The 97,927-nt window shown below is 56.8% G+C and carries 97 protein-coding genes, 1 other RNA gene and 1 other annotated feature (1 of these 99 only partly in view); of the genes, 45 read left to right on the top strand and 53 right to left on the bottom strand.

Annotation, left to right across the window (positions count from 1 at the left end; genetic code table 11):
* The first annotated feature begins 126 nt into the window (after positions 1-126).
* Both IM313_RS20470 and IM313_RS20465 read left to right on the top strand, forming a co-directional pair.
* Positions 127-789, top strand: coding sequence for a winged helix-turn-helix transcriptional regulator (locus tag IM313_RS20470; protein ID WP_028012851.1), 663 nt, complete (start codon positions 127-129; stop codon positions 787-789).
* A gap of 87 nt (positions 790-876) precedes the next feature.
* Positions 877-1,515: a helix-turn-helix domain-containing protein gene (locus IM313_RS20465; RefSeq protein WP_082221669.1), complete on the top strand. Its 639-nt coding sequence runs from the start codon at positions 877-879 to the stop codon at positions 1,513-1,515.
* Between the two features lie 15 nt (positions 1,516-1,530).
* Here IM313_RS20465 and IM313_RS20460 read toward each other — a convergent pair whose 3' ends face one another.
* The 6 genes from IM313_RS20460 to IM313_RS20435 are packed head-to-tail and all read right to left on the bottom strand — an operon-like array spanning position 1,531 to position 7,538.
* Positions 1,531-2,172: a LuxR C-terminal-related transcriptional regulator gene (locus IM313_RS20460; protein ID WP_192970951.1), complete on the bottom strand. Its 642-nt coding sequence runs from the start codon at positions 2,170-2,172 to the stop codon at positions 1,531-1,533.
* Positions 2,173-2,213: 41 nt separating this feature from the next.
* Entirely contained in the window at positions 2,214-2,726 is a 513-nt protein-coding gene (locus IM313_RS20455; protein WP_192970950.1) for a fimbrial protein, read from the bottom strand.
* Between the two features lie 11 nt (positions 2,727-2,737).
* Positions 2,738-3,685, bottom strand: coding sequence for a fimbrial protein (locus tag IM313_RS20450; RefSeq protein ID WP_049000783.1), 948 nt, complete (start codon positions 3,683-3,685; stop codon positions 2,738-2,740).
* A gap of 1 nt (position 3,686) precedes the next feature.
* The gene (locus IM313_RS20445; protein ID WP_192970949.1) at positions 3,687-6,230 is read right to left on the bottom strand and encodes a fimbria/pilus outer membrane usher protein; all 2,544 of its coding nucleotides are present in this window, start codon (positions 6,228-6,230) and stop codon (positions 3,687-3,689) included.
* A 42-nt stretch (positions 6,231-6,272) separates the two neighbouring features.
* Complete coding sequence (locus IM313_RS20440) at positions 6,273-6,950, bottom strand: molecular chaperone (RefSeq protein WP_192970948.1); 678 nt, start codon at positions 6,948-6,950, stop codon at positions 6,273-6,275.
* 57 nt (positions 6,951-7,007) lie between these two features.
* Complete coding sequence (locus tag IM313_RS20435; RefSeq protein WP_028012844.1) at positions 7,008-7,538, bottom strand: fimbrial protein; 531 nt, start codon at positions 7,536-7,538, stop codon at positions 7,008-7,010.
* Positions 7,539-7,961: 423 nt separating this feature from the next.
* Here IM313_RS20435 and IM313_RS20430 point away from each other — a divergent pair, with 423 nt between their 5' ends.
* Positions 7,962-8,621: a winged helix-turn-helix transcriptional regulator gene (locus tag IM313_RS20430; RefSeq protein WP_049000776.1), complete on the top strand. Its 660-nt coding sequence runs from the start codon at positions 7,962-7,964 to the stop codon at positions 8,619-8,621.
* A gap of 77 nt (positions 8,622-8,698) precedes the next feature.
* Positions 8,699-9,328, top strand: coding sequence for a helix-turn-helix domain-containing protein (locus IM313_RS20425; protein ID WP_045261565.1), 630 nt, complete (start codon positions 8,699-8,701; stop codon positions 9,326-9,328).
* 50 nt (positions 9,329-9,378) lie between these two features.
* Here IM313_RS20425 and IM313_RS20420 read toward each other — a convergent pair whose 3' ends face one another.
* From IM313_RS20420 to IM313_RS20410, 3 genes are all read right to left on the bottom strand, one after another.
* Positions 9,379-9,573: a YdiH family protein gene (locus tag IM313_RS20420; protein ID WP_003857766.1), complete on the bottom strand. Its 195-nt coding sequence runs from the start codon at positions 9,571-9,573 to the stop codon at positions 9,379-9,381.
* Between the two features lie 85 nt (positions 9,574-9,658).
* A complete protein-coding gene (gene menI, locus IM313_RS20415) occupies positions 9,659-10,069 on the bottom strand; it encodes a 1,4-dihydroxy-2-naphthoyl-CoA hydrolase (protein WP_028012841.1) in 411 nt (136 codons plus the stop codon).
* Positions 10,066-13,122, bottom strand: a complete 3,057-nt coding sequence (locus IM313_RS20410) for an FAD-binding and (Fe-S)-binding domain-containing protein (RefSeq protein ID WP_192970947.1) — start codon at positions 13,120-13,122, stop codon at positions 10,066-10,068. The genes menI and IM313_RS20410 overlap by 4 nt, the downstream gene beginning before the upstream one ends.
* 198 nt (positions 13,123-13,320) lie before the next feature.
* Here IM313_RS20410 and ydiK point away from each other — a divergent pair, with 198 nt between their 5' ends.
* Together ydiK and rprA are read left to right on the top strand one after the other, a co-directional pair.
* Positions 13,321-14,436, top strand: a complete 1,116-nt coding sequence (ydiK, locus tag IM313_RS20405; RefSeq protein ID WP_041910407.1) for an AI-2E family transporter YdiK — start codon at positions 13,321-13,323, stop codon at positions 14,434-14,436.
* Positions 14,437-14,645: 209 nt separating this feature from the next.
* Positions 14,646-14,753, top strand: an RNA gene (rprA, locus tag IM313_RS20400) — antisense sRNA RprA.
* A gap of 5 nt (positions 14,754-14,758) precedes the next feature.
* Here the strand turns inward: rprA and IM313_RS20395 are convergent.
* From IM313_RS20395 to ppsA, 3 genes are all read right to left on the bottom strand, one after another.
* On the bottom strand, positions 14,759-17,134 hold the full coding sequence (locus IM313_RS20395) for a glycoside hydrolase family 3 N-terminal domain-containing protein (protein ID WP_192970946.1): 2,376 nt from the start codon (positions 17,132-17,134) through the stop codon (positions 14,759-14,761).
* 3 nt (positions 17,135-17,137) lie between these two features.
* Entirely contained in the window at positions 17,138-18,538 is a 1,401-nt protein-coding gene (locus IM313_RS20390; RefSeq protein WP_192970945.1) for an MFS transporter, read from the bottom strand.
* 234 nt (positions 18,539-18,772) lie between these two features.
* Positions 18,773-21,151 carry a phosphoenolpyruvate synthase gene (ppsA, locus tag IM313_RS20385; RefSeq protein ID WP_028012836.1) on the bottom strand — a complete coding sequence of 793 codons (2,379 nt, stop codon included), beginning with the start codon at positions 21,149-21,151 and terminating at the stop codon, positions 18,773-18,775.
* A 335-nt stretch (positions 21,152-21,486) separates the two neighbouring features.
* Between ppsA and IM313_RS20380 the strand changes: the two genes are divergently transcribed.
* From IM313_RS20380 to IM313_RS20345, 8 genes are all read left to right on the top strand, one after another.
* Positions 21,487-22,320, top strand: coding sequence for a pyruvate, water dikinase regulatory protein (locus IM313_RS20380; RefSeq protein ID WP_028012835.1), 834 nt, complete (start codon positions 21,487-21,489; stop codon positions 22,318-22,320).
* A gap of 152 nt (positions 22,321-22,472) precedes the next feature.
* The gene (gene aroH, locus IM313_RS20375) at positions 22,473-23,519 is read left to right on the top strand and encodes a 3-deoxy-7-phosphoheptulonate synthase AroH (RefSeq protein WP_028012834.1); all 1,047 of its coding nucleotides are present in this window, start codon (positions 22,473-22,475) and stop codon (positions 23,517-23,519) included.
* 213 nt (positions 23,520-23,732) lie between these two features.
* Positions 23,733-23,921, top strand: coding sequence for a hemin uptake protein HemP (gene hemP / locus IM313_RS20370; protein WP_192970944.1), 189 nt, complete (start codon positions 23,733-23,735; stop codon positions 23,919-23,921).
* Positions 23,922-23,993: 72 nt separating this feature from the next.
* Entirely contained in the window at positions 23,994-25,976 is a 1,983-nt protein-coding gene (locus tag IM313_RS20365) for a TonB-dependent hemoglobin/transferrin/lactoferrin family receptor (protein ID WP_192970943.1), read from the top strand.
* A 35-nt stretch (positions 25,977-26,011) separates the two neighbouring features.
* Complete coding sequence (chuS, locus tag IM313_RS20360) at positions 26,012-27,040, top strand: hematinate-forming heme oxygenase ChuS (RefSeq protein WP_192970942.1); 1,029 nt, start codon at positions 26,012-26,014, stop codon at positions 27,038-27,040.
* On the top strand, positions 27,037-27,858 hold the full coding sequence (locus IM313_RS20355) for a hemin ABC transporter substrate-binding protein (RefSeq protein ID WP_192970941.1): 822 nt from the start codon (positions 27,037-27,039) through the stop codon (positions 27,856-27,858). Before chuS ends, IM313_RS20355 begins: the two co-directional genes overlap by 4 nt.
* Positions 27,858-28,850 carry an iron ABC transporter permease gene (locus IM313_RS20350; RefSeq protein ID WP_192970940.1) on the top strand — a complete coding sequence of 331 codons (993 nt, stop codon included), beginning with the start codon at positions 27,858-27,860 and terminating at the stop codon, positions 28,848-28,850. The genes IM313_RS20355 and IM313_RS20350 overlap by 1 nt, the downstream gene beginning before the upstream one ends.
* A complete protein-coding gene (locus IM313_RS20345; RefSeq protein ID WP_047365443.1) occupies positions 28,843-29,622 on the top strand; it encodes a heme ABC transporter ATP-binding protein in 780 nt (259 codons plus the stop codon). Before IM313_RS20350 ends, IM313_RS20345 begins: the two co-directional genes overlap by 8 nt.
* On the opposite strand, the gene IM313_RS20340 is transcribed toward IM313_RS20345, so the two are convergent.
* Positions 29,589-30,512, bottom strand: a complete 924-nt coding sequence (locus IM313_RS20340; RefSeq protein ID WP_032644866.1) for a LysR family transcriptional regulator — start codon at positions 30,510-30,512, stop codon at positions 29,589-29,591. The genes IM313_RS20345 and IM313_RS20340 overlap by 34 nt on opposite strands.
* Positions 30,513-30,652: 140 nt before the next feature.
* On the opposite strand from IM313_RS20340, the gene IM313_RS20335 reads away from it, so the two are divergent.
* The 5 genes from IM313_RS20335 to IM313_RS20315 are packed head-to-tail and all read left to right on the top strand — an operon-like array spanning position 30,653 to position 35,427.
* Entirely contained in the window at positions 30,653-31,360 is a 708-nt protein-coding gene (locus tag IM313_RS20335) for a CoA transferase subunit A (RefSeq protein ID WP_049000745.1), read from the top strand.
* A gap of 2 nt (positions 31,361-31,362) precedes the next feature.
* Positions 31,363-32,019 carry a CoA transferase subunit B gene (locus IM313_RS20330; protein WP_192970939.1) on the top strand — a complete coding sequence of 219 codons (657 nt, stop codon included), beginning with the start codon at positions 31,363-31,365 and terminating at the stop codon, positions 32,017-32,019.
* A gap of 9 nt (positions 32,020-32,028) precedes the next feature.
* Positions 32,029-33,210, top strand: a complete 1,182-nt coding sequence (locus IM313_RS20325) for an acetyl-CoA C-acetyltransferase (RefSeq protein ID WP_192970938.1) — start codon at positions 32,029-32,031, stop codon at positions 33,208-33,210.
* Between the two features lie 41 nt (positions 33,211-33,251).
* Entirely contained in the window at positions 33,252-34,646 is a 1,395-nt protein-coding gene (locus tag IM313_RS20320; protein ID WP_192971188.1) for a GntP family permease, read from the top strand.
* 10 nt (positions 34,647-34,656) lie between these two features.
* Positions 34,657-35,427, top strand: a complete 771-nt coding sequence (locus tag IM313_RS20315) for a 3-hydroxybutyrate dehydrogenase (RefSeq protein ID WP_048959435.1) — start codon at positions 34,657-34,659, stop codon at positions 35,425-35,427.
* Between the two features lie 43 nt (positions 35,428-35,470).
* On the opposite strand, the gene selO is transcribed toward IM313_RS20315, so the two are convergent.
* The 14 genes from selO to thrS form a co-directional block, all read right to left on the bottom strand.
* Positions 35,471-36,913, bottom strand: coding sequence for a protein adenylyltransferase SelO (gene selO, locus IM313_RS20310; protein ID WP_049000734.1), 1,443 nt, complete (start codon positions 36,911-36,913; stop codon positions 35,471-35,473).
* A gap of 61 nt (positions 36,914-36,974) precedes the next feature.
* On the bottom strand, positions 36,975-37,691 hold the full coding sequence (locus IM313_RS20305) for an EAL domain-containing protein (protein WP_028012821.1): 717 nt from the start codon (positions 37,689-37,691) through the stop codon (positions 36,975-36,977).
* A gap of 291 nt (positions 37,692-37,982) precedes the next feature.
* Positions 37,983-38,447 (bottom strand): C40 family peptidase, encoded by a 465-nt coding sequence (locus IM313_RS20300; protein WP_192970937.1) that lies wholly within the window; start codon positions 38,445-38,447, stop codon positions 37,983-37,985.
* Positions 38,448-38,521: 74 nt separating this feature from the next.
* Positions 38,522-39,277, bottom strand: a complete 756-nt coding sequence (gene btuD / locus IM313_RS20295) for a vitamin B12 ABC transporter ATP-binding protein BtuD (RefSeq protein WP_047368358.1) — start codon at positions 39,275-39,277, stop codon at positions 38,522-38,524.
* Entirely contained in the window at positions 39,277-39,828 is a 552-nt protein-coding gene (locus IM313_RS20290; protein WP_192970936.1) for a glutathione peroxidase, read from the bottom strand. Before IM313_RS20290 ends, btuD begins: the two co-directional genes overlap by 1 nt.
* 22 nt (positions 39,829-39,850) lie before the next feature.
* Positions 39,851-40,831, bottom strand: coding sequence for a vitamin B12 ABC transporter permease BtuC (gene btuC, locus IM313_RS20285; RefSeq protein WP_045261582.1), 981 nt, complete (start codon positions 40,829-40,831; stop codon positions 39,851-39,853).
* 102 nt (positions 40,832-40,933) lie between these two features.
* The gene (ihfA, locus tag IM313_RS20280; RefSeq protein WP_003857805.1) at positions 40,934-41,233 is read right to left on the bottom strand and encodes an integration host factor subunit alpha; all 300 of its coding nucleotides are present in this window, start codon (positions 41,231-41,233) and stop codon (positions 40,934-40,936) included.
* Positions 41,234-41,237: 4 nt separating this feature from the next.
* Complete coding sequence (gene pheT / locus IM313_RS20275) at positions 41,238-43,625, bottom strand: phenylalanine--tRNA ligase subunit beta (protein ID WP_059356917.1); 2,388 nt, start codon at positions 43,623-43,625, stop codon at positions 41,238-41,240.
* A gap of 15 nt (positions 43,626-43,640) precedes the next feature.
* Positions 43,641-44,624 carry a phenylalanine--tRNA ligase subunit alpha gene (gene pheS, locus IM313_RS20270; protein ID WP_010426091.1) on the bottom strand — a complete coding sequence of 328 codons (984 nt, stop codon included), beginning with the start codon at positions 44,622-44,624 and terminating at the stop codon, positions 43,641-43,643.
* Positions 44,625-44,686: 62 nt separating this feature from the next.
* Positions 44,687-44,811, bottom strand: a sequence feature (Phe leader region).
* The gene (gene pheM / locus IM313_RS20265) at positions 44,762-44,806 is read right to left on the bottom strand and encodes a pheST operon leader peptide PheM (protein WP_001386830.1); all 45 of its coding nucleotides are present in this window, start codon (positions 44,804-44,806) and stop codon (positions 44,762-44,764) included. Its footprint overlaps the feature before it by 45 nt.
* A gap of 117 nt (positions 44,812-44,928) precedes the next feature.
* Positions 44,929-45,285 carry a 50S ribosomal protein L20 gene (gene rplT / locus IM313_RS20260; RefSeq protein WP_000124850.1) on the bottom strand — a complete coding sequence of 119 codons (357 nt, stop codon included), beginning with the start codon at positions 45,283-45,285 and terminating at the stop codon, positions 44,929-44,931.
* Positions 45,286-45,335: 50 nt separating this feature from the next.
* A complete protein-coding gene (gene rpmI, locus IM313_RS20255) occupies positions 45,336-45,533 on the bottom strand; it encodes a 50S ribosomal protein L35 (RefSeq protein ID WP_003030583.1) in 198 nt (65 codons plus the stop codon).
* 97 nt (positions 45,534-45,630) lie between these two features.
* Positions 45,631-46,173, bottom strand: a complete 543-nt coding sequence (gene infC / locus IM313_RS20250; RefSeq protein WP_023616141.1) for a translation initiation factor IF-3 — start codon at positions 46,171-46,173, stop codon at positions 45,631-45,633.
* A gap of 3 nt (positions 46,174-46,176) precedes the next feature.
* Positions 46,177-48,105, bottom strand: coding sequence for a threonine--tRNA ligase (gene thrS / locus IM313_RS20245; protein ID WP_028012814.1), 1,929 nt, complete (start codon positions 48,103-48,105; stop codon positions 46,177-46,179).
* A gap of 322 nt (positions 48,106-48,427) precedes the next feature.
* On the opposite strand from thrS, the gene yncL reads away from it, so the two are divergent.
* Complete coding sequence (gene yncL / locus IM313_RS20240) at positions 48,428-48,520, top strand: stress response membrane protein YncL (protein WP_072032007.1); 93 nt, start codon at positions 48,428-48,430, stop codon at positions 48,518-48,520.
* 97 nt (positions 48,521-48,617) lie between these two features.
* Positions 48,618-48,725, top strand: coding sequence for a small membrane protein YniD (gene yniD / locus IM313_RS20235; protein ID WP_088205299.1), 108 nt, complete (start codon positions 48,618-48,620; stop codon positions 48,723-48,725).
* Positions 48,726-48,826: 101 nt separating this feature from the next.
* Here yniD and IM313_RS20230 read toward each other — a convergent pair whose 3' ends face one another.
* Positions 48,827-49,585: a YdiY family protein gene (locus IM313_RS20230; RefSeq protein WP_028012813.1), complete on the bottom strand. Its 759-nt coding sequence runs from the start codon at positions 49,583-49,585 to the stop codon at positions 48,827-48,829.
* A gap of 296 nt (positions 49,586-49,881) precedes the next feature.
* Here IM313_RS20230 and pfkB point away from each other — a divergent pair, with 296 nt between their 5' ends.
* The 3 genes from pfkB to IM313_RS20215 all read left to right on the top strand — a co-directional run bounded on the left by pfkB (position 49,882) and on the right by IM313_RS20215 (position 52,175).
* Entirely contained in the window at positions 49,882-50,814 is a 933-nt protein-coding gene (gene pfkB / locus IM313_RS20225) for a 6-phosphofructokinase II (protein ID WP_041910452.1), read from the top strand.
* Between the two features lie 104 nt (positions 50,815-50,918).
* Positions 50,919-51,209, top strand: coding sequence for a type V toxin-antitoxin system endoribonuclease antitoxin GhoS (gene ghoS, locus IM313_RS20220; protein ID WP_028012811.1), 291 nt, complete (start codon positions 50,919-50,921; stop codon positions 51,207-51,209).
* A gap of 105 nt (positions 51,210-51,314) precedes the next feature.
* Positions 51,315-52,175: a fructosamine kinase family protein gene (locus IM313_RS20215; RefSeq protein WP_041910453.1), complete on the top strand. Its 861-nt coding sequence runs from the start codon at positions 51,315-51,317 to the stop codon at positions 52,173-52,175.
* Between the two features lie 36 nt (positions 52,176-52,211).
* Here the strand turns inward: IM313_RS20215 and IM313_RS20210 are convergent, their stop codons facing one another.
* Positions 52,212-52,748, bottom strand: coding sequence for a YniB family protein (locus tag IM313_RS20210; protein WP_049000725.1), 537 nt, complete (start codon positions 52,746-52,748; stop codon positions 52,212-52,214).
* A gap of 147 nt (positions 52,749-52,895) precedes the next feature.
* Here IM313_RS20210 and hxpB point away from each other — a divergent pair, with 147 nt between their 5' ends.
* The 4 genes from hxpB to tcyP all read left to right on the top strand — a co-directional run bounded on the left by hxpB (position 52,896) and on the right by tcyP (position 56,662).
* Positions 52,896-53,567 carry a hexitol phosphatase HxpB gene (gene hxpB / locus IM313_RS20205; protein ID WP_028012808.1) on the top strand — a complete coding sequence of 224 codons (672 nt, stop codon included), beginning with the start codon at positions 52,896-52,898 and terminating at the stop codon, positions 53,565-53,567.
* A 127-nt stretch (positions 53,568-53,694) separates the two neighbouring features.
* Positions 53,695-54,456, top strand: a complete 762-nt coding sequence (gene kduD / locus IM313_RS20200) for a 2-dehydro-3-deoxy-D-gluconate 5-dehydrogenase KduD (protein WP_041910455.1) — start codon at positions 53,695-53,697, stop codon at positions 54,454-54,456.
* Positions 54,457-54,550: 94 nt separating this feature from the next.
* Positions 54,551-55,141 carry a metal-dependent hydrolase gene (locus IM313_RS20195; protein ID WP_032644865.1) on the top strand — a complete coding sequence of 197 codons (591 nt, stop codon included), beginning with the start codon at positions 54,551-54,553 and terminating at the stop codon, positions 55,139-55,141.
* 129 nt (positions 55,142-55,270) lie between these two features.
* Entirely contained in the window at positions 55,271-56,662 is a 1,392-nt protein-coding gene (gene tcyP, locus IM313_RS20190; RefSeq protein WP_041910456.1) for a cystine/sulfocysteine:cation symporter, read from the top strand.
* A 48-nt stretch (positions 56,663-56,710) separates the two neighbouring features.
* Here tcyP and cedA read toward each other — a convergent pair whose 3' ends face one another.
* Positions 56,711-56,986, bottom strand: a complete 276-nt coding sequence (gene cedA / locus IM313_RS20185; RefSeq protein ID WP_223239595.1) for a cell division activator CedA — start codon at positions 56,984-56,986, stop codon at positions 56,711-56,713.
* 168 nt (positions 56,987-57,154) lie between these two features.
* Between cedA and katE the strand changes: the two genes are divergently transcribed.
* The gene (katE, locus tag IM313_RS20180; protein ID WP_048956202.1) at positions 57,155-59,404 is read left to right on the top strand and encodes a catalase HPII; all 2,250 of its coding nucleotides are present in this window, start codon (positions 57,155-57,157) and stop codon (positions 59,402-59,404) included.
* 123 nt (positions 59,405-59,527) lie between these two features.
* On the opposite strand, the gene chbG is transcribed toward katE, so the two are convergent.
* The 7 genes from chbG to osmE all read right to left on the bottom strand — a co-directional run bounded on the left by chbG (position 59,528) and on the right by osmE (position 65,379).
* Complete coding sequence (gene chbG, locus IM313_RS20175; RefSeq protein ID WP_192970935.1) at positions 59,528-60,277, bottom strand: chitin disaccharide deacetylase; 750 nt, start codon at positions 60,275-60,277, stop codon at positions 59,528-59,530.
* Between the two features lie 11 nt (positions 60,278-60,288).
* Positions 60,289-61,644 (bottom strand): 6-phospho-beta-glucosidase, encoded by a 1,356-nt coding sequence (locus IM313_RS20170; RefSeq protein ID WP_028012802.1) that lies wholly within the window; start codon positions 61,642-61,644, stop codon positions 60,289-60,291.
* A 109-nt stretch (positions 61,645-61,753) separates the two neighbouring features.
* Entirely contained in the window at positions 61,754-62,596 is an 843-nt protein-coding gene (chbR, locus tag IM313_RS20165; RefSeq protein WP_028012801.1) for a transcriptional regulator ChbR, read from the bottom strand.
* A gap of 5 nt (positions 62,597-62,601) precedes the next feature.
* A complete protein-coding gene (chbA, locus tag IM313_RS20160; protein WP_028012800.1) occupies positions 62,602-62,949 on the bottom strand; it encodes a PTS N,N'-diacetylchitobiose transporter subunit IIA in 348 nt (115 codons plus the stop codon).
* A gap of 47 nt (positions 62,950-62,996) precedes the next feature.
* Entirely contained in the window at positions 62,997-64,355 is a 1,359-nt protein-coding gene (gene chbC, locus IM313_RS20155; RefSeq protein WP_028012799.1) for a PTS N,N'-diacetylchitobiose transporter subunit IIC, read from the bottom strand.
* Between the two features lie 80 nt (positions 64,356-64,435).
* The gene (gene chbB / locus IM313_RS20150) at positions 64,436-64,753 is read right to left on the bottom strand and encodes a PTS N,N'-diacetylchitobiose transporter subunit IIB (protein WP_014883474.1); all 318 of its coding nucleotides are present in this window, start codon (positions 64,751-64,753) and stop codon (positions 64,436-64,438) included.
* A gap of 281 nt (positions 64,754-65,034) precedes the next feature.
* Complete coding sequence (osmE, locus tag IM313_RS20145; protein WP_003857836.1) at positions 65,035-65,379, bottom strand: osmotically-inducible lipoprotein OsmE; 345 nt, start codon at positions 65,377-65,379, stop codon at positions 65,035-65,037.
* A gap of 232 nt (positions 65,380-65,611) precedes the next feature.
* Between osmE and nadE the strand changes: the two genes are divergently transcribed.
* A complete protein-coding gene (nadE, locus tag IM313_RS20140) occupies positions 65,612-66,436 on the top strand; it encodes an ammonia-dependent NAD(+) synthetase (protein ID WP_045630136.1) in 825 nt (274 codons plus the stop codon).
* 180 nt (positions 66,437-66,616) lie between these two features.
* A complete protein-coding gene (cho, locus tag IM313_RS20135; RefSeq protein WP_203435498.1) occupies positions 66,617-67,495 on the top strand; it encodes an excinuclease Cho in 879 nt (292 codons plus the stop codon).
* Here cho and ves read toward each other — a convergent pair.
* The 7 genes from ves to IM313_RS20100 all read right to left on the bottom strand — a co-directional run bounded on the left by ves (position 67,473) and on the right by IM313_RS20100 (position 75,183).
* A complete protein-coding gene (gene ves / locus IM313_RS20130) occupies positions 67,473-68,030 on the bottom strand; it encodes an environmental stress-induced protein Ves (RefSeq protein ID WP_192970933.1) in 558 nt (185 codons plus the stop codon). The genes cho and ves overlap by 23 nt on opposite strands.
* Before the next feature lie 297 nt (positions 68,031-68,327).
* Positions 68,328-68,822, bottom strand: coding sequence for an ATP-independent periplasmic protein-refolding chaperone Spy (gene spy / locus IM313_RS20125; protein WP_028012795.1), 495 nt, complete (start codon positions 68,820-68,822; stop codon positions 68,328-68,330).
* Positions 68,823-69,159: 337 nt separating this feature from the next.
* Positions 69,160-70,125 carry a succinylglutamate desuccinylase gene (astE, locus tag IM313_RS20120; RefSeq protein WP_192970932.1) on the bottom strand — a complete coding sequence of 322 codons (966 nt, stop codon included), beginning with the start codon at positions 70,123-70,125 and terminating at the stop codon, positions 69,160-69,162.
* 10 nt (positions 70,126-70,135) lie between these two features.
* Positions 70,136-71,461, bottom strand: coding sequence for an N-succinylarginine dihydrolase (gene astB / locus IM313_RS20115; protein WP_192970931.1), 1,326 nt, complete (start codon positions 71,459-71,461; stop codon positions 70,136-70,138).
* A complete protein-coding gene (gene astD, locus IM313_RS20110) occupies positions 71,448-72,935 on the bottom strand; it encodes a succinylglutamate-semialdehyde dehydrogenase (RefSeq protein ID WP_049001731.1) in 1,488 nt (495 codons plus the stop codon). Before astD ends, astB begins: the two co-directional genes overlap by 14 nt.
* Positions 72,932-73,966: an arginine N-succinyltransferase gene (gene astA, locus IM313_RS20105; protein WP_041910463.1), complete on the bottom strand. Its 1,035-nt coding sequence runs from the start codon at positions 73,964-73,966 to the stop codon at positions 72,932-72,934. Before astA ends, astD begins: the two co-directional genes overlap by 4 nt.
* Complete coding sequence (locus IM313_RS20100) at positions 73,963-75,183, bottom strand: aspartate aminotransferase family protein (RefSeq protein WP_028012790.1); 1,221 nt, start codon at positions 75,181-75,183, stop codon at positions 73,963-73,965. The genes astA and IM313_RS20100 overlap by 4 nt, the downstream gene beginning before the upstream one ends.
* Positions 75,184-75,616: 433 nt before the next feature.
* Here IM313_RS20100 and xthA point away from each other — a divergent pair, with 433 nt between their 5' ends.
* The 6 genes from xthA (at position 75,617) to IM313_RS20070 (ending at position 81,792) form a co-directional block, all read left to right on the top strand.
* Entirely contained in the window at positions 75,617-76,423 is an 807-nt protein-coding gene (gene xthA, locus IM313_RS20095; RefSeq protein WP_032644863.1) for an exodeoxyribonuclease III, read from the top strand.
* 6 nt (positions 76,424-76,429) lie between these two features.
* Positions 76,430-77,113, top strand: coding sequence for a TVP38/TMEM64 family protein (locus tag IM313_RS20090; protein ID WP_049001729.1), 684 nt, complete (start codon positions 76,430-76,432; stop codon positions 77,111-77,113).
* Positions 77,114-77,128: 15 nt separating this feature from the next.
* Positions 77,129-78,289, top strand: coding sequence for an ABC transporter substrate-binding protein (locus IM313_RS20085; protein WP_049001742.1), 1,161 nt, complete (start codon positions 77,129-77,131; stop codon positions 78,287-78,289).
* A complete protein-coding gene (locus IM313_RS20080) occupies positions 78,262-79,791 on the top strand; it encodes a thiamine ABC transporter permease (RefSeq protein ID WP_049001726.1) in 1,530 nt (509 codons plus the stop codon). The genes IM313_RS20085 and IM313_RS20080 overlap by 28 nt, the downstream gene beginning before the upstream one ends.
* On the top strand, positions 79,791-80,411 hold the full coding sequence (locus IM313_RS20075) for an ATP-binding cassette domain-containing protein (RefSeq protein ID WP_049001723.1): 621 nt from the start codon (positions 79,791-79,793) through the stop codon (positions 80,409-80,411). Before IM313_RS20080 ends, IM313_RS20075 begins: the two co-directional genes overlap by 1 nt.
* Positions 80,412-80,484: 73 nt before the next feature.
* Complete coding sequence (locus IM313_RS20070) at positions 80,485-81,792, top strand: sulfurtransferase (RefSeq protein ID WP_192970930.1); 1,308 nt, start codon at positions 80,485-80,487, stop codon at positions 81,790-81,792.
* Here IM313_RS20070 and IM313_RS20065 read toward each other — a convergent pair.
* Complete coding sequence (locus IM313_RS20065) at positions 81,789-82,406, bottom strand: CDP-alcohol phosphatidyltransferase family protein (RefSeq protein WP_192970929.1); 618 nt, start codon at positions 82,404-82,406, stop codon at positions 81,789-81,791. The genes IM313_RS20070 and IM313_RS20065 overlap by 4 nt on opposite strands.
* The gene (locus tag IM313_RS20060) at positions 82,399-82,968 is read right to left on the bottom strand and encodes a carboxymuconolactone decarboxylase family protein (protein ID WP_100170445.1); all 570 of its coding nucleotides are present in this window, start codon (positions 82,966-82,968) and stop codon (positions 82,399-82,401) included. Before IM313_RS20060 ends, IM313_RS20065 begins: the two co-directional genes overlap by 8 nt.
* Positions 82,969-83,043: 75 nt before the next feature.
* On the opposite strand from IM313_RS20060, the gene IM313_RS20055 reads away from it, so the two are divergent.
* Entirely contained in the window at positions 83,044-83,460 is a 417-nt protein-coding gene (locus IM313_RS20055) for a pyrimidine (deoxy)nucleoside triphosphate diphosphatase (protein ID WP_192970928.1), read from the top strand.
* Here the strand turns inward: IM313_RS20055 and IM313_RS20050 are convergent.
* Entirely contained in the window at positions 83,420-83,692 is a 273-nt protein-coding gene (locus IM313_RS20050; RefSeq protein WP_028012780.1) for a YnjH family protein, read from the bottom strand. The genes IM313_RS20055 and IM313_RS20050 overlap by 41 nt on opposite strands.
* A 227-nt stretch (positions 83,693-83,919) precedes the next feature.
* Here IM313_RS20050 and gdhA point away from each other — a divergent pair, with 227 nt between their 5' ends.
* The gene (gene gdhA / locus IM313_RS20045; RefSeq protein ID WP_192970927.1) at positions 83,920-85,263 is read left to right on the top strand and encodes an NADP-specific glutamate dehydrogenase; all 1,344 of its coding nucleotides are present in this window, start codon (positions 83,920-83,922) and stop codon (positions 85,261-85,263) included.
* Positions 85,264-85,322: 59 nt separating this feature from the next.
* On the opposite strand, the gene IM313_RS20040 is transcribed toward gdhA, so the two are convergent.
* The 3 genes from IM313_RS20040 to IM313_RS20030 form a co-directional block, all read right to left on the bottom strand.
* The gene (locus IM313_RS20040; protein ID WP_192970926.1) at positions 85,323-87,230 is read right to left on the bottom strand and encodes a DNA topoisomerase III; all 1,908 of its coding nucleotides are present in this window, start codon (positions 87,228-87,230) and stop codon (positions 85,323-85,325) included.
* Between the two features lie 4 nt (positions 87,231-87,234).
* The gene (selD, locus tag IM313_RS20035; protein WP_192970925.1) at positions 87,235-88,278 is read right to left on the bottom strand and encodes a selenide, water dikinase SelD; all 1,044 of its coding nucleotides are present in this window, start codon (positions 88,276-88,278) and stop codon (positions 87,235-87,237) included.
* A gap of 116 nt (positions 88,279-88,394) precedes the next feature.
* Entirely contained in the window at positions 88,395-88,946 is a 552-nt protein-coding gene (locus IM313_RS20030) for an NAD(P)H nitroreductase (RefSeq protein WP_028012776.1), read from the bottom strand.
* A 167-nt stretch (positions 88,947-89,113) separates the two neighbouring features.
* Here IM313_RS20030 and sppA point away from each other — a divergent pair, with 167 nt between their 5' ends.
* The 4 genes from sppA to IM313_RS20010 all read left to right on the top strand — a co-directional run bounded on the left by sppA (position 89,114) and on the right by IM313_RS20010 (position 94,130).
* On the top strand, positions 89,114-90,970 hold the full coding sequence (gene sppA, locus IM313_RS20025; RefSeq protein WP_192970924.1) for a signal peptide peptidase SppA: 1,857 nt from the start codon (positions 89,114-89,116) through the stop codon (positions 90,968-90,970).
* A 63-nt stretch (positions 90,971-91,033) separates the two neighbouring features.
* The gene (gene ansA, locus IM313_RS20020; RefSeq protein WP_028012774.1) at positions 91,034-92,050 is read left to right on the top strand and encodes an asparaginase; all 1,017 of its coding nucleotides are present in this window, start codon (positions 91,034-91,036) and stop codon (positions 92,048-92,050) included.
* Between the two features lie 9 nt (positions 92,051-92,059).
* Complete coding sequence (gene pncA / locus IM313_RS20015; RefSeq protein WP_045630119.1) at positions 92,060-92,701, top strand: bifunctional nicotinamidase/pyrazinamidase; 642 nt, start codon at positions 92,060-92,062, stop codon at positions 92,699-92,701.
* A 172-nt stretch (positions 92,702-92,873) separates the two neighbouring features.
* Positions 92,874-94,130, top strand: a complete 1,257-nt coding sequence (locus tag IM313_RS20010) for a glycoside hydrolase family 18 protein (protein WP_192970923.1) — start codon at positions 92,874-92,876, stop codon at positions 94,128-94,130.
* Between the two features lie 59 nt (positions 94,131-94,189).
* Here the strand turns inward: IM313_RS20010 and IM313_RS20005 are convergent, their stop codons facing one another.
* Both IM313_RS20005 and msrB read right to left on the bottom strand, forming a co-directional pair.
* Complete coding sequence (locus IM313_RS20005) at positions 94,190-94,468, bottom strand: YeaC family protein (protein WP_028012771.1); 279 nt, start codon at positions 94,466-94,468, stop codon at positions 94,190-94,192.
* Positions 94,469-94,509: 41 nt separating this feature from the next.
* Complete coding sequence (gene msrB, locus IM313_RS20000) at positions 94,510-94,923, bottom strand: peptide-methionine (R)-S-oxide reductase MsrB (protein ID WP_028012770.1); 414 nt, start codon at positions 94,921-94,923, stop codon at positions 94,510-94,512.
* A gap of 341 nt (positions 94,924-95,264) precedes the next feature.
* Between msrB and gapA the strand changes: the two genes are divergently transcribed.
* Positions 95,265-96,260, top strand: coding sequence for a glyceraldehyde-3-phosphate dehydrogenase (gapA, locus tag IM313_RS19995; RefSeq protein ID WP_006809136.1), 996 nt, complete (start codon positions 95,265-95,267; stop codon positions 96,258-96,260).
* Positions 96,261-96,335: 75 nt separating this feature from the next.
* Positions 96,336-97,220, top strand: a complete 885-nt coding sequence (locus IM313_RS19990) for a D-hexose-6-phosphate mutarotase (protein WP_045261609.1) — start codon at positions 96,336-96,338, stop codon at positions 97,218-97,220.
* A 78-nt stretch (positions 97,221-97,298) separates the two neighbouring features.
* Here the strand turns inward: IM313_RS19990 and IM313_RS19985 are convergent, their stop codons facing one another.
* On the bottom strand, positions 97,299-97,927 hold the 3' portion of the coding sequence (locus IM313_RS19985) for a MipA/OmpV family protein (RefSeq protein ID WP_048959711.1). It continues 118 nt past the right edge of the window; the window shows 629 of its 747 coding nt (coding positions 119-747); its start codon lies off the right edge, out of view — the gene reads right to left on this strand; it ends in the stop codon at positions 97,299-97,301.

The following is a 97,927-nucleotide window of genomic DNA, read 5'->3' as shown; positions in this document are numbered from 1 at the left end:
TTATTAAATATTTGTTAATGGTCGAGTCCATTATGAAATCAACCTATTATTTATTTATACTCCCCTCGGATAGATAATCTCTGACGCATCTTTTGACAAACATAAAGAGCGTCTGGAGGGATTAATATGAATACTAAAATGTCAACGGGAGAAATCACTGAGGTTACTCCTGCGCATGCATTTAAGCCCGTTGATGATATCAATAAAATTATTGAACAAATCGCTCCCTTTGCCACGCGTTTTAATGCGAATAAAGGCGAAGTCCTGCGCTATCATTCCGGTAAAAAAAGAACCTGCTATATACTTCATCAAGGGGGTGTCACGCTGAACCGACGAGGGGATGGTATGGTGCTTAACTCTGAACAAGCGACTTTCATTATGGGTATCAGTAATCAGTTCTCACAGACCGAAAACCTGTACGTCAGAGTGAATGAAAATGCTGTGATGAGCCGCCTTTCTCTGGAACGTTTCAATCTGCTGATTGAGAGTTTTGGACTGTGGGAGAGTTTGTGCAAGTTAGTGATTTACACCGCTTCTCGCGTTTACGAGCACTGCACATTGATCTCACAGATGTCCTCATATGAGATAATCCGGTTCCAGTTGCTTGAACTGATGAACGAATCGGAGCGTATCCGCAGCAATATTACCGCAGCGAATTACATCCAAAGCAGAACGTATCTTTCTCGTAGCGGCATAATGCGGATCCTTGCAGAACTTCGGGATGCGGGATGCGTTGAACTTAAACGCGGTATCCTGATTTCTATCAATCACTTACCTTTGAAATACTGAACAAAACGCGCGCTTAGGGAGACTCGGCAGGATCCACGCTATACTGAACCCCATGACTACTGGAAGGTTTGACGGACAGGCGCGCGTATGCTCGATGAGTTCTCCACAAAATGGGTAAGTGATCCTTCATCAGCGACAAATTTGCTGATCGATTATCTTCAACATGGTTCAGATTTAAAAAAAGTGCTGCCACGCCGTCGATTAAATTTTGTGGTTGGCAATGAGCGTCTCTGTTATGTATTGCTCAAAGGACGTGTCATGATACACCGTAGCAACCACGATTTAGCGATGGCTACGGTTCAAGGGCCCGCGGTGATCGGCCTCAGCAATTTGTATCAGACCCAGATGCGCGGCTATATCAAGACATTCAATAACTGTGACATCGTCATCCTTAAAATGGATTTTGTTAATGAGACGGTTAAGCGTCATAACCTTTGGGAGCCCCTGGCATATCATCTGATGAGCCTGGCAGGTAAGCTCTTTCACAGTTATGAAGATTTAACGGGCCCTTCCGCTTATGATATTGTCATCGCCCAACTTTATGCGCTCTCAAACGAAGAACCCTCGTTCAGGCTCAGTGTTACTGCTGAAAGTTATATCAGAGATAAAACCCACCTGTCCCGGAGTGGCGTGATGCGTATACTCTCGGCATTAAAAGAAGGGGGCTATATCGACATGCAAAGAGGTGTGTTACTTAATATTATTAAGTTGCCTGAAAAATTTTGATTGAGCATTGCCAGGTTATACATAATCGTTTTCCAGGAAATCGCGAAGCTGGTTGGGTTGGCTCTTTTTCTCCATCAACCTTCTCAGCAATACGATCAGCTCGTAATCGCTGCGCAAATTAAATTTTTGCATCATCATATATTTATGGGTAAAGACCGTTTTCTCGCTCATCTCCAGCGCGTGCGCGATCTGCACAACCGACAGCCCTCTGTAAAAATTCACCATAATGCGAATTTGTTGCCGGGATAAACCTTTATGCTGGCAGTCGAAACAGCTCCTTTTAGTCCACTTGTAACCCGGTAGTTGTGTCCTGAACCACGCGAGAAACAGTTCACCACTGATACGATCAAGCGATGCACGGCGAGAGAGAAAAATGATGTCCTGAAAGCAGGAGGGCGACGCTGAAAATCGCAGCTCATCGTCGACGAAGCCTATCACAATCCCTTTTTTCCGGGCCAGTAACTCGGGAAAACAGGTCAGTGTTTCACCCTGACACAATGACAGAACAATAATATCGGCCTGACTGACGTTTTCATGGGTCAGGTCAAGATTAAAGGTGATGACGCAATTAAAGTTTTGCTTAAAAAAATTCTCTAAAAAGTTCTGTAGCCCAGCCTGAAAAAACAGATCCGTTTCCTGAATCAGGATATTTAACATAGTTCCTACCAACGTCTTTAATAGATACGTATCACTGTCATTTAGTTGTACTGCATGGTCATCACAACAACGGCACTGATGCTTCCAGGCGTAACACCGCCTGAAGCGGATTTGACCCAGGCCTGCATGGGCATCGTGGCAGTGCTGTCTGCCGCAATAGCCTTTGTGATACTGGAGCCCGTCCCTTTAAGCGAGCCGGTAGCGGCGTCACTCATGGCGACGGCAACGCCAGTGGCTGTTCCGCTGTTCATGTAATAGTCCGCACCTGCTGTGGGATCCGGGTTACCTGCGAACGTCACCGTGACGCTGCGGGTTCCCAGCGGACAGCTTGTAAAGAGCAGATTGAACGCAACCGGATCGGACGTGGATCCTGGCGTCGCCATATTGGAAGCCTGAATATTGCCGAGGTTAATATCCAGATTCGTATTCCCGCCATTAAATATGCAGGGCGATGCCACGATATTCCCCGTTACGCCGATATTGACCGCATCGGCGGAAAACACCTTCCAACTCAACAGGGCAAGCAGGAGCGTTTTTTTGTGCGCTATTTTCATCTTCTCACCTGCTACTGGTAGGTTATATTAAGCGTGGCCGAGGCGTTGGCCGTTCCCGACTGAACGGTCCCCAGCGTTTGATAATAACGGGCCGTTAACGGGAGCGTTTCGACTCCTCCCGCGGACTGTTTTAATAGCAGGCGACTGTTCATGGCCAGCGGCGTACCGTTATAGATGAGTTGAACGCCCACCCCTTTTGCCGTTCCTGGATTACCCTGCCCCGTCAGGGCCATCACGCTCGTATTGCCGCTATCCGGATTTTGAATGCCGCTCAACGTGACGTTTATATTGGTCCCGGCGCTGCAGTTTAATCCGAGGTTCTGCGTATTTTGCGCGCCTGCCGGCGACGTTCCCACACCGCCAGTAAAGGAAGAGGCGGGTATATTTCCAATGGCGAAGGTTAATTGTGGCGTATTAATCGTACACGCCAGGGCATTGATCGTGCCGCTGGTCAACTGCGTTGTCAGGCCATCGCGATAAATAGCGTCGCTGCCCTGAAGGGTTACCACGCCGATGACACCGGGCGTGAGCGCCCCGGATGAAACCGGCCCGGTCACCACCAGTTCAATTTTTCCGCCATACCAGTCGACGTAGGAGGTTTGCGCGTTGTATGAGAAGGTATTGCTCGGGTTATCAAAATAGTTGTTCGATGAAAATCGAATCCCAATCCCGCTGACGTTGGTATTGTAAACATGATTCCCATAGGTGCTGAGCGTGGCGCCGTTATACCGCATGCTAAAACCCAGCATTAATGGATTGCTGCAGCCGGTCAGATAGGACCCCGTATTTGACGCCGCACCGGAGAATATCACCGTTCCCACAGGCGCATCGCGCTGCACGTTGAGGGTGCCCACCGACAGCGAAGACGTTTGCGGCACGATCGTCGTGCACGTCCCGGCCCAGGCACCATTCCAGCCCGCCAATAAGCAGAGCAACAGCAAAAATTTCATCGTTTTCATCTTAATGTTCCCGACGGCAAAGGGCGTTAACGAGGGTGACGCCACCATAGGTGGCCTGTTTCGGCAGGGTGAAATCCGCGCGACACTGCTGGCCGGACTGATTTCCCCACGCCACGACCAGCGTCCCCTGCTCGCTCATGCCGGTTAAATAGACTTGTCCGCGATCGCCGACGATAAAACTACTGTGACCGTCTCCGGCGAGCGTCACCATCGCCCCAAATGGAACGAATCGACCGTCGTCCATCAGGGTCATCAGCACCTTGCGCCCCACTTTAGAGAGATAATCTGCCCTGACCACCGCGCCTCGCGTTGGCGTGACCGTGCGCGTATTGATTTCCAGTTCCACGTCGTCAGGCATATTTTCCGGATCGAGCGTGAGGTCGTTTTTGCGGTACACGGAGAGGTTGCTCACCACCGTATAGCCCCGGTAGTCCGTTCGCATACCGGACTGGTTTCGAATATCCACCCCGTGGGCGCCGGGTGCCTTAATCAGGGCATTGGTTTCCCCCAGCGGCTGGGAAAAGGTGATGCCGTCCGCGTGGGCCAGGATGCCCCCCTGCAGGCCGTAGTTCAGACGCTCGCTGTTCCTGTCGTAGCCATAGCCCGCCGTCACTTCGCCGTAGGTCCCTTTGTAATCCCCGTTCATGTTGCCGGTATATCCCACGCCGTCCGTGCCGTAGCCCTGCTGCACGTTCCAGTTAAGGGCGTTGTTTTCCAGGGCCACGCCGTTCATGCCCAGGCTGTGCGTAGTGCCGTTATTCTTGCTGGCGTTCATGCCATAGTTCGCCCACGTCTGCGGGAGGAATTTCTCCAGCGGCACGCCGACGTTAAATGCCAGAAGCTGGTCGTGGTCGTACGTTTTACTGCTCCCGGTGCCATACGAGGCTGCGCTGGCGTTTTTGCTGTATGTCCAGGTCACGCCATAGCTGATGTTATGCCAGTAGTTGTTATACCCGACGCTCCAGGACGCCATTGATTTGCCCGAATTCCAGTAGTCTTCCCGCGCGGCGCTGAGGGTCAGGGACCCCAAATCCCCGCCCAGCGTCTGGCTCATGGTCAATTCGGCGCGGTTACGCCGCCTGTCCTGCAGCGCGGTACTGTCTCCCCAGGAGTCCAGCACTTCCTGCATTCCGTAGTAGCCGCTGGTCGAATAGCGATACCCCGCAATCGAAAAGTTTGTTCCGGTATCAATAAAGTTCTTGCTGTACCGCGCGCGCCAGGACTGGCCGCTGGTTTTGGCCGTGTTATCCGGCGTAGACCAGGCCTGGGTTACGTCGGTGGAGATCGCACCAAAATCCCCCATGTTTTTACCCACCCCAACGGCGAGCGACCGGTACTTGCCCGATCCCTGCACGCCGCCGTACAGCGTCAGGCCCTGCGGGAGACCATAAATACCGGTCAGTTGCCCGAAAGGCGTCTTTTCCACGCTGCTGTTATAGGCGCGATACTGGCCACCCGTGATGGCATACTTCAGACGCCCTTCGCGTTGCAGCACCGGCAGAGAGGCGTAAGGCAGGGTGAAATGCTGTTCGCTTCCATCCGCTTCTTTGATTGTCACATCCAGATCCCCGGCACCGCCCGTCGGGTACATGTCTGTTATCTCGAACGCCCCCGGGGCGACGTAGCTCTGGTAGATCTGATAGCCATTCTGGCGCACCACCACCTGCGCATTCGTGCGCGCAATACCGCGAACCACGGGCGCGTAGCCTTTCAGGGAATCCGGCAGCATGTCATCGTCGGACGCCAGCTGGCCGCCGCGAAAAGGGATACTGTCAAACACGTCAGCCGGGGAGGAGCTGTCGCCGAGCGTCAGCTGCGCTTTCAGGGGAATAACGGCCCGCTGCGCATAGGTGTAAACGGTGTCCCATTTATCCTGACCCGACGCATCCCGGGACCAGGTGGTGTAGTTGCGCAGGCGCCACGGCCCAATGTTGATCCCCGGACGCAGGTTGGCATACTGGCTGTCCGTTCTGTCAGCCCCTCCGGTCTTCGCCCAGGAGTTGGCCCCGCTCAGGCTGTAATTGAGCATGGCGGCATTGATGCCCTCGTCCCACATTTCTGGTGGCACATAGCCACGCGCCGGTATATCAATAGCCGCCTGCGGAATACTGATAACCAGACGCTGCGCGTTGAACTGGAAATCCGTCGAGGCCAGTGGAATGGCCTTAAGATTGGCACAGTCGCTTTTCGCTGAGACCAGCTTTGGAAAGAGCGCTGTCTTAACGCCCCACTGTTTTAATTGTTCAATGCTCAGGCATGGCTGTAATACGTCATTTCCATCAGGCGTTTTTGCTGCGGCAAAGGTAATATCTCGGGTCTCCATGAGCTGATCGTCAAGAATAATATCAACATGGTACGTCCCCGGTGCCTGAGAGCCTGATTCAAATGCGGATAAATCGGCTTTCCCCATCCCTGGGTTATCCAGCTCGACCAGTTCGGTATTAAACGTTTCGCTGGCATAAAGCGTGGGAGAAGACCCCGTCATTGCCAGGGCGATGAGTGTCGCCAGGCGTCGAGGACGTACTTTATATTGCTGTATTTTCATTGCTGATAACCTGAGTAATGCGGGTATTACCGTTTGTCAAAATCACAAACTGGCTTGATGCAACGCGCCGGGGCTTCCATAATCGTTGATAACTTTAAACGTCAACGTATTTCCGCTGGTTCCATGAGGTAACGGGAACCGGGCCGACGCGCCAGGTAATACATACGAAACATCATCCAGCTTTTTTCCGCCCACAGATATTTCATTAAAATTGATGACATAAGGTGTCGGATTCGTAACCTGAATTTCATTCCCGTTGCGTTGCCACGTTAATTTTCCGGCCTGACCTTCAGGCGTTGACGCGTGAAGATTAGCCGGGCGATAAATCAACTTGATACGCGTTTTCACCGCAATTTGCAGTGCGTTAGCCTGTTTCGTTGCAGAAGGAATGGCTTTTATATTGAGCCAGAATAAACTTTCTTGTTCCTGAGGGAGTGAACCAGTCATAACAATGCGTTCGATATTTTTCTGGCCACCATCCAGTCGATAAAGCGGAGGCGTAATGATAAAAGGCGCTTTATCTGTTTTTCCCTCCGGCGCATCAATCCACGACTGAATTAAAAAGGGCGCGCTATCGGCATTGTCCACGCTAATGGTTGCTTCTTTTTTTGCACCGTCGAAAATAACGCGGGTGCCGCCAATAATGACCCCGGCATTGGCGATTGAAGATGTCAGCGGTAACGCTGCTGCGGCCAGACCGATTGTTGTGATAAAACGCATTGAATACCTCATAAAACAAAGGGGCCGGGTGGCCCCATACTGATTACTGCAAAAGACTTAGTTATAAATCACAGAGAAGTTAGCAACCGAGTTAGCCGGGCCCGCGGTCACTGATGCCGCAGTCGAAATATACTGGGCATAGAAGTTGAGCGTATTATCAGCGGTGCTGCTCAGCGCATAGGTATAGCTGTTGCTACCATGCAGCGGCAGATCGGCCTTATCCGCCGTCATCAGGTTGATGGCCACGCCCGTTGCTGCTCCCACAACGGAGGAATCAATCGCCAGCAGGCTTGCGTTGGTTAAATCTGGCGTGCCGTCAAAACGCACCTTCGCGGAGGTAACGGTCACCGGGCAGTTTTTCAGTACGATATTGAACTGCGTCGCTGCGGTTCGGGAACCCGTTGTCGGGAATTCCGTTTTGTAATAATCGCCGAGGACCACAACCTGATTCTGGGATGCCACATCCACATCGCAGGCATTATCCAAAATATTACCGTTAAAATTAACCGTACCTGCCGCCGCGAAAGCCTGAGTCATTGTCAATGCAGAGCCTGCCGCAAACATGGCAACAATAATTTTCTTTTTCATAAAGCCATTTCCTGTATTACTTTATTTATTACTGATATTCAGGCAAAACAGACGTTCCTCATTCTGCCATTCTTTTTTTAGAGGCCATCAGAAACAAAATATCACTCTCATCGTGTCGAGCGTTTCAGATGGGTGTTTCTGTCGACGAGTCAAAATTTATACAACTCTTTTGTGCGAGACAATCTATTTTCAGGTCTAGCTGTAGACTGGAGTTTAACAAAAAACAAACATTTAGATCGTTCACTTTATCGCCAGTCTACTTTTAGACTTTCGCCCTTTAACGATAAAATTCATAACGTTAAGATACTCAACCCTTCCGGTCTATTATTAGACTTCCGAGTATTATTCCCTGCTTCGCTGCTTTTTAAGATAATTCTCCACGCTGATTGAAAAACGATCGCATCTGTTGAAGTGAGGTATATTATGAACACGCGAATTGCAGCCGTATTAGACAATGAGAAATCGTCAGTGCTGGGATTAAAACCCTTAAGGCACATAGAGCGTATAATTGATAATGTCCTTCCTGGTGCAGAGAAAATCATTCTTTCGAAAAGCGAAGTCGTACAATATTACCGAAATGACGAACGCCAATGTTTTATGCTGTTACACGGCAGCGTGGCGCTGCACCGCCGCGGCGACGGCATTGTGTTAAATTCAGAATCAGCGCCTTTTATACTGGGTGTCAGCAGTCAGTTTTCATCGGAACATCTTTACGTTAGGGCGCTGGAGACATCCGAATTAGCAAGCGTACCGCTGGAAACGTTTAACAACGTGGTTGCACAGCACGATCTCTGGGAACACTTTTCTAAATTGCTGATCTACACGGCATCGCGGGTGTACGAGCACTGCGCGCAAATATCACAGATGTCCGCCTACGATATCATCCGCTTTCAGCTGGTTGAATTAATGCAGGAGCCTGAGGCAATTCGACAAAACATCACCGCAGCGGCTTACATTAAAAGCCGTACCTACCTTTCCCGCAGCGGAATTATGAGGATTCTGGCAGAACTGCGTACGGGGAAATACATCACCATGGACCGTGGCGTGCTGATAGAAGTTAACCATTTACCCCGGAAGTACTGAAAGCACAATAATATCTGGAGATAGCGCGAGAGAAGAGCGAAACTATAAGCATAAGATTATCTTCCAGGTTTACGGCTATGTCCTCTACAGATAAATCGTCTCGCGGCTCCCCTTACGCCCAGGAACTGATCGCGCATCTGAAGCCTTATTGCACCGTGCGTCGAACGGGCCGCGGTGAACGACTTAACCTTGAGGTTAACGGTCAGGGGCTCTGTTATTTAATCCTCGAGGGGACGATTGCCATCTACCGCAGCAGCGATAGCATGATGCTTTCTACCGCCCGCAGCCCTGCCCTGTTTGGTCTTGCTAACCTGACGGACATCTATTTCAATGATTACCTCGTCACGGTGAGCCCTTGCCTGATTGGTAGTATCCCTACTGAACAGGTGGCTGACATTATCAAAGAAAAAGGGCTATGGGGCCTGCTCTCCAGACAACTGATGTTTGTCTATAGCCGGCTTTATAACAACGTGATGCCGCAGGGCGCACCTACGGCGTATGAGATGATTCGCCAGCAGCTCATAAAGCTGATGGAGGAAGATGAAAGTTATCGCAGCAGCGTAACGGCGGAAAGGTATATTCGGGAGAAAACCCAGCTCTCCCGCAGCGGCGTAATGCGCATTCTGGCGGATTTAAAAACCGGCGGATTTATCGAAATGGAAGAAGGCAGGCTTATTAAAATCAACAAGCTCCCCGCTAAATACTGAATGTCAGACACAAAAAAGGCCGCACTCGCGGCCTGTTCAACAACACTCACTCAATGGACGTGAACGCCCAACCGCCAGGCAAAGTAGATCTCTTCTTTCAGTTCATTCGAAGAGAGCGCCAGCAGATCCGTGAACTCCAGCTCAAGCTGTTTCAGCTTTTTCAGGTACTGCGCCGGAGACAGGTTGCTCTTATCGCGACGTAAATATTCAATTGCCAGCTGTGTTGGGGTTATTTCAGTATCCATGATGTCCTCGCTTATGTACAAATCCTGACCAGTATATCACAACACGCTGGCTAGTTTTTGACCAAAGGCAATTCATCTGAAAACTTTACACGACCGCCGTCGTCAGACGCGACGAGCAGCACAGGCGATCCTGCTCGTCGAGAATATCAATCTGCCACACCTGGTGGCGGCTACCAGCGTGCAGCGCGCGGCAGATACCGCGCACGCGCCCGCTGCGCACCGAGCGAATGTGGTTGGCATTCACCTCAAGCCCGACCACCTTCTGTTCGCCTTCGGTGCAGAGATATCCCGCGACGGAGCCCAGGGTTTCCGCCAGCACGACGGAAGCCCCGCCGTGCAACAGGCCAAACGGCTGATGGGTGCGACTATCGACAGGCATCGTCGCCTCCAGATCGTCTTCCCCAATGCGGGTGAACTGGATATCCAGTAGCCCCACCATATTCCCCTCGCCCATGGCGTTTAGCGCCTGCAGCGTGACGGCACGTTTCCAGATCATCCAATTATCTCCAGTAAAGCCTGTAATGGGTGGCGTACGCCGTTACCCTCAACCCGTTTCACCTGGCTGCGGCAGGAGTAGCCCGTCGCCAGGCAGCGGTTTCTTGGCAATCGCTGCATCGCCTGATGCCACGACAGCTCATAGATGCCGAGCGAGTTGGCGTGGTTTTTCACCTCGTGGCCGTAGGTGCCCGCCATGCCGCAACAGCCCACGCTGACGCTCTCCAGCTTCGCGCCGAAACGCGCAAAAATAGACGCCCATTGCGCCGGGGCGCCGGGCAGCGCCGTCACTTCCGTACAGTGTCCGAACAGATACCACGGTTCACCGCCAGCCTCCTGAATGGCCTTCTCTTCCAGGGCTGCCGGCAGCCACTCGTGCACCAGCATGACGTGGAAATCGCCGCGCTTATCACCCAGCGTCTGCTTGTATTCATCGCGATAGCAAAGCACCAGCGCCGGATCGACGCCGACCATCGGCATCCCAAGTTCGGCGATCCGGTTGAGAAAATCAGCGGTTTTTTGCGCCGTTTTCGCAAAGCGGTTCAGGAAGCCTTTAATGTGCTGCGCCTTGCCGTTTGGCGAGAACGGCAGCACTACAGGCTGATAGCCCAGTTTTTCAACCAGGCGGATGAAGTCAGCGACCACCTGAGCGTCGTAGTAGCTGGTGAACGGATCCTGGACCACCAGCACCACCTTCGCTTTTTGCTCAGGAGTAAGCGCTTCGAGCTGTTCCAGGGTCATGTTCGCCGAGCGGTGGCCGACGAGCTGGCGCTGCAGCGACGGCACCGACAGCAGCGGCAGATCGACCATGCCGATATGCTTTTCGGAAAGCTTGCGCACCAGCGGCTGATTGATAAAGAAGTTAAAGGTCTTCGGCGCGCGCGCCATCAGCGGCGCGTAGCTTTCCACCGTCGCCACCAGATGATCGCGCACCGGGCGCAGATAGCGGGTGTGGTAGAGCTGCAGGAAGCGCGAGCGGAATTCCGGCACGTCGATTTTAATCGGGCACTGGGTAGAGCAGGCTTTACAGGCCAGACAGCCGGACATCGCCTCTTTCACCTCATGGGAGAAATCATACTCGCCCTTATTGGCATGCCAGCTGTTGCGGGTGCGCTCAATCAGCGAGCGCAGGCTGGCCCGTTTTTCCGGCAGCTCCTGCTCCAGCTTCAGGGGATCGACGCCACGGTCCGCCAGAAGACGCAGCCATTCGCGCACCAGCGTCGCACGCCCTTTCGGCGAGTGAATGCGGTTGCTGGTGATTTTCATTGACGGGCACATCGGGCTTTTCACGTCAAAGTTAAAGCACAGGCCGTTGCCGTTACACTCCATCGCCCCACGCCAGGACGAGCGCACCGCAATCGGGATCTGTCTGTCATACGTACCGCGCTTAACGGCATCCACCTGGAGCATCGGCGCGTCCACCCCTTCAGGCGGGCAGATTTTCCCCGGATTGAGGCGGTTATCCGGGTCGAACGCCGCTTTGACCTTGCGCAGCTCCGCGTAAAGCTGCTCCCCGAAGAACGCCGGGCTGTATTCCGCGCGGAACCCTTTCCCGTGCTCCCCCCATAGCAGACCGCCGTATTTGGCGGTCAAGGCCACGACGTCGTCGGAGATCTGCTTCATCAGGATCTCCTGCTGCGGGTCGCACATGTCCAGCGCCGGACGCACGTGCAGCACCCCGGCATCCACGTGGCCGAACATGCCATAGCTCAGGCCGTGGCTATCCAGCAGGGCGCGAAACTCGACGATATAATCCGCCAGATGCTCGGGCGGCACGCAGGTATCTTCGGCAAACGGAATCGGCTTCGCCGCCCCTTTCGCATTGCCAAGCAGGCCCACGGCTTTTTTACGCATGGCGTAAATACGCTCGATACCGGCCAGATCGTGACAAAGCTGCCAGCCAATCACGCCGCCTTCGCCATGAGCAATCAGCTCATCCAGGCGCTGGCAGAGCGTCGTCACCTGGCTTTCAATCAGCTCCGCGTCATCACCGGCAAATTCCACGATGTTGAGGCCAAGCATCTCTTTGTCCGGCACGTCGGTAATCAGCTCGCGCACGGAGTGCCAGACGATATCTTCCCGCGCCAGATTCAGCACCTTAGAGTCGACGGTTTCCACCGACAGCGCCTTCGCTTCCACCATAAACGGCGCATTGCGCAGCGCGGAGTCGAAGGAGTCATATTTGACGTTCACCAGGCGACGCACCTTCGGCAGGCGGGTGATATCCAGCCGCGCCTCGGTAATAAACGCCAGCGTTCCTTCGGAGCCGGTCAGCACGCGGGTTAAATCAAACTGCGTCAGGTCGTCGTTAAACACGTGGCGCAGGTCGTAGCCCGTTAAGAAGCGGTTCAGTTTGGGGAATTTGTCGAGAATAAGCTGGCGGTTGTCGCGGCAGCGCTCCAGCACGGTGCGGTAGATGCGCCCGCTGGCGGTGTTATCTTTACCCAGCGTTTCCGCCAGTTCGACCGGCATCGGCTGGGTATCAAGGATATCGCCGCCTAACAATACTGCCCGCACGCCCAGCACGTGATCGGAGGTTTTACCGTAGACCAGCGATCCCTGCCCGGAGGCATCGGTGTTGATCATCCCCCCGATCGTTGCTCGGTTGCTGGTGGAGAGTTCAGGGGCAAAAAAGTAGCCGTAAGGCTTGAGGTACTGATTAAGCTGATCTTTGATAACGCCCGCCTCAACCCGCACCCATCCCTCTTCGGGGTTGATCTCAATGATGCGGTTCATATAGCGCGACATATCAATAATGATGCCCTGGTTCAGCGCCTGACCGTTGGTTCCGGTGCCACCGCCGCGCGGCGTGAAGACCAGAGAGGCAAACCGCTCCTGCGTTGCCAGCCGGGCGATAAGCGCCACGTCGGCCGTGGAACGCGGGAAAACGACCGCATCGGGAAGAAGCTGGTAGATACTGTTATCGGTTGCCATCGTCAGCCTGTCGGCATAGTTCGTGGCGGTATCACCTGTAAAACCCTGTTGCTCCAGTGCCTGCAAAAAATTAAGCACCAGCTGAACGACGCCAGGTGCCTGAGAAATCTGTGGGATCATTACTGTCGACCCTAATTAGAGTTGTGGGAATCGTTTGCGTGTATCTTAAAAGTTTTATCACATTTTTTTCTTATAATCTCTGCTGAATTACAGGCAGAATTCGCCTGTCAAAAACCGCTGCGATCGCTAATGATAAGAGAGACGCGGTTTTCCATTCCCGCCAGTGGTACTGGCGTTCTTTTAAGGAAAGTTTCATTTATGGTCAATCTTCGCCAGCCCAGGGATGTTGCGCAAATTCTGCTGTCGGTGCTATTCCTGGCCCTCATGATTATTGCGTGTCTGTGGATTGTTCAACCCTTTATTCTCGGCTTCGCCTGGGCTGCGACCGTTGTCGTCGCCACGTGGCCTTTGCTGCTGCGCTTGCAGAAACTGCTGTTTGGCCGCCGCGGGCTGGCCGTGCTGGTGATGACGCTGCTGCTGTTCCTGCTGTTTATTATTCCAATTGCGCTGCTGGTAAACAGCCTTGTCGACTCCAGCGGCCCGGTGATCCGCGCCGTGACAAGCGGCGACCTGACGCTGCCGGACCTCGGCTGGCTGAACAGCATTCCGGTCGTGGGCGCTAAACTTTACAGCGGCTGGCATAGCCTGCTGGAGATGGGCGGCAGCGCGCTGATGGCGAAAGTACGTCCGTATATTGGCACCACCACCACCTGGTTTGTCGGTCAGGCCGCACATATCGGCCGCTTTATGATGCACTGTACCCTGATGCTGGTCTTCAGCGCCCTGCTTTACTGGCGCGGTGAGCAGGTGGCTTTAGGCGTTCGTCACTTTGCCACCCGCCTGGCGGGAAAACGCGGTGACGCCGCGGTGCTGCTGGCCGCGCAGGCCGTGCGCGCGGTCGCCCTAGGCGTCGTGGTGACGGCGCTGGTGCAGGCGGTGCTGGGCGGTATCGGCCTGGCGATTTCCGGCGTACCGTACGCCACCGTCTTTACCGTAGTCATGCTGATGACCTGCCTTGCGCAACTGGGGCCGCTGCTGGTGCTGGTTCCGAGCATTATCTGGCTTTACTGGACGGGTGATACCACGTGGGGAACGGTTCTGCTGGTCTGGAGCTGCGTGGTTGGCACCATGGATAACGTGATTCGCCCCATCCTCATCCGCATGGGCGCAGACCTGCCGCTGATCCTGATCCTCTCCGGGGTTATCGGCGGGTTGATTGCTTTCGGGATGATCGGTCTGTTCATTGGCCCGGTGCTGCTCGCCGTTACCTGGCGTCTGTTCTCCGCCTGGGTTCATGAAGTGCCGCCGCCTGGAACCGACCCGGACGTGATTCTGAGCGAGCTGGAAGAGCTGGAAGAAAAGAATACCCATTAAGCCTTGTTGCCGGGTGGCGCTTACGCTTACCCGGCCTACATTAACCCGCACAATACTTTAACACTGCTAAAGTATTTATTCGTTGCACACTGGTCAGACCCGCCATTTCAGCATTAAGTCCGCTATTATTCACAAGAAATCTTTACGTCTCTTTAACTATTGAGACGAATCCGATCGACGCTGAAAGATGACATGCCTACTATTAGCTCAAGGTTATAAATCAACACCTTGATTTATAAGCATGGAAATCCCCTGAGTGAAACAACGAATTGCTGTGTGTAGTCTTTGCCCATCTCCCACGATGGGCTTTTTTTTATCCTGACTACGCGCGCGTAACCTCACAGGCACTGAGCATCCGCCACTCAGCAGGCAGCACCCGCGTTTCCCCCGTCACATTGACCGTCACCGCCTGGCGGATATCCGCCGACGATGCGCCAATCTGCAGTTCAAACTCGCCCGGCTCAACGATGCGCTTGCCGTCACGGCGGGTGAAGTTGAACATCTCAACCGGCAGCGTGAAGGTTAGCGTGGCGGTTTCGCCCGGCGAGAGCGTGACGCGCTGGAAGGCCTTAAGCTCCTGAAGCGGGCGCACCTGGGTGGCGACCTTGTCCCGCACGTAGACCTGCACCACCTCGCTGCCGCTGCGCTCGCCGGTATTGGTGATATCCACGCTCAGCGTCACCTCCCCGTCGACCGGCACGCTGCTTTCAGCGACGCGGGCAGTGCCCCAGCTAAACTGCGTCCAGCCGAGGCCGAAACCAAACGGGTAACGCGCACCGAAATGGAACGCGAACGGCGTGCCGCCGCTTTTCAGCTTGTGGTTATAGTAGAACGGCATCGCCCCGGCGCTTTTCGGCACGCTGACCACCAGCCGGCCCTGCGGCTCCGCGCGACCAGTTAACACATCGGCAATCGCCCAGCCCCCTTCCTGTCCCGGCGCCCAGGCCATCATCAGCGCGGCAATCTTCTCCTCCAGCCCCTGAAGGTTGTACGGACGCCCGCCGGTCATCACGACGATCACCGGTTTGCCCGTCGCCACCAGCGCCTCCAGCAGCTGTTGCTGCACGCCCGGCAAATTCAGGGAGTCAGTATCGGAGCCTTCCCCTACCGTGCCGCTCTGGAACAGCCCGGCGAGATCGCCCACGCAGGACACCACCACGTCACTCTCCTGTGCGGCGCTGACCGCCTCGGGGATAAGTGCGGTACTTTGCGACACCGGAGACTGCTGCATTGGCTTGCCGCCGCTGTCGCCCGGGAAGACCGGCGCGCCCGCCATCCGTTTTTCAATAATGTGGCACCCTTTCGCGTAGCGCACGTTCGATGCACCCAGGTACTGCTCCAGCGCCGCGCGCGGCGTCGTCACCTGCGAGGTCTCCTCAACCATATCGCTGATGATCAGATGCACCGGGAAGCTATACCCGCTGAGTAACGCCAGCGGATCGTCTGCCGTCGGCCCCACTACCGCCACGCGGGGTTTACCGTTCAGCGGCAGAATGCCGTTGTTTTCCAGCAGCGTGACCGATTTTGTCGCCACCTCCCGCGCCACCTGGCGGGTCATCTCATTTTGCAGATCGATGCCGTTTTCATCGGCATACGGGTTCTCAAACAGGCCGAGACGGAATTTTTCGGTCAGCGTACGCGCCACGATCTCATCGACTTTCGCCATAGAGATCAGCCCGCGCTCTACCGCTTCTGCCAGATGGCGTGCGCAGTCATCTTTCGGCAGCTCAACGTCCAGCCCGGCGTTAAACGCCAGCGCGGCGGACTCCGCTGCATCGTGAGAAATCCCGTGGTGCTGGTGCAGCAGGCTGACGCCGCCGTAGTCCGCCACAATAATGCCGTCGAAGCCCCACTGTTCGCGCAGGACGGTGGTCAACAGGAAGCTGTCGCTGTGCCCCGGCTGGTTATCGATGTCGTGGTAGGCGGGCATGACCGAACCGGCATTTGCCAGCTTGACCGCCATTTCAAACGGCAGCAGGAAGGTGTCGTTCAGCTCGCTAAAGCCAAGATGCACCGGGGCGTGGTTGCGCGCCCCTTCGCTGAACGAGTGGCCCACGTAATGCTTGAGCGTCGCCAGCAGATCGCGCTTGTCGCCCTGTAACCCTTTCACCCAGGCGGTTGCCATCACGCCCACCAGCCAGGGATCTTCCCCGAAGGTCTCTTCGGTTCGCCCCCACCGGACGTCGCGGGAAACGTCCAGCACCGGGGCCAGCCCCTGCTGGCAACCGACGGAACGCGCCTCTTTACCGATCTGCTCTGCCGCGCGCTGCACCAGCTCCGGGTCCCAGGTCGAGCCGTAGTTGAGCGAGGACGGGAACAGCGTGGCGTCTTTGCACAGCAGCCCCACCAGGCACTCCTCGTGGAACAACGCCGGAATGCCAAGCCGCGTCTCTTCCATCATCATGCGCTGCAGGCGGTTAGCCGCGCGCACCCCGGTTTTCGCGTCAACGATGTGGGTGCCGAGCGGACGGGTGATCTGCCCGACGCCCAGTTTTAGCCGTTCGCTCAGCGCCGCCTGCTGGCTGACGCCGGCGAATTCGTCGCTCAAATCGCTGCGCTCCCGGTGGTTGCCGTTTTCATCAAGGATCAGCCAGTAGGCGTGCATCTGGGCGAACTTCTCTTCCGGGGTCATGCGCGCCAGTAAATCAGCGACGCGCTCGTGCACGGGACGTCCCGCGTCCTTATAGATAGCAGTCATATTTTACTCCTGTAGTGCGGAAGGGGTTGCCGGGCTGAGCTGCCCCGCGTCGGGGCTTACCTCACGCTTGCTGGCCAGCTCCCGGGCGATGGAATCCACCAGCCTGCTGTTGAGCTTGTAGATGGAAAGCAGCGCCACCATGCAGAGGAACAGCGCGCACGGAATAAGGGTGAACAGGGCGTTGATGGTGGAGAGCACGTGCGGCACCTGGGCTGCCTGGCCCGGGGCGTAATCCACCATGCCGAGCACCCAGCCGACCACCGCCCCGCCCAGCGCAAGGCCAAACTTGATGGCGAACAGTGCGGTAGAGAAGACCAGCCCGTCCAGACGGCGGCCGCTGCGATGCTCTTCGTAGTCGACCACATCAGAGAACATGGTCCACTGGAGCGGCGTGGTGAGGTTTTGAATAAAGCTAAAGACGATGTTAAGGCCAAAGATTAGCCACACCTGCGAAGGCGGCAGGAAGAAAATCAGCGCGCCGAAAATGACGAAGGACATTATCGTCCACTGATAGGCGCGTACGCGGTCAAATTTCCCCAGCAGGCGTTCAGATAATAACGCGCCGCTTAGCGAGGCCACCATGCCAGAAACAATAAAGGCAAAAACCAGCTCCGGGCGCAACAGTACATAGTTGACGTAATACATGGTGGCAGAGCCGCGCGTCACCACCGCCGTTAACAGCAAAATATTAAACACAAACACGATGCGCCACTGGCTGTTACCGGCCAGCAGTTTTAAATCGGTGAGCATGGAGCCGGAGGTATCATTGCGCGGGGAATAACGCTCGCGGGTCATCAGGAAACAGCAGAAGAACAGCACAATTCCCAGCAGCCCCATCAGGCTCATGGCAAAGAAATAGCCTTTCTGCACGTTGCCCTGGCCCAACAATGAGACCAGCGGCAGAGCGATAACCGTTACGATCAACCCGCCAATAAATGACAGGCCAAAACGCCAGGACTGAAGGGAGTGACGCTCGCGCGGATCCAGCGTCAGCGCGCCCGGCATGGCGCAGTAAGGCACGTTAATGGCGGAGTAAATCAGACTTAAAATCGCGTAGGTCGCGCAGGCATAAACAATTTTTGCCGTCGGCCCGACGTCCGGTACGTAGAAGGTAATAAGGCAGCTTACGCCAAAGGGAATAGCAAACCACAGCAGCCAGGGACGGAAACGGCCGTGACGCGTCTGCGTGCGGTCAACCAGCGCGCCAATACACGGGTCGACAAACGCATCAACCACGCGCACCACTAAAAACATGGTACCCATGATCGCGGCAGGCAAACCAAAAACGTCGGTATAGAAATAAGCAAGAAATAATGTGGCCGTTTGCCAGACCAGCGCGCTGGCCATATCACCTAAGCCATAACCTATTTTATCTTTGGTACGCAATACAGAGGAAAGTGTCATTGTTATTTGCCTTTTTATCAGGTTAAAACGTATTTCAACCAGTTGCGCATCATCTGAAGGGAAATGCGCAGTAAGGCTCAAGTATTAGCAACGCGTTGCGCACTAACAATTGTCTTAATTAACAGACAAATTATGATATTTGGTTTTTTAGATTATTTGTGATGGGGAGCAAATTAGAGGTGAAATAAAAAAGGCGAGGAATAAAATCCTCGCCTTTTTGCGATCGTGTTGCCGTTACTTGTTCAGTTCCGCCAGACTCAGCCAGGTTTGCACTACCGTGTCCGGGTTCAGGGAGAGGCTGTCAATCCCCTCTTCCATCAGCCAGGCGGCAAAGTCTTCATGGTCGGATGGACCCTGACCGCAAATCCCGACGTATTTACCCTGCTTCTTCGCCGCGCGGATGGACATGGAAAGCAGCGCTTTCACCGCCTCGTTACGCTCGTCGAACAGCTCGGAAACCACGCCGGAGTCGCGGTCCAGGCCCAGCGTCAGCTGAGTCATGTCGTTCGAGCCGATAGAGAAGCCGTCGAAGTGCTCCAGGAACTGCTCGGCCAGCAGGGCGTTGGACGGGATCTCACACATCATGATGATCTTCAGCCCGTTTTCGCCGCGCTTCAGGCCCTGACGCGCCAGCTCGTCCACCACCGCTTTCGCCTGATCCACGGTACGCACGAACGGGATCATAATTTCGACGTTGGTCAGCCCCATGTCGTTGCGCACGCGTTTCACCGCCTCGCACTCCAGCGCGAAGCAGTCGCGGAAGCTGTCAGACACGTAGCGTCCGGCCCCGCGGAAGCCCAGCATCGGGTTCTCTTCTTCCGGCTCGTAGCGCTCGCCGCCCACAAGGTTAGCGTATTCGTTAGACTTAAAGTCAGACAGACGCACGATCACGCGTTTCGGGTAGAACGCTGCACCCAGCGTGGCGATCCCTTCGGTCAGACGGCCGACGTAGAACTCTTTCGGCGAGTCGTAGCCTTTCATCATCTCGCGGATTTCGTTCTGCAGCTTCGCGTCCTGGTCGTCAAACTCCAGCAGAGCGCGCGGGTGAACGCCGATCATGCGGTTAATGATGAATTCCAGACGCGCCAGGCCAACGCCTTCGTTCGGCAGGCAGGCGAAGTCAAACGCGCGGTCCGGGTTACCGACGTTCATCATGATCTTCAGCGGCAGATCCGGCATGGTATCCACGCTGGAGCTCTTCACGCTGAAGTCAAGGATATCGGCGTAGACGTAGCCGGTGTCGCCTTCGGCACAGGAGACGGTCACGTTCTGCCCGTCCTTCATGCGCTCGGTGGCGTCACCGCAGCCGACAACCGCCGGGATCCCCAGCTCGCGGGCAATGATCGCCGCGTGGCAGGTACGGCCGCCGCGGTTGGTGACGATGGCCGACGCTTTCTTCATGATCGGTTCCCAGTCCGGGTCGGTCATGTCGGTCACCAGCACGTCGCCTGGCTCAATACGGTTCATCTCGCTGATGTCGTGGATCACTTTGACCGGACCGGCACCGATGCGGTGACCGATGGCGCGGCCTTCCGCCACGATTTTACCCTGCGCGTGCAGCGTATAACGCTCCATCACCTGGCCGCGAGAGCGAACGGTTTCCGGGCGCGCCTGAACGATAAACAGCTTGCCGGTGTTCCCGTCTTTCGCCCATTCGATATCCATCGGACGGCCATAGTGTTTCTCAATCTGCACCGCCTGCTTCGCCAGCTCCTGCACTTCGGCGTCGGTCAGGGAGAAGCGGTCGCGCTGCTCCTGCGGCACATCTTCAATCTTAACCTGCTTGCCATGCTCCTGGGTTGGGGCATAAATCATGCGGATTTTTTTCGAGCCCATGGTGCGGCGCACCACCGCCGGACGGCCCGCGGCAAGCGTAGGCTTGTGTACGTAGAATTCGTCAGGGTTCACCGCGCCCTGCACGACCATCTCGCCCAGGCCCCACGCGGAGGTGATGAACACCACCTGGTCGAAGCCGGATTCGGTATCAATGGAGAACATCACGCCGGAGGAACCCACGTCCGAGCGCACCATGCGCTGCACGCCCGCGGAGAGCGCCACGCCGCGATGGTCATAGCCCTGGTGCACGCGATAGGAGATGGCGCGGTCGTTGAACAGGGAAGCAAATACGTGCTTCACCGCCACCAGCACCGCATCGTAGCCCTGAACGTTCAGGAAGGTCTCCTGCTGCCCGGCAAACGACGCGTCCGGCATGTCTTCTGCGGTCGCGGAAGAACGTACGGCAAAGGAGGCCTGCGCGTCGTCAGCGGAGAGCTGGTTGTACGCGTCATGGATAGCTTTTTCCAGTTCCGGCTGGAAAGGTGTGTCGATGATCCACTGGCGGATCTGCGCCCCGGCTTTGGCAAGCTCGGTGACGTCATCAATATCCGTTTTATCCAGCAGGTCGTAAATGCGCTGGTTTACACCGCTCTGGTCTAAAAACAGATTAAACGCGTCGGCGGTCGTGGCAAACCCGTTTGGTACGGAGACACCCATACCGGACAGATTTGTAATCATTTCACCCAGGGAGGCATTTTTGCCCCCAACTCTGTCTACATCATTCATGCCGAGTTGGTTATACCAAAGCACCAGCGGTGACGAGCCATTGTTGGACATCGAAACAATCCTTTTGTGATATTTGATCGGAGTAAGTAACACCTGACTACGTATTTATACTGGCATAATTATTTGCGCTAAAAAAACGGTGAATCGTGTAAGCAATTTAAATTTTCAACTTTTCGGATAGTTTCCCACCAGCCAATAAGCTGATGATTCATCTATATTCAGCCAGAAACCACAAAAATAAAGTCGCTATTTGAAAAATGAAATCCGCTTTTCAGGAAAATCAAAAACATCATTTCATTTTAAATTCAGATAACTTCTTTGCTGTGCAATTAACTTTTTTAATTTATGCTTTCAGACAATTAGGTATGATATTCAGGGTGGGTAAAATGGATAATGCTGTCGATCGTCACGTTTTTTATATTTCTGATGGTACGGCGATCACCGCCGAGGTGCTGGGCCACGCGGTGATGTCGCAATTCCCCGTTTCGATTAACAGCATCACGCTGCCGTTTGTGGAAAATGAGAGCCGTGCCAAAGCGGTGAAAGACCAGATTGACGCCATCTTCCAGCAGACCGGCGTGCGCCCGCTGGTGTTCTACTCCATCGTTATTCCTGAGATTCGCCACATCATTTTGCAAAGTGAAGGCTTTTGCCAGGATATCGTGCAGGCGCTGGTGGCCCCGCTCCAGAGCGAGCTTAAGCTAGACCCGACGCCTATCGCGCACCGCACCCACGGGCTGAACCCCGGCAACCTGACCAAATATGACGCGCGTATTGCCGCCATCGACTACACCCTGGCGCACGACGACGGGATCTCGCTGCGCAACCTCGACCAGGCGCAGGTGATTTTGCTCGGCGTGTCGCGCTGCGGCAAAACGCCGACCAGCCTCTATCTGGCGATGCAGTTCGGCATCCGCGCCGCAAACTACCCCTTTATTGCCGACGATATGGATAACCTGGTGCTGCCCGCTGCGCTCAAGCCGCTGCAGCACAAGCTGTTCGGCCTGACGATTAACCCGGAACGTCTCGCGGCGATCCGCGAAGAGCGCCGCGAGAACAGCCGCTACGCCTCGATGCGCCAGTGCCGCATGGAGGTTTCCGAAGTGGAAGCCCTGTACCGCAAAAACCAGATCCCGTGGCTGAACAGCACGAACTATTCGGTAGAAGAGATCGCCACCAAAATTCTCGACATCATGGGGCTTAACCGTCGCATGTACTAATAAGCTAGTACATTAACTCAGATTCATGTATCATCCTTTTCAACAGCGGGGCGGTGTCGCCCCGAACTTGAAATCAGCAGGGATTGGTTTAATGTGATGCCCATCACTTCCCGGTAGTCTGCCGATGAAGCAAAAATTTTCTGAGACAAGTCATGAATAAAACCGATGAACTCCGCACGGCGCGCATAGACAGCCTGGTCACCCCGGCTGAACTGGCCGAGCGGCACCCCGTTTCCGCCGCGGTCGCGGAACATGTGACGGCCTCCCGCCGCCGCATTGAAAAAATCCTCAATGGTGAAGACAAGCGTCTTCTGGTGGTGATTGGGCCCTGCTCCATCCACGATCTGGATGCAGCGATGGATTATGCAAAACGACTTCAGGGGTTGCGGGAAAAATACCAGCATCGCCTGGAGATTGTGATGCGCACCTACTTTGAAAAACCGCGTACCGTGGTGGGCTGGAAGGGGCTGATTTCCGACCCTGACCTTAACGGCAGCTATCGCGTAAACCACGGCATCGAGCTGGCGCGCAAGCTGCTGTTGCAGGTCAACGAGCTGGGCGTGCCGACGGCCACCGAGTTTCTCGACATGGTGACCGGGCAGTTTATCGCCGATCTGATCAGCTGGGGCGCGATTGGCGCGCGCACTACCGAAAGCCAAATCCACCGCGAGATGGCCTCAGCCCTCTCCTGTCCGGTCGGCTTCAAAAACGGGACCGACGGCAACACCCGGATTGCGGTCGATGCGATCCGCGCCTCGCGTGCCAGCCATATGTTCCTGTCGCCGGACAAGAACGGCCATATGACCATCTACCAGACCAGCGGTAACCCGTATGGGCATATCATTATGCGCGGCGGGAAGAAGCCTAATTACCATGCACAAGACATCGCTGCCGCCTGTGAAACGCTGGCCGAATTCGACCTGCCGGAACATCTGGTGGTGGATTTCAGCCACGGCAACTGCCAGAAGCAGCATCGCCGCCAGCTTGACGTCTGCGATGAGGTCTGTCAGCAGATCCGCAGCGGCTCGACCGCCGTTGCCGGGATCATGGCCGAAAGCTTTATCAAAGAAGGCACGCAGAAAATCGTTGCCGGCCAGCAGATGGTATACGGCCAGTCGATCACCGACCCATGCCTGAGCTGGGAAGACAGCGAGCTGCTGCTGGAGAAGCTGGCAGCTGCGGTTGATTCTCGCTTCTGATGTTATTGTCGGGTGGCGCTGCGCTTACCCGACCTACGGTTCGCGCCCTTCTTCCTCTCCGCGTGGGAGAGGGTTGGGGTGAGGGCATCAGGCCGCATCGCCTCCCCCTGAAATTTGATCCCGTCACACAATTTTCACAAAAACGCTTGCCGTGAATTTGCAGTTTATTGATAATGATTATCATTGTTACATTGATTGTTATTTATAAACATTATGTCACCGACCGATAACAGCGCGGCAACGCCAGTAAAAACACACACAGCGCCATCCCCTGCTTCCACCGATCGCCGCATCGACAGCAAAAGCCTGTTGGGTGAGGGAGGCCGGGTGATTATCGAGCATGACGGCCAGCAGTATCTGCTGCGCCAGACGAATGCCGGAAAACTGATCCTCACAAAATAAACCAAAACTTTCGCCAGCCACCCAGGTGATCCCCAGGCAGCCAGCGCTTTCGATACTTTATGGAGAGTTGCTATGCTACACCTGCATACCGCACGTTTACGCCCGTCCCTTCTGGCGCTGGCGATTGTCAGCACCCTGCCGGGCGCCGCGTTTGCTGCCGCAGATGAAATAACCGTCACCGCCACAGGCAACGCCCGTAGCGCCTTCGAAGCCCCGATGATGGTGAGCGTGGTTGACGCCACCGCCCCGGAAAAACAGACCGCCAGCTCTGCCGCCGACCTGCTGCGCAACGTGCCCGGTCTGACGCTGGACGGCACCGGCCGCACCAACGGACAGGACGTTAACCTGCGCGGCTACGACCGCCGCGGCGTTCTGGTGCTGGTCGACGGCGTGCGCCAGGGTACCGACACCGGGCACCTCAACAGCACGTTCCTCGATCCGGCGCTGATTAAACGTATTGAAGTGGTGCGTGGTCCGTCTGCGCTGCTCTACGGCAGCGGCGCGCTGGGTGGTGTCATCTCCTATGACACCGTCGACGCCAAAGATCTGCTGGAACCGGGCAAAAACAGCGGTTATCGCGTGTTTGGTACCGGCGCAACGGGGGACCACAGCCTCGGCCTGGGGGCCAGCGCCTATGGTCGTACCGATACCCTGGACGGCCTGGTATCGTGGTCCAGCCGCGACCGCGGCGATATCCGCCAGAGCGACGGTGCGACGGCGCCGAACGACGAATCCATCAATAACATGCTGGCAAAAGGCAGCTGGAAAATCGACCAGGCCCAGACGCTCAGCGGCGCCCTGCGCTACTACAACAACGCCGCGCAGGAGCCGAAAAACCCGCAAACCTCTGATGCCAATAGCAGCAACCCGATGACCGACCGCTCCACCATCCAGCGCGATGCGCAGGTTGGCTACCACATTGCGCCGGAAGGATACGACTGGCTGAACGCCGAAGCGAAGGTTTACTGGTCCGAAGCGCGCATTAATGCCCAGAACATCGACAGCACCGGCGAGTTCCGCAAGCAGACCACCAAAGGCGGCAAGGTGGAAAACCGAACCCGCCTGTTCAGCGACTCTTTTGCCTCTCACCTGCTGACCTACGGCGGAGAATATTATCGTCAGGAGCAGCGTCCGGGCGGGGCCACGACCGGCTTCCCGGAGGCGAAAATCGACTTCAGCTCCGGCTGGCTGCAGGATGAAATCACCCTGCGCGATCTGCCGATCACCTTGCTGGGCGGCACGCGGTATGACAACTACCGCGGCAGCAGCAATGGCTACGACGATGTCGATGCCGATAAATGGTCCTCCCGCGCCGGGTTAACCGTCAGCCCCACCGACTGGCTGATGCTGTTCGGATCTTACGCGCAGGCCTTCCGCGCGCCGACCATGGGTGAGATGTATAACGACGCCAAACACTTCTCCATTGGCCGCTTCTACACCAACTACTGGGTGCCGAACCCGAACCTGCGCCCGGAAACCAACGAAACGCAGGAGTTTGGTTTTGGCCTGCGCTTTGACGATCTGATGCTTGCCAACGATGCGCTGGAGTTTAAGGCCAGCTATTTCGATACCAAAGCCAAAGACTATATCTCCACAACCGTCGATTTTGCCGCGGCGACCACCATGTCGTACAACGTTCCGAACGCCAAAATCTGGGGCTGGGACATGATGGCAAAATACTCGGCCGATCTGTTTAGCCTCGACGTGGCCTATAACCGCACGCGCGGGAAAGACACCGATACGGGCGAGTACATCTCCAGCATTAACCCGGATACCGTCACCAGCAAGCTGGACGTTCCGGTGGCGCAAAGCGGTTTCTCCGTGGGCTGGATCGGCACCTTTGCCGATCGCTCAACCCACGTCAGCAGCAGCTACAGCAAGCAGCCGGGCTATGCGGTTAATGATTTCTACGTCAGCTATAAGGGCCAGGAGCAGCTCAAGGGCGTCACCACCACGCTGGTGCTCGGCAACGCCTTCGATAAGGAGTACTGGTCTCCGCAGGGTATTCCGCAGGACGGTCGTAACGGCAAGATTTTCGTAAGCTATCAGTGGTAATTCCCTTCGGGGCCACTCTTCAGAAGGATAAGACAATGCATCACTACGCACGCTGGCTTGAGCTAAAAGAAGAAAATCCGGGTAAGTATGCGCGAGACATCGCAGGGTTAATGAACATCAGCGAAGCGGAGCTGACCTTTTCCCGCGTGGGCCATGACGCCTGGCGACTGCGCGGCGAAATCCGCGATATTCTGGGCGCGCTGGAAGCCGTGGGTGAAACCAAGTGCATCTGCCGCAACGAGTATGCCGTTCACGAGCAGGTGGGCAGCTTCACCAACCAGCACCTGAACGGCCACGCCGGGCTGGTGCTGAACCCGCGCGCGCTGGATCTGCGCCTGTTCCTCAACCAGTGGGCGAGCGCGTTTCACCTCAGCGAAACCACCGCCCGCGGCGAGCGACAGAGCATTCAGTTCTTCGATCGTCAGGGCGATGCGGTGCTGAAGGTCTACACCACGGACAACACCGACCTCGCCGCCTGGGGCGACGTGCTGACCCGCTTTATCTTTGCCGATAACCCGCCGCTTGAGCTGAGCGCTGGGGATGTCCCGGCTCACGCCGAAAACGCGGATACCGCTCTCGTGGACAAGGAGTGGCGCGCCATGACCGACGTGCATCAGTTCTTCAGCCTGCTCAAGCGCCACAATCTCAGCCGTCAGCAGGCGTTTCGCCTGGTGGGCGACGACCTGGCCTGTAAGGTGGAGAACAGCGCGCTGGCACAGCTGCTGGAAGCGGCACGCCGGGACGGCAACGAAATCATGGTCTTCGTCGGCAACCGCGGCTGCGTGCAGATCTTCACCGGCGCGGTGGAAAAAGTCGTGCCGATGAAAGGCTGGCTAAACGTCTTTAACCCTGCCTTTACCCTGCATCTGCTGGAGGAGACGATCGCAGAGAGCTGGGTGACGCGCAAACCCACGTCTGACGGCCACGTCACCAGCCTGGAGCTGTTTGCCGCCGACGGCACGCAAATCGCCCAGCTTTACGGCCAGCGTACCGAAGGTGAGCCGGAGCAGAGCCAGTGGCGCAGCCAGATTGACGCCCTGACGCCAAAAGGGCTGGCCGCATGAAAACGTGGTTAGCCCTGCTGAGCGCCCTGCCTCTGGTGGCGTTTGCCGCCGCGCAGGAGAAAATTGTCGCCCTTGGCGGCGACGTGACGGAGATTGTCTACGCGCTTGGCGCGCAGTCTTCGCTGGTCGCGCGCGACAGCACCAGCCAGTGGCCGCAGGCGGCAAACGATCTGCCTGACGTGGGATATTTACGCCAGCTTAACGCCGAAGGCATTTTGTCCATGCGCCCCACGCTGGTGCTGGCCAGCGACCAGGCGCAGCCGTCTCTGGCGTTGAAGCAGGTCGAACAAAGTCACGTCAGGGTAGTAACCGTTCCCGGCCGCAACGACCTGAGCGTCATTGACGAAAAGGTTCGGGTGATTGCCAACGCTACGCACCGTGAAGCCGAGGGGGAAGCCCTGCGCCACACGCTGCGTCAGGCGCTGGCGGCCCTGCCCTCCGCGCCCCTCAACAAGCGGGCGCTGTTTATCCTCAACCACGGGGGAATGACCGCAATGGCCGCCGGGCAGCAGACCGGCGCAGACGCTGCCATCCGTGCAGCCGGGCTGCAGAATGCGATGCAGGGATTCACCCGCTATCAGCCGCTGTCTCAGGAAGGGGTCATTGCCAGCCAGCCCGATCTGGTGGTGATTTCGCAGGACGGCGTGAACGCGCTGGGCGGCGAAGAAAACCTGTGGAAGCTGCCCGGTCTGGCGCAAACCCCGGCGGGACGGAACAGGCAGATGCTGGCGATTGATGATATGGCGCTGCTGGGCTTCAGCGTGCGAACGCCGGATGCCATCCAGCAGCTGCGCGCCAAAGCGGAGCAACTGCCCTGATGTCCCGGCGGATCGCCTTGTCGTTGTGGATGCTGGCCGCGATCCTGAGCATCATGACGCTCACCGCGACCGGGTTTGGGGCACTGCACCTGCCGGTCAGCCTGCTGTGGAGCGGCAGCGATGAGGCCATGCGTCAGATCTGGCTTACCATTCGCCTGCCCCGCGTACTGCTGGCGCTGGTGATTGGCGGAGCGCTGGCGCTGGCCGGCTGTGTGATGCAGGGGCTTTTCCGCAACCCGCTGGCAGACCCGGGTCTGCTGGGGATCAGCAGCGGCGCGGCGCTGGCGGTGGCGCTGTGGGTGGTCATTCCCGCCGCGTTACCTGCCCTGCTGATGCTGTATGCCCCGATGCTCGCGGCGTTCCTCGGCGCGCTGGCCGCAACCGTTATTATCTTCCTGCTCAGCCAGCAGCGTCACGACTCCCTGTCCCGCCTGCTGCTGGTGGGGATCGCCATCAACGCCCTGTGCGGCGCGGCCGTCGGGGTGCTCTCATGGCTCAGCAACGATGCCCAGCTTCGCCAGCTTTCCCTCTGGGGAATGGGCAGCCTCGGGCAGGCGCAGTGGTCCACCCTGCTGGCGGTAACGTCGCTGATGGTGCCCGCGGTGCTGATTATCTGGCGGCTGGCCGCCCCGCTCAACCTGCTGCAGCTGGGCGATGAAGAGGCGCACTATCTCGGGGTGGATGTCGCGATGGTACAGCGGATCCTGCTGCTGTGCAGCGCCCTGCTGGTTGCCGCGGCGGTAGCCGTCAGCGGCGTGATCGGCTTTATTGGCCTTGTGGTGCCGCACCTGATGCGCATGTGGCTGGGGGCCGACCACCGGGCCGTCGTACCCGGCTCGGTGCTGGCCGGTGCGCTGCTGCTGCTGGTTGCCGACACGCTGGCGCGCACCCTGGTCTCTCCGGCGGAGATGCCCGTCGGGTTATTGACCAGCCTTCTCGGCGCGCCGTGGTTCCTGTGGCTTATCTTTCGTCGCGGAGGTACGCATGGCTGAACGCTATTGTGCAGAGAAGATTTTCTTTCACGCCGGGCAGCGGACGCTGATCGACGATGTGTCGCTTACCCTCTCTCAGGGTGAGCTGGTCGCCCTGATTGGCCCCAACGGTGCCGGGAAATCGACGTTATTACGGCTGCTTACCGGCTATCTCAAGCCCGCAAGCGGACGCTGCACTCTGGCCGGAACGCCGCTTGCGGACTGGCCGCCGGATACCCTCGCGCGCTACCGGGCGGTGATGCGCCAGAATACTCAGCCCGGATTCGACTGGCCGGTGGACGCGGTGGTCGGTATGGGACGCGCGCCCTGGACTCGCTCCCCTGAAGCGTCGGTAGTTGAGGAAGTGATGGCGATAACGGGCTGTTTACCGCTGGCGGGCAGACGTTATTCGACGCTCTCCGGCGGCGAGCAGCAGCGGATCCAGCTCGCCCGCGCGCTGGCCCAGCTCTGGTGCGACGGAGCCCCGCGCGGCTGGCTGTTTCTTGATGAGCCCACCTCCGCGCTGGATCTCTACCACCAGCAGCATCTGCTGCGCCTAATGAAATCCCTGACCCGTCGGGGTCATCTCCACGTGTGCGTGGTGCTGCACGATCTCAATCTGGCGGCGCTGTGGGCGGATCGCATTCTGCTGTTGCACAACGGCAGGCTGGTCTCCAGTGGCACACCGGAGGACGTGCTGCAGGCCGGGACGCTGGCGCGCTGGTACGGCGCGCAGGTGCGCGTCGGCAGCCATCCGGATCACCCCGTACCGCAGGTATTTCTCGCCCCGTGAGCGGGCTGGTAAAAATCCTTCAGCGTTTCCAGCAGGGCATGCGCCGCTTTAGAGAGCTGCGTGTGCCCCGGATGGATTGCTCCGATGCACTTTTCAATGGGCGGATTATCCAGCGGTATACAGACCGCGCCCAGCGCCGTCATCTGCGCTTCGCAGAGCGCCGGTACGGCACTGCCGCCCAGCCCGCTGGCGACCATGCGACCTACCGTCACCAGCTGATGACTCTCCAGCGCCACGTCCAGCTTTCTGCCGCTTCGGGCCAGCTCCTCCTCCATCATCAGACGTACCGCCGATGGGCGCTGCAGGGTAATAAAATCCAGCGTCAGTAGCTCTTCCCAGGCCAGCCGCTTTTTGCCCGCGAGCGCGGAGTCCTTCGGCACAATGGCGACAAACCTGTCGAGCCCCAGCGGTGTAAACAGCAGGTTGTGCGTGGGGGCCGGCTCAAAGGCGATCCCCATCTCAACCCGCCCTTCCCGCACCATCTCAATCACCTGCTCGTTAATGACGTCATGCACGGTGACGTTGATCCCGGCGTGGCGATCGCGAAACGCCTTGAGCACCTCCGGTAAAACGTTGGCGGCAAATGACGGCATCGCCGCGACCGAGATTTTGCCGCGCTGCAGGGTAAAGCACTGGTGCATCGCCTCCTCCACATTATCCCAGTCGGCAAGCAGTTGCCGCGCCATCGGCAGAAACGTCTCCCCTTCCTGTGTGAGGGCAACCTTGCGCGTGCTCCGCTGCAGCAGCGGGCCGCCGAGCGCGTCTTCCAGACTCTTAATCGTCAGGCTCAGGGCCGGCTGGGAGAGATTTAAGCGTTCGCTGGCGTGCGCGAAATTGAGAGTGTGAGCTACCGCTAAAAACGCGCGTAACTGTTTGACACTCATTCTCATTTTTCATCCTGTTAACTAATTGAAAAGAATTAGTTAACAGGAAATTAATAAGAAAACCAAATGAGTGGGTCACAAATTCAAAATTAACAAATGAGTCGCCGCCCCTAATGATACCGGCACGGTTAATGGGAGGGATGACTATGGCAGGACTGGATAAGCGCGTCGGCAGCTATGCGCAGGCGCTGGAGGGGCTGACGGACGGAATGACCTTACTGGCGGGCGGCTTCGGCCTGTGCGGCATTCCGGAGAACCTGATTGCGGAGGTCCGGCGCCGTCAGGTGAGAGATTTGACCGTGGTGTCAAACAACTGCGGCGTGGATGGATTCGGCCTGGGGATACTGCTCGAAACGCGGCAGGTTCGCAAAGTGGTGGCCTCTTACGTCGGCGAGAACGCGCTGTTTGAGCAGCAGGTGCTGAGTGGCGAGCTGGAAATTGAGCTTACGCCGCAGGGCACGCTGGCGGAAAAGGTGCGCGCGGGCGGGGCCGGTATTCCGGCGTTTTATACGGCCACCGGCTACGGCACGCCCGTGGCGACCGGCAAGGACGTGCGCCAGTTCGCGGGCAAGCACTACATCCTCGAGGAGGCGATCGTCGGCGATTTCGCGCTGATCAAGGGGTGGAAAGCGGACTGGTACGGCAACGTAATCTATCGCCATACCGCGCAAAACTTTAATCCGCTGATGGCAACGGCGGGCCGGATCACGGTGGTGGAGGTGGAAGAGATTGTTCCGCCGGGTGAACTGCCCCCGTCGGCCATTCACACCCCGGGAATTTACGTCGACAGGCTGATTGTCGGCCAGTTTGAAAAACGCATTGAGCAGCGCACCCTGCGCGCGCAAGGAGTGTGACGATGTTAACCCGTGAACAGATGGCCATGCGCGTCGCCCGCGAGCTGCGTGACGGTTATTACGTCAACCTGGGGATCGGCATCCCTACCCTGGTGGCGAACTACATTCCGGACGGGATGGAGGTGATGCTGCAGTCGGAAAACGGCCTGCTGGGGATGGGGGCTTTTCCCGACGAGCAAACCCTTGATCCTGACATGATCAACGCCGGTAAACAGACCGTGACAGCGCGGACCGGCGCGGCCATTTTCGACTCGGCCCAGTCGTTTGCCATGATCCGCGGCGGCCACGTGGACCTGACCGTGCTGGGCGCATTTGAAGTCGACGTGGAGGGCAACATCGCCTCGTGGATGATCCCCGGAAAGATGGTGAAGGGCATGGGCGGCGCGATGGATCTCGTTGCCGGGGCGCAGAACATCATTGTGGTGATGACCCACGCCTCAAAGAGCGGTGAGTCGAAGCTGCTGCCGCGCTGCACGCTGCCGCTCACGGGCGCGGGCTGTATCCGTCGGGTCCTGACCGATCTCGCGCTGCTGGAAATTCAGGACGGCGCGTTCATCCTGCGGGAATACGCCCCGGGCGTCAGTATTGACGAGATCGTGCGTAAAACGGCAGGGAAAATCATTGTGGCGGACGACGTGCGCGAGATGCGCTTCACCTGAGGGGTCAGCATGAAAAAGGTCATGATTGTCGGGGCAACGCGAACCCCCATTGGCAGTTTTCGCGGATCGCTCTCGTCCCTTGCTGCGGTTGAGCTTGGGGCCGTCACGGTACGGCACCTGCTGGAGAACAGTGGTCTCAGCGCCGAACAGGTAGACGAACTGATTTTCGGCCAGGTGCTGACGGCCGGATGCGGGCAAAACCCCGCCCGCCAGACGGCCATCGGCGCCGGATTGCCCGTCAGCACGCCGGCGACCACCGTCAACCTGGTGTGCGGCGCGGGCTTAAAAGCGGTCCAGCTCGCCGCCCAGGCGATCCGCTGCGGCGACGCGGAGGTGGTTATCGCCGGCGGTCAGGAGAGCATGAGCAACGCCCCGTATCTGCTGGACGGCGCACGTGCCGGGCTACGTTTCGGGCATGCGGGCCTCAAGGACAGCATGATTACCGACGGCCTGTGGGACGCATTCAACGATTACCACATGGGGATCACCGCTGAAAACGTTGCCCGCGAGTATGACATTTCCCGCGAGCAGCAGGACGCCTTCGCCGCCCGCTCGCAGCAAAAAGCGGCGTCCGCCATTGAGTCCGGCCGGCTTGACGCCGAGATAGCGCCGGTGACGGTGAAACAGGGTAAAAAGCCGCCGCTGGTTATTGATCGTGACGAACAGCCCCGACCAGGCACTACCGCAGAGCAGCTTGCGCAGTTGCGCCCCGCCTTTTTGCACGAGGAAGGCACCGTCACGGCGGGGAATGCCTCCACGCTCAACGACGGTGCCGCCGCGGTGCTGCTGATGAGCGAGGAAAAGGCGCGGGAGAGCGGATTGCCTGTCCTTGGCAGCATCGTGAGTTACGCCGTGACGGGCGTTGACCCGTCAGTAATGGGCATGGGCCCGGTCAGCGCCTGCCGGACGGCGCTGGCGCGGGCGGGCTGGACGCTCGACGAGGTGGACCTCATTGAAGCCAATGAAGCCTTTGCCGCCCAGGCGTTGGCGGTGGGCCAGCAGCTCGGCTGGGATGAGCACAAGGTCAACGTTAACGGCGGTGCCATCGCCCTGGGCCATCCGATTGGTGCTTCCGGCTGCCGAATCCTCGTGACCCTGCTGTACGAAATGCAGCGCCGTGACGTCAAAAAAGGGCTCGTCACCCTGTGCGTAGGCGGCGGACAAGGCATTGCCCTGACCGTCGAGCGTTAAACCTCTCGTTGGTATCCGAATAATAAGTAAAGTGAGGAGTCATAATGAGTGTGTTAATAGCCCTGGCGGCGCTGGCACTGCTGATGCTGGCGGCCTACCGCGGATACAGCGTTATTTTGTTTGCGCCGATCGCGGCGCTCGGTGCCGTGCTGCTGACCGATCCGGGTGCCGTCGGCCCGACGTTTACCGGCCTGTTTATGGAAAAGATGGTGGGCTTCGTCAAGCTCTACTTCCCGGTGTTCCTGCTGGGTGCGGTGTTTGGCAAGCTGATTGAGCTTTCCGGCTTCTCACGCTCCATCGTCGCCGCCGCAATCCAGATCCTCGGGCGTCGACACGCCATCCCGGTGATTGTCCTGGTATGCGCGCTGTTAACCTACGGCGGCGTTTCGCTGTTCGTGGTGGCGTTTGCGGTGTACCCGTTTGCCGCCGAGCTGTTTCGCCAGAGCGGCATCCCTAAGCGGCTGATCCCGGCCACCGTGGCGCTGGGGGCATTCTCGTTTACCATGGACGCCCTGCCCGGCACGCCGCAGATCCAGAATATCATCCCCACCAGCTTCTTCGGCACGAACGCCTGGGCGGCCCCGTGGCTGGGGCTTATCGGCTCTCTGTTTATTATCATCTTTGGCCTGCTCTGGCTGGAGCGCCAGCGCCGGAAGGCGCTCAATAATAATGAAGGTTACGGCACGGATCTGAAAAATGAACCCGAGACGCCGGATAACATTAATCTCCCGCATCCGCTGATTGCTATCTCCCCGCTGCTGGTGGTGGGCATACTGAACCTGCTGTTTACCCGCTGGATCCCCGGCTGGTACGGCGTGAGTCACGAGCTTACCCTGCCTGGCCTGGCGAAACCGATTGTGACCGAGGTGAGCAAGATCACCGCCATCTGGGCCGTGGAGGCGGCGCTGATCGCCGGTATCGTGCTGGTGCTGATTTTTGGCTTTCGCAATATCCGGGGGCGTCTGGCTGAAGGCAGCCGAACGGCGGTGAGCGGAGCCATTCTGGCGGCGATGAATACCGCCTCGGAATACGGTTTCGGCGCGGTTATCGCGGCGCTGCCTGGGTTCCTGGTGTTATCCAAAGCGCTGGCGGCCATTCCGAATCCGCTGCTAAATGAGGCCATCAGCGTGACCGTGCTCGCGGGGATCACCGGTTCGGCGTCCGGCGGGATGAGTATTGCCCTTGCCGCCATGTCCGACTCGTTTGTCGCCGCCGCCCATGCGGCCAATATCCCGCTTGAGGTGCTGCACCGCGTGGCCTCGATGGCGAGCGGCGGGATGGATACCCTTCCCCATAACGGCGCGGTGATTACCCTGCTGGCTATCACCGGCCTGAGCCATCGCCAGGCCTACGGCGGCATTTTCGCTATCACCATCATTAAAAGTCTGGCAGTACTTTTTGTCATTGCCGTGTTCTATCTGACCGGCATTGTGTAAGGAGAGAAAAATGAATCTGAACGGTAAAACCGCCCTGGTCACCGGCTCAACCAGCGGCATTGGTCTGGGGATCGCCCGCGTGCTGGCGAAGGCGGGCGCGCAGCTGATCCTCAACGGCTTCGGCGACAGCGCCTCGGCACGGGAAGAGATTGCGCAACTGGGCAAAAAGCCGGGCTATCACGATGCGGATCTGCGGGACGTATTGCAGATTGAGGCCATGATGCGCTACGCCGAATCGCAGTTTGGCGGCGTGGACATTCTTGTGAACAACGCCGGGATCCAGCACGTGGCCCCGGTTGACGCCTTCCCGGTAGAGAAATGGAACGACATTATCGCCATTAATCTTTCCGCGGTGTTTCACACCAGCCGGCTGGCGCTGCCGACCATGCGGGATAAAAACTGGGGGCGCGTCATCAATATCGCCTCCGTTCACGGGCTGGTCGCGTCGAAAGAGAAATCGGCCTACGTTGCGGCCAAGCACGGCGTGGTGGGCTTTACCAAATCCCTGGCGCTGGAAACCGCGCGCACGGGTATTACCGCCAATACTATCTGCCCCGGCTGGGTACTGACCCCGCTGGTGCAGCAGCAAATCGACAAACGTATCGCGGACGGCGTACCGCCGGAGCAGGCTCGCGAACAGCTTCTGGCGGAGAAACAGCCTTCGGGGGAGTTTGTTACCCCGGAACAGCTGGGCGAGCTGGCGCTATTTTTGTGCAGCGACGGCGCCGTGAACGTTCGCGGCGCTGCGTGGAATATGGATGGCGGCTGGGTTGCTCAGTGATGAACAGGCCGGGTAAGGCAACGTCGCCGCCCGGCTAAAATCGCTAGCTTGAGCAGCTGACCTCCAGCCGCTTGCCCCAGTCGGGCGGGCGGCTGACGTAGTCATCATCCCGGTCGGCAAACGGCGTGCGCAACGCCAGATGCAGCCGGTGTAACTCGTCGTACTCCCCCTGCTCTGCCTGCTCAATCGCCCGCTGCGCCAGCCAGTTGCGTAATACCATCGCGGGATTCGCTGCGTTCATCTGCGCCTGACGGGTAGCGTCGTCTACCTGCTCCTGCTGCAGCCGCGTGCGGTACTGTGCAAACCAGTCGTCAAACGCCTGACGGTCAATAAACTCGTCGCGCAGCGGCGAGGCGGCGCTGTGCTGCTCCGTCTGGCCCAGCATTCGGAAGGTGCGGGTGTAATCGCTCCCTTCACGCGCCATCAGGGTAAACAGGCCGTTGAGGATGTCGTTGTCGCCCTTCTCCTGGGTCATCAGCCCCAGCTTGTTACGCATCAGCGTGCCGTATTCCCGCAGCAAAAGGTCCTGATAGCTGTCGAGCGCATCATTCAGGGCATCAACGTCGATAAACGGCGATAAGGTTTGTGCAAGCCGCTGGAGGTTCCACAGCCCAACCGCCGGCTGATTGTCAAAGCTGTAACGCCCCTGATAGTCAGAATGGTTGCAGATATACCCCGGCTGATAATCGTCCAGGAAACCAAACGGACCGTAATCAAAGGTCAGGCCGAGAATCGACATATTGTCCGTATTCATGACCCCGTGAGCAAAGCCTACCGTTTGCCAGCGCGCAATCATCGTGGCGGTACGGGCAACCACGTCCCGGAACCAGAGAACGTATTTATCCGCCTCATCCTGCAGATGCGCCCAGTGGTGGCGAATGGCGAAGTCCGCGAGCTGGCGAACCTTGTCCGGCTCGCGGCGATAGTAAAAGTGCTCAAAATGACCAAAGCGGAGATGGCTTTGCGCTATGCGCATCAGCATCGCCCCCTTTTCCACCGTTTCGCGCGTCACCGCCGTGTCGCTGGTGACGATCGACAGCGCGCGGGTGGTGGGAATCCCCAGCGCATGCATCGCTTCGGATGCCAGACTTTCGCGTATCGTTGACCGCAATACCGCGCGCCCGTCGCCCATTCGTGAGTAAGGGGTAAGACCTGCGCCTTTCAGATGCCAGTCAACCGTCTCCCCGTTGGGAAGCCGTTGTTCGCCGAGCAGGATCCCCCTGCCGTCACCCAGCTGCCCCGCCCAGACGCCAAACTGGTGTCCGCTATAGACCTGAGCCAGAGGCTGCATACCGGGGAGAAGCGTTTCACCTCCCCAGACGCCAGCACTGCCTGAACGCTGAAACAGATCGGGCGGAATGGCCAGCTCATCGGCCAGCCGATCGTTATGCCAGATAAGACGTGAATTATGTAACGGTGTTGGTTTGAGTGCGGTGTAAAAGCCAGGCAACTCGTCATGCCAGTGAGCAGTAAAAGACAGGGTCATAAGTCCTCCTGCCTTTAGTGTAGAGGGTTTACCCGGACTTAAACACGGGCGAAAGGCAGGGTTATCGCTGCTGGACCAGCGTCGTGACGTGCTCCGCCGAGACGGCTGGCCAGAGCGCACCCTGCATGGCACCAAAATTGAAGGACAGAACGCGCTGCAGCAAACCGTGGTCGTCAATGCCGGAGACGATCACCGACTGGCAGTGCGGCGTTATTTGCCAGAGGATCGCGCGCATAAAAGGCTCAAAAGAAAGCTCAGAAGCACGCTGCTGGATGAATCCTTTATCAAGAATAACCCGTTTAAATAATCCATCATAGACGGCCTTGAGCGATGCAGCACCAGCACCAAAGTTTGCCAGCACCAGCGGAAAATGGATCGCCATTCTTGCCAGCTGCAGATCGTCCTTTCCGTTATTTAAACCTGGATAGTTCTCATTAACAGTAAACTCAAGAAACGGATAACGCTCAAGAATTGAAACAGCATTCCCATTACTTAATAAAAACTCAACAATTGCTGGTGTAATATTGATCCATGCAATTAACTGATGCTGAATAAAAAACAGTTTACAGGTATCAAGCAATTGCAGTTTTTCGTTAAACAGCGCTAACTCCTCTGCCGCTGAAAGCCGAGGGATAACGAGCTCAGTGGGGATCCTCACATCGGTGCCGACGCCAGTAAAGTTAACCAGTATTTCTAAACCTTTTAGCTCGCCTGCGCTATTACGGGCAGGCAGAAGCATCAGTTCAGACTGGTAAGCATTATCTAGCGTAATAATCATTGCACTCGCCCCGCATTAAAGATGAGAGAGGACATCCTGGAGCAATTGCTGACACAATTCCACTGTCTTGATTTTAATAAGTTTAATTTCATTAGTTCCGTATTAATTTTCAGATTTATCCCTGAATCTAAAATAATCTTATCCTGGTTACTGAATAATAGCCAGTTTTAGATAAAACAGACACATAAGGATGTTGCTAATTTAGGTAAATTTAACTTTAATCAGCTTATTTGAGAAAAACGGCATGGTTTAATAGTTACCATGCCGACATAAGAAACGTGTTCGGGCAGTCTAAATACGTCGCGCCTGCCAGAAATTTTTACGCCAGTACACGTTATCGAGAGAAGAGCGCATCACGCCGCGGCTGGTAGAGGCATGAATAAACTTATTGTCTGTATCATATATCCCAACATGCAGGCCGCTTTCTCCCGATCCGGTTTTGAAAAAGACCAGATCACCGGGAAGGAGATCGTCTTTATCAATTTCAGTGCCTATTTCCGCCTGCTTGCGCGTGTCTCGCGGAAGCTGTAAATCAAACTTGTCACGAAACGTCATCAGGACAAAGCCAGAGCAGTCCACCCCGCCGCGGCTCATGCCGCCGTAGCGGTAAGGCGTGCCGCGCCAGTTGCTCAGCTGATCGTTAAGGCTGGCAATAACGGTGATAGAATCCGATAGCCGCGGATTAGGCGGCGGTGCACGATGGCTGCTGCATCCCGCAAGAAAGAGTGCCGCCACGAAGAGAAACCAGAATCGCATTTTCAGACGAATCCTCTGCTTTTATTGTTCTTTTGGTAATTTAGCGTGCAATTGTGTTCACAGGCAAGAAACGGTTACTCCTGCCCGGTAGAAATCAGCATCTTATGTCCCTCTATATCCAGCCTGCGGAACGACATGTTGTAGGCGCGGGCAAGATTTGGCGGCGTAAGAACCCGATCCCGCGTACCGCTGGCGATCATCCTGCCGCGCGACAGGAGCCACACGCGATGGGCGTGACGTAACGTATGGTTAAGATCGTGGCTGCTCATCACTACGGCGATACCTTTTCTGCTCAGAGCGCTTAGCAGGCTATCCAGCGCCGCCTGCTGGGCAACATCCAGACCGCTCATCGGTTCATCCAGCAGCAGCATCCTCCCGTGAGGATTGCCCGCGGGATGGATCTGCAGAATGACCGCCGCCAGACGCACCCGCTGCCATTCCCCTCCGGAAAGCTGGCTGGCATGCCGGGACAGTTTATCTTCCAGCCCTAACGCCGCAGCCACTTCCTCCAGCAGTGCCGTATGCTGTTTGTCGTGCAGATGCAGCATCAGATAATGCCAGACCGGCATCGCAAAAGGCGGTACCTGCTGCTGCACCAGGTAGCTGCGCCGGTGGGCCAGCGAGGCGGGTGACCAGTCGACCAAAGCATGTTCCAGCAGCGTAATCTGCCCTGGCCCGGTGGTCAGCCCCGCCATCCGCGCCAGCAGCGTGCTTTTACCCGCGCCGTTTGGCCCGACGAGATGCAGGATTTCACCCGAATTGATGTCGCAGGTTACCGGCTCCAGACGCCCCTTCTCGGCGACGTCCGTGAGCTGCATCAGCAGCGACATTATTTCGCCAGCGCCAGCTTAATAGATTCCATGACGATCGGGTCCTCAGGCGTCATATCCGGCGAAAAACGCTGAACGACCTGGCCGTCACGGCCAATCAGGAATTTTTCGAAGTTCCACAGAATATCGTCCGGATAGAGCGGCGCGCGGCCTTTGCTGGCCATGCGCTCGTAAAAACCGCTCTCTTCCGGCGCAACGGCCTTCGGCGCGGCGGCAATCAGCTTCGCATACAGCGGATGGCGGTCTTCACCGTTGACGTCAATTTTGCTGAACATCGGGAACGTCACGCCATAAGTGGTGCTGCAGAAGGTTTTGATCTCTTCTTCGCTGCCCGGCTCCTGGCCCAGGAACTGGTTGCAAGGGAAGCCCAGCACGGTAAAACCGTCTTTCTCCCAGGCCCTCTGAATATTCTCCAGCTGCTCGTACTGCGGCGTCAGGCCGCATTTCGATGCCACGTTGACGATGAGCAACACCTTGCCTTTGTAGCCTTCCAGCGTGGTGTTATCCCCATCAATGGTGGTCACTTCGGTATTCAGGATATCTGACTGCATAGCATTTCCTCAGGTTGTCGATTTAACGTCCAGCTTTTAATAGTAGCCAGATAAAGACTGGCGCGCCCAGCGTTGCGGTCACCACGCCAACAGGCAATTCTGCGGCCGTCAGGGCGAGACGGGCGATGATGTCGGCCACCAGCAGCGTGGCTGCCCCGGCAACCGCCGAGGCCGGAAGCAAGGTTCGATGATCCGTGAAGCCGCAAAGACGCAGCATGTGCGGAATGACCAGCCCGATAAAGCCAATCGCCCCCGCCAGGGCCACGCTCACGCCTACCAGCCAGCCAATGGCAATGACCAGTACGTTACGCCAGAAACCAATCGGCATGCCGAGCTGGCGGGCAGAGATTTCCCCCAGCGCGAGCCGATTCAGCGGCTGGGCCTGCAGCGCAGCCCACGCGATGACCGGCACCAGCAGCGCCATTAGCCAGCCCTGGTGCCAGTCAACGCCGCCAAAGCCGCCCATCATCCAGTACATGAGCTGACGCAGGTCAAAGGAGGTCGAGAAGTAGACCGCCCAGGTCATCAGCGCGCTACAGATGATCCCCAGCGCGACGCCGGCAAGCAGCAGCCGGCTGGTCGACAGGTGACGTCTGGCGAAGCGAAGAAGAATGACTGTGATCAGCAGTGCGCCGAGAATGGCGCTCAGGCTAATGCTCCAGCCGGAGAGTCCTCCCCCGCCCAGCATCACCGCCGCAATCAGCCCGACGCCTGCACCGTTCGACACCCCCAGCAGGCCGGGCTCCGCCAGCGGGTTTTCGAACAGCGCCTGCATAATGGTGCCAGACAGCGCCAGCGCGGCGCCGACCAGGATCACCGCGACGGTGCGCGGCAGGCGAATTTGCCAGACGAAGAGCTGCCCGTCAGGCCCCAGCCAGCTTTCAGGCCCGATCCAGCTGTCGCCTGCGCAGAGGCTAATACCCGCGGCAAGAATAAGCAGCAGCGCCAGCAGAAGCAGGCGACGCCGATCGGAACGGTGCTGGCGATGAGCATAATCAAGCATGTGTACGGTTTGTTAGCGAGTGATGTAATTGATTTTACGGCGTGTTTGCCGGAGAGCGCAAAGAAAAAAGGCCGCGTGGGCGGCCTTTTTGGTTAGTTCATATTACTCTGCTTTAGGCGTTGCGTTTTCGACGCGGCTCTTTAACTTCTGGCCGGGTCTGAAGGTCACCACGCGGCGGGCTGTAATGGGAATATCTTCCCCCGTCTTCGGGTTACGGCCCGGACGTTGGTTTTTGTCTCGCAAATCAAAATTGCCAAAACCGGAGAGTTTTACCTGCTCACCATTTTCCAGAGCACGACGGATCTCTTCGAAAAACAGCTCTACCAGCTCTTTGGCATCCCGTTTGCTAAGCCCAAGCTTATCAAACAGATATTCTGACATTTCAGCTTTTGTAAGCGCCATAGGTTCAATCCCTCAATGATGCCTGGAATCGCTCTTTTAATGCCTCTACACATTTGGCGACGGTAGCGGCAATCTCCTCTTCTTCGAGTGTACGGCTGGTATCCTGAAGGATAAGGCTGATAGCGAGGCTCTTGAAACCTTCTGCTACGCCCTTGCCGCGGTACACGTCAAATAAGTTTACGCCAACTACCTGATTTACGCCAACTTTCTTACATTCGGCCAAAATATCTGCTGCGGGCACGTTTTCAGCGACCACAACCGCGATATCACGGCGGTTCGCCGGGAAGCGGGAGACGTCCTGCGCCTGAGGAATGACGCGGTCTGCAACCGGGCTCCACTCCAGCTCGAACACGATGGTACGGCCGTTCAGGTCCAGCTTACGCTCCAGCTCCGGGTGGACAACGCCAATGAAACCAACGCGTTTGCCGTCTAAATAAATCGCCGCGCTCTGGCCCGGATGAAGCGCAGGAATCGCTTCCGCGCGGAACTCAATTTCAGATAATTTACCGGTCAGATCCAGAATCGCTTCCAGATCGCCCTTCATATCGTAGAAATCAACCGTACCTTTTGCCAGGTCCCAGTGCTCTTCGTAGCGGTTACCGCTGATGGCACCAGCCAGCATGAGATCCTGACGGATGCCTAAATTTGCCTGATTATCCGGCACAAAGCGCAAACCGCTTTCGAAAATGCGCACGCGGTTTTGCTGGCGGTTCTGGTTGTAAACGATAGTCCCCAGCAGGCCCGTCCACAGGGACAGGCGCATCGCGGACATTTCGCTGGAGATTGGGCTTGGCAGGATCAGCGCTTCCTGACCCGGGTGGATCAGCTGCTGCAGCTTAGGATCAACGAAGCTGTAGGTGATCACTTCCTGGTAGCCTTTGTCGTTCAGCATGGTTTTCACACGCTTCAGGGACAGGTCGGCTTCACGGTGGGTGCCCATCACCAGACCCGCCTGCACAGGCTCGTCAGGGATGTTGTTGTAGCCGTAAACACGGGCCACTTCTTCCACCAGATCTTCTTCAATTTCCATGTCGAAACGCCATGACGGCGCAACGGCCTGCCACTCGTCCTGACCTTCGGTCACTTCGCAGCCCAGGCGCGTCAGGATGTCGGTCACCTGCGCGTCGGCAACGTGGTGACCAATCAGGCGATCCAGCTTGCTGCGGCGCAGGGTAATGGTCGCACGCTTCGGCAGAGTCGCTTCGTTGGTGACGTCAATAACCGGGCCCGCTTCGCCGCCGCAGATGTCGATCAGCAGGCGGGTTGCACGCTCCATCGCTTTGTACTGCAGCGCCGGGTCAACGCCGCGCTCGTAGCGGTGAGACGCATCGGTGTGCAGGCCGTGACGGCGCGCGCGGCCGGTGATGGAGAGCGGGCTGAAGAACGCACATTCGAGCAGGACGTTTTGCGTTTCGTCGTTGACGCCAGAGTGTTCGCCACCAAAGATTCCGCCCATCGCCAGCGCTTTGCTGTGGTCAGCAATCACCAGGGTGTCGGCGTTCAGTTTGGCTTCTGTGCCGTCCAGCAGCACCAGGGTTTCCCCCTCTTTCGCCATGCGCACAACGATGCCGCCGTCGATACGATCTTTATCGAACGCGTGCATCGGCTGGCCCAGCTCCAGCAGAACGTAGTTAGTGACGTCAACCACGGCGTCGATTGAGCGGATACCGCAGCGGCGCAGCTTCTCTTTCATCCAAAGCGGGGTTGGCGCTTTAACATTAATGCCTTTTACCACGCGACCGAGGTAGCGCGGGCAGGCATCAGCAGCGTCAACCTGAATCGGCAGCACGTCACTGATGGTCGCTTCAACCGGGACAATCTCCGGCGCGTTGAGTTCAGTCTGGTTCAGTACGGCCACGTCGCGCGCCACGCCGATAATACCTAAGCAGTCGGCACGGTTTGGCGTAACGCTGATTTCGATAGTATTGTCATCAAGCTTCAGGTATTCACGGATATCGGTGCCAACTGGCGCATCCAGCGGCAGCTCGATGATGCCGTTGTGGTCGTCGGAAATACCCAGCTCAGAGAAGGAGCACAGCATGCCTTCAGACGGCTCACCGCGCAGCTTGGCCGCTTTGATTTTGAAATCACCCGGCAGTACGGCACCGACGGTAGCCACGGCCACCTTCAGGCCCTGACGGCAGTTTGGCGCACCGCAGACGATGTCCAGCAGACGGTCGCCGCCTACGTTCACTTTAGTCACGCGCAGTTTGTCAGCGTTAGGGTGCTGGCCGCACTCGACTACTTCACCCACCACGACGCCGTTGAAGGCACCGGAAACCGGCTCAACGCCGTCAACTTCCAGGCCCGCCATGGTGATCTGGTTGGAAAGCGCTTCGCTGTCCAGCGTGGTGTTCACCCACTCGCGTAACCACAGTTCACTGAATTTCATTGTTCTGTCCTGCCCTTATTTAAACTGTTTGAGGAAACGCAGATCGTTTTCGAAGAATGCACGTAAGTCGGTCACGCCGTAGCGCAGCATGGTCAAACGCTCCATGCCCATGCCGAACGCAAAGCCGGAGTATACTTCCGGATCGATACCCACGTTGCGCAGCACGTTTGGATGCACCATGCCGCAGCCCAGCACTTCCAGCCATTTGCCGTTTTTACCCATCACGTCAACTTCCGCAGACGGTTCAGTGAACGGGAAGTAGGACGGACGGAAACGAACCTGCAGATCTTCCTCAAAGAAGTTGTTCAGGAAATCGTGCAGCGTGCCCTTCAGGTTGGTGAAGCTGATGTTTTTATCAACAATCAGACCTTCCATCTGGTGGAACATTGGGGTGTGGGTCTGATCGTAGTCGTTACGATACACGCGGCCCGGCGCGATGATGCGGATTGGTGGTTCCTGATCCTTCATGGTACGGATCTGAACGCCAGAGGTCTGGGTACGCAGCAGACGCGTCGCGTCAAACCAGAAAGTGTCGTGGTCAGCGCGTGCCGGATGATGGCCAGGAATGTTCAGGGCGTCGAAGTTGTGGTAATCATCTTCGATTTCCGGGCCAGTCGCCACGGTAAAGCCGAGCTCACCGAAGAAACTTTCAATACGATCGATAGTACGGGTAACCGGATGCAGACCACCGTTTTCAATACGGCGACCCGGCAGAGAAACGTCGATGGTTTCTGCCGCAAGACGCGCGTTTAGTACCGCGCTCTCCAGCTCGGCCTTACGCGCGTTCAGCGCCTGCTGAACCTGCTCTTTGGCTTCGTTAATCACCGCACCCGCTGCCGGGCGTTCTTCTGGCGGCAGTTCACGCAGGGTTGTCATTTGAAGGGTCAGGTGCCCTTTCTTCCCAAGATATTCGACGCGGACATTGTCTAACGCGGCAACATCTGAGGCCTGATTAATGGCGGCTGTTGCACTGGCAACCAGCTCTGCGAGATGTGACATGATTTTCCTCATTATGTCGGTGCAGACACCGATTTGGTGGAGTTATTCTCTCAAATTCAGGCACAAAAAAAGCCTCCATCGGGAGGCTTATCTGGCGCTGTTTTTCGTTTCATCTTTCACGCGCTAGCCTCCTGGAGTCAGGTGCTAAAGTAAAAGAAGAAGCGGAAAATAGCAGCATTCATGCTTGCGTTACCTTGTTGGGTAAAAACCGGTAAGACCTTATTGAAAAGCCTGCACGGATAAATGTCAATCTTCTGATGGTGTTAAATGAAAAGAGGGAGCCAGGCCCCCTCTCTCAACTGGCTTATGCCAGTGCTGCTTTCGCTTTTTCGACCAGAGCGGTGAACGCTACTTTGTCGAATACTGCGATGTCAGCCAGGATCTTACGGTCGATTTCAACAGAGGCTTTTTTCAGGCCGTTGATGAATTTGCTGTAAGAAATACCGTTCTGACGTGCTGCTGCGTTGATACGCGCAATCCACAGTTGACGGAACTGACGCTTACGCTGACGACGGTCACGGTAAGCGTACTGACCTGCTTTGATAACAGCCTGGAAGGCAACGCGGTATACGCGTGAACGCGCACCGTAGTAGCCTTTAGCTTGTTTCAAAATTTTCTTGTGACGTGCACGTGCAATTACACCACGTTTTACGCGAGCCATATGTGCTCTCCTGTATCTATATTCTTAGTAAAAAATTAAACGTTAACGGCTTATGCGTACGGCAGGCACGCGATAACCAGACCCAGATCGCCTTTAGAAACAAGGCCTTTTGGACGCAGGTGACGTTTACGCTTAGTAGATTTTTTGGTCAGAATATGACGCAGGTTTGCGTGCTTACGCTTAAATCCACCACCACCGGTTTTTTTGAAGCGCTTAGCAGCACCGCGTACGGTCTTAATTTTTGGCATCTTAATAACTTCCACTTCGCATTGTTAAATAAACGAAACATAGGCGAACAAAACCTATGAAACCCGAAGGCTCCACAGATTTTGCTGCTTGAAGGCCTTACTGTTTCTTCTTAGGAGCGAGCACCATGATCATCTGGCGGCCTTCGATCTTCGTAGGGAAGGATTCGACTACTGCCAGTTCACTCAGATCGTCACGGACGCGGTTAAGCACTTCCATACCAATCTGTTGGTGGGCCATCTCACGACCGCGGAAACGCAGTGTGATCTTGGCCTTATCGCCATCTTCCAGAAAGCGAATCAGGCTGCGGAGTTTTACCTGATAATCGCCATCGTCGGTACCAGGACGGAATTTGATTTCCTTAACCTGGATAACTTTTTGCTTCTTCTTCTGTTCCTTAGAAGACTTACTCTTTTCATAAAGGAACTTGCCGTAGTCCATGATACGACAAACTGGCGGTTCGGCGTTAGGGCTGATTTCAACTAAATCTACTCCAGCTTCTTCAGCCTTTTCGATCGCTTCTCTCAGACTCACAATCCCCAGCTGCTCGCCTTCCAGACCTGTTAAGCGAACTTCCTGGGCGCGAATCTCGCCATTGATACGATTCGGACGTGCCGTTTGAACTCGTTTTCCGCCTTTAATACCTTATTCCTCCAGTTGTTGAAGACTGCGGCTGCGAATCTCTTGTTGCAGCTTCTCAATCACTTCACTTACGTCCAGGCTGCCCAGGTCTTTACCACGGCGGGTGCGAACGGCAACTTTGCCTGCTTCCACCTCTTTATCACCACAGACCAACATATACGGGACACGACGTAAAGTGTGCTCGCGGATTTTAAAGCCAATCTTCTCATTTCTCAAGTCTGCTTTTACGCGAATGCCCGCATTTTGTAGTTTCTGCGTCAATTCTTTAACGTAATCTGCCTGAGAATCGGTAATGTTCATCACCACGACCTGCACTGGCGCAAGCCAGGTTGGGAAGAAGCCCGCGAACTCTTCGGTCAGGATGCCGATGAAGCGCTCCAGAGAACCGAGAATAGCACGGTGAATCATGACCGGTACCTGACGCTCGTTGTCTTCGCCAACATAAGAGGCGCTTAAACGCTGCGGCAGGGAGAAGTCCAGCTGTACAGTACCGCACTGCCATGCGCGATCGAGGCAGTCATACAGGGTAAATTCAATTTTCGGACCGTAGAATGCGCCCTCGCCCAGCTGGTATTCGAACGGAATACCGTTCTCTTCCAGCGCTACGGCGAGATCCGCTTCTGCGCGATCCCAGGTCTCATCGCTACCGATACGTTTTTCCGGACGCGTTGAGAGTTTGACCACGATCTTCTCGAAGCCAAAGGTGCTGTACATATCGTAGACCATACGAATACAGGCGTTAACTTCATCACGGACCTGATCTTCAGTACAGAAGATATGCGCATCATCCTGAGTAAAGCCACGCACGCGCATCAGACCGTGCAGCGCACCTGATGGCTCGTTACGGTGGCAGCTACCGAACTCCGCCATACGCAGCGGCAGGTCGCGGTAGGATTTCAGACCCTGGTTGAAGATCTGAACGTGGCCCGGGCAGTTCATTGGCTTGATGCAGTATTCACGGTTCTCGGACGAGGTGGTGAACATCGCATCTTTGTAGTTGTCCCAGTGGCCGGTTTTTTCCCACAGCACACGGTCCATCATGAACGGGCCTTTCACTTCCTGATACTGGTACTCTTTCAGCTTGGAACGTACGAACGTTTCCAGTTCACGGAAGATAGTCCAGCCATCGTTATGCCAGAACACCATACCCGGCGCTTCTTCCTGCATGTGGTACAGGTCAAGCTGCTTACCGATTTTACGGTGGTCACGCTTCGCGGCCTCTTCCAGGCGCTGCAGGTACGCGTTCAGGGCTTTCTTATCCGCCCACGCGGTACCATAGATACGCTGCAACATCTTGTTGTTGCTGTCACCACGCCAGTAGGCGCCGGCGATCTTCATCAGTTTGAAATGATGACAGAAGCGCATGTTCGGCACGTGCGGTCCACGGCACATGTCGACGTATTCTTCATGATGGTACAAGCCAGGCTTGTCATCATGAGCAATGTTTTCATCGAGAATAGAGACTTTATAGCTTTCGCCACGCTTGACGAAGGTTTCACGCGCTTCGTGCCAGCTGACTTTCTTCTTGATGACGTCATAGTTGGTCTCGGCGAGCTCGTGCATACGTTTTTCGAGCGCGTCGATATCTTCCTGGGTCAGGGTGTGGTCAAGATCAACGTCGTAGTAGAAACCGTTGTCGATAACCGGACCGATCGCCATTTTGGTGTTTGGCCACAGCTGCTTGATAGCATGACCCAACAGGTGTGCGCAGGAGTGACGAATGATCTCCAGACCTTCTTCGTCTTTCGCGGTGATGATTGCAAGCGTCGCATCGTTTTCAATCAGATCGGACGCATCAACCAGCTCACCGTTCACACGGCCGGCGATGGTCGCTTTCGCGAGGCCAGGACCGATGTCCAGGGCGACATCCATAGGGCTAACAGCGTGGTCGAAATGGCGTTGGCTGCCATCAGGAAGAGTAATTACAGGCATTTTATATCCTTATTTGCAGTGATGCCCCACACATAAGAGCATATACAAAGAAAATAATCGTGATTTGACAATAGATTACGACACCATCTGACCAACAATCGTCAAATTGGTTCGTCATCATGCACCTGCCGAATTCAGATTAATGCGGATTTACGGCAAGCGACGTAATGTTAACACTATCAGCAAGGAGATTGCACCCTCTGCAGCCAGAATGATGGGCTGGCACGTAGCGTAAATTTGCAGATTGCATCTCTCCGGCGCTCGCATTTCAGACATGCTGGGCTACTCTTGAACATGCCTTTTATATCAACAGGTGCATACCATGAATGTATCCAGTAGAACGGTTGTGATTTTGAACGTCCTTTCCGCAACAGGTTTAGTGTTGATCCTCGCCGAACGATTCCACTGGTTCTGAGCCGACCCCTTGTTGGCATAACTCGATCGCTCCCGGGAAGGCGCATCTTTTGGCCCCGTTTGATAGACTATGCGTATCAACGAACAAGGATTAGGTTATGCCAACAAAACGATTTGCCGTAAAACACTGGAAAATGGTGCTGGTGCTGGTTGCCATCTGCGGTGCAATGCTGTTATTTCGGTGGGCGGCAATGATTTGGGGCTAAGTACAAATAAAAATAAATGCCGTTGCGCGTGATGAGAATTTATTGGCGCGGGTTAACCATAATAATGAAAACGGGCCGACACTTTCATCGGCCCGCTATGATTACATTTTATAGCCCAGCGAAATCGTGGTTCTGCGATCGGTATGATCCGGTGCCGTTTCTGGCGGTGAAGAGTTCCAGGTCACGTTGTAGGCCAATTTCAAACCGAAGTGTTCATTGATAGCCACATTCAAAGCGCTTTCGGAATTCAGCGTCGTATCCTCGGCACCAAACACAGAAACACCCTGCGTAAATTTGGTGTTGTCGGTCATCTGCCAGGCATACGTGCCGGAAGCATAGCCCAGCGGCTGGGTTTCATTTTCGCCATTGGTGTACTCGTCATAGCGGACACCAGGACCGAATTCGAAACGGAGGCTGTGTACCGGACCATTCAGGAACTGACGACCATAACCGGCGGTGAACACATCGCGCTGGCGATAGCCGTTGAAGCGGTCGGTTAACCAACTTGCCTGACCAAAGATGTAGTCATAGTCGGTCATGTTGTAACGGCTACGTCCACCGACCGCGTATTTCTCGGATGAGCGTTCATCGTTAGCGGACGTGTTGCTGGCATTTCCCCACAGCGACCATGCAGTGGTATTGCCGTACCAGGTCAGGGTGCTGTCCGCCGTCAGAGAAGAGCTTTTCGTATTACCCGATTGGGCGAGATACCCGGCGTTCAGGTTACCTTCAAACGGTTTTTTGGCAGTGGAGGGATCGTCCATGACAGTAAAAACGGTGTCATCGGCGGCTGCATTCAGTGATGCAAAAACGCCACCCGCCAGCATCAGTGCTGCGGGTACTGTCTTCAAAAGCTTCATTTTATTTAAGGAGTCCGTACAACAAAAAAAGAGACCACCACGGTCTCGGAAACTTTCTTGAGGATCAATGACAAGGCGTCCAGAGAAAGGTAACAAATTATAAAAAGGCGCAAATAACATAGCAATATTTTCTTATTTCATTTTTTGAATAAGAACGATCTCAAAACGCGTTTTATTTTATATATCCCTCATCGCATTTATGTCAGCATTCATTTTTAAAATCATACTGTTATTTACATTGCCTTCCTGTCGATCGGTGCCAGGCTTAAAAGAACCCATGCTAAAAGGAGGTTATGATGGCTTCTATTTATACGCTGACGCTCTCCCCTTCCCTCGACTCCGCGACCATAACGCCGCAGATTTACCCGGAAGGTAAACTACGCTGTAGCGCACCCGTATTTGAGCCGGGCGGCGGCGGGATTAACGTTGCGCGCGCGATTACCCACCTCGGCGGTAAAGCGACTGCCATCTTTCCGGCCGGTGGTGCCACGGGGGAGCATCTTGTTGCCTTGCTGGCCGATGAACAGGTTGCCGTGGATACCGTAGACGCCAAAGACTGGACCCGGCAGAACCTGCATGTCCACGTTGAGTCCAGCGGGGAACAGTATCGTTTCGTTATGCCAGGCGCCAGGCTGAGCGATGATGAGTTTCGTCAGCTGGAAGAGAAGGTGCTAACCATTGAAAGCGGCTCGCTGCTGGTCATCAGCGGTAGCCTGCCGCCAGGCGTCAAAACAGAAAAGCTGACAGCACTGGTTGATGCCGTACTTCAGCGCGGCATTCGCTGCATTGTCGACAGTTCAGGCGAAGCCCTGCAGGCGGCATTAGAACCCGGACAGCTTGAGCTGGTTAAGCCTAACCAGAAAGAGCTGAGTGCGCTTGTTAATCGCGAACTTAGCCAGCCGGATGACGTGCGTACTGCCGCAGAAGAACTGGTTCGCAGCGGCAAAGCGCACCGCGTTGTCGTCTCTCTCGGTCCTCAGGGTGCGCTGGCCGTCGACAAGACGGGCTTTGTGCAGGTTGTTCCGCCCCCAATGAAGAGCCAGAGCACCGTCGGCGCAGGCGACAGTATGGTCGGCGCGATGGCGCTGAAGCTGGCGCAGGGTGCATCACTTCTGGAGATGACGCGCTATGGCGTCGCGGCGGGGAGTGCCGCCACCATCAATCAGGGAACGCGCCTGTGTTCGCTTGCCGATACACAGAAAATCGTCGATTACCTGTCACGAAGCTAACCGATATATCCCCCTCCTGACCGAGGGGGAATATCTGTGGAAGTCGCCAAATATGGCGTATCGACTATGCTAAAAAAACTTTCAGGATAACAACGAGGTGAATTATGAGCAGTGGTGATATCACCCGCTACGTCGTGACCATCAGCCTTCATGAAGCATCGCTGACCGAGCTTAACGAGCTCAACAATGCCTTTACACGGGCGAATTTCCTGCTCACGCTAACGGATGACGAAGGTCATATTCATGATTTAGGCACCCTGGCGTTTGGCCTGATCGCAGCCCTGAGTGAAGAAGAGGTGCATGCGCTGGCCGCCAGCCTGGTGGAAAGCGTGACCGACAAGCCTGCCGACATCACCGTGGAGACGTGGGAACGCTGGCAGAAAAAAGAACAATAAGTGCCCTGCATGAAATTAATCCGCTCAGGTGTGCGTTAGTTCGTATTTTTTTACCGCAGTTATGCGCTAACTTTATGATCTGGCAGACAACATGGGAGAGTCAACATGTGGCAGGCTATCAGTCATCTTTTACATGAGCAATTGGGTGAAGGTGAAATTGAACTGCGTAACGAGCTGCCGGGCGGGGAAATTCACGCCGCGTGGCATTTACGCTACGCAGGACGCGATCTGTTCGTTAAATGCGACGAGCGAGAGCTGCTCCCGATTTTTACCGCTGAAGCCGATCAGCTTGAACTGTTGTCCCGCAGTAAAACGGTGACGGTACCTGAGGTGCTGGCCGTGGGCAGTGACCGGGACTACAGCTTTCTGGTGATGGACTATCTCCCTGCCCGCCCGTTGGACGCCCATAATGCCTTTATTCTCGGGCAACAGTTAGCGCGTCTGCACCAGTGGAGCGACCAGCCCCAGTTTGGTCTCGACTTCGACAACGACCTTTCCACCACGCCGCAGCCCAATGCCTGGCAGCGCCGCTGGTCGACGTTCTTTGCCGAGCAGCGCATCGGATGGCAGCTTGAACTGGCCGCAGAGAAAGGGCTGGAATTTGGCAATATTGATGCCATCGTCGAGCATGTGCAACAGCGCCTGGCCTCCCACCAGCCTCAGGCGTCTTTGCTGCACGGTGATTTATGGTCCGATAACTGCGCGCTGGGCCCCAACGGCCCGTATATCTTCGACCCGGCCTGCTACTGGGGCGACAGAGAGTGCGATTTGGCCATGTTGCCCCTGCATCCCGAACAACCGCCGCAAATATACGATGGGTATCAGTCTGTCTCCCCCCTGCCGCCGGACTTCCTTGAGCGCCAGCCCGTGTATCAGCTCTATACGCTGATGAACCGAGCCATTCTTTTTGGCGGGCAACATCTGGTCAACGCCCAGCGCGCGCTTGAACGCGTGCTTGCGGCTTAAAGACAAAACGGGTGGCCTTGCCGCCACCCTAATTCGTTACAGAAAACCGAGCAGTGAGAAGAAGAAATATCCCGCCACGATGATGATAACCGGCAGGATATAGAGCGGGAAAATTTGCAGGAAAATGGTGTGACGAGGCACCACAATGCGGGATTCAATCTGCTCCCGGCTCATTCCTTCAGGACCTTTCGCCTTCTCAAGGATAAGCTGATCTTCCACCCCTTCCCGTAAAAAACGGGTCTGGCGACTCATTCGTGCGCCCGATGCCTGCAGCGCCATCGCAATAAAAATCAGCGCATAGATAATCCAGAACCCAATATTCAGCTGCTGGTGAAAGTCCGGCGTTGGCGAGTTGAACCAGAAGACGTTCAGGAACGGGGTGTTAAACCGCACCATCTCAATCATGACATGCGCAAAATCAAGCATTACCGCATTAATGCCCGGCTGTTTTTCGCTGTGATCGTACATAAACTTCAGCACGGATATCAGCGTAGAAATGACGGCAGGAATAAAAATCACCCAGCCTGCAATACGTTTTAAGACAGCAATGCGTCCAGCTTGTTGATACGTCATCAGTTCCTCTTCATAAAGACGCGTGATTTGAGCCTAAGTCTACCTGCTGGACATCAATTTCGCCCGCTCTTTAAAAGCAATATGCTAAATTGCAGACTGTGCTTAGCACTTATCGTCTGTCGAACACCTGGATAAGGAGACGTTGTGATGTCGACACCGCGCCAGATACTTGCCGCTATTTTTGACATGGATGGATTACTGATTGATTCCGAGCCGTTGTGGGATCGCGCCGAGCTGGACGTGATGGCCAGCCTGGGCGTTGATATCAGTCGCCGTAATGAACTTCCCGACACGCTGGGCCTGCGTATTGATATGGTCGTTGACCTGTGGTACGCCCAACAGCCGTGGGTTGGGCCCGATCGCGACGAAGTCACCTCGCGTATTATCAGCCGCGCCATCGCGCTGGTGGAGGAGAACAAGCCGCTCTTGCCGGGCGTACATGAGGCTGTCGCGCTGTGCAAGTCTCAGGGGCTGAAGGTTGGCCTGGCTTCCGCTTCACCGCTGCATATGCTGGAAAAAGTGCTGATCATGTTTGAGCTGCGCGACAGTTTTGACGCCCTGGCGTCTGCGGAAAAACTGCCCTACAGCAAGCCGCATCCGCAGGTCTATATGGACTGCGCCGCGAAGCTGGGTCTTGATCCGCTTACCTGCGTCGCGCTGGAAGATTCAGTAAACGGCATGGTGGCCTCCAAAGCCGCGCGTATGCGCTCCATTGTGGTTCCCGATGAAGAAAACCGCCACGATCCCCGGTATGCTCTTGCCGACGTTAAGCTGAATTCGCTGGCTGAACTGACGGTACAACACCTGCGCGGCGAATAGCGCCCCTCCTACAGGCAGCGTCATGCTGCCTGATAAAAACAAAACACAGTTTCATTTCGTTTGCTTTTCTCATCCCTGCCTCCTATCTTTAACGTCAACACGACGATAACCAGCTTCTGAGGCGCGTATGATACTGGACACCTTTACTCTTTCAGGCAAAGTGGCCCTCATCACCGGGTGCGATACCGGGCTGGGGCAAGGCATGGCTATTGCGCTGGCGCAGGCAGGTTGCGATATCGTTGGGGTAAATCGCAAAGCTCCAGAGAAAACGGCCAGCGCCGTCACCGCCCTGGGAAGACGTTTTGTGGCTATTCGGGCCGATCTGAGCCAGCAGGAAAATCTTCAGTACGTCGTGGACACCGCCGTGGCGGAGATGGGACGAATTGATATTCTGGTGAACAATGCCGGGACGATTCGCCGGGAGGAGGCTCTGACGTTCAGCGAAAAAGACTGGGATGACGTTATGAACCTGAATCTCAAGTCGCTCTTTTTCCTCTCTCAGGCGGTCGCTAAGCGATTTATCACCCAGGGCCAGGGCGGCAAAATTATCAATATCGCCTCTATGCTCTCCTTTCAGGGCGGCATTCGCGTGCCGTCGTATACCGCCTCGAAAAGCGGCGTACTGGGGATCACGCGCCTGCTGGCAAATGAGTGGGCGCTACATGGCATCAACGTGAATGCCATCGCGCCGGGCTACATGGCGACGAACAACACGCAGCAGCTGCGCGATAACGAACAGCGTAACGCGGAGATCCTTGACCGCATCCCGGCGGGTCGATGGGGAGTACCGGATGACCTTCAGGGGCCGGTCGTCTTTTTAGCCTCCCCCGCATCAGATTATGTGAATGGTCACACCTTAGCCGTCGATGGCGGCTGGCTGGCGCGCTGAGGCGCGTTTGTGACAAACAGTTACACCGTCACCTCTTTCGCCCACTGTATAAAAACCCTATACTGTATAAATTGACAGTTTCGTGGGTTTTATCATGACGGCGGAAGGCCACCTGCTTTTTTCAATTGCGTGCGCAGTATTTGCCAAAAACGCAGAACTTACTCCCGTGCTTGCACAGGGAGACTGGTGGCATATTGTCCCTTCCGCCGTTTTAACCTGTCTGCTGCCCGATATTGACCACCCAAAATCCTTCCTCGGACAGCGCCTGAAGTGGGTGTCGAAGCCCATCGCCCGCGCGTTCGGCCACCGCGGGTTTACCCACAGCCTGCTGGCCGTTTTTGGCCTGCTTACGCTTTTCTATTTAAAAGTCCCTGAAAGCTGGATAGTGCCGGGCGATGCCATTCAGGGCATGGTGCTGGGTTATTTAAGCCATATCCTCGCCGATATGCTGACACCCGCAGGCGTGCCGTTGCTGTGGCCCTGCCGCTGGCGTTTCCGTTTTCCGATCCTTGCGCCGCAGAAAGGGAATCAGCTCGAACGCGTGCTGTGCATGGCGCTATTTGCGTACGCCGTCTGGATGCCGCAAACTTTGCCCGAAAACAGTGCAGTGCGCTGGTCTTCCCAGATGATCAATTCGCTGCAATTTCAGTTCAATCGTTTTATTCATCACCAGATTGAACAGTAAACCAACAAAATCATTCCATTTGTCATAAACCATTCCATTTGGATATAAGCGCCACATCACACTTCTGCTAACCTTCCGCCAACAGGATCGGGAAAAACCGATCCCACATAATAAATCAGGAGAACGGGGATGAATTTTCCACTCATCGCGAACATAGTCGTGTTCGTCGTATTACTATTGCTTCTCGCGCAGGCGCGCCACAAACAGTGGAGCCTGGCGAAAAAAGTACTGGTCGGTCTGGTCATGGGTGTGGCGTTTGGTCTGGCCTTACACGCCGTCTACGGCTCCGATAGTCCGGTACTGAAAGAGTCCATTCAGTGGTTCAACATTGTCGGTAACGGCTACGTCCAACTGCTGCAGATGATCGTTATGCCGCTGGTGTTCGCCTCTATTCTGAGCGCCGTAGCCCGTCTGCACAACGCAACTCAGCTGGGTAAAATCAGCTTTCTGACCATTGGTACGCTGCTCTTTACCACGCTGATTGCCGCGCTGGTGGGGGTGCTGGTTACCAACCTGTTTGGCCTGACGGCCGAAGGTCTGGTTCAGGGTACCGCTGAAACGGCGCGTTTGACCGCAATTCAAACCAACTACGTGGGTAAAGTGGCTGATCTGACGGTTCCGCAGATGGTCCTCTCCTTCATTCCGAAGAACCCGTTTGCTGACCTGACCGGTGCAAGCCCAACCTCTATCATCAGCGTGGTGATCTTCGCGGCATTCCTGGGCGTGGCTGCGCTTAAGCTGCTGAAAGACGACGCGCCGAAAGGCGAACGCGTACTGACGGCGATTGATACCCTGCAAAGCTGGGTGATGAAGCTGGTCCGTCTGGTCATGCAGCTGACGCCATACGGCGTTCTGGCACTGATGACCAAAGTGGTAGCCGGCTCTAACCTGCAGGACATCATTAAGCTGGGCAGCTTCGTAGTCGCCTCTTATCTGGGCCTGGGCATTATGTTCGTGGTGCACGGTATCCTGCTGGGCGTGAACGGCGTCAGCCCGCTGAAATACTTCCGCAAAGTATGGCCGGTACTGACCTTTGCCTTCACCAGCCGTTCCAGCGCAGCGTCTATTCCGCTGAACGTTGAAGCACAGACCCGTCGTCTGGGCGTGCCGGAATCTATCGCCAGCTTCTCTGCCTCCTTTGGTGCTACCATCGGTCAGAACGGCTGCGCGGGTCTCTACCCGGCGATGCTGGCGGTGATGGTTGCCCCAACCGTGGGTATCAACCCGCTGGATCCGGTCTGGATCGCCACGCTGGTCGGGATTGTTACCATCAGCTCCGCCGGCGTTGCAGGTGTCGGCGGCGGTGCAACCTTCGCCGCGCTGATTGTGCTGCCCGCGCTGGGCCTGCCCGTCACGCTGGTCGCCCTGCTGATCTCCGTTGAACCGCTGATCGACATGGGCCGTACCGCGCTGAACGTGAGCGGCTCCATGACTGCCGGTACGCTGACCAGCCAGTGGCTGAAGCAGACCGACAAAGCCATTCTGGAAAGTGAAGACGACGCCGAGCTGGCGCACCGTTAATCTCGATAGAAATAAAAAAACCGCCTGATGGCGGTTTTTTTATGGCTGTTATTCTTCAACCTCTTCATCCTGGCGGATTTGCGTCGCCCATCGCTGGGCTGACTCCGGCACGGAAAACGCCGGCGACCGGCGGAAATGCTCCCCCATCAGGACAAAAGCCACATATTTACCGCGAAGCAGCCAGACATCACGAAAACCATCCACTTTCAGGGCATGGTCAGGCGGCGCGGGCTCAACGCGGGGCACATAGCTAATAACCTGGCGGTTTTGTTGACGAAGAGGTTTCATAAGCGACGGATTCACTAAAGCAAATTCTTGAAGCAGGAAAATTCTATGATAGCCGATCCTGCTGCCTTACGTCGCGCTCCGAGTGGGTGAGATGGCTCCTTTCGTTAATAACGTCATGTGAAAAACGCTTAGTTAGCGAGCTATCTCACGACATTGTTCTATCCTTAATAGGGTTTTTAGCAATGGATAAAGGAGAAGCGTGCAATGTCGAACAAAGATAAATCACATCAATCACCGATTCATGGCACTGAAGAATCTCAACCGGGTATGGACTCTCTCGCCCCTGCTGACGGCTCTCACCGCCCCTCGCCGGGCCCATCAGCCCCTGGCGAACAACCAACCGCGCCGGGAAGCATGAAATCGCCGGACACCGGAAACGAGAAGCTGAAATCGCTTGAGCCACACCGTAAAGGCGGCGAAGGTTTTGCACTCACCACCAATCAGGGCGTGCGCATTGCTGACGATCAAAACTCCCTTCGCGCAGGCGCGCGCGGGCCAACCCTGCTGGAAGATTTCATCCTGCGGGAAAAAATTACCCATTTTGACCACGAGCGAATTCCGGAACGCATCGTTCACGCGCGCGGTTCTGCGGCGCACGGCTACTTCCAGCCCTATAAAAGCCTGAAAGCGATCACCAAAGCGGATTTCCTCTCCGACCCGGATAAAATCACGCCGGTCTTTGTGCGTTTCTCCACCGTGCAGGGTGGCGCAGGTTCGGCAGATACGGTGCGTGATATCCGCGGCTTTGCCACCAAGTTTTATACCGAAGAGGGTATTTTCGATCTGGTGGGCAATAACACCCCAGTGTTTTTCATTCAGGATGCGCATAAATTTCCTGACTTTGTCCATGCGGTAAAACCGGAGCCCCACTGGGCCATACCCCAGGGACAAAGTGCGCACGATACCTTCTGGGACTATGTCTCCCTGCAGCCTGAAACCTTACACAACGTGATGTGGGCGATGTCCGACCGTGGGATCCCGCGCAGCTATCGCACGATGGAAGGGTTCGGTATTCATACCTTCCGCATGATCAACGCGGAAGGAAAAGCCACGTTTGTGCGCTTCCACTGGAAGCCGGTAGCGGGCAAAGCCTCGCTGGTATGGGATGAGGCGCAGAAGCTCACCGGGCGCGATCCGGACTTCCATCGCCGCGAACTGTGGGAATCCATTGAAGCGGGTGACTTCCCGGAATATGAACTGGGCTTACAGCTGATCCCGGAAGAAGACGAGTTTAAGTTCGATTTCGACCTGCTTGACCCGACAAAACTCATCCCTGAGGAGCTGGTGCCCGTTCAGCTGGTGGGGAAAATGGTGCTTAACCGCAACCCGGATAATTTCTTTGCCGAAAACGAGCAGGCCGCGTTCCACCCGGGCCACATCGTCCCCGGACTGGATTTCACCAACGATCCGCTCTTACAGGGACGCCTGTTCTCGTATACCGATACGCAGATTAGCCGTCTTGGCGGGCCGAACTTCCACGAGATCCCGATTAACCGCCCAACCTGCCCGTACCATAACTTCCAGCGCGACGGGATGCACCGTCAGGATATTGATACCAACCCGGCAAACTATGAGCCGAACTCCATCAACGACAACTGGCCGCGAGAAACCCCGCCGGGGCCGAAACGCGGCGGATTCGAATCGTACCAGGAGCGTATCGACGGCAACAAAATTCGCGAGCGCAGCCCCTCGTTCGGTGAGTATTACGCCCATCCTCGCCTGTTCTGGAACAGCCAGACGCCGATTGAGCAACAGCACATCATCGGCGGCTTTAGCTTCGAACTGAGCAAAGTGGTGCGCACCTACATCCGCGAGCGCGTGGTCGATCAGCTGGCGCACATTGATATTCAGCTTGCCCAGAGCGTGGCGGATAACCTTGGTATCACGCTAACGGACGAACAGCGTAACCTTGCACCACCGAAAGAGGTTAACGGCGTGAAGAAAGATCCATCGCTGAGCCTGTATGCGGTGCCGGGTGGTTCAATTAAGGGCCGCGTAGTCGCCATCCTGCTGAACGACAAAACCCGCGCCAGCGACGTGCTGGGGATTATGCAGGCGCTAAAAACCCAGGGCGTACACGCCAAACTGCTCTATTCCCGCATGGGTGAAGTGACCGCCGATGACGGCTCCGTGCTGCCGGTCGCGGCGACCTTTGCCGGTGCGCCGTCGCTGACCGTCGATGCGGTGATCGTGCCGTGCGGGGATATTGCCAGCCTGCTGACCAACGGCGACGCCGTCTATTATCTGCTGGAAGCCTATAAGCACCTGAAGCCCATTGCGCTGTCCGGCGACGCGCGTCAGTTTAAGGCGCAACTGAAGGTTGCCGAGCAGGGTGAGGACGGCATTGTCGAGGGCGATAGCGTTGACGATGCCTTTATGACGAAGCTGTTTGATTTGCTCGCCGCGCACCGCGTCTGGTCGCGCAGCAGTAAGATCGATCAGATTCCGGCCTAAAAACCATTCCCGGTTGTGCGGCCTGATGCCCTCACCACGCCCCTCTCCCACGGGAGAGGGAGAAAACAATAAAAACGGTAACCCAGGTTACCGTTTTGCTTTTACCGCGCCACCCGGCACTTCTTACAGATCCCCAAACGTCCCCAACCGATACCCACGCTCGGCAATCGCATACTTCAGCGACGGCGACGTCAGGACATCCAGCTCCGCCAGGCGAGGCCAGCAATAGGCGCTCTTACGCACGGTGTTATCGACAAAGGCAGGATGCGCCATAACCTCCAGCGACCGTTGCCCCCGCGCGGCAGAATCATCCAGCACCTTCAGGAACAGCGCTTCGTCGATCTCGTCACCGTAAAAGGCGCTGCTGAACCCCTCAGTTGTTGTCACGGCACAGTCCGGCACGCCCTGCGCCTCACGATCCACGCGCATCGCCACGCCTTTGCGTTGGGCAAACACCGCAACAATCGGGAAAATCGCCGGGATCATGTGCACATGATGGTGGCTGTCGATATGCGTCGGCGCCTTGCCAAAAAGATCAACAAAGCGGTTGTACTGGCAGTCCAGCTCACGGGCAATCTCTTCGAGGGGCAGAGCGTCCTGCTCCGCCAGCTCCCAAATCCATTTCCCCAGCAGACCGTCACGCGTCAGGCCCGGCATGGGCGAAAGCGGCATCCCGAGCGTCAGCACAAAATGCATGCCGACACCCAGCTCTGGCACCTCGCGGCTCAGCTGCGCCGCGTGTTCAACCGCCTCACCGTTCACCAGTGCCGTTGTAGAGGTCACTACCCCGCGGCGACAGGCTTCAATAATGCCGTAGTTCTGGCCTTTCGAAAGGCCAAAGTCATCAGCATTAACGATCAGCAGGTTTTCCATTGCGCGTCCTCTCAGTGTTGTTTGAACTTCAGCTTCTCAATCGTGGCGGCAAAGTTCGGCAACCATTTTTCATGCGCCAGGATCATCTCGCTGGCCAGCTGCTCCGCATCGCGGTCGGAATGCACCAGCGGGCTGAGGTTCAGCGCCAGAAGCACGTCATTGAGTTCACCGCTCAGCGCCGCATTGCTCGCCGCCACTTCAAAGCCTTTGATGGTGTGGATCAGGCCCATAACTTTGTCGTCGAAGTGGGTGATACGTGGATGCGGTTTAGCCCCCTCGCGCCCCAGAATGCAGGTCATCTCGACGGCCCAGTCAGCCGGGATATTGTCGATATGGCCGTGATGCGGCACGTTAACATAGTGCTCCGCCTGCTTGTCGTTGTAGATGGCGTTGATCACTTCACACGCTGCATCGGAGTAATAGGCCCCACCGCGCTGCTCAAGCGCTTTCGGTTTGACGTTCAGGTTCGGATCTTTATATAAATCGAACAGCTGCTTCTCAACTTTCTGAACGATTTGCGCACGCGCGCCGCCCTTATAGTACTCGCCCATTTCGATAGCCAGCATCTCTTTCTGCTTGAAGTAGTAAAGCAGGTACGAGCACGGCAGCAGATTCAGCGAGCGGATCAGCCCTTCGCTGAACGGCAGGTCAAAGATGTTCTTCACGGAGGCCGCGGTCAGGCGACCGGAAGCCACGCCGTCGAGCAGTTCGGCAAAGCGCGATTTTCCGTTCACGATGACGTCTTTAATGAACACCATGTGGTTCAGGCCGAACAGATCGATTGAGAGATCGTCACTGTCGGTCAGCTCCAGCACGTCGCGGATAAACATCTTCATGCCGATCGGGATATTACAGACGCCGATAAAGCGTTTGAAATTGGTATGACGATATACCGCCTCGGTCACCATTCCGGCCGGGTTAGTGAAGTTAATCACCCACGCGTTCGGGCAGATCTCTTGCACATCTTTGACGATGTCGAAAATCACCGGAATGGTACGCAGGCCTTTGAACAGGCCGCCCGCGCCGTTGGTCTCCTGCCCCAGGTAGCCGTGGCTCAGCGGAATACGCTCGTCCAGCTCGCGCGCTTTTAGCTGGCCGACGCGCAGCTGAGTGGTAACGAAATCCGCATCTTTCAGCGCCAGGCGACGATCGAGGGATTTATGCACGGTCATAGGCACGCCCGCTTTCTCAACCATGCGCTTGCACAGGTCGAAAATAATATCCAGCTTCTCCTGACCTTCCTCAACGTCCACCAGCCATAATTCGCTGACCGGTAATTCATGATAACGTTTCAGAAAACCTTCGAGTAATTCCGGGGTATAGCTGCTGCCGCCACCAATGGTTACGACTTTTAATTTCTTTTGCATAATATCTCCCTTAGCGTATCAGGTTAATCGCCTGCAAGGTATAGCGTACTCTTCCCGCTATTTGGGCAAGCCATTAAAGCAATATTTATGGCGGGTAATCCGCCGAAAGTTAATTAATTACCGTTAAATTCTTCCGGTAGCTGTTCGGTGTGAATGAGGTCAACTTCTTAAAAGTTTTAATAAACAGGCTGGGACTGCTATATCCTGACTCATAGGCAATATCGGTGACAGAATAGTTGGTAATCTCCAGCTGTTTTTTGGCAAAATTAATGCGGATTTCATTAATTATTTGCACCGGCGTTTTACGATAATAACGCTGCGTCGCGCGGGTCAGATATTCCTGGGATTTCCCCGAGAGGGATACCATATTTTCCAGCGCATTTTCGCTGAACTGGCCTTTATCGTGCATCAGTTCCACGGTGCTGCGCAGCCACTGTGGAACATCATCCGTCACCTGCTGCTCTTCACGGTGATGCCGCAACCGGTTCATCACGTAGAAGGTCACCGTTTCAATAAATTCATCAAACTCATTGTCGCGGAAGTTAAGCGAGGCGATGACCGTTTCAATCCAGGTCATGAACTCGTTTTTCACACGATATACCTGGGACGCCACAAAGCAGAACGGCACCAGCGGCAGATAGTGCTTCTCAAAGAAGCGTCTGCTGACGCCCACGTTCAGAATGCGGGTCGCGCCAAATTCGTAAAAGCTCTGGTGATAGGAACCCATCGGCAGGAAGACAAAATCCCCTCGCTCCAGCAGGACGCGCTTACCGTTGATCTCCTGGTAGTAGCGGCCGGTCAGAACAATCGTGAACTCATAGTAGTCATGCTGGTGCAGACCGCTGGCGCTCTCCGTCTTGTTGTAGATTACCACGTGAAAATTTTTGCCATTAAACAGTTGCTGTTCAAATGCGGTTTTGATTTCCATCGTGCTGACCTCCTGCTGCTCAATCCGACCTAGTGCATTTTCTCGTGAAGCTCAATCAACTCCGCCACCAGCTCACGCGCCAGCATGGACGTCATCAGGTGATCCTGAGCGTGTACCAGCACCAGGCTGACCTTCATCTTCCCTTCGCCCTGGTCGCTTTCAATCAGCTTTGTCTGCACCAGGTGCGCTTCGTTCAGGGCCGTGCGGGACTGCTCCATCATGGTTTTCGCGGCGGCGAAATCGCCCTGCTTGGCCTGCTTCAGTGCGGCATACGCCAGGCTGCGCGCCTGCCCGGAGTTGATGATAAGGCCCATCACCACTTCTTCGAGATCGTTCTCTGCGGCTTCGTCTGCGACGATACTATCCAAATCTAACATGTTTTAGCTCCTTGTGGCTGGCGCGGGCTTCCCCGCGCCGGTCAATCTTAGAATTTCAGTGAGAGGGCAATTTCCTCTTCGCTCTCTTCTTCATCAATGATGGTGGCAGCTTTGTTCGCAATCGCCACGAACGGCATGTACAGCAGGGTGGCAATCCCGAGGTTGAATATCGCCAGCAGGAAGGCCGCGACGCTACCGTTGGTGTTAAAGAAGGCGCCCAGACCTGCCGGCATGGTCCACGGAGCGATGTTGGTGATCGGTGGAATAATACCCATGTAGTAGGCCGTCAGGGTGATCGCTGCCAGCAGCGGCTGCACCAGGATGAACGGGATAAACATTACCGGGTTCATGATGATTGGCAGACCGAACAGAATCGGCTCGTTAATCTGGAAGATGCCTGATGGCAGGGCCAATTTCGCCACCTGACGATAGTCAGCGCGACGAGAGACAATAAAGACCGCGATGATCAGACCCAGGGTCGCCCCGGTACCACCCAGGAAGATATAGGAGTCAAGCATCGGCTTCGCCCACACATGGAAGGTTTTACCTGCCGCCAGCGCCGCGTCAACGGAGCCGTACTGCTGGTAAAGCGCAACGTTTTCCAGTGCCCATGGGGTCATAATTCCGCTGTCCAGCGCGGCCAGTGCCAGTGAACCATGCACGCCGAAGAACCACAGCAGAGAGGTGAAAATCACATACGCCCAACCGACCACGCCACCCATCGACGCCAGCGGCGTAGAGATAGAGTCCATGATGATCTGGTGGAAGTTCGTGCCCCAGTGAGAGAGCGCCCAGGCGATAATCCCCATGATGGAGAGGATAATGAAGCCTGGGATCAACGCGGAAAATGAACGAGAAACGGAGGCCGGCACGCTATCCGGCAGGCGGATAACCCAGTTGCGACGGATAATAAAGGTGAACATTTCTGCCACCACCAGGCCGATAACAATACCGGAGATGATGTTGGCTCCGCCCAGCCAGTTTGCGCCAACGGCGTAGGCTTCACCCACGCTGTAAGGCGTGACGGTCATAAACGCGGCAACGGATAATAATCCGGCGGCCAGCGGATCCACTTTCCGCTCTTCAGCCAGCGCCATCCCAATAAAGAAAGGCGCCATCAGCGACATAATACCCAACGTACCGTTATATACGTTGCCGCCGATGGCTTTAAAACCGTTAAGGGTTTCAATAGTGGAAGCGTCTAACCGAATTCCTAATGAATAAAAGAAGGAACCTTCACCAAAGCTCAGAAAAACGTTGTTAATTAAAACGAACATGGCCCCGGCCAGCGTCAACGGCATTAATTTAATAAAACCGTTTTTGATGGCATTAACGTGAGGCTGCTTTCCTATTTTAACAGCAAAAGGAAGGAGTACCTTTTCAAGTGAAGCGATGACTTTACTCATAGGAAAATACCCTTAAATGCCGTAACGCATGTTACGGCGTAATTGTGTGTGAAATAACTCTTTGACGGGAAAAATAAAAATTAATTAGCAGCTTTTTTAATGGCTGCCACAGCAGCTTTAAGTACACCTAAACCATCGATCTTGCCGTACAGCCCCGAGTCGATCACCTCGACCGGTTTATTCGGTAGCAGTCGTTGAATTTCGGGCAACATATAGGCAATTTGCGGCCCCAGTAACACAACATCGGCTTTCTGGCCTTTTTCGCCCGCCAGCGTTTCCGGAAACGCTTCAATCACCACAGGAACTTCATACTTTTCAGCCTGCGCGCGCATCTTTGACACCAGAAGCGAGGTTGACATGCCCGCTGAGCAGAACAGGTAGATATGTTTCTTTTCCATCATAATTTCCCTCTTGTATGACTACCTGCCGTCGCGCTATCACTCGACTCGCTGTCCCGGCAGACAGGTAGCTTGCGTACTGTTGTTTATCGTTGAAGTGAGTATACGCAATGGTACAGAGGGGAGATAATTCTGGATAGGCCTAAATTGTCTCTCATTGACCTGGCTTGTTGACTACCTTCACATTTCAGGCAAATAATTCGCGCAAAGAAATAAGATTAACGTATGAATAAAAAAACCGGCCCAGAGGCCGGTTTGTTAACATCTTCAGGCAAGCAGGGTTACTGCGCCTTAGGTGCCTGCGGATCGGTGTCGTATTCAGCACAGGTCTGATAGCCGGAGTTAATCACATGTCCGGTATCATCCAGCGCGACGAAGTAGGTTTCTGCCTTACCATCACGTTGACCCAGGATATAAGTCTGACACGTACCGCGCGCGTGAATCATGGTCACTTCAGAAGAAGGCTTGCCGGCGATCGCAGCCACCTGCGAACGTGTCATCCCTTTTTTAACGTCTTTAACCACGGGCTGGGTAAACTGATCCTTGGTGCGATCGTAAGCCGTACACCCTGCCAGCATCGTCAGTACCGCCGCTGCGCTAAGAATTCCTGCTACGTTCTTGTTCATATTCCGTCCTCTTGTTTATCAGCGTGTTATCTAAGCATGGGATAAAAAGTACTATTGTTCAACTTTGTGATTTACGCCAGACGAATTTCGGAAAATTCTAATAAAACAACGATAAGCTGCTAAATCGCCGCAAATTAACGCACTCGAAACTGTGATCCTTGTCGTTTTCCGCCCAAAGGGTTAGTTTTAACAGTTAACACATTCTGTTTATGTTCTGCATACGGAGGGCATGATGGCTCTGCAACAAGAGATTATTCAGGCGCTGGGCGCTAAGCCTGCGATAGATGCACAGGAAGAGATCCGCCGCAGCGTGGATTTTTTAAAGTCGTACTTAAAAAAGAACGCTTTCCTGAAATCCCTGGTGCTGGGCATCAGCGGCGGGCAGGACTCTACCCTGACGGGTAAACTCTGCCAGATGGCGATTTCAGAGCTTCGTGAAGAGACGGGCGACGAAGCGCTGCAGTTTATCGCCGTGCGTCTGCCTTACGGGGTTCAGGCGGACGAACAGGACTGCCAGGACGCCATCGCGTTCATCAAGCCCGATCGCGTGCTTACCGTCAATATCAAAGCCTCGGTGCTGGCAAGCGAGCAGGCGCTGCGCGAAGCGGGCATTGAATTAAGTGATTTTGTGCGCGGCAACGAGAAAGCGCGCGAGCGCATGAAAGCGCAGTACAGCATCGCCGGGATGACCAAAGGCGTTGTGGTAGGCACCGACCATGCGGCAGAAGCGATCACCGGTTTCTTCACCAAATACGGCGATGGCGGCACCGACATCAACCCGATTTTCCGTCTCAACAAGCGTCAGGGCAAGCAGCTGCTCGCCGCGCTGGGCTGCCCTGAGCACCTGTACAAGAAAGCACCAACAGCGGATCTGGAAGACGATCGCCCTTCCCTGCCGGATGAAGCGGCCCTTGGCGTCACCTATGACAACATTGATGATTATCTGGAAGGCAAAACGCTGGATGAAGGTACCGCGAAAATTATCGAGGGCTGGTACCTGAAAACCGAGCACAAGCGCCACACGCCAATTACGGTGTTTGACGATTTCTGGAAATAAACGCAAAACGGTAACCCAGGTTACCGTTTTTTGTGTTTGCGCCCTCTCCCGTGGGAGAGGGTTGGGGTGAGGGCATCAGGCCGCACGTCATGGCCGGGTGAGGCGTAGCCGCCACCCGGCTCTTTTTTAACCACAGCACACCTGCTACACTGTATACCTGAACAGTATATGGAGCAGTATGTGAGCAGGCGTCAATCAGCCCCGCGTCTTGAGTTTGAAGCGGCGGCTATCTATGAATATCCCGAACATCTTCGCCCCTGGCTTGAGGCGCTGCCCAAACAGCCGGGCGTGTACATCTTTCACGGTGAAAGCGAGACCCTGCCGCTCTACATCGGCAAAAGCGTTAACATTCGCAGCCGGGTGTTATCCCACCTGCGCACCCCGGACGAGGCCGCCATGCTGCGCCAGTCGCGACGCATTACCTGGTTCCAGACGGCGGGAGAAATGGGCGCGCTGTTGCTGGAAGCCCGGCTGATAAAAGAGCAGCAGCCGCTCTTCAATAAGCGCCTGCGCCGCAACCGCCAGCTCTGCTCCCTGCAGATCGCCGACGGCAAGCCGCAGGTCGTCTATGCCCGCGAGGTCGATTTCTCCCACGCCCCGAATCTCTTCGGGCTGTTCGCAAACAAGCGTGCCGCCCTGCAGTCTCTGCAGGCGCTCGCGGACGAGCTGCAGCTTTGCTATAGCCTTTTAGGGCTAGAGGGTACCACGCGGGGCCGCGCCTGTTTCCGCTCCGCTCTGAAGCGCTGCGCAGGCGCCTGCTGCGGAAAAGAGAGCGTTGAGGCGCATCACGCCCGGCTCCTCGCGGGACTGGCCGGGATCAGCGTCAACTGCTGGCCGTGGGACGGCGCCGTTGCGCTAAAAGAAGTGGGTGAAACCATGACGCAGTATCACATCGTCAATAACTGGCTCTGGCTGGGGGCTGTCGATGATTTAAGCGACGCGGCAACCCTGCTGCGCACCCCCGCGGGATTCGACCACGACGGCTACAAAATCCTCTGCAAGCCCGTATTAGCGGGCAAGTTCGAGATCATCGCGCTCATTGACCCGGCAGCCAGTTAATTTCACTGAACAGCAGGGTGCCCTGAGACTCCAGCAGACGCAGAGTATGGGTCCCCTCCTGCCAGCTGGCGCCCTGATCGGCCGTGAGCAATTTATCACCCAATTGCCACGCCCCGCTTAATACAAACACCACGCCCCCGCGCGAGCCAAAGGTGGTAAAAGTACGATCGGCAACCCGCACCTTCGCCTGACAGCAGTCGCGCCGGGTCATGATGTTGAAATCCATCGCCATCCTGCCATCGGAAAGCAGCGCCTTCACCGGCAAATCGCCGGCAAAACTGTAAGGCTGATGCTGTTTAAGGGTATGGCAGAACGCCTGACCGGCATCCAGCGTCACCTCCCCGCCTTCCAGCAGGGTAATGACCCGGTCGACACCGGGAAACGAGGAGAATTCGCCGTTGCTGGCGATGGTCGCAATACTGGCACGCCAGAAAAAATCGCGCGTCGCGGGAGGGATACAGCAAATTTCTCGCGTTTCGCCGGCACCATTGCGCCAGAGGCTGACCGGCATCTTACGAATATCAAAGAACTCCATCACCACTCCTGAATGGCACAACCCGTGCCAGGGCAAGGATATCGCTACCCCTGCAGTCTTGTTTGTTATCGTTAGGTATTCACAGACACAGTATCGGCAGCAGAGCGGGCAGGCCTTAGCGGAACGTTAATAAAAATGCTAACGCCATGACTCTACAGACATTCTCTGAAGCGACTACAGGAGAATACCGCGCTGGCGGCGGCAGGCAAGAGGGCAGAATAGAAAAACCGCCGGTCCTGTCCACAGCGATTTCGCTTTTGTGGACAGGATCCCGGCGGTCTTAAGAGAGTGAACCGATTATTCGGTTGGTGCTGGCATTTTACCTTCCATCGCCGGACGTTCTGTCAGACGCTTCTCAAAATTGGCATTAAACTGTTTTTTCTGTTCCGGGGTCAGAATGTTGTAGATCTTGTTCTGGGTTTCCATGTGGGCCAGCATGCGGGCTTTGTGCTGCTCGGCCATTTTGTCGATCTGCGCTTCGGCTTTCGCCTTATCGAAGCTGTCGCTGGCAATAATGTCATGCATTGCGCGGCGCTCTTCCAGCGGAGGACGCTTCATCTGGTCACGCTGGCTTTTCATGATGTCGCGGATCTGCTGCTTCTGCGCGTCCGTCAGGTTCAAATCTTTGAACATCATCATCTCGTGGTGCATACCCGGCTTGCCTTTATGATGCATCATCATTTTGCCTTCAGCTGGCGCGGCGGTGGTGGTTGCGGTATCTGCGGCGAACGCCATGCTGGTAGCGCCCAGAGCCAGGGTAGAAGCAACAAACAGTGCAGTAAACTTACGCATAATTTATTTCCTTTCTTTCAGTTATTCTTCGGCGCTATGCCGTGTTGACGAGATTAACTTTACGGGGTTTATCGTCAATTAATCAGAGCAACGGTAAAACAATGAAAGTGTAAAAAACAATTTTTCGCCAAATGTGGAGGAAATAAGGATAAAGCGTGGAGAGTTGCAACAAGAAATATTCAATACGATGATTTTAAAGCTATTTAGCAGAAGTATAACGAAGTGACGGTGAATAATAAAGCAATTTGCCAGGAATATTCCGTAAAAGAAATCAGAGCGCTTTAATCGCTAAGAAAACATATTTACTTCCCCTCCCGGATGGTGAGAGGGGAAAGGTTCAGGTGAGTTTTTCCAGCATCAGACCGGCCCGCAGGCCAAACGCTACGGAGGGGTTGGGGAACAGCACATATTCGGTGGTTTTCTGCACCTCGTAACGCTCTTCGCCATCTTCCGCCAGCAGAGCCCCTTTGCGAAACGGCGTGAAGTTCAGGGTGTGCGCGGCCATGTGAAGCTGGAAAGCCTCGCTGCGGCGGGTGATCTGCTGTACGACCCGGTAACGCTCAACGGGCTGATGTGCGTGCTCGGTAGCCGTCCCACCGAGCAGCGCCCGAAGCGCGAGCTCCGTAGGCGCAAAGCGCGTGAGATCGTTCTGTCCGAACGGTAGCGCTTTTCCCAGCTCCAGCGTACAGGACAGCGCGCCAAACCGTTCGCAAGTGAAGTGACTAAAGGTCCCGCCCGGCGACTGATGAAACACCAGCGCCTCCAGCCCGGCATCCCCCAGCCAGCTCAGAAACGCTTCATCCCACGGCTGATTGCGCTGCGGCAGAACGCCGAATCTGACATGGTAAGAGGCGCGGATCGCCGTATGCAGATCCAGATGCCAGCGCGCCGGTCCCGCCGCGGCAAAAAACGTCGTCACGACGTTCTCCAGCCACTGCGCGCGCGCCGTTTCGTCACTCTGCGGAAACTGCGACCAGCGCCCGCCGAACATGCGGTTAATGTCGCTGACCAGATACCGTTTGTTTTGCGCCAGCGCAGGCGGATTGCCAAGCACCACCAGCACGCGGCACGCAAGGGCGATCTCGCCGCGATACAGCGCGCGCAGCAGCCCATCGACGATCTCAACGGGTGCAGTTTCATTCCCGTGGATCCCCGTGGAAAGCAGCAGCGATAACGCGCTGCTGGCCTTCGGCGTCAGCTCAAGCACCCCGCGCCCCAGCCACCGCCAGCGGAATGAGGGGCCTTCCCCCTCACTCTGGTCCGGCGTTTCATCGGCCAGGGTCAGCGCGAGTAAATTCTCCATATCCTCTCCTTTAGCGCTGGAACGGGTAAACCGAGCCCAGCTGCAGGATTGACGATAACGCGTCCAGCGCCTCGCGCCCTTCGCGCAGCAGCTGTGGGTCAACCAGATCGGCCTGCGTTAACCGGTCGCGATAGTAGCGGTCCACCCAGTCGTTCAGGGTGTTAAAGAGCGTCTCATTCATCATGACTGCCGGGTTAACGGCCTGTATTTCATTTGGCGTTAACACGACCCGCAGGCGCAGACAGGCGGGGCCACCGCCGTTAGCCATGCTTTCGCGCAGGTCAAACACGCGCAGCTCGTCAATCGGGTTATCGGCCTTCACCAGTTCGGTGAGGTAGCGCCACACGCCCAGATGATCCCGGGACTCCTGCGGCAGCACCAGCATCATGCTGCCGTCATCGCGGCTCAGCAGCTGGCTGTTGAACAGATAGGTTTCGACCGCGTCCTGCACGCTGACCGCCTGCGTTGGCACCTGGATCGGCATAAAGCCCGGCACGCGTTCGCGCAGCGTGGCGAGCAGCTTATCCTGATGGGCAAAGGCCTGCTCATGGCAGAACAGCACCTGGCGGTTGGACACGGCAATCACGTCGTTATGGAACACGCCCTGGTCGATCACGTGCGGGTTCTGCTGGGCAAAAATCACCTGGGAAGGATTGACCTGGTTCAGGCGCGCAACCGCCTGGCTGGCCGCGAGCGTCTGACGCGCTGGATAACGGGTTGGCGCGGCGTGGCCGCCCTCTTCCCGCCCGTAGATAAACAGCTGCACGGCGGGATCGCCGTAATCGCCACCCAGCCGGTTATGGTTGGCCGCGCCTTCGTCGCCAAACATCGCCACCTGCGGCAGGGCCTGATGGATCTCAAAATGGGCGTCATGCTTGAAAATAGCGCGCAGCACGCGCTCCGTGGTGTCCGCTTCGGTGGCGCGATGAAACTTATTATTCAGGTTCGCCACCGTCAGATGGACTTTACCATCCAGCGTATCGGCTGACGGCGCGACGGTGGCCGCGTTGGCCACCCACATTGAAGAGGCAGAGCTTGCCGCAGAGAGCAAATGCGGCGTCTGCGTACCCGCTTTTTCGACGACCTGCTCGTCCGTACCGCTAAATCCTAGCTGGCGCAGCACCGCCACGTTAGGGCGTTCCTGCGGCGGGATCACCGCCTGCGGGAAGCCGGCATCCGCGAGCGCCTTCATTTTTAGCAGCCCCTGCTTCGCCGCCAGCTTCGGGTTGGAGACCTGAAAGCGGTGCTTCGTCGAGGCTTCATTACCAAAGGAGAGACCGGCATAGTGGTGCGTCAGCCCCACCAGCCCGTCAAAGTTGACTTCACGCGCTTTCATGGCCTTCTCCCTTCGTAAAATCGAGCCCCGGGTTAAGCGTCTCCGGCAGCGTCAGCGCCGGGGTTTCCAGACTCGCCATCGGCCACGCGCAGTAATCGGCGGCATACCAGGCGCTGGCGCGATGGTTGCCCGAGGCGCCCACGCCGCCGAACGGCGCGGTGCTCGCCGCCCCGGTCAGCGGTTTATTCCAGTTCACGATCCCGGCACGCGCTTCCAGCAGTAGTTGTTCAAACTTCTCGCGATGCGGCGATATCAGCCCGCTCGACAGGCCGTAGCGGGTGTTATTCGCCATCGCAATGGCCGTATCAAAATCGTCGTAACGCCAGACACACAGCAGCGGGCCAAACACCTCTTCATCCGGAACGCTGCTCGCACCGCTCATCTCTACGATGCCCGGCGTCAGCAGCGAGGTACCCGGCTGAACTTGCTTCGGCTCGAGCAGGGTTTTCGCCCCGCGTGCAACGTGGTCCTGCCAGGCGTTGAGCACGTTCAGCGCGGCCTGTTCGGAGATCAGCCCGCCGATAAACGGCTGCGGGTCGGCATCCCACGCGGCAGGCACCAGCCGCGCGCTCACCTCTACCAGACGCTTCAGGAAGGCATCCCCCTGCGCGCCGCGCTTGACCAGCAGGCGGCGGGCGCAGGTGCAGCGCTGTCCAGCGGTAATAAAGGCGGACTGGATCGTCAGGTGCACCGCAGCGTCGATATCATCAGGATCTTCGACAATCAGCGGGTTGTTGCCGCCCATCTCCAGCGCCAGAATTTTCTCCGGCTGCCCCGCCAGCTGGCGGTGCAGCTGATAGCCCGTTCCGGCGCTGCCGGTAAACAGCAGGCCGTCGATATCGCTCAGCGCGCTCAGCGCCTGGCCGGTTTCCCTCCCGCCCTGCACGAGGTTCAGCACGCCCGGCGGCAGCCCGGCCTGCTCCCATAGCTTCACCACCGCCTCGCCGGTTAACGGCGTAAGCTCGCTCGGTTTGAAGATGACGGTATTGCCCGCCAGCAGCGCGGGGACAATGTGACCATTCGGCAGATGCCCAGGGAAGTTATACGGGCCAAACACCGCCAGCACGCCGTGCGGACGGTGGCGCAGCGTGGCCGCGCCGTCCGGCATCTCAGTATGCTGCTCGCCGGTGCGGGTGTGGTACGCCTTAACCGAAATAGCGATTTTATTGATCATCGCCGTCACTTCGGTCGCCGCTTCCCAGCGCGGTTTGCTGGTTTCGGACGCGATGATGCGCGTCAGCTCGGCCTTGTTGGCCTCCAGCAGTCCGGCAAATTTTTCAATAAGCGCCTGGCGCTCGGCGAATGGCCGTTTTGCCCACGCGAGAAACGCGTGTCGTGCGGAACGGCAGGCCTGCTCGACCTGCGCGACGCTGGCGTCATTTCCCTTCCACAGCACCTCTTTTCCAACTGGATTGGTTTTTACGCGCTGTTCGCCTTCGCCCGTTACCCAGTCACCGTTAATCCATAATGTCATGCTGTTTTCTCCTCAGGGCAGAGACGCACCAGGCGAACCGTATCGCCGGCGTTACATTTCAGGGCATCCAGCTCTGCAGCCGTCAGCACCAGACGTTCACATTTCGGGTTGGTCCGCACCAGCATGGCGCGGAAGTTGGCGTAATTTTCGTTCGCCACCAGGCATGCCGGCCAGTCACCCGGCGCGGGCTGGCCTTCGGATACCTCAACCAGGCGGCTTTTACGGATGGCGCGCACGCGGTCGATATCGCACTCAAGCGTTGGCCCGCCGTCAAAGATGTCGACATAGTTACGGTAGCGGAAGCCCTCTTTCTCCAGCACCGCGCGGGCAGGCGCGGTTTGCGGATGCACTTCGCCAATTACCGCCTGCGCTTCAGGCGTTAAGAAATGGGTATAGATAGGATGTTTAGGCATCAGCTCCGCGATAAAAGCTTTCTGGCCGGTGCCGCAGAGATAGTCCGCCCGGCTGAACTCCATCGAGAAGAAGCGCTCGCCCAGGCTCTCCCAGAAGGGCGAGTAGCCTTTGTCGTCGATCACGCCGCGCATCTCTGCCACCACTTTTTCGTTAAAGCGATCTCGGAAAGCGGCCATAAACATAAAGCGCGATTTGGAGAGCAGATAGCCGTTGCCCTCTTTGCGCCACGCCGGGTCGAGGAACAGCGTACAGAGCTCGCTGGCGCCCGTGTGGTCATTGCAGAGAAACAGCGTGGGCAGCGCGTTATAGACGTTCAACTCTTTCGAGGCGTGAACCATGGTGCCGACGCGGTAGTTGTACCACGGGTCGTTAAGCCCGACGGCCACTTCAATGGCGCAGATCCCGGCCACGCTCCCCGTTTCGGTGTCTTCCAGTACGAACACGTAACCCTGTTCGCTTTTTGGCAACGTCCCCTGCCAGGTTTGCAGGGCGCGCTCAATGCGCGCCGACAGCGTTTTTTCATCGGCAGGAAGCGAGGTCAGCCCGCCTCCCGTCTTACCGGCAAGCTGCATGAGCCCGGCAATATCGCCGCGCTCAACGGGACGGATGACCATCATGATGACACCCCGGATTTCACCTTCTCACACGCCAGCGCAAAACGATCCAGACCGGTTTGCACCTCTTCCTCGCTGACAATCAGCGCAGGGGCAAAACGCACCACGTTGGCACCGGCAATCAGCACCATCACGCCCGCTTTTGCCGCTTCCTGTGAAATAAGCTTCGCTTTTCCGGCAAACTCAGCCGTGAGCTCGCAGCCGATCAACAGCCCCAGGCCGCGAATTTCTTTAAACAGGCCAAGCTTGCCGTTGATGGCGTTCAGGCGCTCAACGAACCACTCGTGACGCTGCTTAACGCCCTTCAGCACCTCAGGGGTGTTAATGATGTCGAGCACCTGTCCGGCGACGGCGGTCGCCAGCGGGTTACCGCCGTAGGTGGTGCCGTGGGTGCCCACGGTCATCACGCTGGCGAATTTATCGGTGGTCAGCGTCGCGCCAATCGGGAAGCCGCCGCCCAGCGCTTTGGCGGTAGAGAGAACGTCCGGCGTCACGCCGTAGTGCATATAGGCATACAGCTCGCCGGTGCGGCCTACGCCGGTCTGCACTTCGTCGAAAATCAGGACCGCGTCGTGACGGTCGCACAGCTCGCGCAGCCCCTGCAGGAATGCCTTTTGCGCCGGAAGCACGCCGCCCTCGCCCTGCATTGGTTCGACAATCACCGCGCAGGTGGTGTCGTTAATCAGCTCGCTGGCGGACTGCAGATCGTTATAAATGCCGTGGCGAATATCCGGCGGCAGCGGAGCGAAATCCTGCGAATAAGAAGGCTGGCCGCCCGCGCTCACGGTAAAGAGCGTGCGCCCGTGGAAGGCATTTTTAAACGCCACAATCCCGCTCTTGTGCGTCCCAAACTTGTCGTGGGCATATTTGCGCGCCAGCTTCAGCGCCGCTTCGTTGGCCTCCGCGCCGGAGTTACAGAAAAAGACTTTTTCAGCGAAGGTCGCGTCAATCAGCTTTTTCGCCAGGCGCAGCGCGGGTTCGTTGGTAAAGCCGTTGCCGGTATGCCAGAACTTCGCCGCCTGGTCATTCAGCGCCTGACGCAGCGCCGGATGGGCATGACCCAGCGCATTCACCGCAATCCCCCCGGCAAAGTCGATATACTCTTTACCCTGCTGATCCCACAGGCGTGAGCCTTCCCCGCGAACCGGAATAAAAGCCGCCGGAGCGTAAACCGGCATCATCCATTCATCGAAATTTTCACGCGTAATTGACAGAGACATAGCGACCTCATCCGGTAAATAAAAAGTTATTTGAATGTTAAATAATTGAGTGTTTGCACTGTGAATGTAGATTGCAGCCTTCGTGCCAGCCAGCGATAAAAATGCATAAACGGGGTGAGGTAACAGAATATCAATAGGTTACAATATGGAGTTATTCACTGTTAGTGCATAAAAAGTGAATATTTTTACGACAAGCGGCGCTTTGCCGCATGAAAATCAGAAAGAGTATGCACAGGCCAAATATAATTCTGGAATTGTGATCGCTCGCGAAATTTATCGGCCCTTTACGCCCTGTTTGAGGGCGAAGCGCGTCAGAATGGTGCAAATATTGCACCACCGGCAATATCTGTCGCAGTTATTGGTCGAACCCGGTAACAGTTGACGCAAATTCTGCTACCATCCATGCACTATTCACCTTGCACTGGCAGCGACTATGAAATTTGTCTCTTTTAATATCAACGGCCTGCGCGCCCGCCCTCATCAGCTAGAAGCCATTGTTGAGCAACATCAGCCAGATGTGATCGGCCTGCAGGAGACCAAGGTACACGACGACATGTTCCCCCTCGAAGAGGTGGCGAAACTCGGCTACAACGTCTTTTACCACGGTCAGAAAGGTCACTATGGCGTCGCGCTGCTCACCAAAGACACGCCGGTTTCCGTGCGCCGCGGCTTCCCCGGCGACGGTGAAGAAGCCCAGCGCCGCATCATCATGGCGGAAGTGCCCTCCGCGCTCGGGAATATTACGGTCATTAACGGCTATTTCCCGCAGGGTGAGAGCCGCGATCACGAGACAAAATTCCCGGCCAAAGCGAAGTTTTATCAGGATCTGCAGAACTATCTGACGACCGAACTGAAAAAAGAGAATCCGGTGCTGATCATGGGCGACATGAACATCAGCCCAACGGATCTGGATATCGGCATCGGCGAAGAGAACCGCAAGCGCTGGCTGCGCACCGGCAAATGCTCCTTCCTGCCGGAAGAGCGTGAGTGGATGGAGCGCCTGCTGGGCTGGGGCCTGGTGGATACCTTCCGCAATGCCAACCCGGAAACGCAGGATCGCTTCTCGTGGTTTGACTACCGCTCGAAGGGCTTTGACGACAACCGCGGCCTGCGTATCGATCTGCTGCTGGCGAGTACGCCGCTGGCGGAGCGCTGCATCGAAACCGGGATCGACTACGACATCCGCAGCATGGAAAAACCGTCGGACCACGCGCCGGTATGGGCTAAATTCAAGCTGTAATCGCGCGTGAACATACGAAAAACACTCTTCCTGTGCGCCCTTCTGGGCGCATTTCTTATGACACTTGTCATTCTGCCGCCTGACACGCTTTCTCTGGCAGGAATTAAAACCCACCAGCAGACGCTACTCTCCCATGTCGACCACGCGCCGCTGCGTAGCGCGCTGATCTTCTTTGCGCTTTACGTGGCGGTTTCCGCTCTCTCGATACCCGGCGCGGCGGTTCTGACCCTGCTGGGCGGGGCGTTATTTACGCTGTGGGAAGGCACCGTGCTGGTTTCGTTTGCCTCCACGCTCGGGGCCACGCTGGCGATGCTCGCCAGCCGTTACCTGCTGCGCGACTGGGTGCAGCGGCGGTTTGCCCGACAGATGGCAACGGTAAATGCGGGCATGGCGCGCGACGGCGCGGGCTATCTTTTTGCCCTGCGCCTGATGCCGCTGTTCCCGTTTTTCCTGGTGAATTTACTGATGGGGCTGACCCGCATCACGGTCCGGCGCTACTGGTGGGTCAGCCAGCTCGCCATGCTGCCCGCGACGGTTATCTTTCTGAACGCCGGGCGGGAACTGGGAAAAGTGGCATCGCTGCGCGATATTTTGTCGCCGGGCGTGGTATTCGCCTTTACACTACTGGGGTTATTACCGCTGGTTACGCGCCGGCTGTTTTCCCGCTATCTCCCTGCTGATAAAAAGTGAGGCATTATGCGCCGTGTGCGTTTTTGCACGTTTCTGACCGGTCTGCTGTTGGCAGCCCCCCTCTATGCCGCCGACGGCTGGCAAGCTATTCAACAGCAGGCCAAAGGCCAGACCGTCTGGTTTAACGCCTGGGGCGGCGATCCGGCGGTTAACCGCTACCTTGAGTGGGTCAGCGGTGAGATGCAAACGCACTATGCCATCACCCTAAAAATCGTCCCGCTGGCGGATGCCGCCGATGCGGTCAAACGTATTCAGACGGAAGCCGCCGCAGGGCGTAAGACCAACGGCTCGGTCGACCTCCTGTGGGTGAACGGCGAGAACTTCCGCACGCTAAAAGAGGCGAACCTGCTGCAAACCGGGTGGGCGCAGGGTCTGCCCAACTGGCGCTATGTCGATACCCGTAAACCCGTTACGGAAGATTTTGCGATTCCCACCGACGGGGCGGAATCGCCGTGGGGCGGCGCGCAGCTGACTTTTATTGCCCGCAAAGCCAGCATGCCAATGCCGCCGGAGGATCCGCAGGCGCTGCTGGCGTACGCGCAGCAGCACCCGGGCAAGGTGAGCTATCCTCGCCCACCCGATTTTACCGGCACGGCCTTTCTTGAGCAGTTGCTGCTGACGCTTACGACGAATCCCGAGGCGTTACAAAAAGCGCCTGATGATACGTTTGCCCAGGTTACGGCGCCGCTCTGGGCCTACCTCGATAAACTGCACCCGCTGCTGTGGCGTGAAGGAAAAGACTTCCCTCCCTCACCCGCCCGGATGGATGCCCTGCTCGCCAGCGGAAGTCTGAACCTGTCGCTGACCTTTAACCCGGCGCATGCGCAGCAAAAAGTGGCGAGCGGCGAACTGCCTGCCGACAGCTACAGCTTTGGTTTTCAGGGCGGGATGCTCGGCAACGTGCATTTTGTCGCTATTCCGGCTAATGCCAGCGCGAGCGCGGGGGCGAAAGTGGTCGCCAATTTCCTGCTGTCGCCGCAGGCACAGATCCGCAAGGCCGACCCGGCCATTTGGGGAGATCCGAGCGTGCTGGATGCGAAAACGCTGCCCGAAGGTGAAGCGAAACAGCTGCAGGCCCACACGCCTCAGGGGCTACCGAAGGTGCTCCCGGAGCCGCAGTCCGCGTGGGTGAACGCGCTGGAGCAGGAATGGCTGCGTCGTTACGGCACCCGTTAGGCTGGCTTGTCTGGCTGGCGATGACGGTGATTTATCTGCCGATCCTGCCCGCTGGCACCGTGCTGTTCGCGCCGGCCTTTTCCGTGACGAACTGGCAGCGGCTGCTAAACGATCCTCAGCTGCCGCAGGCAGCCATTGCCACGCTGGTCTCAACGCTTATCGCTACGCTGGGGGCCTTGTTTATCGCCCTTTCCCTCGTGGCTCTTTTCTGGCCCGGCACCCGCTGGCGGCGCCTCAGCACGCGCCTGCCGTGGCTGCTGGCGATCCCCCACGTGGCCTTCGCCACCAGCGCGCTACTGCTGTTTGCCGAGGGCGGACTGTTTTATCAGGTTTGTACCGTCTGTTCGCCGCCGTTTGACCGCTACGGCGTAGGGCTGGGCCTGACGCTCGCGGTCAAAGAGAGCGCATTTGTGCTGTGGGCCATTTACGCCGTGCTGCCGGAAAAAGGGCTTGCGCAGCAGAAGATCGTCCTGCAAACCTTTGGCTACGGGCGTTTTCAGACGCTCAGCTGGCTGATCCTTCCGGCGATCGCGCCCGTCCTCGGGGCGGTTATGCTGGCGGTGCTGGCGTGGTCGCTGTCGGTTGTGGACGTAGCGATCGTTCTCGGGCCCGGCAACCCGCCCACGCTGGCCGTGCTGGCCTGGCAGTGGCTGAGCCAGGGCGACGCGCAGCAGCAGGTGAAAGGGACGCTGCTGTGCCTGGTGCTCCTTCTTTTGCTGGCCGCGCTTGCCGCGCTGGGGTACGGCCTGTGGAAGGTCTGGCGTCGCGCGATTCCGGACCTGAGCGGGACGCGCCGCAGGTTGCATCTCGTCCTGCCTGAACGCGCATTCAACGGCTTTTTGCCCGCATGCGGCCTCCTTTGCGCCGCCGTGCTGTTGATGCTGGCGCAGCGGGACGACGTAGGTCCCGTGGGAACCAGCCTCTCCTTCGGTCTGCTTTCGAGCCTTATCGCCCTGATCGTCATTTTTCTCTGGCTGGAATGGGGACCGCAGCGCGGCGCGGCGTGGGTGTGGCTACCGCTCGCCCTTCCGGCACTGCCGCTCGTCACCGGGCAATACGCGATTGCTTTGCATCTGGGTCTCGACGGAGGCTTTATCGCCGTCCTCTGGAGCCATCTGCTGTGGGTGCTACCGTGGATGCTGCTGGTGCTGCAGCCCGCCTGGCGGCGGATCGATCCCCGGCTTATCCTTACCGCCAGAACGCTCGGCTGGCGGCGGGCAAAAATTTTCTGCCTGCTGAAATGTCCCCTGCTGGTGCGTCCTGCGCTGCTGGCCTTTGCCACCGGCTTTTCCGTCAGCATGGCCCAATATATGCCGACCCTGTGGCTGGGCGCGGGACGTTTCGCCACGCTGACCACCGAGACCGTCGCGCTCAGCAGCGGAGGCAGCATCCCGGTTCTCGCTAACCGTGCCCTGGGATTACTGCTGGTCACGGGCGTCGTATTCGGTCTTGCTGCGCTGTTATCCCGGCTCGCGGGCTGCTACCGTCAAGGATTACGCTAATGCTTAAGGTCAACGATCTCACCATCGAACCGCTTTTCCGCGAGGTCAATTTTTGTGTACCCCGCGGGGAGATTGTCACCCTGATGGGGCCGTCCGGCAGCGGCAAATCGACCCTCTTTGCCTGGATGGTCGGCGCGTTGTCAGAGAATTTTCAGGCGCGGGGCGAACTGTGGATCGGCGAACGCCGCTGCGACGGTTTGCCCGTCGAATCCCGCGGTCTGGGGATTCTTTTTCAGGACGCGCTGCTGTTCGACCCTTTCAGCGTTGGGCAAAATTTGCTGCTGGCCTTGCCTGAGCGGATCGCGGGACGCGCACGGCGGGAAGCGGTCAAGCAGGCGCTGGATTCCGCCGGGCTTGGCGGTCATTACGACAGCGATCCGGCCACCCTTTCCGGCGGAGAGCGCGCCCGGGTGAGCCTGCTGCGCGCCCTGCTCGCAGAGCCGCAGGCGCTGCTGCTGGACGAACCGTTCAGCCGCCTTGATAAAGCGTTACGCACGACGTTCCGGGCATGGGTATTTGACGCCGTCCGCGCGCGCAATATTCCGGTGGTGCTGGTCACCCATGACGAGGACGATATTCCGCCCGGCGGCGAGGTGATGGAGATTTCTCGCTGGCAATAATGTGCTAACGCAATGTTTTCCGTTTCGGGAGAGACGACAATGCCCCCCTCTTTTACTGACGTCAGGTTATTCGATGAAACGTGTTTCTCAACTGACCGCGCTGGCCCTGATCTGCGGCCTCGCCTCTTTTTCCTCTCAGGCTGCTGATATGGCCAACGCGATGACGCTGTCTCAGCTTCAGGCGCAGCACGGCGCGGCAATCGACACCCGCCCCAGCGCCTTCTATAACGGCTGGCCGCAGACCCTCAGCGGTCCTTCCGGGCACGAACCCGCTGCGCTCAACCTGGCAGCCGCCTGGCTTAGCGCCATGAGCGACGAGCAGATTGCACTTTGGGCAAAACAGCATCAGCTTACCCCTGCGACGTCCATCGCGCTGTATGGCGACGAGAACGATAACCAGGCGGTGAAAGCCCGTCTGGAGAAAGCTGGTTACCGCCACGTTTCGCTGCTCAGCGATGCTCTGCGGACGCCCGACCGCCTTCAGCGCCTGCCCCACTTTGAACAGCTGGTCTACCCGCAGTGGATCCACCGGCTTCAGCAGGGCAAACCGGTGACCTCCGCGCCGGCGGGCGAATGGAAAGTCATAGAAGCGGCCTGGGGCGCGCCGAAGTTTTACCTGCTTAACCACATTCCCGGCGCGGGCTACATTGACACCAACGAGGTGGAAAGCGAGCCGCTGTGGAACAAAGTCTCCGACGACAGGCTGAAAGCAATGCTGGCAAAGCACGGGATCCGTCACGATACCACCGTCATTCTGTACGGGCGCGACGTTTACGCCGCCGCGCGCGTGGCGCAGATTATGCTCTACGCGGGCGTGAAGGATGTGCGCCTTCTCGATGGCGGCTGGAAGGCTTGGTCAGATGCCGGTCTGCCGGTTGAGCGCGGTACGCCCGGCAAAGTGGCTCCTGCCCCTGATTTTGGCGCGCCGATCCCCGGCCAGCCGCAGCTGATGGTGGATATGGAACAGGCGCGCGGCATGCTGCACCGTCAGGATGCCTCCCTGGTCAGCATTCGTTCGTGGCCGGAGTTTATCGGCGAAACCAGCGGCTACAGCTACATCAAGCCAAAAGGTGAAATTGCCGGTGCCCGCTGGGGTCACGCGGGCAGCGATGCCACCCACATGGAGGATTTCCATAACCCGGATGGCACCATGCGCAGCGCTGACGACATCGCCGCCCAGTGGAAGCGCTGGAATATTCTGCCGGAACAGCAGGTCGCGTTTTACTGCGGCACCGGCTGGCGGGCGTCCGAAACCTTTATGTACGCCCGGGCGATGGGCTGGAAAAATATCGCCGTCTATGACGGCGGCTGGTACGAATGGAGCAGCCACCCGCAGAACCCGGTCACCGCCGGAGAGCGCGGACCAGAGAGTGCTCTCTAACGGGTGAGTGACTTCAGCGTCACGTAGCCGCTCCAGATGCGCGTTGTGGTGGTCAACCAGCACAGCGCGCCGAATATCCACGCGAACAGCGTAAACTGTGCCGGAAACAGGCAGCACAGCACGAACAGCGCGATGGTCTCCGTCCCTTCCGTTAACCCGCCGATATAGTAAAACGACTTATGCGCATAGCCGGGGTTGTCGATCTCGTGCTTCGCCGCCAGCGCGGCAAAGGCGAGAAAACTGCTGCCGGTGCCGATAAACGCAAACAACAGCCAGGCCGCCGCCAGCGCATTCTCTACGGGTGCAGCCAGCGCAAAGCCAAACGGCACCAGCGCATAGAACAGAAAATCGAGGGCGATATCGAGAAACCCTCCCGCATCCGTCAGCCCTCTCCGACGCGCCAGCGCGCCGTCCAGACCATCCAGCAGGCGGTTCAGGACGATGGCGGCCAGCGCCGCCGAATACCAGCCGAGGGCCAGAAACGGCAACGCCAGCAGGCCGATGGCAAACCCGGCAAGCGTTAATCCGTCGGGCGTAACGCCCGGCTTATCCAGCACGGATACCAGACGGTCCAGAGCGGGCTTTACCCGCGGGTGCAGGTGACGGTCAAGCATCAGGCTTCCCTTTAAACGTGGCGCACAGCCCTTGTGCCGGTATATCCAGCGCGGCATTAAACCGGGCCGAGAGATTCTGAAAGGCAATGAGCGCCGTCATTTCAGTGATGGCATCATCCGTAAAGTGGCGTTTCATCGCCGTTTTGATTGCTTCATCCACCCGAGGCGGCGTGGCGGTCACCGCCTCCGCATAGGCCAGCGCCGCGCGTTCCTGTTCACTGAACACGTCAGAATCAGCCCAGCCGCTTACGGCCTGGACTTTATCCAGCGCGCCGCAGCGCTCGGCCAGGCGCAGGCTGTTGGCGTCAATGCAGAACGCACAGTGGCACAGCTGCGATACGCGCGTCATAAGCAGCGAGCGCAGCACTGGCGTCAGGCGCGCTTTTCTGCGCTCCAGAAACCCCACAAACAAAGCGACCAGCCAGAACAGACGCGGCATGCGTCCCCACCAGCGCGTGGGGTTCAGCATGGCACCGAAGTGTTTTTGCTGCATGGCGGCAATAGGTTTTACGCTCGCCGGAAGGGTTGGGATGGGCTCTACCCAGGTGGACGTCTCTTTCACCTGATTCTCCTGATGGCTGGACTCTTTGAAAGGGCACGATAATATGGCGTTTTTCGCTATCAAGTATTGACGACCATGCTAAAAACAGTCGATGTCGTTGCGGCCATCATCGAAAAAGACGACAAAATTTTACTGGCACAGCGCCCTGCTCACGCCGACCAGCCGGGAATGTGGGAGTTCGCTGGCGGCAAAGTGGAGGCCGGAGAAACCCAGCCTGAGGCGCTTATCCGCGAGCTGCGTGAAGAGCTGGGTATCGAGGCTCAGCCTGAGCAGTACGTGGCGAGCCATCAGCGCGAGGTATCACAGCGCTTAATCAACCTGCACGCCTGGCACGTACCCCGCTTCAGCGGAGAGTTAACGGTGCACTACCACAGCTCGCTGGCGTGGTGTACGCCGGAAGAGGCTTTCAGTTATGAGTTAGCTCCGGCGGATATTCCGCTGCTGGAGGCGTTTATTCTTTTACGCGACGCCAGACCAGCGGATTCGTGCTGATGGTACGTTCATCGCGCTGGCACTGCAGCAGCACGCCATCCGCCTTCACGACGGCCCCTTCAGAATAGTTTTGATCCTGGTAGATGCAGCACTGGTTACACGGCTGCGCGCGCTGGCCGCTGGAGCTAAACACCTCCGGCGGCACGTTCACTTCTACATCCGGGCGAATGCGGTCAGCCTGCGCGCCTGCGGTCAACATCAATGATAACGCGGCCATCACGTAACGGTTCATAGACTTCTCTTCCTGTTGTGTCCTGATAATGACTATAACGGTAAATCGGGCAGAATCTTTAATTTAGCGCGCCATCGCTTTTTGTTATGACGCGGCCCGGGTCATTAATTTCCCTTTCGGCCCACATTTCTGCTTGCTTCACAAAGCGGTACGGGTGGTATAGTCAAAAAAACAACACAAATCGCATAAGCAACATACATTAATGACTATAAGAGGTTCTTATATCTATGGATCAGACACGCTCTCTGGAAAGTTTCCTTGCCTATGTTCAGCAGCGCGACCCGCACCAAAGCGAATTTGCTCAGGCCGTTCGTGAAGTAATGACTACCCTCTGGCCGTTCCTTGAAGAAAACCCGCGCTATCGTCAACTGTCGCTGCTGGAACGTCTGGTTGAACCAGAGCGTGTGATCCAGTTCCGCGTGACCTGGGTGGATGACCGCAACCAGGTACAGGTCAACCGCGCCTGGCGCGTGCAGTTTAACTCCGCCATCGGTCCGTTTAAGGGCGGCATGCGCTTCCACCCATCCGTGAACCTGTCGATTCTGAAATTCCTTGGCTTTGAACAGACGTTTAAAAACGCGCTCACCACCCTGCCAATGGGCGGCGGTAAAGGCGGGAGCGATTTCGACCCGAAAGGCAAAAGCGAAGGCGAAGTGATGCGTTTCTGTCAGGCGCTAATGACCGAGCTCTACCGCCACCTCGGCCCGGACACCGACGTACCGGCGGGGGATATCGGCGTGGGGGCCCGCGAAGTAGGCTTTATGGCCGGGATGATGAAAAAACTCTCCAACAACAGCGCCTGCGTCTTTACCGGCAAAGGGTTATCGTTTGGCGGCAGCCTGATCCGCCCGGAGGCGACCGGCTACGGCCTGGTTTACTTCACCGAGGCAATGCTCAAGCGTCACGGCTTAGGTTTCGAGGGGATGCGCGTGGCGGTCTCCGGCTCCGGCAACGTGGCGCAGTACGCTATCGAAAAAGCGATGCAGTTTGGTGGCCGCGTGGTAACGGCCTCCGACTCTAAAGGCACGGTAGTGGACGAAGCGGGCTTTACGGCGGAGAAGCTGGCGCGCCTGTGCGAAATCAAAGCCAGCCGCGATGGCCAACTTGCCGATTATGCCGCGGAGTTTGGCCTGACGTATCTGGAAGGCAAACAGCCGTGGGGTGTGCCGGTGGATATCGCCCTGCCGTGCGCCACGCAAAACGAACTGGACGCGGACGCCGCGCGCAAGCTAATTAGCAACGGCGTGAAGGCGGTAGCGGAAGGGGCGAATATGCCGACCACTATCGAGGCGACGGATCTGTTCCTGGAGGCGGGCGTGCTGTTTGCGCCAGGCAAGGCGGCGAACGCGGGCGGCGTGGCAACCTCCGGCCTGGAGATGGCGCAAAACGCGGCGCGGCTCGGCTGGAAGGCGGAGAAAGTGGATGCCCGTTTGCACCACATCATGCTGGATATTCACCATGCCTGCGTCGAGTACGGCGGCGAGGCAACGCAAACCAACTACGTGCGCGGGGCGAATATCGCCGGGTTCGTGAAGGTGGCGGATGCGATGATTGGGCAGGGTGTGATTTAAGGTTTATATCGTGCGGCCGGGTGCCCTCTCCCACGGGGAGAGGGAGAAAACCGGGCGTATCAGGCCGCGCTCTTTTTCTTTTTGAACGGTTTCTTCGCGCCACCACCGGGTGCAACCATGCCTCTGAACCGCTTCACCGGCGTGCTGCGCGCCTGATCGATCAGCTGGTAAAGCGTCCCCACCAGCGGCTGCATAAAGTCCTGATAGCGGCACTGCTTTTCGCTGATTTGCGTCAGTACGGATTCCCAGTGCGCGGTCATGTCCGGCCTTGCGGCCAGCTCCGGCAGGGAGTGTATGAGCGCCCGGCCCGGTTCCGTTGAGTGGATGTAGCGCCCCTTTTTCTCAAGAAAACCTCGCTTAAAGAGCAGCTCGATGATCCCCGCGCGGGTTGCTTCCGTACCCAGTCCATCAGTGGCGCGCAGGATCTTCTTCAGATCTTTATCCTGCACAAAGCGGGCGATCCCGGTCATGGCCGACAGCAGCGTCGCATCGGTGAAGTGGCGCGGCGGCTGGGTCTGACGTTCAACCACTTCGCCCTTCTCGCACAGCAGTTCGTCATCTTTAGCGACCACCGGCAGCGGCGTGCCGTCGTTCTCCTCATCGCGCTCTTTATTGCCGAGGAGCGTGCGCCAGCCCGCTTCCGCGAGGAAACGCGCTTTAGCGATAAACTTGCCTTTGGCAATTTCCAGCTCGATGACGCACTTGCGGAACACCGCGTCCGGGCAGAACTGCATCAGGTACTGACGGGCGATCAGGTTATAGACCTTCGCTTCGTTATCGGTCAGGTTGACCTTGCTGGCGCGCGCCGTCGGGATAATCGCGTGGTGGGCATCGACCTTTTTGTCGTCCCAGCAGCGGTTATGGGTGTCCGGGTTAACGACGGACTGCGGGAGCAGATCCGGCGCGTGGACGCCGATAGCATTCATCACCGAATGGCGTCCGGCAAAGTGCTCTTCCGGCAGGTAGCGGCTGTCCGAACGTGGATAGGTGATCAGCTTGTGGGTTTCGTAGAGTTTCTGGCAGATATCCAGCACGTTCTGCGCGCTGAGGCCAAAGCGCTTCGCGGCCTCAATCTGCAGAGCAGAAAGGGAGAACGGCAGCGGCGCGGGTTCTGATTCCCGTTTATCGTTATAGCTGGTAACGATGGCCGGCTGGCCGGTAATACGGTTAACCACATGCTCCGCCAGCGGACGGTGCAGCAAACGCCCCTCTTCATCCTGGTACGACTCGCAGGCGTCGCTCGGCTGCCAGACGGCGGTGAAGCGCTCGTCTTGAGGCGTGACGATATGCGCTTTCACTTCAAAGAAATCTTTGGCGACGAAGTTCTCGATCTCTTCGTCGCGACGCACCACCAGCCCCAGCACCGGCGTCTGCACGCGGCCCACGGAGAGTACGCCCTGATAGCCCGCGTTGCGCCCGAGGATGGTGTAGGCGCGGGTCATGTTGATGCCGTACAGCCAGTCGGCGCGGGCGCGCGCTAAAGCAGAGACGCACAGGGGGATAAACTCGCTGTTGGAACGCAGGCGCGAGATCGCCCGCTCAACGGCCTGCGGGTTGAGATCGTTGATCAGGCAGCGCTGCACCTGCTGGCGCTTTTCCGGCGCCAGCTCAAGATAGTCCAGCACTTCGTCCACCAGCAGCTGCCCTTCTCTGTCCGGGTCACCTGCGTGGACCACTTCCGTCGCCTCATGCAGGAAGCGCTTAATAACGTTGAGCTGTTTGGTGACGGACGGACGAGGCTGAAGACGCCACTTTTCCGGCACGATGGGCAGATCGTTGAGGTTCCAGCGGGCGTAGCGGCTGTCGTAGACGTCCGGCTGCGCCTGTTCAAGCAGGTGGCCGATACACCAGGTGACCACCTGCCCGTTACCGCATTCGATAAAGCCGTCGCCTTTGCGATGCGGTTTAGGCAGCACGTCGGCGATGGCACGGGCCAGGCTCGGCTTTTCGGCAATAAACAACCGCATCGAATTAACGGATCTCAATCATCGGTCGGCCGCCGCGGGCGGTCACCAGTTCGCCGATCGCCGTCAGGGTGATGCCAAACTCGGCGGCGGTTGCCTGAACCTCGGCTTCGGATTCCGGCGTGACGGCCAGCAGCAGGCCGCCGGAGGTTTGCGGATCGCACAGCAGGTTGCGCCACGCCTCAGGCATTTCGCCCATCAGGTGACCGTAGCTGGCGAAGTTGCGCTGGGTACCGCCCGGAACCGCGCCCTGGGCAATGTACTCTTCCACGCCAGGCAGCTTCGGCACGTCCTGATACCAGACCTGCGCCTGCACGCCTGCGCCCTGACAGACTTCAGAGAGGTGCCCCAGCAGGCCAAAACCGGTGACGTCGGTCATCGCCTTTACGCCGTCGATATTGGCGAACGCCGCGCCGGCGAGGTTCATCTGGCACATGACTTCCGTCGCCAGACCTTTGTGCTCCGGTTTGAGCAGGGATTTTTTCTCAGCGGTGGTGAGCACACCAATGCCCAGCGGCTTGGTGAGGAACAGCTTGCAGCCCGCCTGCGCGGTGCTGTTGCGCTTCACGCGCTCGGTCGGCACCACGCCGGTAACGGCCAGGCCGAAGATAGGCTCTGGCGCATCAATCGAGTGGCCGCCGGCCAGCGCAATCCCCGCCTGCTGGCAGGCGAAACGCCCGCCATCAATCACCTCGCGGGCGATTTCCGGTGGAATGGTGCTGATCGGCCAGCCCAGAATGGCGATGGCCATGATCGGCTTACCGCCCATGGCGAAGATATCGCTGATGGCGTTGGTGGCCGCGATGCGCCCGAAGTCGAACGGGTTATCAACAATCGGCATAAAGAAGTCAGTGGTGCTGATAATGCTGGTGCCGTTACCTAAGTCATAAACCGCCGCATCGTCACGCGTTTCGTTGCCGACAAGCAGGTTCGGGTCGACAAACTTCGCCTGTTCACTGTGCAGAATGGTCTCCAGCACTTTCGGGGAAATTTTACAACCGCAACCGGCTCCGTGGCTGTACTGCGTTAAACGAATGGTTTGCTCGCTCATGGACGTCTCCTGTCATCTCAATCGCGCTATGGTAGCGCTCATTCCATAAAGAGGTAAGTATGACTGTCTGAATTCTGCGGCGGATGCTCAGAATCCAGACAGTTTAGCGCGTGTAATTAAAAACGGCTGACGAAAGGCGTGGTGTCCGGCACGCTAATGGTGCTGGAGGCTTTAAGCTGCGGGGTGCCGAGGTAAAGGAAACCGACAATTTTGTCGTGCTCACCGCAGGAGAATCCTGCCCGCACTGCGGCGCTCTCGGTCAGCGGCCCGGTGCGCCAGATACCGTTATAACCCTGCGCAACGGCGGCCATCTGCATCGCCATCACCGCACAGCCGGCAGACATTTCCTGCTCCCAGACCGGCACCTTATGGTCGGCCTGGCATTTCGCCACGACAGCGATAATCATCGGGGCGCGGAACGGCGCGTTACGCGCCTTGTCGATACCTTTCTCATCCTGCCCGGCGGCAACTGCCCCCTGCTCCAGCAGCTGACTGAAGCGATCGCGGCCTTCGCCTTCAATCACAAAGAAGTGCCACGGCTGCAGCGTGCCATGATCCGGCGCACGCATACCGGCACGCAGAATGTTTTCCAGCTGCTCGCCCGCTGGGGCGGGTTCGGCCAGACGTGACGCGCTACGACGGTTAACAAGCAGTTCGAGTGCATCCATTGGTTAACTCCTTTCTTGAAATTTACTCACAAAATTAACACGACGGCAGATTTTGTTACAGCCTGGCAGGCGATTCCTGCTGACAAGTGGCGGTTGGGTCATTACGATAACCCAACATTACCGTCCAGTGGCGACGGAAACAGTCATTTTCTGGTTAGGGAGAATACATGCGAACCCTTTGGCGAATCTTTGCCGGTTTCTTTAAATGGACGTGGCGACTGCTCAACTTCGTCCGCAACCTGGTGATGAACATCTTCTTCATCCTGCTGGTTCTGGTTTGCGCGGGCATCTGGATGCATATCAGCAACGCGAATCAGGCGCAGCATTCGACTCGTGGGGCCCTGTTACTCGATATCACCGGCGTGATCGTTGATAAACCGTCCACCAGCAATCGTCTGGGGGTGATCGGCCGCCAGCTGTTTGGCGCGACGTCAGACCGCCTGCAGGAGAACTCCCTGTTCGATATCGTCGATACTATCCGTCAGGCCAAAGACGACCGAAACATCACCGGGATCGTGCTGGATCTGAAAGATTTTGCCGGCGGCGACCAGCCTTCTATGCAGTACATCGGTAAAGCGCTGCGCGAATTCCGCGACAGCGGCAAGCCGGTGATTGCCGTGGGCGACAGCTACAGCCAGGGGCAATATTATCTGGCAAGCTTCGCCAATAAGATCTGGCTTTCGCCGCAGGGTACGGTCGATCTGCACGGTTTTGCCACCAACGGCCTGTACTACAAATCGCTGCTCGACAAGCTGAAGGTCACCACCCACGTCTTCCGCGTCGGCACCTATAAATCTGCCGTGGAGCCGTTTATCCGCGACGATATGTCCCCTGCCGCCCGTGAAGCGGACAGCCGCTGGATTGGCGAGCTATGGCAGAACTATCTGGGTACCGTTGCCGCTAACCGTCAAATTACCGCTGAGCAGGTGTTCCCTGGCGCTCGCGGCGTGCTGGATGGACTGCGCAAGGTCGACGGTGATACCGCGAAATATGCGCTCGACAACAAGCTGGTTGACGCGCTGGGCACCAGTGCGGATATCGAAAAAGCCCTGACCAAACAGTTTGGCTGGAGCAAAGAGGACAAAAACTACAGCGCCATCAGCATGTATGACTATGCTGCGAAAAAGCCGGACGACAGCGGCGACAGCGTAGCCGTGGTGTTTGCTAACGGCGCTATCATGGACGGTCAGGAAACACCGGGGAACGTCGGCGGTGATACTACCGCGTCGCAAATTCGCGATGCACGCCTTGACCCGAAAGTGAAAGCGATTGTCCTGCGGGTTAACAGCCCTGGCGGCAGCGTTAGCGCTTCCGAAGTGATCCGCGCCGAGCTGGCCGCAGCGCGTGCCGCTGGCAAGCCGATCGTCGTATCCATGGGCGGCATGGCCGCGTCTGGTGGGTACTGGATCTCCACGCCTGCCAACTATATTGTGGCGAACCCAAGCACGCTGACCGGCTCGATTGGCATCTTCGGGGTGATTAACACCGTAGAAAACAGCCTGGATTATCTGGGCGTGCATACCGATGGTGTTTCCACGTCGCCGCTGGCGGATGTGTCGATGACCAAATCTCTGCCGCCGGAAGTTTCAGAGATGATGCAGCTGAGCATTGAGAACGGCTATAAACGCTTTATCACGCTGGTTGCCGACTCGCGTAAGAAGACGCCGGAACAGATCGACCAGATTGCTCAGGGCCACGTCTGGACCGGACAGGATGCGAAGAGTAACGGTCTGGTCGACAGCCTGGGCGACTTCGACGACGCGGTGAAGAAAGCCGCCGAACTGGCGAAGCTCAAGCAGTGGCACGTTGAGTATTATCAGGACGAACCGTCGTTCTTCGATATGGTGATGGACAGCATGTCCGTCTCCGTACGCGCCATGCTGCCGGAGGCGCTGCAGGCGTACCTGCCGGCCCCGGTGACCACGGCTGCGAAAGCGATGAAGACGGAAAGCGATAAGCTCGCGGCCTTTAACGATCCACAAAGTCGTTACGCGTTTTGCCTGACCTGCGCGAACGTCCGTTAAAAACCGTCCCCTCTTCCCGTGAAGAGGGGATTTTTTTCTTTTGAAGAACAAGAACTCACTACCATGCAGAAGAAATCGATTTATGTAGCCTACACTGGCGGTACCATCGGTATGCAGCGCTCTGAAAATGGCTATATCCCCGTCTCCGGCCATCTGCAGCGTCAGCTTGCGCTGATGCCTGAATTCCACCGTCCGGAAATGCCTGACTTCACCATCCACGAATACGAGCCGCTGATGGACTCCTCCGACATGACGCCGGAAGACTGGCAGCACATCGCGGATGACATTAAAGCCCATTACGACCAGTACGACGGCTTCGTGATCCTTCACGGCACCGACACCATGGCGTTCACCGCTTCGGCGCTCTCCTTCATGCTGGAGAACCTGAGCAAGCCGGTGATCGTCACCGGGTCGCAAATACCGCTGGCGGAGCTGCGCTCGGACGGGCAGATCAACCTGCTGAACTCCCTGTACGTGGCGGCGAATTACCCGATCAACGAAGTGTCGCTGTTCTTTAACAATCGCCTGTATCGCGGCAACCGCACCACCAAAGCCCATGCCGACGGTTTTGATGCCTTTGCCTCCCCTAACCTGCAGCCGCTGCTGGAAGCGGGTATTCATATCCGTCGTCTGGGAACGCCTCCGGCACCGAACACCGCCGGCGAGCTGATTGTGCATCCGATTACCCCGCAGCCGATTGGCGTGGTCACCATTTATCCGGGCATCTCCGCGGACGTGGTGCGCAACTTCCTGCGCCAGCCGGTGAAAGCGCTGATCCTCCGTTCCTATGGCGTCGGCAACGCTCCGCAGAACGGCGAATTTCTGAAGGAGCTTCAGGAAGCCAGCGAGCGCGGAATTGTGGTGGTAAACCTGACCCAGTGCATGTCTGGCAAGGTCAATATGGGCGGCTATGCCACCGGCAACGCGCTGGCGCACGCGGGGGTGATCAGCGGCTTCGATATGACCGTTGAGGCGACGCTGACTAAACTTCATTATTTACTGAGTCAGGATCTGGACATTCAGTCCATTCGCCGCGCAATGATGCAAAACCTGCGTGGCGAGCTGACCCCGGACGAATAAGGAGCTCTCATGAAGCAACGCGCCCTGCTACTGGTCGATTTGCAAAATGATTTCTGCGCGGGCGGCGCGCTGGCCGTCGCCGAAGGTGACAGCACCGTTGACGTGGCAAATACCCTGATTGACTGGTGCAAAGCCCGCGGTGAAGCGGTTGTCGCCAGCCAGGACTGGCACCCGGCGAACCACGGCAGCTTTGCCAGCCAGCACAACGTTGAGCCTTTCACCCAGGGTGAACTCGACGGTCTGGCGCAAACCTTCTGGCCGGATCACTGCGTACAGCAGACCGAAGGAGCGGAGCTGCACCCGCTCCTGAATCAGAAGGCCATCGACGCGGTGTTCCATAAAGGTGAAAACCCGGTTATCGACAGCTACAGCGCGTTTTTCGATAACGGGCATCGCCAGAAGACGGCGCTGGATGCGTGGTTACGTCACCATGAAATCACGGAGCTGATCGTGCTGGGTCTGGCGACGGATTACTGCGTGAAGTTTACCGTGCTGGACGCGCTCCAGCTGGGTTATACCGTTAGCGTCATCACCGACGGCTGTCGTGGGGTGAACATCCAACCACAGGACAGCGCCCAGGCGTTTATGGATATGGCCGCCGAAGGTGCCACGCTGTATACGCTGGCAGACTGGCAGGAAACGCAGGCGTAGCCTTTTAAGCCGGGTGGCGCTGATGCTTACCCGGCAAAACCCCTCCCCAATCCCCATAAAGTGAACTCCCTCGCATCCTCAGCGAAGCGGCAATGCTATTCTCTTCAGGCTGTTTTTTCGCCACGCCTTTTCTGTGGCGTGGTTATTTTCATTTAGTCAAAGAGGAACTTGTATGAAACGTTTGCCCCTGCTGGCAGCATTACCCTTGCTTTGCGCGTCGCTTGCTTCCGCCGCACCTCTGATGTCCGTGGGCTACTTTAACGGGGGTGGCGACGTCACCGCCGGACCGGGTGGCGATATCAACAAACTGGACGTTCGCCAGATCACCCACCTGAACTACTCGTTTGGGCTTGTTTATAACAACGAGAAAGATGAGACCAACCCTGCGCTGAAAGATCCGGCGAAGCTGCATCAAATCTGGCTTTCGCCAAAAGTGCCGTCCGACCTGGCCTTAATCCCCACTCTGCGTAAGCAAAACCCGAACCTGAAAGTCCTGCTCTCCGTTGGCGGCTGGGGGGCGCGCGGTTTCTCTGGCGCAGCGGCAACCCAGGAGAGTCGCGCGGTGTTTATCCGCTCCGCGAAGGAAATTGTTGAGAAATACGGTCTGGACGGGATCGATCTCGACTGGGAATATCCGGTCAACGGCGCGTGGGGGCTGGTTGCAAGCCAGCCCGCCGACAGGGATAACTTTACCGCCCTGCTGAAAGAGATGCGCGACGCGTTCGGGCAGAAAAAGCTGGTGACCATTGCGGTGGGCGCGAATGCGGAAAGTCCGAAAAGCTGGGTGGATGTCAAAGCCATCGCCCCGCTCCTCGACTACATCAACCTGATGACCTACGACATGGCGTACGGGACACAGTACTTCAACGCGAACCTGTATGACTCCAGCGCCTGGCCAACGGTGGCTGCCGCCGACAAATACAGCGTCGATTTTGTGGTGAACAACTATCTGGCCGCCGGACTTAAGCCGAAGCAGATGAACCTCGGGATCGGTTTTTACGGCCGCGTACCGAAACGTGCGGTTGAACCGGGCATTGACTGGAGCAAGCCGGACGCGCAAAAAAATCCGGTCACACAGCCCTACTTTGGACCGCAGGAGGTCGCCCTGTTTAAGTCGCTCGGCTATGACCTGACTAAAGATACCTACGTGAAGTACAACGATATCGTGAAGAAGCTACTGAACGATCCGCAGAAGCATTTTACCGAGCACTGGGACGACCAGGCGAAGGTACCGTGGCTCTCGGTAAAGGGTGCCGATGGCAACGCGCTGTTTGCGATTTCGTATGAGAATCCGCGTTCTGTCGCGATCAAGGCGGACTACATCAAAGAGAAAGGCCTCGCCGGGGCGATGTTCTGGGAGTACGGAGCGGACGACAACAATCAGTTAGCGAAACAGCTGGCGGAGTCGCTCGGGATCCCGCATAAGTAGTAAGGCACCAGGCCCTCTCCCACAGAGAGAGGGCCTGGTGAGGGCATCAACCCGCACCGTTATTGCATTTTGATCGTCGCAATCGGCTTCGGCGTGATGCCAAAATCTTCCTTCAGCTCGCGCTTGCTCTTCATCACCATCTGACCGTTAGTGTCGATAGTCATGTGTTGCGCATCGGTGTTATTGCGCGCCTGCCACAGCATCACCAGCTGCAAACTGTTCTCTTTTTGCTCAGGCGTGAGCGCCACACCGTCCGGCCATTTTCCCAGCTCAACGGCGGTCACCAGACGCTGATAAACTTCCGGGGTCATCCCGTTAATCATGTCCTCAATATTCACGATCTCTCCCTTTCAAAGGAATAATTTGCTGAATCGTTTTTTCAACCCTTAATCTGGTCGCCGTTTTCATCATCGGTGAAGCTCATTGAGGCTGAATTCACGCAGAAACGCTCACCCGTTGGCTGAGGACCATCCGGGAAGACGTGCCCCAGGTGCGCGTCGCAGTTACCGCAGCGAATTTCCGTGCGCACCATACCGTGCGACGAGTCGGTCAGATAGCGGATTGCGTCATCGCTCACCGGCTCGTAAAAGCTCGGCCAGCCGCAGCCGGAGTCGTATTTCGTTTGTGAATTGAACAGCGGGGCATCGCAGACCAGACAGTGATAGACACCGTCTCGCTTGTTGTGCAGTAATCGCCCGGTAAATGGCGGCTCCGTGCCGTGATTCTGGGTCACGTAAAACTGCATTTCGGTGAGGTTTTTTTTCAGATCGTCAGGGTTATGTTGGTTCGACATATGCTTACATCTCGCTGTAGAAACAGACATCTTTTAACCCGGATTCTAACAAAACATTAACACCCTTGCGTGCACTTTTGTTCTAAACTTATGTGTCGCGAAAAGGCGGTCAGGCAATTGTGATCACGTTCACATTTTTATCCTGCGAGGACTTTAAAATTCCGGGCGCAGCCCCCATGTGGTTGCAAGCTCAAAGGGAAAGTGAGGCGAGTCAGTCGCACAAACGTTAGTCACAGGATTGATTTGTCGCAATGATTGACACGATTCCGCTTGACGCTGCGTAAGGTTTTTGTAATTTTACAGGCAACCTTTTATTCACTAACAAATAGCTGGTGGAATATATGACTATCAAAGTAGGTATCAACGGTTTTGGCCGTATCGGCCGTATTGTTTTCCGTGCTGCTCAGAAACGTTCTGACATCGAAATCGTTGGTATCAACGATCTCCTGGACGCTGAATACATGGCGTACATGCTGAAGTACGACTCAACTCACGGTCGTTTCGACGGCACCGTTGAAGTGAAAGACGGCCACCTGGTTGTTAACGGCAAAACCATCCGCGTTACTGCTGAGAAAGACCCAGCTAACCTGAAATGGAACGAAATCGGTGTTGACGTTGTTGCTGAAGCAACCGGTATCTTCCTGACCGACGAAACTGCACGTAAACACATCACTGCGGGTGCGAAGAAAGTTGTTCTGACTGGTCCTTCCAAAGACAACACCCCAATGTTCGTTCGCGGTGCAAACTTCGAAACTTACGCTGGCCAGGACATCGTTTCTAACGCATCCTGCACCACCAACTGCCTGGCACCGCTGGCAAAAGTAATCAACGACAACTTCGGCATCATCGAAGGTCTGATGACTACCGTTCACGCGACCACCGCTACTCAGAAAACCGTTGACGGCCCGTCTCACAAAGACTGGCGCGGCGGCCGTGGCGCGGCTCAGAACATCATCCCATCCTCTACCGGTGCTGCTAAAGCTGTAGGTAAAGTACTGCCAGAACTGAATGGCAAACTGACTGGTATGGCGTTCCGCGTTCCAACTCCTAACGTCTCCGTTGTTGACCTGACCGTTCGTCTGGAAAAAGCTGCTTCTTATGAAGAAATTAAGAAAGCAATCAAAGCTGCTTCCGAAGGCCCAATGAAAGGCGTTCTGGGTTACACCGAAGACGATGTTGTATCTACCGATTTCAACGGCGAAGTGTGCACTTCCGTGTTCGATGCTAAAGCAGGTATCGCACTGAACGACAACTTCGTGAAACTGGTTTCCTGGTACGACAACGAAACTGGCTACTCTAACAAAGTACTGGACCTGATCGCTCACATCTCCAAATAAGTTGAGATGAGTGATTGATCCAAAAAGGCGACTTCGGTCGCCTTTTTTATTGTTTTTTAGACAGAGGATTGCTTAATGATAAATAAAATTTTTGCACTTCCGGTAGTCGAACAACTTACCCCTGTGCTCTCCCGCCGTCAGATTGACGGTGCCGACGTTATCGTCGTTGACCACCCGCGCGTTAAAGCCTCCGTGGCGCTGAACGGCGCACACCTGCTCTCCTGGAAACCGGAAGGCGAAGCGGAGGCGCTGTGGCTGAGTGACGCCACCTCGTTCAAAAAAGGGGATGCGATTCGCGGCGGCGTACCGATCTGCTGGCCGTGGTTTGGCCCGTCCGTACAGCCGGGTTTGCCTTCTCACGGTTTCGCCCGTAACCAGCAGTGGACGCTGAAAGCGCATAACGAAGATGACAACGGCGCAGTGCTGACCTTTGAGCTGCAGGCTAATGATGAAACCCGCGCCCTGTGGCCGCATGATTTCACCCTGTATGCCCGCTTCAAACTGGGTCAGAGCTGCGAGATTGAGCTGGAAGCCCACGGCGAGTTCGAGACCACCTCTGCCCTGCATACCTACTTCAACGTGGGTGACATCAATGCAGTGAAGGTGAGCGGCCTGGGCGATACCTTTATCGACAAAGTTGATAACGCGAAGGAAGGTAAGCTGAGCGACGGCGTTCAGGCGTTCCCTGACCGTACTGACCGCGTCTATCTGCATCCGGAAGCGTGCAGCGTGATCCACGACGGTGCTCTTAACCGCGGCATTGAGGTGGTTCATCACCATCACAGCAACGTGGTGGGCTGGAACCCGGGGCCTGCACTCTCCATCAGCATGGCCGACATCCCTGATGACGGTTACAAAACGTTCGTCTGCGTGGAAACGGCCTGCGTAACTACCCCGCAGAAAGCGAGCGAGGAAAAGCCGTCTCGTTTAGGGCAGACAATTCGCATCGTTAAGCGATAAGGTCGCTGCACCATACCAAAGCAAACGGGGCGCAAGCGCCCCGTTTTGATGCAATGATTGCACCACTATAATGCACAATCAGAACTTGTAGGTCACACCCACCGAGAAGATGCCAGCCCAGGACTTATCAACCATCGGGCTATCCTTCACTTCGTCGCTCAGACGCTCGTAACGGCCGGTACCGTAGACGTTCCAGTCGCCAAGGAAGTTATAGCTCGCGGTCAGCTCCAGGTAAGGATCCCAGCCATCATCGGCGCTGTAGCTTTTCAGCCCACTGCGGCGGGACTCGTTTTTAGAAACGCCGTAGTAATAGTCGTTGTAGTTTTCACTGTTGTACTGCACGCCGATACCCGGCGTCAGGGTGAGCCCACCGTTGGTATAGCGATACAACCACGCCAGATCCCAGATAAAGCCGTTGCTGTTATCCAGCGTATCACCCGCCAGGGCCGTACGGAGGAAGCCATACTGGGTGTTATGCACGTATGAAAGCCCGGCCATCATGGTGCTTTTGCGCTTGTCGAGCTGGCGAAGCGCGTGGCTGTCGCTGTCGCCTGGCTTGAAGTGCGTTGGATCGTAGTAGGCCATGATAGAAAGCTTATCGGCCGTATCGTTCCACAGATAGTAGCCGCCGCCGAGACCGCGGAACCAGAAGTTATCGCCTTCATAGGTGATAACGGGTACAGGATAAACATCGCGGTCATACTGTT

Source organism: Enterobacter cloacae complex sp. P2B, assembly GCF_014895985.1.
Taxonomy (GTDB): domain Bacteria; phylum Pseudomonadota; class Gammaproteobacteria; order Enterobacterales; family Enterobacteriaceae; genus Enterobacter; species Enterobacter bugandensis.
This window is presented reverse-complemented; position numbering and strand designations above follow the sequence as displayed.

Coding starts and splice junctions, on each gene's coding strand:
- selD (WP_192970925.1), bottom strand. CDS start 88,278: ATGAGCGAGCAAACCATTCGTTTAACGCAGTACAGCCACGGAGCCGGT.
- IM313_RS20465 (WP_082221669.1), top strand. CDS start 877: ATGCTCGATGAGTTCTCCACAAAATGGGTAAGTGATCCTTCATCAGCG.
- rplT (WP_000124850.1), bottom strand. CDS start 45,285: ATGGCTCGCGTAAAACGTGGTGTAATTGCACGTGCACGTCACAAGAAA.
- IM313_RS20425 (WP_045261565.1), top strand. CDS start 8,699: ATGTCCTCTACAGATAAATCGTCTCGCGGCTCCCCTTACGCCCAGGAA.
- IM313_RS20445 (WP_192970949.1), bottom strand. CDS start 6,230: ATGAAAATACAGCAATATAAAGTACGTCCTCGACGCCTGGCGACACTC.
- IM313_RS20430 (WP_049000776.1), top strand. CDS start 7,962: ATGAACACGCGAATTGCAGCCGTATTAGACAATGAGAAATCGTCAGTG.
- IM313_RS20350 (WP_192970940.1), top strand. CDS start 27,858: ATGTCCCGGCGGATCGCCTTGTCGTTGTGGATGCTGGCCGCGATCCTG.
- ghoS (WP_028012811.1), top strand. CDS start 50,919: ATGAGCAGTGGTGATATCACCCGCTACGTCGTGACCATCAGCCTTCAT.
- IM313_RS20470 (WP_028012851.1), top strand. CDS start 127: ATGAATACTAAAATGTCAACGGGAGAAATCACTGAGGTTACTCCTGCG.
- IM313_RS20040 (WP_192970926.1), bottom strand. CDS start 87,230: ATGCGGTTGTTTATTGCCGAAAAGCCGAGCCTGGCCCGTGCCATCGCC.
- ydiK (WP_041910407.1), top strand. CDS start 13,321: ATGGTCAATCTTCGCCAGCCCAGGGATGTTGCGCAAATTCTGCTGTCG.
- osmE (WP_003857836.1), bottom strand. CDS start 65,379: ATGAACAAGAACGTAGCAGGAATTCTTAGCGCAGCGGCGGTACTGACG.
- hemP (WP_192970944.1), top strand. CDS start 23,733: ATGTCACCGACCGATAACAGCGCGGCAACGCCAGTAAAAACACACACA.
- IM313_RS20050 (WP_028012780.1), bottom strand. CDS start 83,692: ATGAACCGTTACGTGATGGCCGCGTTATCATTGATGTTGACCGCAGGC.
- IM313_RS20070 (WP_192970930.1), top strand. CDS start 80,485: ATGAAACGTGTTTCTCAACTGACCGCGCTGGCCCTGATCTGCGGCCTC.
- chbB (WP_014883474.1), bottom strand. CDS start 64,753: ATGGAAAAGAAACATATCTACCTGTTCTGCTCAGCGGGCATGTCAACC.
- IM313_RS20210 (WP_049000725.1), bottom strand. CDS start 52,748: ATGACGTATCAACAAGCTGGACGCATTGCTGTCTTAAAACGTATTGCA.
- IM313_RS20080 (WP_049001726.1), top strand. CDS start 78,262: ATGGCTGCGTCGTTACGGCACCCGTTAGGCTGGCTTGTCTGGCTGGCG.
- msrB (WP_028012770.1), bottom strand. CDS start 94,923: ATGTCGAACCAACATAACCCTGACGATCTGAAAAAAAACCTCACCGAA.
- astD (WP_049001731.1), bottom strand. CDS start 72,935: ATGACATTATGGATTAACGGTGACTGGGTAACGGGCGAAGGCGAACAG.
- chbC (WP_028012799.1), bottom strand. CDS start 64,355: ATGAGTAAAGTCATCGCTTCACTTGAAAAGGTACTCCTTCCTTTTGCT.
- astE (WP_192970932.1), bottom strand. CDS start 70,125: ATGGAGAATTTACTCGCGCTGACCCTGGCCGATGAAACGCCGGACCAG.
- ansA (WP_028012774.1), top strand. CDS start 91,034: ATGCAGAAGAAATCGATTTATGTAGCCTACACTGGCGGTACCATCGGT.
- IM313_RS19990 (WP_045261609.1), top strand. CDS start 96,336: ATGATAAATAAAATTTTTGCACTTCCGGTAGTCGAACAACTTACCCCT.
- IM313_RS20010 (WP_192970923.1), top strand. CDS start 92,874: ATGAAACGTTTGCCCCTGCTGGCAGCATTACCCTTGCTTTGCGCGTCG.
- xthA (WP_032644863.1), top strand. CDS start 75,617: ATGAAATTTGTCTCTTTTAATATCAACGGCCTGCGCGCCCGCCCTCAT.
- IM313_RS20230 (WP_028012813.1), bottom strand. CDS start 49,585: ATGAAGCTTTTGAAGACAGTACCCGCAGCACTGATGCTGGCGGGTGGC.
- IM313_RS20355 (WP_192970941.1), top strand. CDS start 27,037: ATGAAAACGTGGTTAGCCCTGCTGAGCGCCCTGCCTCTGGTGGCGTTT.
- pheS (WP_010426091.1), bottom strand. CDS start 44,624: ATGTCACATCTCGCAGAGCTGGTTGCCAGTGCAACAGCCGCCATTAAT.
- IM313_RS20315 (WP_048959435.1), top strand. CDS start 34,657: ATGAATCTGAACGGTAAAACCGCCCTGGTCACCGGCTCAACCAGCGGC.
- yncL (WP_072032007.1), top strand. CDS start 48,428: ATGAATGTATCCAGTAGAACGGTTGTGATTTTGAACGTCCTTTCCGCA.
- IM313_RS20290 (WP_192970936.1), bottom strand. CDS start 39,828: ATGCAGTCAGATATCCTGAATACCGAAGTGACCACCATTGATGGGGAT.
- menI (WP_028012841.1), bottom strand. CDS start 10,069: ATGATCTGGAAACGTGCCGTCACGCTGCAGGCGCTAAACGCCATGGGC.
- IM313_RS20345 (WP_047365443.1), top strand. CDS start 28,843: ATGGCTGAACGCTATTGTGCAGAGAAGATTTTCTTTCACGCCGGGCAG.
- btuC (WP_045261582.1), bottom strand. CDS start 40,831: ATGCTTGATTATGCTCATCGCCAGCACCGTTCCGATCGGCGTCGCCTG.
- pncA (WP_045630119.1), top strand. CDS start 92,060: ATGAAGCAACGCGCCCTGCTACTGGTCGATTTGCAAAATGATTTCTGC.
- IM313_RS20460 (WP_192970951.1), bottom strand. CDS start 2,172: ATGTTAAATATCCTGATTCAGGAAACGGATCTGTTTTTTCAGGCTGGG.
- astA (WP_041910463.1), bottom strand. CDS start 73,966: ATGATGGTCATCCGTCCCGTTGAGCGCGGCGATATTGCCGGGCTCATG.
- sppA (WP_192970924.1), top strand. CDS start 89,114: ATGCGAACCCTTTGGCGAATCTTTGCCGGTTTCTTTAAATGGACGTGG.
- gapA (WP_006809136.1), top strand. CDS start 95,265: ATGACTATCAAAGTAGGTATCAACGGTTTTGGCCGTATCGGCCGTATT.
- kduD (WP_041910455.1), top strand. CDS start 53,695: ATGATACTGGACACCTTTACTCTTTCAGGCAAAGTGGCCCTCATCACC.
- IM313_RS20420 (WP_003857766.1), bottom strand. CDS start 9,573: ATGGATACTGAAATAACCCCAACACAGCTGGCAATTGAATATTTACGT.
- IM313_RS20335 (WP_049000745.1), top strand. CDS start 30,653: ATGGCAGGACTGGATAAGCGCGTCGGCAGCTATGCGCAGGCGCTGGAG.
- IM313_RS20325 (WP_192970938.1), top strand. CDS start 32,029: ATGAAAAAGGTCATGATTGTCGGGGCAACGCGAACCCCCATTGGCAGT.
- IM313_RS20340 (WP_032644866.1), bottom strand. CDS start 30,512: ATGAGAATGAGTGTCAAACAGTTACGCGCGTTTTTAGCGGTAGCTCAC.
- IM313_RS20100 (WP_028012790.1), bottom strand. CDS start 75,183: ATGTCTCTGTCAATTACGCGTGAAAATTTCGATGAATGGATGATGCCG.
- chuS (WP_192970942.1), top strand. CDS start 26,012: ATGCATCACTACGCACGCTGGCTTGAGCTAAAAGAAGAAAATCCGGGT.
- hxpB (WP_028012808.1), top strand. CDS start 52,896: ATGTCGACACCGCGCCAGATACTTGCCGCTATTTTTGACATGGATGGA.
- IM313_RS20450 (WP_049000783.1), bottom strand. CDS start 3,685: ATGAAAACGATGAAATTTTTGCTGTTGCTCTGCTTATTGGCGGGCTGG.
- rpmI (WP_003030583.1), bottom strand. CDS start 45,533: ATGCCAAAAATTAAGACCGTACGCGGTGCTGCTAAGCGCTTCAAAAAA.
- spy (WP_028012795.1), bottom strand. CDS start 68,822: ATGCGTAAGTTTACTGCACTGTTTGTTGCTTCTACCCTGGCTCTGGGC.
- ppsA (WP_028012836.1), bottom strand. CDS start 21,151: ATGTCCAACAATGGCTCGTCACCGCTGGTGCTTTGGTATAACCAACTC.
- katE (WP_048956202.1), top strand. CDS start 57,155: ATGTCGAACAAAGATAAATCACATCAATCACCGATTCATGGCACTGAA.
- chbA (WP_028012800.1), bottom strand. CDS start 62,949: ATGTTAGATTTGGATAGTATCGTCGCAGACGAAGCCGCAGAGAACGAT.
- IM313_RS20330 (WP_192970939.1), top strand. CDS start 31,363: ATGTTAACCCGTGAACAGATGGCCATGCGCGTCGCCCGCGAGCTGCGT.
- IM313_RS20075 (WP_049001723.1), top strand. CDS start 79,791: ATGCTTAAGGTCAACGATCTCACCATCGAACCGCTTTTCCGCGAGGTC.
- IM313_RS20455 (WP_192970950.1), bottom strand. CDS start 2,726: ATGAAAATAGCGCACAAAAAAACGCTCCTGCTTGCCCTGTTGAGTTGG.
- IM313_RS20365 (WP_192970943.1), top strand. CDS start 23,994: ATGCTACACCTGCATACCGCACGTTTACGCCCGTCCCTTCTGGCGCTG.
- IM313_RS20390 (WP_192970945.1), bottom strand. CDS start 18,538: ATGACACTTTCCTCTGTATTGCGTACCAAAGATAAAATAGGTTATGGC.
- tcyP (WP_041910456.1), top strand. CDS start 55,271: ATGAATTTTCCACTCATCGCGAACATAGTCGTGTTCGTCGTATTACTA.
- ves (WP_192970933.1), bottom strand. CDS start 68,030: ATGGAGTTCTTTGATATTCGTAAGATGCCGGTCAGCCTCTGGCGCAAT.
- IM313_RS20055 (WP_192970928.1), top strand. CDS start 83,044: ATGCTAAAAACAGTCGATGTCGTTGCGGCCATCATCGAAAAAGACGAC.
- aroH (WP_028012834.1), top strand. CDS start 22,473: ATGAATAAAACCGATGAACTCCGCACGGCGCGCATAGACAGCCTGGTC.
- IM313_RS20410 (WP_192970947.1), bottom strand. CDS start 13,122: ATGATCCCACAGATTTCTCAGGCACCTGGCGTCGTTCAGCTGGTGCTT.
- ihfA (WP_003857805.1), bottom strand. CDS start 41,233: ATGGCGCTTACAAAAGCTGAAATGTCAGAATATCTGTTTGATAAGCTT.
- IM313_RS20440 (WP_192970948.1), bottom strand. CDS start 6,950: ATGCGTTTTATCACAACAATCGGTCTGGCCGCAGCAGCGTTACCGCTG.
- selO (WP_049000734.1), bottom strand. CDS start 36,913: ATGACCCTGTCTTTTACTGCTCACTGGCATGACGAGTTGCCTGGCTTT.
- IM313_RS20300 (WP_192970937.1), bottom strand. CDS start 38,447: ATGCGATTCTGGTTTCTCTTCGTGGCGGCACTCTTTCTTGCGGGATGC.
- astB (WP_192970931.1), bottom strand. CDS start 71,461: ATGAAAGCGCGTGAAGTCAACTTTGACGGGCTGGTGGGGCTGACGCAC.
- IM313_RS20395 (WP_192970946.1), bottom strand. CDS start 17,134: ATGACTGCTATCTATAAGGACGCGGGACGTCCCGTGCACGAGCGCGTC.
- IM313_RS20380 (WP_028012835.1), top strand. CDS start 21,487: ATGGATAATGCTGTCGATCGTCACGTTTTTTATATTTCTGATGGTACG.
- pfkB (WP_041910452.1), top strand. CDS start 49,882: ATGGCTTCTATTTATACGCTGACGCTCTCCCCTTCCCTCGACTCCGCG.
- IM313_RS20215 (WP_041910453.1), top strand. CDS start 51,315: ATGTGGCAGGCTATCAGTCATCTTTTACATGAGCAATTGGGTGAAGGT.
- IM313_RS20065 (WP_192970929.1), bottom strand. CDS start 82,406: ATGCTTGACCGTCACCTGCACCCGCGGGTAAAGCCCGCTCTGGACCGT.
- gdhA (WP_192970927.1), top strand. CDS start 83,920: ATGGATCAGACACGCTCTCTGGAAAGTTTCCTTGCCTATGTTCAGCAG.
- IM313_RS20030 (WP_028012776.1), bottom strand. CDS start 88,946: ATGGATGCACTCGAACTGCTTGTTAACCGTCGTAGCGCGTCACGTCTG.
- chbG (WP_192970935.1), bottom strand. CDS start 60,277: ATGGAAAACCTGCTGATCGTTAATGCTGATGACTTTGGCCTTTCGAAA.
- thrS (WP_028012814.1), bottom strand. CDS start 48,105: ATGCCTGTAATTACTCTTCCTGATGGCAGCCAACGCCATTTCGACCAC.
- btuD (WP_047368358.1), bottom strand. CDS start 39,277: ATGTCGCTGCTGATGCAGCTCACGGACGTCGCCGAGAAGGGGCGTCTG.
- IM313_RS20305 (WP_028012821.1), bottom strand. CDS start 37,691: ATGATTATTACGCTAGATAATGCTTACCAGTCTGAACTGATGCTTCTG.
- IM313_RS20170 (WP_028012802.1), bottom strand. CDS start 61,644: ATGCAAAAGAAATTAAAAGTCGTAACCATTGGTGGCGGCAGCAGCTAT.
- IM313_RS20435 (WP_028012844.1), bottom strand. CDS start 7,538: ATGAAAAAGAAAATTATTGTTGCCATGTTTGCGGCAGGCTCTGCATTG.
- pheT (WP_059356917.1), bottom strand. CDS start 43,625: ATGAAATTCAGTGAACTGTGGTTACGCGAGTGGGTGAACACCACGCTG.
- IM313_RS20195 (WP_032644865.1), top strand. CDS start 54,551: ATGACGGCGGAAGGCCACCTGCTTTTTTCAATTGCGTGCGCAGTATTT.
- nadE (WP_045630136.1), top strand. CDS start 65,612: ATGGCTCTGCAACAAGAGATTATTCAGGCGCTGGGCGCTAAGCCTGCG.
- yniD (WP_088205299.1), top strand. CDS start 48,618: ATGCCAACAAAACGATTTGCCGTAAAACACTGGAAAATGGTGCTGGTG.